This is a genomic window from Rhodococcus daqingensis (genome assembly GCF_042665615.1).
Taxonomy (GTDB): Bacteria; Actinomycetota; Actinomycetes; order Mycobacteriales; family Mycobacteriaceae; genus Rhodococcus_G; species Rhodococcus_G daqingensis.
The window spans coordinates 112000-227342 of the sequence record NZ_JBHTCS010000010.1 but is presented as its reverse complement, the minus strand read 5'-3'; the positions used below and the strand labels follow the sequence as shown (position 1 = coordinate 227342).

The following is a 115343-nucleotide window of genomic DNA, read 5'->3' as shown; positions in this document are numbered from 1 at the left end:
CGTCGGCCAGCTTGTGCTCCCACGCGCGGTGCGCCTCGAAGCCCTCCGCGGTGTCCATCGACGGCAGCGGCTGTGCCGGGACATTGGCCGCGAGCCATTCGCGCACTTCCAGCTGGAAGGCGCGGGCCTTTTCATCCAGTTCGAGATCCACTATTTCGCCTTCGCTTTCATACTGTTGACGTCCATTCCACCCAGCGAGTCCCGGCCGATCTCGGCGTTGTGGGCGTGGGCAAAGTGGTGCAGGCCGAACACCGAATCCATGCCGGCGCGCTGACCCATCAGGTCCTCGCACTGGTTGACGGCCTTCTTGGTCAGCGCCAGCCCGAACCGCGGCATCTGTGCCATCCGGGCGGCCAGCTCGCTTGTCTCGGCCGCGAGGTCGTCGCGGGAGACGACCCGGTTGACCATGCCGACCTCGTACGCGCGCTGCGCCGAGAACCGGTCACCGGTGAACAGGATCTCCTTCGCGAAACGCGACCCCAGCACCCACGGGTGCGCGAAGTACTCCACACCCGGGATGCCCATCCGGACAACGGGATCCGCGAAGAACGCGTCGTCGGAGGCCACGATCAGGTCGCAGCACCAGGCGAGCATGAGGCCGCCGGCGATACATGCCCCGTGGACCTGCGCGATCATCGGCTTCGGGATCTCCCGCCAGCGGCGGCACATCCCCAGGTACACCTCGGTCTCGCGGGAGAACCGCTGCTCGCCGCCGTCCTTGCCGAGGTGGTCCCACCACAGCGCGGCCTTGTTCTCGTAGTGCACGTGATGGTCACGACCGGGGGTGCCGATGTCGTGGCCGGCGCTGAAGTGCTCGCCGTTGCCGGCCAGCACGATCACCTTCACGTCGTCGTCCTCGACGGCCCGCTCGAAGGCGGCGTCGAGCGCGTAGGTCATCACCGAGTTCTGCGCGTTGCGGTAGTCCGGACGGTTCAGCGTCACGAACGCCACGTGATTGCGGACCTCGTAGGTGACGACGTCGCCCTCGTCGGGGAGCGCGGAAGGAGACGTCATGCCTTGCCCTCGCGCAGGTCGTTCTTGAGCACCTTGCCGGACGGGTTGCGCGGCAGGCCGTCGACGATCCGCACCTCGCGCGGGATCTTGAAGTTCGCCAGCCGCTCCTTGCAGAACCCCATCACCTCGTCCTCGGTCACCGCGGCGCCCGGCTTCGGCACCACGTACGCGCGGCCGACCTCGCCCATCCGCTCGTCCGGGACGCCGATGACCGCGACCTCGGCGACGGAATCCATACGGGCGAGGGTGTTTTCGACCTCGGCGGGGTAGACGTTGAAGCCACCCGAGATGTACATGTCCTTGAGGCGGTCGGTGATGTCGAGGTAGCCGCGCTCGTCGAGGACGCCGATATCGCCGGTGTGCAGCCAGCCGTCCGCGTCGATCGTCTTTGCGGTCGCCTCGGGGTCGTCGAGGTAGCCGAGCATGATGTTCTCGCCGCGCACCAGGATCTCGCCGTGCTCGCCGATCCGCACCTCCATACCGGGGATGGCCCGGCCCGAGGAGGTGGACACGGTGACCGGGTCGTCGTCGGTGCGACACATCGTCACCACGACCGCCTCGGTCTGGCCGTACGCGGTGAGGACCGCGTCGTAGCCGAGCTCGGACTGCAGGCGCTCGACAAGGACGACGGGGACCGCGGCGGCGCCGGTGATGGCGATCCGCAGGCTCGACAGGTCGTAGTCGTCGCGGGTCGGGAAGTCGAGGATCATCTGGTGGATCGTCGGGGCGCCCGGCAGGACGCTGATCTTCTCGTCGGCGATCGCCGCCATGATGGTCGGCACGTCGAACACCGCGGCCGGCACGATCGTCGCGCCGCGCAGGATGCAGACCATCAGTCCGGCCTTGTAGCCGAAAGTGTGGAAGAAGGGGTTGACGACCAGGTAGCGGTCGTCGCCGGTCACCTCGGCGCAGTCCGCCCACGCGTCGGCGATACCGACCGTCTGCCGGTGCGCGGTCATGACGCCCTTGCTCTTGCCGGTGGTGCCGGAGGTGAACAGGATGTCGGCGACGTCGTCGGGGTGGACGGCGCGGGCCCGCGCGTCAGCGGCCTCGACGGTGACGGGCTCGGCCGCCGCGGCGAGCTGGTCCCACTCGAGGATCTCGCCGCCGGGGAAGGTCGTCGTGGGGGCGTCGGCCGCCGGGTCGTCGGCCGGGGTGCGGACGACGAGCTTCAGCGCCGGAATGCCCTCGGGGCCCGCGGCGTCGAGGAGGTTCGCGAGACGGTCGGCCTTGAGGAATCTGGCCGGGACGACCAGGGCCTTGGCGTGCGTGCGCTCGAGGAGATCGAGCGCCTCGTGACCCGTGTAACGGGTGCTGATCGGGACCAGCGTCGCGCCCACGTACTGGGCGGCGAGGAACGCCTCGACCCAGTGGTGCGTGTTGGGGGCCCAGATCGCGACACGGTCGCCGGCCTCGACACCCTTGGCGATCAGCGCCCGCGCGGCGGTGCGTACGCGGTCGAGCAATTCGGCGTAAGTGGTGCGGTCCGATCCGTCGGCGACAGCCTCGTTCGACCCGAATTGTTCCGCCGCGCGCCACAGCGCGGCCGGGGTCGTCCGCGGCTCGGTGGTCACATCTGTGCTCACAATCTCTCCTATGGCGAGGCAGAACCTCTATACAAAGCAAGTGCTTGGTAGGGTACCGTATCGCTGTGGACGTTAGCCAGGGTGAGAGCGGGGCCGCCGACGCGGCCTTCGCCAAAGAAGTGCGCGAATGGCTCGAGGAGAACCTCTCAGGGAAGTTCGCCGAGCTGAAGGGCCTCGGTGGACCGGGGCGTGAACACGAGGCGTTCGAGGAGCGGCTCGAGTGGGATCGTCACCTGGCCGCCGCCGGCTGGACCTGCCTCGGATGGCCGAAGGAGTACGGCGGACGCGAGGCGACGCTGAGCCAGCAGATCATCTTCCATCAGGAGTACGCGCGGGCGAACGCGCCTGCACGTGTGAGCCACATCGGTGAGGAACTGCTCGGCCCGACGCTCATCGCGTTCGGCACCGAGGAGCAGAAGCAACGCTTCCTGCCGGGTATCAAGACCGTCACCGAACTGTGGTGCCAGGGCTATTCCGAGCCCGGCGCCGGATCCGACCTCGCGAACGTGTCGACCACCGCCCGGATCGAGGGCGACCAGTGGGTCGTCAACGGGCAGAAGGTGTGGACCTCGCTCGCGCACCTGTCGGACTGGTGCTTCGTCGTCGCCCGCACCGAGCCGGGGTCGTCACGGCACAAGGGCCTGTCCTACCTGCTGGTGCCGATGCACCAGGAGGGCGTCGAGGTCCGGCCGATCATCCAGCTCACCGGCACCTCCGAGTTCAACGAGGTGTTCTTCGACAACGCCCGTACCGACGCGGACCTCGTCGTCGGCGGCGAGGGCAACGGCTGGGGTGTCGCGATGGGCACGCTCACCTTCGAGCGTGGCGTCTCCACCCTCGGTCAGCAGATCGGCTTCGCCCGCGAACTCGAGTCCATCGTCGAACTGGCCGAGCGCAACGGTGCCGCCAGGAACCCGGCGATCCGCACCAAGATCTCCCGCGCCTGGATGGGCCTGCAGGTCATGCGCGCCCACGCGCTGCGCACCCTCGCGGCTGTCGACGCCAGCGCGAACGGCGGCGAGGCGTCCGTCGCGAAGCTGCTGTGGGCAAACTGGCATCGCGGCCTCGGCGAGCTCGCGATGGAGGTGCAGGGCGCCGCGTCACTGGTCGGGGTCGAGGACACCGAGCCCGGCGAGGAACTGAACGATCTGCAGCGGCTGTGGCTGTTCAGCCGGGCCGACACCATCTACGGCGGCTCGAACGAAATCCAACGAAACATCATCGCCGAGCGGGTGCTCGGACTTCCCCGAGAGGCTCGACCGTGACCACATCCCTCAAGTCCCCCCTGGCAGTCGCTCCCGCCGAGATCGAGGGCCACAACCTGCTCAAGGGCAAGAAGGTCGTCGTGACCGCGGCCGCGGGCACCGGGATCGGCTTCGCCACCGCGCGCCGGGCGCTGCTCGAGGGTGCCGACGTGCTGGTCTCGGACTTCCACGAGCGTCGCCTCGGCGAGACCGTCGAGAAGCTGTCCGCCGAGTTCGGTGGCCAGCAGGTCGAGTCGTTCGTCTGCGATGTCTCGAGCACCGAGCAGGTCGACGCGCTGATCGCCGGCTCGGCCGAGAAGCTCGGCCGCATCGACGTCCTGGTCAACAACGCCGGGCTCGGCGGCGAGACGCCGGTCGTGGACATGACCGACGAGCAGTGGGACCGCGTCATCGACATCACCCTCACCAGTACCTTCCGTGCCACCCGCGCGGCGCTGCGGTACTTCAAGTCGGTCGAGCACAACGGCGTCCTGGTCAACAACGCCTCCGTGCTCGGCTGGCGTGCGCAGCACTCGCAGGCGCACTACGCCGCGGCCAAGGCCGGCGTGATGGCACTGACCCGGTGCAGCGCGATCGAGGCGGCCGAGTACGGCGTCCGCATCAACGCGGTCGCCCCCTCCATCGCCCGCCACGCGTTCCTGGCGAAGGTGACCAGCGAGGAACTGCTCGACAAGCTGGCCGAGGGCGAGGCCTTCGGCCGCGCGGCCGAGGTGTGGGAGATCGCGGCGACCATCGCGATGCTCGCCAGCGACTACACCACCTACCTCACCGGCGAGATCGTCTCCATCTCCAGCCAGCGGGCCTAGGCGGCTGCGCCGCCCGTGCGTGGTTGACGAGTGTCAGCACTCGTGTCGTGGTTCAGGACATCGCTGACACTTGATGTCTCAGGACATCGTTGACACTGACCAGTTCTGCCCCGTGAGGTGCGGGGATGAACGGAGCAGGGTTTTCGATGGATCCGACGTTCGTGGCCACGATCGCGTCCGTGGCGGGAGGCGACCGCATCGACGTGGCCGCCTTTTGCCGCGAGCGTGAGATCTCCCGGCAGACGTTCTACAAGTACCTACGACGATTCAGGGCCGAGGGCGCCGACGGATTCACCCGCCGTAGCACCGCCCCGCTGCATCACCCGACCCGGTTCGACGGGGTGGTGCACGAGGCGGTGCTACGGGCCCGCAAGGAACTCGCGGACGCCGGCCTGGACAACGGGCCGATCTCGATCCGTTGGCGCCTCGATGAGATGGGGTTCGAACCCCTGCCCTCCCGGGTGAGCATCCATCGGATCCTCACCGAACGCGGGCAGATCGTCGCCGAGCCCCGCAAACGCCCCAAGCCGCGGCGACGCTTCGAATACTCAGACCCCGGCGGGTTGTGGCAGATCGACGGAATGGAGTTCTACCTCGCGACCGGGGAGAAGGTGTGCATCCTGCAGATCCTCGACGACCACTCCCGACTCGACGTCGGAACCTGCTCCGCCACAAGCGAGAACGGTGATGAGGCATGGAGGGCGCTGCAGCAGGCGTTCGCCGGTTACGGCTTACCGGTCAGAGTGCTCTTCGACAACGGGACCGCGTTCTCCTCCCGCCACCGCGGCGGCACATCGGCCCTGGAACGGCGACTCGCGGACGCCGGTGTCCAGACGATCACCTCGTCGATCTACCACCCGCAGACCTGCGGCAAGAACGAACGCTCACATCAGACGCTGCAGAAGTGGCTCCGGGCCAGAGCGACCCCGGAGACGCTCGAGGAGCTCGACGAACTGCTCGAGAAGTACCGCACGGTCTACAACAGCCGCCGTCACCAGTCTCTCGATGGCCGGACACCCCAACAGGTCTACGACGCCACACCTGTGGTCACCGCGACACCCGAACCCAAACACCGGCCCGGCACCACGACCCGGAAGGTGTCACCGACCGGCATCGTCCAGTTCGACGGGCACGCCATCACCATCGGCCGTAAGTGGGCGAACACCACCGCGACCGTGCACTGGCGCGGCGACGACGTCACCGTCATCATCGGTGACGTCGTCGCCCGCGAGCTCACCCTCAATCGCCACGTACGATCGCAGCCACTACCGACCACCTGTCAGCGAAGTTCTGAGACAGATGTGTCAGCGAAGTCCTGAGACAGGACACGAGTGTCAGCACTCGTCAACCACGCACAGGCGCGTAGCGCCTGTGGATAACCCGGCCCGCACTCGTCGATTCGGTCGGTGCCCGACGCCAGTGTCGTCGGCATGCCCGCAGAATTCTCGCCCGCAGCGCTTCAGATCCTCGTCGACCGGCAATACGGATTGGTCACCGCCGCGCAACTGCACGCCCTCGGATTCCCGCCGTCGCGAACACGGCAGCGCGTCGAAACCGGGCGTTGGCAGCGGGTGTTGCACGGGGTGTACGCGATCACCTCGGGCCTCCTCACCCGGGAGGCGATCCTCGAGGCGGCCCTGCTCTACGGTGGGACCGCGGCGCTGCTCAGCCACCGGACCGCGGCAGAGCTGTGGGGGATGGCACCGGTGGACGAGGCCGGCCCCGTGCATGTCACCGTTCCCTACGGTGTCTCCGCGATCGGTCAAGCCGCGACAGTGGTCGGACACGCGGTCGATGCCGACCACGTGGTGCCCGCGAAGGGGAGTGTCCTGCACCCCGGTGTGGTGGTACATCGGTCGCGGGCTCAACGGCACATCGGCGCCGCCGACCTCCTGCCGCCGCGCACGACCCGCGCGGACACCGCGCTCGACGTCGCCATCGCCCAGCCTTCGGCGCGCGAGGCATACGTCAGCCTGATCCGCACGGTCACCAACGCTCGCGTCCGGTTGGACGACATCCGGCGCCGGATGCAGGAGCGGACCCCGCGCCGCTACCGGAAGGCGCTCGAGGCGGCTGTGCGGTTGATGGCCGAGGGCGTCCAGTCGATGCTCGAGTACCACTTCGCGGTCGATGTGGAGCATGCCCACGGTCTGCCAATGGCTCGGCGGCAGGCGCCCGTGGTGGTCGACGGTCGGACGCTCTGGGAGGACTGCGACTACACCGAGCACGGTGTCCCGCTGATCGTTCGCCTCGACGGCCGCCGGGCGCACTCCATGCGCGAGGTGGCGTTCCGGGACCGCCGGCGCGACAACGCGGCCGAACTCGCCGACCGGCCTCGGCTGGTGTTCGGCTTCGAGGAGGTCACCGGGAACCCGTGCGGGGTCGCGCAGGACGTCGAGCGGGTCCTGCGCCGGGAGGGCTGGATCAGGCGCGACGAAAATACCTGTCGCGCTTGTGCGCGGCGGATGAGTCCTGACACTCGTCAACCGCGCACGGGCGGCGGAGCCGCCTAGACGGTGTAGCCGCCGTCGACGTTGAGCTTCTGGCCGGTGATGAAGCCGGCCTTCTCGCTCACGAGGAAGCACACGGCCTCGGCGATGTCGGCCGCGGAGCCGAAGCGCTGCAGGGGGATACGGCTCATCGCGACCGCCTGCGCGCGCTCGTCGAGGTCCGCGTTGCCCATCAGGCGCTCGGCCATCCCGTCGGTGAGCATGCCCGGCCCGACCGAGTTGAAGCGGACACCGAACCGGCCCTCCTCGGCGGCGAACGCGCGGACCAGGGCCTCGACGGCGCCCTTGGTCCCGGAGGAGAGGCCGTCCCGGACGGGGTAGCGGTCGGTGGCGGCGGTCGTCACCGCGACGACGGAGCCGCGGGTGGCGCGGAGGCCGGGGAGCAGCCCGTGCACGAGCGCGAAGAATGCGGTGGCCTCGGCGCCGAGGTGCTCGGAGTAGGTGTCGGGGGAGACCTTGGACAGGTGCACCATCGGGATGTGCGGACCGGCCGCGTGCACCAGCACCGACGGATCGCCGAGTTCGGCGCGGACCTCCGCGGCCCACTGCGCGACCCGCTCGCGGTCGGTCAGGTCGACGGAATCGGCGCGGGCCCGGCCGCCTGCCGCGGTGATCTCCTCGACCAGGGCGGCGGCGCGGTCGGCGCCGGAGCGGTAGGTGAACGCGACGGGGAGCCCCTGCGCGGCGAGCCGCCGGGTGATCTCGATGCCGATGCCGCCCGATCCACCGGTGACAACGGCGCAAGTGTTTTGCTGCACCCCAATACCCTAACAAGCGCTTGGTTGATACGCTGTCGGGTGTGACCCCTCCGCCGAGAGCTGCCGAAGAGTCTGCCAGCAAGTCCGGCCGCCGCGCCGAACTCCTCGCGCTGGCCGCGTCCCTGTTCGCCGAGCGCGGTCTGCGTGCCACCACGGTGCGCGACATCGCCGACTCGGCCGGGATCCTGTCCGGCAGTCTCTATCACCACTTCGATTCCAAGGAGTCGATGGTCGACGAGATCCTCAAGGGCTTCCTGGACGAGCTGTTCGGCCGCTACCGCGACATCGTCGCGGCCGGGCTCGGATCGCGCGCCACCCTCGAGGCGATGGTGGTCGCGTCGTTCGAGGCGATCGACGGTTCGCACGCCGCGGTCGCGATCTATCAGGACGAGGCCAAGCATCTGGTCGGCAACGAGCGCTTCGAGTACATCACCGAGCGCAACAAGGAGTTCCGCGGCCTGTGGGTCTCGGTCCTCGAGGCCGGCATCGAGGACGGCAGCTTCCGCCCCGACATCGACGTGGAGCTGGTGTACCGCTTCATGCGCGACACCGTCTGGGTGCCGGTGCGTTGGTACCGGCCGGGAGGCCCGATGACCGCGGAAACGGTCGCCAAGCAGTATCTCGCCATTGTGCTCGACGGGCTCTCGAGCCCGCAGTCACGGTCCGATTCGTAGGGAGTTTCCATGCCTGAGGCATACATTGTTGACGCCATCCGCACCGCTGTCGGAAAGAAGGGCGGCGCCCTCTCCGCGGTGCACCCCGCGGACCTCGGCGCCGGGGTGATCAAGCAGCTGCTCGAGCGCAACCAGGTCGACCCGAACGAGATCGACGACGTCGTCTTCGGCTGTGTCGACGCCATCGGTCCGCAGGCCGGCAACATCGCCCGCACCGCGTGGCTGGCGGCGGGCTACCCCGAGGAGGTGCCCGGGGTCACCGTCGACCGTCAGTGCGGATCGAGCCAGCAGGCACTGCATTTCGCGGCCCAGGCGATCCTCAGCGGGACCGCGGACCTGATGGTGGCCGGCGGCGTCCAGAACATGAGCATGATCCCGATCGCCTCGGCGATGGTCGTCGGCGAGCAGTTCGGTTTCGAGACCCCGTTCAAGGGTTCGAAGGGCTGGGAGCACCGCTACGGCGACGAGGAGGTCTCGCAGTTCCACGGCGCCGAGCTGATCGCGGAGAAGTGGGACATCAGCCGCGAGGAGATGGAGCGCTGGGCGCTGCAGAGCCACGAGCGCGCACGCAAGGCGATCGCCGAGGGACGCTTCGACAAGGAGATCGTGCCGGTCGGCGAGTTCAGCATCGACGAGGGCCCCCGCGAGACCAGCCTGGAGAAGATGGCCGGACTCAAGACCCTGACCGAGGGTGGACGCCTCACCGCGGCGCTGGCCAGCCAGATCTCCGACGGTGCGAGCGCGACGCTGCTCGCCTCCGAGGCCGCGGTCGAGGCACACGGGCTCAAGCCCCGCGCCCGGATCCATCACCTCAGCGCCCGCGGCGCCTCGCCGATCCTCATGCTCAGCGCGCCGATCCCGGCGACCAAGTACGCGCTGGAGAAGACCGGCCTGACCATCGACGACATCGACGTCATCGAGATCAACGAGGCGTTCGCCCCCGTCGTGCTGTCCTGGATCAAGGAGATCGGCGCGGATCCGGCGAAGGTCAACGTCAACGGCGGCGCGATCGCGAACGGGCACCCGCTCGGCGCGACCGGCACCAAGCTGTTCGCGACGATGCTCAACGAGCTCGAGCGGACGGGTGGACGCTACGGCCTGCAGACCATCTGCGAGGGCGGCGGCACCGCGAACGTCACCATCATCGAGCGCCTGGGCTAGAAAGTCCTTTCGGCACAAACAGGTTCGGCCCCGCACTCACCGCGAACGAGGGAGCGCGGGGCCGAACTGCGTGTCGGCCGCGGGGTCAGCGGATGGTGCCGATGAGGGCGGTCAGTGCGTCGGCGATGCGCTCACACCATTGCTCTTCGTCCTCGTGGCCACGTGAGACCCCGCGGATCATCGTCGCCGAGACCAACAGGTCGAACACGATGTCGGCGGTCGACTCCGCCTTGTCGGACGCCCCGGGGACCTCGTGGAGGATTCGTGCGATCAACGCTCTCCTGGCGGGCAATTCGGCCAGCTGGACGACACGCGCGTACACCCCGTCGTTGTGCATCCAGGTGGACAGTAGCCCGGGGATGGCCGAGCGTGCCGCCGGGTCGGCAATGCGCCCCAGGAACATCTTGGTCCACGCCAGCAGGTCGGCGCGTAGGTCGTCGGTGGGCTCGGGCAGCGTGAAGTCTCCGCCCTTGAGCTCGAAAACCGCGTCCTCGATGATCATTTCGCGGGTGGCCCAGCGTCGGTAGATCGCGGGTGCACTGACCTTCGCCCTCCGGGCGATGGCCTGGATGGTGGTCTTCTGATACCCGGCCTCGATGAGCAGCTCGACGGTCGCCGCGAGCACCGCGCGGTCGACCTGGGGATCTCGGGGCCGGCCGGGGCCAGCCGGTTCGACAGGACGATCTCCGGATCCATTCACATCGCCGGACATTACCGGAGCGGATTGCCCCCGGAGCCAAACTCGTTACGGGGTGACACGGAACTCATCACACTGTGGGATGCGGCTCAGCGCTATCGTCGGGATATGTGCCGAAACATCACCGAGCTCCGCGGCCTCGAGCCGGCCGCCACCGCGGAGGAGATCGAGGCGGCCGCCCGTCAGTACGTCCGGAAGGTGAGCGGCGTCCAGAAGCTGTCTGACGCCACCAGGGAACCCTTCGAGCAGGCGGTGGCCGAGGTCACCGCCACCACGATGCGGCTGCTCGGCGTGCTTCCCGCCCGCAAGCAGCCGCCCGCGACGGTGCCGCCGCTGCGCAGGCCCGACGTCCGCGCGCGGATGGCCGCGGCAGCCGCGAACGGCTGAAGGGCACCGCCGGCCGGATGAACCGGCCGATGGTGCCCTTCGACGTGGGGGAGTGCGCTCAGGCGCGCACCGGCGGTGCCGGTCAGGCGCGCAGCGCGCCCAGCGCGTCGATCCGCTTCACGGCGTCGGCCACGATCCGGTCGATCAGCTCCTGGCAGCTCGGCAGGTCGTCGATCATGCCGACCACCTGACCGGACGCGAGCACGCCGGCCTCGGTGTCGCCGTCGACCAGGCCGGCCTTGAGCAGCATCGGGGTGTTGGCGTTCATGACGATCTGCAGCCACGTCTTGTCCGTGTTCTTGCGCATCGCCAGACCCTCCTTGAGGAGGGTCGGCCAGGAGTTGCCGGTCATCTTCCTGACCTTCGGCGCGTTCTTGGCCGCCGCGACGAGTCCCCGGATGTAGCTGGACTTCTCGAGGCTGTTCACCAGGTCGGTGTTGAGCACGCGGTGCGGCATGCCGTCGACCTTCACCGACACCGTGGTGCCCTGTAGATCGCGCTTGAGGTACTCCTGCTTGACCGAATCCGGGACCGCGCTGTCGCTGGTGAGCAGGAAGCGGGTGCCCATCGCGACGCCCGCGGCGCCGTAGGACAGCGCCGCCGCCAGGCCGCGACCGTCGAAGAAGCCGCCGCCGGCGATCACCGGGATGTCGACCGCGTCGAGGACCGACGGCAGCAGCAGCGTCGTCGCGACGCCACCGGTGTGCCCGCCGCCCTCGCCGCCCTGCACGACCACCGCGTCCGCGCCCCACGAGGCGACCTTGACCGCGTGCTTGGCGGCACCGATCGAGGGCACCACGACGACGCCGTTGTCCTTGAGCTTGCTGATCAGGTCCTTCTTCGGCGCCAGCGCGAACGAGGCGACCTTGACGCCCTCGCGGATCAGCAGGTCGCACCGCTGCCCGGCGTCCGACGCGTCGGCGCGCATGTTGACGCCGAACGGCTTGTCGGTGAGCTGCTTGGTCTTCTTGATCGCCGCCTCGAGCTCCTCGTAGGTCATCGTCGCCGAGGCGAGGATGCCGAGGCCGCCCGCGTTGCAGGTGGCCGCGGTCAGGCGCGGGCCGGACACCCAACCCATGCCGGTCTGCACGATCGGGTGCTCGATGCCGACCAGTTCGGTCAGCGCCGTGCGCAGCACGGCGGTCATGCCTGGACCTCGCGCTCACGCAGTCCGCGTGGGTCGATGACCTCGCGGATCAAGCGCAGCTCCTCGGCGGTGGGCTCGCGGGTCACGCCAGCCTCGGCCAGCCCGGCGACCTCGAAGGAGGTGTTCTCGGCGACCTCGTCCGCGGTGACCCCCGGGTGCAGGCTCAGCGCCCGCAGGGTGTGGTCCGGTCCGCCGAAGTCGAAGACCCCGAGGTTGCTCACCACGCGGTGCAGATGCAGGTACTTGAACGCGGGGTTCTCGGGATCGACCTTGTCGTAGCCGATGCCGGAGACGACGTCCACCTTGTCCACGAACACCCGCGAGGTGTGCTTGGGGACGAAGTAGCTGGTGGCGTGGTTGATGGTGTTGCCGGGGGCGCCGCGGACGCCGAACATCTGCCGGGTCGGCTGCTGCAGCGGGCCGAACGCGGAGAGGTTCTGGTTGCCGTAGCGGTCGAGCTGGTTGGCGCCCATGACCACGTGACGGCGACCGGAGGCCACGACGTCGAACACCTTGCGGAACGGCATCCAGCCCTCGATCGGGGCCTTGGCGCCGACCGCGGGGGTGTCGCTGAAGATCAGCGCCTCGCCGTCGGTGATGAGCAGGTCGGGCTCGGTGGTGAGCCGGGCCAGGCGCGCGCCGATGGTCGCCAGCGTCGACATCGGGCTGGCCATGATCTCGCCTGCGCCCGAGAAGATCTCGGCGCACGCGATCGCGCAGTACTCCGCGCGGGTGATGGTCTCGGTGGAGGTCATGCCTGCTCCTCTGCGAACTTCTTGACGGCGGCCTGGTAGTCGTCCTCGCTGCCGGACAGGTAGGTGTCGACGAAGACCTGCCACGACTCGGGGGTCTTGGCGGCCTCGGCGTAGTGACGCTGGAACTTCTCGTCGCGGCCGTAGCTCTCGCCCGCGAGCGTGAAGTGGGCGCCGTTCGGGGCCTCCACGACGCCGTCGACCATCATGCGGTTGAGCAGAAGCGACTGCAGCGGAACGGCCTTCACCAGCTCCTCGGTCTCGACGATGCGCTCGACGGAGACGTAGCGCTTCTCGGCGGCCATGCAGTACAGGTCGTCGAAGTACGGGTCGACGCCGTTGTAGGCGGCGTTGCCGTGCTTGTCGCCCAGGTTCAGGTGCACGAACGACGCGTCGAGGTTCAGCGCGGGCATCGCGATGAGGGTCTCAGCCTTGCCGGACTCGTCGGCGTACGGCGAGGTGACGGTCTTGAGCTCGTCGCCCCAGAAGTTCTGGACGTCCGAGCCGAGTCCCGCGCGGATCGGCAGGAAGGGCAGGCGGGCCGCGGCGGCCTCGAGGCCGCACTTGACCATGCCCTCGTCCATCTCGCGGACCTCGATGGCGCCGGTGGTGCGGGCCTTGGCGAACCACGGGTCGTAGAACGGTGCGGAGTCCAGGGACACGAAGCCGTAGTAGGCCTTCTTGACCTTGCCGGCCGAGCACAGCAGGCCGAGGTCCGGTCCGCCGTAGGTGACGACGGTCAGGTCGGTGATGTCCGAGCGCAGAATCGCGCGCACGAACGCCATCGGCTTGCGGCGCGAGCCCCAGCCGCCGAGGCCGATCGTCATGCCACTGCGCAGTTCGCCGACGACCTCGTCGAGCGACATCCTCTTGTCACGCATTGTCTTTCAACTCCCTACTTGTTCGCGCGCGGCTTGCCGGTGGCGACGAACTCGTCGCGGTGCTCGTCGGCGACGCCGGCGAGGTTCAGCTCGAAGGTGAAGCCCTGCTCGATCCGGTAGCTGGTGTGCACGTCCATCACGTCGATGCGGTTGATGGCTTCCTTGGCGCGCCGGATGACCCGGGTGTCCTTGGCGGCGATCTCGCCGGCGATCTTGAGTGCACACGCGTCGAGCTCGGAGCGCGGGACGACGTCGTAGACGGAGCCGAAGTGCTTGAGCGTCTGGGCGTCGACGTTCTTGGCCGTGTAGTACAGCGTGCGCATCATGTGCTGGGGGACCAGGCGCGCGAGGTGCGTGGCCGCACCGAGTGCGCCGCGGTCGACCTCGGGCAGGCCGAAGATCGCGTCGTCGGACGCGACGATGACGTCCGCGTTGCCGACCAGGCCGATGCCGCCGCCGACGCAGAAGCCGTTGACGGCGACCACGACGGGAACCTCGCAGTCGTAGACCGCGGAGAAGGCCGCAGCGCAGCCGCGGTTGGCGTCGATCAGCGCGCCGTGGCCCTCGGTGGCCTGCATTTCCTTGATGTCGACGCCTGCGTTGAAGCCGCGGCCCTCGGCCCGCAGGATCACCACGTGGGTGCTCGGATCCTTGCCCGCCGCGAGGACGGCGTCGGCCAGTTCGAACCATCCCTTAGACGGGATGGCGTTCACGGGCGGGTAGTCGACGGTGACCGTGGTGATGCCGGACCCGTCGGATTTGGAAGTGATTCCCATCGTGTTTCCTTAGGTAGGTCGCCAAACCAAGCGATTGCTTGGTAAGTTAGCACACCTGCGGGTCGGGCTGGAGTTCGCTTTTCGGCGGATGGCCCCCGACCCGCAGAGAATCCCTGACAGTGGAGGTACTGGTGGAGCTAGGTCTTGACGGCAGCGTGGTGCTGGTCACCGGCGGAGTGCGTGGTGTGGGTGCGGGCATCAGCCGCGCCTTTCTGCGCGCGGGCGCCACGGTGGTGACCTGCGCGCGACGGCCGGCCGACGAGCCGATCGAGGTGGATGGCCGCGGCGTGGAGTTCATCTCCTGCGACCTGCGCGACGCCGAGCAGGTGCAGTCGATGATCGATTCGATCGTCGCCACCCACGGTCGCCTCGACGCGGTCGTCAACAACGCGGGTGGGGCGCCCTACGCCCTCGCCGCGGACGCCAGCCCGCGCTTTCACTCGAAGATCGTCGAGCTCAATCTGCTCGCGCCGCTCCTGATCTCGCAGATCGCGAACGCCGTCATGCAGAAGCAGGACACCGGCGGCTCGATCGTGATGATCAGCAGCGTCAGCGGCAGTCGCCCCTCGCCGGGCACCGCCGCCTACGGCGCGGCCAAGGCGGGCATCGATAGCCTGGCGGCCAGCCTCGCGGTGGAATGGGCGCCGAAGGTCCGGGTGAACTCGATCGTCGTCGGGCTCGTCGAGACCGAGCAGAGTCACCTGCACTACGGCGGGGCCGACGGCCTCGCCGCGGTGAGCGAGACCGTCCCGCTGGGTCGGATGGCGCGGCCCGAGGACATCGGGAACTGTGCGACCTTCCTGGCATCGCCGCTGGCGTCCTACGTCAGCGGTTCGACACTGACCGTGCACGGCGGCGGCGAGCGCCCCGCCTTCCTGGCGGCATCAACAGCAGAGGAGACCAAGAAGTGAGCGGACTTGTAGACGGTCGCGTCGTCATCGTGACGGGCGCGGGCCGCGGTATCGGACGGGCGCACGCGCTGGCGTTCGCGGCCGAGGGCGCGAAGGTCGTCGTCAACGACATCGGCGTCGGCGGCGACGGCTCCGCGACCGGCGAGAGCCCCGGCGAGCAGGTTGTCGCGGAGATCATCGCCGCGGGCGGTCAGGCCGTGGTGAACGGCGACGACGTCGCGGACTGGGACGGCGCGCAGAACCTGATCAAGACCGCCATCGACAACTTCGGTGGCCTCGACGTGCTGGTCAACAACGCGGGCTTCCTGCGTGACCGGATGCTGGTCGGGATGAGCGAGGAGGAGTGGGACTCGGTCATCCGGGTGCACCTCAAGGGTCACTTCGCCCCGCTGCGGCACGCGGCCGCCTACTGGCGCGCCGAGTCCAAGGCCGGCCGCCCGGTGGACGCGCGGATCATCAACACCAGCTCGGGTGCAGGCCTGCAGGGCAGCATCGGCCAGGGCAACTACGCGGCCGCCAAGGCGGGCATCGCGGAGATGACCATCCAGGCCGCCGCCGAGCTGAAGAACTACGGCGTCTCCGTCAACGCGATCGCGCCCGCGGCGCGCACCCGGATGACGGTGGGCGCGGGCGGCGCGATGGCCGAGGCGATGGCCGCCCCCGAGGAGGGCTTCGACGCGATGGCGCCGGAGAACATCTCCCCGCTGGTGGTCTGGCTGGGCAGCACCGAGTCGAAGGCCGTCAGCGGCCGGGTGTTCGAGGTCGAGGGCGGCAAGATCACCGTCGCCGAGGGCTGGCGCCACGGCCCCACCCAGGACAAGGGCGAGCGCTGGGATCCGAAGGAGATCGGCCCCGTCGTTGCCGATCTGCTCGAGAAGGCGGAGACCCCCACCCCGGTCTACGGGGCGTAAGGCGTAAGGCGGCTGCGCCGCCCGTGCGCGGTTGACGAGTGTGTGGACTCGTCAACCGCGCACGGGCGCGGCGCCTAGGCGGGGGAGCGGACGATGACCGTCGTGCCGGGGAAGTAGGCGGCGAGTTCGGGCCGCGACAGCTTGATGACCGCGGTGCCGTAGCCCTGCTTGCGTGACTCGGGCGCGACCCACACCGCGAGCTCCACCTCGCCGCCGTGCAGTTCGCCGAACACGAGCCCGACGCATTCCGGCCGGTCGCCGCTGGTGTTCTCCGCGACGAACCACGCCGCGGTCTCCTCGTCGACCCGGCTCAGGCCCGCCCGGCGTTCTTCCTCGATGCGATCCGCCCCCCACGGGGTGCCGTCGTCGTCGAGCTGCTCGGCAGAGCGCCGGCGGTAGAGTGCCGCGTCCTCGTCGTCGTAGGTGAAGGGGCGCAGGCGCACGTTCGTCCCGGTGCTGAACGGGCGCTGTTCCGGCAGCCACTTCAGGGTGGCGTCCAGGTTGGTCACCTCGTCGCGGAGATGATCGCGCTCGAGCTTGGTCAGGCGCCCGAGCTGCAGACCCAGCACCGCGTTCGCGTTGTCCTCGGTGGTCTCGAGGAGCGCGCTCACACTGCGCACGGCGGCCGCGTGGTCGTCACTGTCGACGATGGCATCGAGGACCTCGTGTCGCAGATCGAGCGCCCGCAGCAGTGCGGAGGCGAGCTCGCGTCGGTCCAGGATCTGATCTTGGGGGCCAGCCGTCATGACGAAATCTCCCTATCCGTTGAGTGTGCAACAGCGGAGCTCGCATCTGCCGGGTGCGCAATCCTGCGGGCTCCCCCCAGATTGTCTGTCACCGGGCCCGCAATTGCTACGAACAGACGATCACGGGAATTGTCCGGTCCGTCCAGGACTGGTAGTCGTCGAATTCGGGATACATCTCGACCAGCTTCGGCCACAACTGCGCCCGCTCGTCCTCCTCGGCCACGGACGCGACCATGTTCCGTACCTGCGAACGGATCTGGATCGTCACGTTCGGATCGGCCTTGATGTTGAGGTACCAGAGCGGGTTCTTGGGCTGGCCGCCCTGCGAGGCGACCAGCACGATCCGGTCGCCGTCCTCCAGGTAGAGCAGGGGGCTCACCCGAGGCTCCCCGGACTTGCGCCCGGTGGTGGTGAGCAGGCAGATCGGCAGGCCGCTCTTCGCGGCGCTGCCGACCCGCCACTTGCCGCCGAGGCGCCCACCGGTCGCCCGATACGCGACGACGTTCGACTTCGACATCCACTTGATCAGGACTCGGGTGAACTGCGTGTCGAGCAGCGGTGGGCGCTTCATGGCCGGATCAGATCCGCTCGATGATGGTGCCGGTGGCCAGTGCGCCACCCGCGCACATGGAGATCAGCGCCGTCGAGGCGTCGCGGCGCTCGAGCTCGTGCAGGGCGGTGGTGATCAGTCGCGAGCCGGTGCTGCCGACGGGGTGGCCGAGCGCGAGCGCGCCGCCGTTGACGTTGACCTTGTCCATGTCCGGGCCGTGCACCCGGGCCCAGGACAGCGCGACGGAGGCGAAGGCCTCGTTGACCTCGAACAGGTCGAGGTCGCCGATCTTCATGCCGGCCTTCTCGAGCACCTTGGCGGTGGCCTGCACCGGTCCGTCGAGGTGGAACTCCGGCTCGGCGCCGACGAGCACCTGGGAGACGATCCGGGCGCGGGGCTTGAGGCCGAGCGCCAGGGCGCGGTCGGAGTCCATCAGCAGCACCGCGGCGGCGCCGTCGGAGATCTGGGAGGCGGTGCCCGCGGTGTGGATGCCGCCCTCGAGCACCGGCTTGAGCTTGGCGAGCGACTCCGCGGTGGTGTCGCGCAGGCCCTGGTCCCGGGAGACCACGGTGGTCTCGGCGGTGGGCAGCTTGTCCTCGCCGATGACGGGCGCCGTCACGGGCAGGACCTCGCGGTCGAAGCGGCCCTCCGCCCACGCCTGCTTCGCCAGCGCCTGCGAGCGCACGCCCAGTGCCTCGATGTCGTCGCGGGTGATGCCGCGGCGCTTGGCGATTCGTTCGGCCGCCTCGAACTGGTTGGGCATGTCGATGTCCCACGACGCGGGGCGGCGCGGGCCGGCCTCGGTGCCGACGTTGGCGCCGAGCGGGACCTGGCTCATCTGCTCGACACCGCAGGCGATGCCGATGTCGATGGCGCCGGTGGCGATGAGGCCGGCGATCAGGTGGTTGGCCTGCTGCGCGGAGCCGCACTGGCAGTCGATGGTGGTGGCGCCGACCTGCCACGGCAGGCCCGCCGCCAGCCAGGCGGTGCGGGTGACGTTGTTGGACTGGGCGCCGGCCTGGGTGACGCAGCCGCCGATGACCTGCTCGACGATCGCGGGGTCGATGCCCGCCCGCTCGAGAATCCCGACCTGAACCGCGCCCAGGGTCTCCGCCGCGTGCAGGCCGGACAGCCATCCGCCTCGCTTGCCGATCGGGGTACGGACTGCCTCGACGATTACTGGTGTGCCCACGGCGGGCTCCTTTCCACGTGTCTACAAAAAGTAGAACAGGTTCTCCCTCTTGAGCAAGGAGAATGCGCCCAGTTCTTTGCCTAGTCTTTCCCCCATCGAAGCTCTATGCTTCAATCTTTGTAGAACGTGTTCCACATCACGCGCGGCGCCGATCGCGATGGCAGGAGACAACAGTGGCACAGCCCAACATTCCCGCGGGATTCGACTTTACGGACCCCGATATCTACGCGCACCGGCTGCCGGTGGAAGAACTCGCCGAGGTCCGCAAGGCCGAGCCGGTGTACTGGGTCGAGCAGCCCGACGGTGTCGGCGGGTTCAACGACGGTGGCTACTGGCTGGTCACTCGGCACGAGGACATCCGCGACGTCTCGATGCGCAGCGACGTGTTCTCCGCCTGGGAGAACACCGTCATCCCGCGCTTCGCGGACGACATGCAGCGCGAGGCCATCGAGCTGCAGCGCTTCGTGCTCCTGAACAAGGACGCGCCGGAGCACACCAAGCTGCGCAAGCTCGTCTCCCGTGGGTTCACCCCGCGCGCGATCAACGGGATCAAGGACGAGCTCAAGGATCGCGCCGAGGCCATCGTCAAGGCCGCCGCCGCCGAGGGCAGCGGCGACTTCGTCACCCAGGTCGCGGCGGAGCTGCCGCTGCAGGCCATCGCCGAGCTCATCGGTGTGCCGCAGGAGGATCGCGGCAAGGTCTTCGAGTGGTCCAACCAGATGACCTCGTACGACGACCCCGAGTTCGCCGACATCGATCCGGCCGCCGCGTCGATGGAGGTCCTCGGATACGCCTACCAGCTGGCCGAGGCGCGCAAGCAGAACCCGGGCAACGACCTCGTCACCACGCTCATCGAGGCGGACATCGACGGCGACGAGCTCAGCCCCGAGGAGTTCGGCTTCTTCGTGATCGTGCTGGCGGTGGCCGGCAACGAGACCACCCGCAACGCCACCACGCACGGCATGAAGGCCTTCATCGACAACCCCGAGCAGTGGGAGCTGTACAAGAAGGAGCGCCCGAAGACCACGGCGGACGAGATCATCCGCTGGGCCACCCCGGTCGCCGCCTTCCAGCGCACCGCGCTCGAGGACACCGAGATCGGCGGCGTCGCGATCAAGAAGGGCCAGCGCGTGGTGATGAACTACGTCTCGGCGAACTTCGACGAGGAGGTGTTCGAGAACCCGGAGAAGTTCGACATCCTGCGCGACCCGAACCCGCACCTGTCGTTCGGCGGCACCGGCGCCCACTACTGCCTCGGCGCCAACCTGGCGCGCATGGAGATCGACCTGATCTTCAACGCGATCGCCGACTTCCTCCCGGACATCACCGAGGTCGGCGAGACCCGCCGCCTGCGCTCCGGCTGGCTCAACGGCATCAAGGAGTACCAGGTCGACTACAAGACCGGCGGCTGCCCGGTCGCCCACTAGGGCAGTCGATCCACCAGCACCATCCGGCAGCGCCGGCGCGGGTTCGCCGCGCCGGCGCTGCCGTTTTCGTATCGGTCGGCCTGCGGCCCCAGTGGCGCAGCCACTCGTCGCCTCAGCTGCGGAGCCATTCGTCCCAGGCGGGCGCCACCAGTTCGAACAGGGCCGTATAGCCGTCGGACCGCGGATGGGCGCCGTCGCCGTCGCGCACCTGCCGACGCCAGATGTCGTGCTTCTCCAGCGCGGTGAACACGTCGACGAAGGTGCAGCCGCACGCATCGCAGATCTCGCGGAAATCGTTGTTGAGCAGGAGGATCCGGCGGTTGTGCTCCTCGTCGTGCACGGGTGGTGGGCCGACGAAGAGGACCGGCGCGTCCCCGGCGACGTCCAGGCAGTGGATCAGGTTGTCGCGTGAGGTCGTGGCGGGGACCCGTGGACCGACGCCCTCGTCGGTCGCGTCGTTGACGCCGAACGAGAACACCAGTCGCAGCTCCGTGCCCGTGGGCCTGCGGCGCTCGACCTCCTCGCGCAGCCGCGCCCGGATGTCGGTCGAGGTGTCGCGTCGGATCCCCAGGTTGTAGCCGGTGGCCGGTCGTCCCGCCCGCGCGCTGCGGGCCAGCAGCCTGCCGGTCCAGCCGAGCGCGGTCTCGTCGCCGACGCCCGCGACGAAAGAGTCGCCGACGAAACAGATCCGGAGGTCCTCCGATTGCCATTGCACTGAAATATCGTCCTCCCGATCGGCTGCGGTCGGACCCACTCTGCCGTCAAACGAGAAGGGCCGCACCTCGATTTCCATCACCGGTGACAAGTAGAGCTTGTTATCGCCGACGCGGAACTCGGTCACATCGGGGATCCATTTCTAGTTCGGCGCGCTGGCTTCGAAGTCACGCTCAAGCAGGTTCGGAGCAACCGTGCTTGGGGACCGGCTCGCGGGGTGTGGTGCGTCTACCCGGCTGCATCCAGCTCCGGATCATCTGTTCGGTGCCCGAGTAAATAGCCGATCGGATGATGTGGGCCCCTGTGCCCGATTCGTAACGTGGAGGACATGAACATCATCTCGCCGATCTCCCGCCGTACCGCTGTCGCCGCCTCGACCGTCGTGCTCGCCGCACTCGCGATCGCCCCGACCGCCGCCGCTGCCGCCGCACCCGCCGCGCCGGCGTCCGTCGCCTCGTTCCGCGTCGCGCAGACCCCCTCGGATGTGCTCGCCTCGACCCCGTGGAAGACCACCAGCGCGATCGACCAGGACGGCAACCGCGTCGCCCTCGACAACCCGGCCGTCTCGAACTTCGTGGGCTGGGCCTACTTCAAGGCAGACGGCACGTACACGATGTACAACCTCGACGACAGCCCCAAGCTGCACGGCGACTGGACCGTCAACCCCGACGGCTCCGAGCGCTGGATCAACGCGAAGAACGACGCCGGCCAGGTTCTCTTCCAGCGTGTCGTCCCGATCACCCAGCTCGACAAGAACGTCTTCACTTACCGCATCTTCCCGAACGCAGCCGACACGAGCGTCTACTACGACATCGTGCACACCAAGACCAACCACGTCGAGCCCGGCACCGACGGCCGCGGCCCCGGCGCGAACGGCAACCAGGGCGGCAACGGCAACGCCGGCTACCACTTCAACAACGGCAACAGCCACTGACCCGAACAACACAGAAGGCCCGGTCCCCGATGGGGGCCGGGCCTTCTGTGTGTTCTGGGAGCGCCAGCAGGCCCCACCAGCATTTACGGGGTGCGGCCCTTCGGTCGTGTGGGGTATTACAGCTTGACGAGCGTCTTCATCGCCCGGTCGACCTCCCAGAAGGCCCGGATCGACTGCAGCTTGCCTTCGTCGTTCACCCGGTAGATGAACACGCCCTCGGCGTCGATCTGGTTGCCGGCCACCACGGACCGGATGCTGCCGATGTAGACCATCTCGTCACCACACTGCAGGGTGTCCCTGATGTCGAAGACCAGTGACTCGGTGTTCGCGATGGTCATGTCGTAGAAGCGGGCGATGGCCTCGCGGCCGTGGTGGCCCTTGCCCTCGGGGTCGAAACCCGAACGGCCGACCGGGTCCTCGACCCAACCGTCCTCCGCGAACAGCGCCAGCCACTCCTCCTTGCGCTTGCCGCTCGCGGCGGACTGCGACGCGCGCGAGGCGATCCGGACGGGGTGCTCCGTCGCGGTATCGGTCATGACGCACCTCCCGCGATGTTGTCGACCGCGAACTTGCGCAGCGAGTCCTGCTTCGCCTCGAGCGGACCGTCGAACGGCACGCCGTCGAAGATCCACGGCACCACGATGGCGTCGGTGATGCCCGCACCGGCGAGTTCGGCATAGCCGTCCTTGCCGAAGCGGTCGATGCACACGGCCTGCATCTCGAAAGGCTCATCCGCGCGGCCGTATTCGGCCCGCAGATCATCGAGCTTGCGCTTGGTCTCGACGAGGTCCTTGAACTTCATCATCGCCGAGGTCCAGCCGTCGCCCACCCGGGCGGCCCGGCGCAGCGCCACGTCGGTGTGTCCGCCGACGTAGAACGGCACCGGCTTGCTCGGTGCGGGGCTGATCTGGAGCCGGTCGAAATCGTAGAACTCGCCGTGGAACTCGACCATGCCGCCCGCGAGGGTCAACTTGATGATCTCGATCATCTCGTCGACGCGGGCACCGCGCTTCTTGAACGGCACGCCGCACCACTCGAATTCCTCCGGCGCCCAGCCGATCCCGACGCCGAAACCGAACCGGTTCCCGGTCAGGTTCGCCACGGACCCGACCTGCCGCGCGAGCAGCAGCGGGTTCCGCGACCCCAGCTTGAGCACGTTCGTGTAGAAGCCGATGGTGGTGGTGGCCGCGCCCAGCGCCGCAGCGGCGATCAGCGGATCCACCCACGGCGTCTCGGCATTCCACATCCGGGAGCCGTCGGGGGTGTACGGGTAGTCCGCCGCCGCCGTCTCCATGTAGAACAGCGAGTCCGGCAGGGCGATGTTGGCGAACCCGCACTCCTCGGCGGTCTGCGCGAGCGGGATGAGCTGATCGAGCGGGCTCATCGCGATTCCGACGGTGAACTTCACTGCGCGTCCCTTCTAGTTGGTCGGGCGGTCGGTGCCGACCACCCACATCGCGAAGTACTGCGAGCCACCGCCGTACGCGTGACCGAAGGCCTTGCGTGCGCCGTCGACCTGGTGGTCACCGGCCCGCTCCATCACCTGCATCGCCGATTCGGCGTAGCGGATCATGCCGGACGCGCCGATCGGATTCGACGAGAGCACGCCGCCCGACGCGTTGACCGGCATCTGACCGCCGATCGCGGTCTCGCCTGCCTCGGTGAACTTCCAACCCTGGCCCTCCGGCACGAAGCCGAGGTTCTCCAGCCACATCGGCTCGAACCAGGAGAACGGCACGTAGATCTCGGCCTCGTCGATCTCGGTGAGCGGATCGGTGATGCCCGCGGCCTTCCACAGCGCGGCCGCGGCGTCCCGGCCTGCCTGCGGGTTGGCGACATTGCGGCCGGCGTACGCCAGCGGCTCGGTGCGCATCGCGGTGGCGTGGATCCACGCGACCTTGCGCCCCTCGGAGAGGATCTCCTTCGCTGCGTCCTCGTTGCCGATGACGATCGCGCAGGCGCCGTCCGACGACGGGCAGGTCTCGTCGTAACGGATGGGGTCCCAGAGCATCTGGGACGCCTGCACCGACTCGACGGTGATGTCGGGCTGCTTGAGGTGCGCGTACGGGTTCATCGCCCCGTTGCGGCGGTCCTTGACGGCCACCATCGCACCGATGTGGTCGGGGGCGCCCGATCGGCGGATGTACGAGCGCACGTGCGGCGCGAAGAACCCGCCCGCGCCCGCGCCGACCGGCATCGTGAACGGCACCGGCGTGGACAGCGCCCACATCGCGTTGGACTCGGACTGCTTCTCCCACGACACGGCGAGCACCCGCTTGTGGACACCGGACTGCACCAGGCTGGCCGCGACATTGCCGGTCGAGGCGCCGACCGAGCCGGCGGTGTGCACGCGCAGCAGCGGTTTACCGTTGGCGCCCAGCGCATCCGACATCGCGAGCTCCGGCATCATCGACCCCTCGAACAGGTCGGGTGCCTTACCGATCACGATGGCGTCGATGTCGTCCCAGCCGACGTGGGCGTCGGCCATCGCGCGGTCGACCGCCTCGCGGATCATGCCTGCCATCGTGACGTCGTGGCGCTTGGCGACGTAGTAGGTCTGGCCTGTGCCGAGGACGGCTGCCAATTGCTTCGCCATCAGTTGTTGCGTCCTTCCATGACTGCGACCAGGTTCTGCTGCAGCACAGGGCCACTGGTGGCGTGGGCGAGGGTGCGCTGCGCGTCACCGCTCATGATCTTCTGTGCCGCATAGCCGATGCGCTCGAGGCCGCCGGAGAACATCGGGTTGCCGGTCAGTGGACCGCCCGACGGGTTGATCGTGGTGGCGTCGGTCAGCCCGATCGCCTCGCGCAGGATGATCTCCTGATGCGTGAACGGGGCGTGCAGCTCGGCGACGTCGATGTTCGAGACGTCACCACCGGTCGCGGCGCGGGCTGCGGCCGCGGTCGACGGCGACGTGGTCAGGTCGCGCGACCCGATGACGGGGGAGTCGATCCGGTGCTCGATCCCGGTGATCCACGCGGGCCGCTCGCACAGCTCGCGGGCGCGGTCGCCGCGGGCCAGGATGATCGCGGCCGCACCGTCGGTGATCGGCGCGCAGTCGTGCGCGCGCAGCGGGTCCGCGACGTACTCGGACGCCAGCAGCGTTTCGATGTCGACGTCGCCGGAGAGCTGCGCGTTCGGGTTGCTCTTCGCGGCGGCGCGACTGCGCTTGGCGATCTGCGCCATGTCCTCGGCCGTCCACTTGCCTGCCTCGAGCCCGATCCGGGCCTGCAGGCCTGCCATGGAGACGGAGTCCGGCCACAGCGGGGCGACCAGGTACGGGTCGGTCTGCATCGCGAGGATCTGCCGCAGGTTGCCTGCGGAGGACTTGCCGAAGCCGTACACCAGCGCGGTGTCGACCTCACCGGTCATGATCTTGACCCAGGCCTCGTACAGCGCCCAGGCGGCGTCCATCTCGACGTGCGACTCGTTGATCGGCGGCACGGCCCCGATCGAGTCGATCGCGGAGATGAACGAGAACGAGCGGCCGGCCAGGTAGTCGGAGGATCCCGAGCACCAGAAACCGATGTCGGACTTGGTGATTCCGAGCTCCGCGTACAACTGTTGGAAGCAGGGGACGAGCATCTCGACACCGTTGGTGGTGCCGGTTGTCTCGCGCACATGGGGGGCCTGTGCGAAGCCGACGACTGCAATGTCTGTCATGGTCTTTTCGGCTCCTAGAGGTGGTGCTTGTAGGTGTCGTAGTCCGCGTCCGGCTCGCCGCTGGGACGGAAATGGGAGACGTTCCGGAGTGAGTACACCCACTCCTCCTTCGGCCGCCAGACGGCCTCGACCCGCATGCCCATCCGGACCTCGGCCGGATCGACCTCGAGGATCAGGTGCAGGAACGGGATGTCCGCGCCGTCGAGCAGGACGTAGGCCGCGACATACGGGGGCTTGATCGACTGGCCCAGGAACGGGACGTTGACGATGCAGAAGGTCGTGATGACGCCCTTGTCGGACACCTCGACCTGCTCCTTGGTCGGCATGCCGTCGGTCGGGTTGGCGCCGCGCGGCGGCACGTAGACCTTGCCGTTCGCGTCGGTGCGGCCACCGATGATCTTGCCCTCCATCAGACCGAGGAGGTAGTAGGTCTCCTCGAACGAGGCGGTGTGCGTGTAGTGCAGGTCGATCGGGGTGACGATGTCGGTGACGGGCTCGCCGCCGGACGGCGCCGGGGTCGACTCGCTCTCGCCGGGTTCGAAGCACGCGATGTCGCGGATGTGCCCGGTGCGCTCGTCGGCCCAGCGGACCCGCACCCGCATACCGGTACTCATCGCGTCCGCCGATCCGGCGTCGACGGCGTGCAGGATCGACGTGTCGGCGCCGTCCAACTTGACCAGCGCCCACGCGAACGGGTGGCTCAGTGGCTGACCCTCGATGGGATCAGGCATCCACGTCCAGCTGACGACAGTGCCGGTGTCCGAGACGTCGACGAAGTCGGTCATCGGCTCGTGGGTGGTGGGGTCGAACTCCGTCGGCGGCACGTGGACGCGACCATCGGAGCCACGGGCGCCTACGACCTTCCGGTCGCGTAGGCCGGTGACGAATGCTCCGATGGTCGGTCCAACGGACCGCGTGTAGTCGAATTTGAGATTTAGTGGTGCCCTCAGGGGCTGCTCGGCCACTTGGGTCTTTTCAGGGGTCACAAAGTCGAGTAGAACAGGTTCTTATTCCACTGGCAATAGTCACTGTTGAACTGGAGGATTTTCGTGAAGCTTGGGTTGCAACTCGGATACTGGGGCGCGCAGCCCCCCGCCAATGCCCAGGAGTTGGTGACCGAGGCCGATACGGCGGGATTCGACGCGGTCTTCTCGGCCGAGTCGTGGGGCAACGACGCGTTCACCCCGCTGGCGTGGTGGGGCTCGAGCACGGAGCGGATCCGGCTCGGCACCTCGGTGGCACAGCTGTCCGCCCGGACGCCCACCGGTGCCGCGATGCACGCGCTGACCCTCGACCACCTCTCCGGTGGCCGGGCGATCCTCGGCCTCGGTGTCTCCGGGCCGCAGGTCGTCGAGGGCTGGTACGGACAGCCCTTCCCGAAGCCGTTGGCGCGCACCCGCGAGTACGTCTCGATCGTGCGGCAGGTGCTCGCACGGGAGGCGCCGGTGACCAACGACGGCCCGCACTACCCGCTGCCGTACCGCGGCGAGGGGGGCATGGGGCTCGGCAAGCCGCTCAAGCCGATCACCCATCCGCTGCGCGCTGACCTGCCGATCTGGCTCGGTGCGGAGGGCCCGAAGAACGTCGCACTGACCGCGGAGATCGCCGACGGCTGGCTGGCGATCTACTACACCCCGCGCCTGGCGCCGATGTACAACGAATGGCTCGACGAGGGTTTCGCGCGCCCGGGCGCCCGGCGCAGCCGCGAGGACTTCGAGATCGCGGCCACCTGTCAGGTCGTCATCACCGACGACCGGGCCGCGGAGATCGCGAAGCTCAAGCCGATCACCGCGCTGTACGTCGGCGGGATGGGTGCGCCCGAGCTGAACTTCCACGCCCAGGTGTACACCCGGATGGGATACGGCGAGGAGGTCAAGGAGATCGGCAGGCTCTTCCTGTCGGGCCGCAAGGAAGAGGCGGCCGCGATCGTCCCGGACCAGATGGTCACCGACACGATGATCATCGGCAACGTGGACGAGGTGCGCACCCAGGTCAAGCAGTGGGAGGAAGCCGGCGTCACCATGCTGCTGGTGACCTGTCGGAACGTCGAGCACATGCGTCAGCTCGTGGCGGCGGTCAACCCCGCCTGAGGCGGGTGGAACACGTTCCAGGATTGCGGGAGCGCCCGCGGCGAACAAAACCCCGGCGGCTCGGTGTCGAGCCGCCGGGGTCTTGGGTTCTACTGTCGATCCGCGGGCTACTTGCCCTGGAACTTCGGGGCGCGCTTCTCGGCGAACGAGCGCGGACCCTCCTTGGCGTCGTCGCTCTTGAACACCTCGGCGCCGATCTCGGCCTCGAGCTTGAAGGCCTCCTCCTCGTGCATGCCCTCGGTGACGCGGATGGTCTTGAGGATCGCCTGGACGGCGACCGGGCCGTTGGCGGCGATCGCGTCGGCGATCTCGAGCGCCTTGGTCAGCGCCTGTCCGTCCGGGACGACGTGGCCGATCAGGCCGAGTTCCTTGGCCTCGGGCGCCGGGACGTTCCGGCCGGTGAGCAGGATCTCGGCGGCAACGGTGTAGGGGATCTGGCGGACCAGGCGGACCGCCGAGCCGCCGAGCGGGAACAGTCCCAGCCGCGCCTCGGAGACGCCGAACTTGGCGCTCTCGCCCGCGACCCGGATGTCGGTGCCCTGCAGGATCTCGGTGCCGCCGGCGATGGCCGCGCCCTCGACGGCGGCGATCAGCGGCTTGGTCAGTCGGCGGCCCTTGAGCAGCGCCGGCAGCTTGGTCAGGTCCATGCCGCCCTTGGCGAACGTGTCGCCGGGGGCGTTCTTGTTCATGGCCTTGAGGTCCATGCCGGCGCAGAACGTGCCCCCGGCTCCGGTCAGGATCGCGACGCGGATGTCCGGGTCGGCATCGACCTGGTCCCAGGCCTCGGTCATGATCGCCATCATCTCGCCGGACAGGGCGTTGCGGGCCTCGGGGCGATTCATCGTCACGATGAGGACATGGCCGCGCTTCTCGACGAGGCAGTGTGCGGATCGTTCCGAAATGTCGGAAATCTCGGCTGTGGTGGAGGACACTCTCGGCTCCCGATATCGTGTGAGTTGAGTCTCATACTGGCTCTTGCCAGAAACGGTAACACGTTCTACTTTATGGGCGTGGCCCTAAATATCGCAGACTTCGTTGAGCACTCCATCGACCTGAATCCCGAGCGCGTCGCGCTGCGGGACAGCGAGCGCGAGATCACCTACGCGCAGTTGGAGGAGCGGGCCAACCGACTCGCCCACTACCTGCAGGATCAGGGCGTCAAGCCGGGTGACAAGGTGGGCATCTACAGCCGCAACACCATCGAGGCAATCGAGTCGATGGTCGCGGTGTTCAAGGCCCGCGCGGTGATGGTCAACGTGAACTACCGCTACGTCGAGAACGAGTTGCAATACATCTTCGACAACTCGGACATGGCCGCGCTGATCGTCGAGCGTCGCTACGTGGACAAGGTGGCCAATGTGCTACCCAACACCCCACTGGTCAAGACGGTCATCGTGGTCGAGGACGGCACCGACCTCGACTACTCCGCCTTCGACGGCGTCGAGTACGAGCACGCCCTGTCCCTCGGTTCGCCCGAGCGCGACTTCGGTGACCGCAGCCCAGACGACATCTTCATGCTCTACACCGGTGGTACCACCGGCGCGCCGAAGGGTGTGATGTGGCGCCACGAGGACTGGTGGCGTGTGCTCGGCGGCGGCACCAACTTCGTGACCGGCGAGGTCGTCGAGGACGAGTGGGAGCAGGCCAAGGTCGGTGCCGCGAACCCGGCGATGGTCCGGTTCCCGATCCCCCCGATGATCCACGGCGGTGCCCAGTCGGCGGTGTTCCACAGCCTCTTCGGCGGCGGCACCTGCGTCATGCACCCCGAGTTCAACGCCCACGAGGTGTGGCAGGTCATCGACGAGCACAAGGTCAACCTCATCTTCATCACCGGCGACGCGATGGCGCGTCCGATGCTCGACGCCCTCGTCGAGGGCAACCCGAAGACCGGCGAGCCCTACGATCTGTCGACGCTCTACGTGATGGCGTCCAGCGCCGCGCTGTTCTCGCCGGCTCTCAAGGAGCAGTTCCTCGACCTGCTGCCCAACCGCCTGATCACCGACTCCATCGGCTCCTCGGAGACCGGTTTCGGCGGGCTGAGCACGGTGACCAAGGGCTTCGAGCACACCGGCGGACCGCGGGTGAAGATCGATGCCTCCACCGACGTCCTCGACGAGGACGGCAACAAGGTGGAGCCGGGCTCGGGCAAGGTCGGCATGCTGGCCCGCCACGGCCACATCCCGCTCGGCTACTACAAGGACGAGGTCAAGACGGCCGCGACCTTCAAGGTCATCAACGGCACCCGCTACTCGATCCCCGGCGACTACGCCACGGTCGAGGCGGACGGCACCGTCACGATGCTCGGCCGCGGCTCGGTCTCCATCAACAGCGGCGGCGAGAAGATCTACCCGGAAGAGGTCGAGGGCGCGCTCAAGTCGCACCCGGACGTCTTCGACGTGCTGGTGGTCGGCGTGCCCGACGAGCGCTTCGGCCAGCGGGTCGCCGCCGTCGTGGCCACCCGTGAGGGCGCCCGCCCGAGCCTCGCCGACCTGGTGACGGCGGCCCGCAAGGAGATCGCCGGCTACAAGGTGCCGCGCAGCCTCTGGTTCGTCGACGAGATCAAGCGCTCGCCCGCCGGCAAGCCCGACTACCGCTGGGCCAAGGAACAGACCGAACTGCGCGACGCCGACGACCACAACGGTGCGTCCGCGTCCGCAAGTGCAAGCTGATGCGTAACGAGCTGGCCGACAAGTTCGGCATCCAGTACCCGATCTTCGCCTTCACCCCGTCGGAGCATGTCGCGGCGGCGGTGTCGCGGGCGGGCGGGCTCGGCGTGCTGGGCTGCGTGCGGTTCAACGATCCGGACGAGCTCGAGGCCACCCTCAGCTGGATGGACGAGAACACCGACGGCAAGCCGTACGGCGTCGACATCGTCATGCCCGCGAAGGTCCCCACCGAGGGGGCGGCCGTCGATCTGGACAAGCTGATCCCGGCGGAGCACCGTGCGTTCGTCAACCGCACGCTCGACGAGCTCGGCGTGCCGCCGCTCTCGGACGACGTCGAGCACGCCACCGGTGTGCTGGGGTGGCTGCACTCGGTGGCCCGGGCTCAGGTCGATGTCGCGCTGCGGCACCGTCCGGCCCTCATCGCGAATGCGCTCGGGTCGCCACCGAAGGACATCATCGACGAGGCGCACGCACACGGTGTTCCGGTCGCCGCACTGGCGGGCGCGGTCAGCCACGCACGCGGCCACGTGGCCAACGGTGTCGACATTGTCATCGCCCAGGGCTACGAGGCGGGCGGGCACACCGGCGAGATCGCCTCAATGGTCCTGGTGCCCGAGATCGTCGACGCGGTCGGCGATTCCGCCACCGTGCTGGCCGCGGGCGGCATCGGCAGCGGGCGTCAGATCGCCGCCGCGTTGAGCCTCGGCGCGTCCGGCGTGTGGATGGGTTCGTACTGGCTCACCGCCGCCGAGTACAAGCTGGGCAGCGCGTCGGGCGAGGGCCCGTCCGCGATCCAGCGCGCGCTGCTCGACGCGACGTCCTCGGACACCGTGCGCTCGCGGATCTACTCCGGGAAGCCGGCCCGGCTGCTCAAGACCAAGTGGACCGAGGCCTGGTCCAAGCCGGGTGCACCCGAGGCACTGCCGATGCCGCTGCAGAACCTGCTGGTCAGCGAGGCACACCAGCGGATCGTGGCCTCCGAGAACCCCGAGGTCGTGGCGATGCCCGCCGGGCAGATCGTCGGGCGGATGAACGAGATCCGGCCGGTCGCCGATTCCATGGCCGATCTGGTCGCCGAGTTCGAGGCGACCGTCGCGCGACTGAACAAGCTCAAGTAACACCGCCGCCCACGCAGCGGAAGTCAGGCCACACGCGAAGGCCGGGTACGAATCTCGTACCCGGCCTTCGCGTTGTCTAGGAGTTCAGCTCGGCGTCGAGCTTCGCCCGCAACTCCTGGGTGACCGGCTCGAACTCGACACCGCCGGGAGCGCGGTACCAGACCGGGTCGGTGCTGTGCCAGCGCTCGGCGCTCAGGGTGCGTCCGAGCACCTTGTAGGTGGCGGTGCGCGGCAGGTCCGCGCAGACCCGGACGAAGCTCGGCAGCTGCTTCGGGCCCAGATCCGGCTGTGCACCGAGGAATCCGGCGAACTCGCCGATGTCGAAGCCGTCGGTCGCCACGAGCGCCACGGCCACCCGGTCGCCGACCTGCGGATCGGGCACGGCGTAGGCGGCCACGTCGACCACCGCGGGATGCCTGCCGATGATGGCCTCGATCGGGGCGGTGCCCAGGTTCTCGCCGTCGACCCGCATCCAGCCGGAGCTGCGGCCGGCGAAGTACACGAAGCCGTCGGCGTCCCGGTAGCCCAGATCGCCGCTCCAGTACTGGCCGTTCCGGACCCGCTCTGCCTCGGCCGCGGGGTTCTTGTAGTAGCCGGCGAAGCTTCCGGTGCCCGCGGTGTTCACCAGCTCACCGGTCGCGACGTCGGCGTTCGCGATCCGACCGGCGCTGTCGAACTCCGCTGCGGGGCAGGGCGTCCCGGTGTCGGGGTCGAGCACCTCGATGCCGGCGGGGAGCAGTCCGAGGGCGCCGGGCGGGGTGCCCGGACTCCGTGGGATCAGCACGCCGCCCTCGGTGGAACCGAAGCCGTCGACCACCCGGACGTCGAACCTGCGCCCGAACTCGGCGATGGCGGACGGTGATCCCTCGTTGCCGTAGAGCACCCTCAACGGGTTGTCCACGTCGTCGGGCTGCTCCGGGGTGGCCAGGACATAGGCGAGGGGCTTGCCGACGTAGTGCGCGTAGGTGGCACCGAACCGCCGGACGTCCGGGATGAACTGGGACGCAGAGAGCTTGCGGCGCAACGCGAGGTTCGCGCCGACGGCGACGGCGACCGCCCAACAGGCCATCACCGCGCCCGAGTGGAACATCGGCATCGAGATGTAGGCGGTGTCGGCGGCGGACAGCCCGAACCGTTCGGCGAGCATGACGCCGGGTCCCGCCACCATGCGGTGGGTCACCCGGACCGCCTTCGGGTCCCCGCTGGTGCCGGAGGTGAAGATCAGCATGAACAGGTCGTCGCCCGCGGGAGCGGGGGACGACGGGGCGCTGCCGCGGTGCGCGGCAAGCAGATCCGGCCACTCGGGGCCGTCGACGGTCAGGACCCGGACACCGCCGAGATCGAGTCCGTCGAGCAGGGCGAGACGCTCGGTGTCGGTGACCACCACCTGGCAGTCGGCGCGCGCGATGTCGCCGGCGAGTGCCTCGCCGCGCCGGGTGGTGTTCAGGCCCACCACGACCGATCCGCCCAGCGCCGCCGCGCCGAGCAGTAGGGAGAACTCCGGCACGTTGTCCAGCAGCACCCCGACGTGTCGGGGTGCTGCCGGGTCGAACAGGGCCGCCAGGCCCGCCGCCAGACCGGCGCTGAGTGCGACGTGCTCGGACCACGGAATTCTCTTGTCCTCGAACAGGATTCCGTGGTCGTCGTCGTCTCGAAGCCGGAGCAACAGATCGGTGACGGTGGGCATCGCGGTCGTCATGTGTGCAGCCTAGGTTCAGGCCGGCACGTCGGCGAGGATCTGTCCCAGCCTGCGCAACTGCTCGGTGGCCGAGCCGAGCGCGAACTCGTTGTGCTTGGCCGCCAGGAAGTAGCGGTGTACCGGGTGGTCGCGGTCGAGGCCGACACCGCCGTGGATGTGGATCACGGTGTGTGCGACGCGGTGGCCCGCATCGGCCGCCCAGAACTTCGCGGTCCGGACCTCCTCCTCGGCGGGCAGGTTCTCACTGAGCCGCCAGGCGGCCTGCCACAGCGTGGACCGGACACCCTTGACGTCGATGAAGGCGTCGGCCAGGCGCTGGGCCACGGCCTGGAAGCTGCCGATCGGGCGGTCGAACTGGACCCGCTCCCGCGCATACTCCGCGACCAGCTCCAGGGCCCGCTCCAGGGTGCCGAGCTGGGTCGCGCTCAGCGCGACCGCGGCGCGGGCCAGGATCGAGTCGACGATCTCGGCACCGCGCTCGGTGCCGCCGAGGACCTGGTCGGTGCCGACGACGGCCCCGGACAGCTCCACCAGCGACTCGGCGCTGTAGTCGGTGGTGATCTGACGCTCGACGCGCACGCCCGGGTTGGACGGCTCGACCAGGAAGACCGCGACGCCCTCCGGGGTGGTCGCCGGTACCAGGATGACGTCCGCGAAGGCGGCCGCGGGCACGGTGATCTTGGTGCCGGTGATCGACCAGCCGTCGGCGGTGCGCTCGGCGCGGGTGACCGGCCGGGCGGGATCGGGGTTGAGTTCCTCGGCGAGTGCGACGGTGAGGACGACCTCGCCTGCGCCTGCCCTCCGGGCCAGGTCGCGCTGCGCCTCGTCGCCGTGCTCGGCCAGCGCGGACGCGGCCAACACGATCGAGCTCAGGTACGGCACGGGGGAGAGCGTGCGGCCGAGCTCCTGCAGCACGGTGCTCTGCTCGAGGATGCCGAATCCACCCCCGCCGACCGTTTCCGGCAGCGCCGCGGCGAGCACTCCCGCGTCGGCGAGCGCCTGCCAGAGCTTGTCGTCGAAGCGGTCCTCGGCGGCGTCGAGCTCGCGGAGGCGGTCGTTGGTGGTCAGCTTCTCGGCAATGCTCCGGGTCAGCTGTTCGAGGTCCTGCTGGGCCTCGGTACGTGTGAAGTCCATCGGAAGTCCTTGGGTACGTGGAGGGTCGGTCGGCGGATGCGGGCCGTTACCGCTTCGCGGGAGGTTGACCCAGCGCCGTCATGGCGAGGATGTCGCGCTGCACCTCGTTGGTGCCGCCGCCGAAGGTGAGGATCAGCGAGGAGCGGTGCATCCGCTCGACGCGTCCGCGCAGTACCGCGCCCGCGGAGTCCTGACGCAGGTAGGCCAGCGGTCCGAGGACCTCCATCAGCAGCCGGTACGCCTCGGTCGCGAACTCGGTGCCGAAGACCTTGCACGCGGAGGCGTCACCCTTGCTCGGGGCGTGCGCGGAAGCGACTTCCCAGTTCAGCAGCTTGAGGTACTCGGTCTTGGCGTGCACCCGAGCGAGGTTGATCTGCACCCACTCCTGGTCGATGACCCGGCTGCCGTCCGCCATCTTGGTGTTCTGTGCCCACTCGATCGTCTGGCGCAGCGCGCCCTGGATCGGGGCGGCCGAGACCAGCGCGACCCGCTCGTGGTTGAGCTGGTTGGTCATCAGCGACCAGCCGCCGTTTTCCTCGCCGACCAGAGCCGAGGACGGCACGCGCACGTCCTGGTAGTAGGTGGCGCTGGTATCCGGACCGGCCATCGTGTGGACGGGCGTGTACGAGAAGCCCTCGGCGGTGGTCGGCACGATGAGCATGCTGATGCCCTTGTGCTTCTTGGCCGTCGGGTCGGTGCGGACGGCGAGCCATACGTAGTCCGCGTACGCGATGAGGCTGGTCCACATCTTCTGGCCGTTGATGACGTAGTCGTCGCCGTCCTTGACCGCGGTGCTGCGCAGGCTGGCGAGGTCGGTGCCGGCGCCGGGCTCGGAGTAGCCGATGGAGAAGTGCAGTTCGCCGGCCGCGATCTTGGGCAGGAAGAACTTCTTCTGCTCCTCCGAGCCGTAGTGCATGATCGTCGGCGCGACCGAGTTGATGGTGAGGAACGGCACCGGCGCGCCGGCGATCGCGGCCTCGTCGGTGAAGATCAATTGGTCGAGTGCCGAGCGCTCCTGTCCGCCGTACTCCTTGGGCCAGCCGAGGGCCAGCCATCCGTCTCGGCCCATCTCGCGCACGACGTCGCGGTAGACGGTGCCCGAGCCGTACTCGCCGGTCTGGGCGCTGAGCGCTTCGCGGCGCTCGGGAGTGATGAGCTTCGCGAAGTAGGCGCGCAGCTCCTCCCGCAGCTTCTGCTGCTCGGCCGTGTAGGTGATTTGCATCGGTACCTCTCAGGTCTCTGACACAGGTTCTAGTCTGTTTGGTGCTGCTATCTCGTTGCGATCAGCCGAGCGCCCGGGGCGTGCTTTCGGCCCGTCACTATGGGTTTTCCGCATCATTGCACAGGAGTGGAACGGGTTCTAGTCTTATGCTGGATCTGCCCGCGGGTCCAGCCCATAGACCCGCGTGCCGCAGACGTCGATTCGAACGAGAAGTGAGGTTCATTCATGGAGGTCAAGGTCGATAGGGATCGCTGTGAGGCGAACGGTGTCTGCGTCGGTATCGCACCTGACATCTTCGATCTGACGGACGACGACGAACTGGTGATCACGCAGCCCGGTGACGACGCCGATTCGGTGGCCAAGATGGAGGAGTCGGTCGCCCAGTGCCCGCGCGCTGCACTGACCCTCGAGCGCTGACTGTTCTTGCCGGGAATAAGAACACGTTCTAGAGTGAGCGCCGTCACGGATGTGACGGCGGACCCGCTCCGGGGACCGCATCGAAATCACGAAGGCAGTGGTGAGTTTGACTAGTCGCGAGGTAAGTCTGGACGGCAAGGTCGCAATCGTGACCGGTGGTGCGTCGGGTCTCGGCAAGGCCGAGGCGCTCGGCCTCGCCCGGGCGGGCGCAAACGTCGTCATCAACGATCTGGTGGCCAACGAAAACGCGGATGCGGTCCTCGACGAGATCCAGACCCTCGGCGGCAAGGCGGTGTTCGTCCCCGGCGACATCGGCGAGCGCGCCACCGCCGACGCATTGATGGAGGCCGCCCAGCAGGCAGGCGGCGTCGACATCGTGGTCAACAATGCGGGCATCGTGCGGGACAAGATGCTGTTCAGCATGTCCGACGAGGACTGGGATCTGGTTCTCAAGGTGCACCTTCGCGGCCACTTCCTGCTGTGCCGCAACGCCGCCGTGCACTGGCGGGCCGAGTCGAAGGCGGCGGGCGCACCGGTCTACGGCCGCCTGATCAACACGTCCTCCGAGGCCGGCCTGCTCGGCCCCGCGGGGCAGCCGAACTACGGGGCGGCCAAGGCTGGCATCACCGCCCTCACCCTCTCCGCCGCGCGCGGGCTCGAGCGTTACGGCGTCCGCGCCAATGCGATCTGCCCGCGGGCGCGCACGGCGATGACCGAGAACGTCTTCGGCGACGCCCCCGAGGATGGCACCGACCCGCTTTCGCCCGAGCACGTCGTGAACCTGGTGTCGTACCTGGCCTCGCCCGCGGCCGACGCCATCAACGGCCAGGTCTTCATCGTCTACGGTCCGATGGTGGCGCTGATGGCCGCACCGGTCGTGGAACAGCGATTCGATTCGCCGGATGCGGCGTGGAGCCCGGAGGGCCTCGCCGACTCGCTCGGCGGCTACTTCGAGGGACGCGACCCCGCGCGGATGTTCGCGGCGACCGAAGCGGTCAAGTCGCTCGGCTGATCGGTAGCGTTCGGCCGTACCTGAGAAACGCCCGGATTTCGGCACGTAGGCGCAGTTGCTGGGTGAAGATGAGGTCCGGCGTGGGTTCTGCCCGCACCGCAAGCAATGAGTACGTGTTCTAGATTTCCGCATGTCCGGGTGGGGTGGGGACGAATCCCGGAGTGGTCGCGGCGCAGCGCCCGAGTGACCGAACGAGCGTGGGGGACAGCCTTCGCACTTGAGTGGACGCTCGGTGTCGTCGACGATGACCATCGGGGTCTCGCAGCACCTGATTGATGAAAGACAAAGGGAGTCAACGTGGGCGGATGCCGCGTGCTCGGAGTTCGCCTCCGACCATGCGGCTCCGTGCGCGCAGAATCTGCCCGGCTTGCCGCTGAACCGCAGTGTCATCCCGGGGGGTCCGCTCTCCCGACGGTACGAGTTGACCAGCACCGATGCGTCCGGAGGCGACACCTTTGACAGGTGAACACGTTCTAGTTAATATGACCTGCATCACAGGCATCCGGGGGGATTTCACCGCCCCCCAGTGGTGCCCTGCGCGAGAACACTGACGAGGAGGCACGATGGACGACCTCCTTCTGGTGCCGCTGCGTGCCGTGGGCGGCTTCTTCGCGATGGCGGGGGAGACCTTCAAGGCAATGGGCCAGCGGCCGTTCCAGCGCCGTGAATTCGTGGACCAGGCCTGGTTCGTGGCCCGGGTGTCGATGGTGCCGACGGTGCTCGTCGCCGTCCCGTTCACCGTGCTGGTGGCCTTCACGATCAACATCCTGCTGCGCGAGATCGGCGCCGCCGACCTCAGCGGCGCGGGCGCCGCGCTCGGCGCGGTCACCCAGGTGGGGCCGATCGTGACCGTGCTGATCGTCGCGGGCGCCGGCGCGACCGCGATCTGCGCCGACCTCGCCGCGCGGACGATCCGCGAGGAGATCGACGCGATGAAGGTGCTCGGCATCAACCCGATCCACCGGCTGGTGGTGCCCCGGGTGCTGGCCTCGACGGTGATCGCGCTGCTCCTCAACGGCCTGGTGTGCACCATCGGCATCGTCGGCGGCTTCGTGTTCTCGGTCTTCCTGCAGGACGTGAACCCCGGCGCGTTCATCAACGGGATCACCCTGCTCACCGGTTTCGGCGAGCTGATGATCTCGCAGCTCAAGGCGGGGTTGTTCGGAATGATCGCGGGACTGGTCGCCTGCTTCCTCGGGCTCAACGTAAAGGGTGGCGCAAAGAGTGTGGGTGACGCGGTGAACCAGACGGTCGTCTTCGCGTTCATGGCGCTGTTCGTGGTGAACGTCCTGGTCACCGCCATCGGCATCAAGCTGACGGCGGGGTGACGGGATGGCATTCGCGCTGACAGGGCGTTTCCGTGGGACCAGGAAGCGAATCGGCAAGTTCTCCAACTCGATCGACGGCATCGGTGAGCAGGCGCTGTTCTACTGGCGGGCGGTGGCCTGGGCGCCACGCGCACTCATCCACTACCGGAAAGAGACGATCCGGCTGATCGCCGAGATCAGCATGGGCACCGGTGCGCTCGCCGTGATCGGTGGCACCGTCGTGATCGTCGGATTCCTCACCCTCTTTGCCGGCGGCACCATCGCCGTGCAGGGCTACAGCTCCCTCGGCAACATCGGGGTCGAGGCGCTGACCGGCTTCTTCGCTGCCTTCATCAACGTGCGCATCGCCGCGCCGGTCATCGCGGGCATCGGGCTCGCCGCCACCATCGGGGCCGGCTCGACCGCCCAGCTGGGCGCGATGCGGGTGTCCGAGGAGATCGACGCCCTGGAAACCATGGCCATTCCGTCGATTCCGTACCTGGTGAGCACCCGGGTGATGGCGGGGATGATCGCGATCGTCCCGCTCTACGCGCTCGCCGTGGTCGCCTCGTTCATCGCCAGCCGGTTCGCAACGGTCGTGCTCTACGGGCAGTCGCCTGGCGTCTACGACCACTACTTCTCGACGTTCCTGATACCGACGGACATCCTGTGGTCCTTCGGCCAGGCGATCGTGATGGCGCTGGCCGTCATGCTCATCCACACCTACTACGGGTACAACGCCAGCGGCGGCCCGGTGGGCGTGGGTGTGGCCGTCGGTAACGCGGTGCGCACCTCGCTGATCGCGGTCGTCACCGTGACCCTCCTCATCTCGCTCGCCATCTACGGCGGGTCCGGCAACTTCAACCTCTCGGGATAGCGCGCATGTCTGAACCTGAACCCAAGTGGAAGAAGAAGGTCGCGGCGCTGACGCTCGTCGGCAGCCTGGTCGCCGTCGCGACCGTCGCGCTGACCATGTTCTCGGGCGGCTTCACCGACAGTGAGCCCGTGACGGTGACGGCCGACCGCGCGGGTCTGGTGATGGACCCCGACGCCAAGGTGAAGATGCGCGGCGTCCAGGTCGGTCGCGTCGCCTCCATCGGGCAGGAGGGCGATCAGGCCAAGCTCGAGCTGGCGATGGATCCTTCGTCCATGCACCTGATCCCGTCGAACGCGCAGGTGGAGATCAAGTCCACCACCGTGTTCGGCTCCAAGTACGTGAACTTCGTGGTTCCGGAGAACCCGTCGTCGAGCTCGCTCTCGCCCGGCACCACGATCGAGGCCGACTCCGTGACGGTCGAGTTCAACACCCTGTTCGAGAACCTGTCGACGTTGCTGCAGCAGATCGAGCCGGAGAAGCTCAACGCCACGCTCGGCGCGATCTCCGAGGCGCTCAACGGCCGCGGTGACGAGCTCGGCCAGCTGCTGGCCGAGAGCGACGAATACCTGAAGAAGATGAACCCGTCGCTGCCGCAGTTGCAGCGCGACCTCGAGGCCGCCTCGACCGTGACCAATGTGTACGCCGACGTCACGCCCAACCTGATGCGTCTGCTCGACAACGCGACCGCGACCAGCGGCACCATCGTCGACGAGCAGGCCAACCTGGACCTGCTGCTGATGAACGTGACCGGGCTGGCGAACAACGCGAACGGAGTGTTAACCGAGAACGAGGCCAACCTGACGAAGGCGCTGGCGGACCTCAAGCCGACGACCGAACTCCTCGGGGAGTACTCGCCGTCGATCGCCTGCCTGCTCACCGGGCTCGCCAAGACGCTTCCCGCTGCCAACGAGATCTTCGGTGGTCTGCAGCCGGGCGTCGCGTTGAGCACGAGCTTCGTGTACGGCACCGAGCCGTACACCTATCCGAGGGACCTGCCGAAGGTGAACGCCTCCGGTGGACCGCAATGCATGGGCCTGCCCGACTTCGATCCCAAGCGCGACGGCAACGCGAACTTCCTGGTCGCTGATACCGGGACGGTGCCGTACGTGCCGTCCACGAAGCTGAGCACGAACATGCCCAAGGTCTTCCAGTTGCTGTACGCGGGCGTCTACCCGGAGGGAGGAAACTGATGCGGCCGACCACCGTCAAACTGCTGATCTTCACCACGGTGATGACGCTGATCTTCGCCGGCCTGGCGATCGTGTTCAGCCAGTACCGCTTCAGCAGCTCGAATTCGTTCACCGCGCAGTTCAGCGACTCGTCCGGGGTGAAGCCGGGCGACAAGGTGCGCATCGCAGGCGTGCCGGTTGGCTCGGTGAAGGGCGTGAGCATCGACCGCGACAACCTCGCCGAGGTCGACTTCAACGTCGACAGTCAGTACGAGCTCTTCAAGAGCACCAGGGCCACCGTGCGCTACGAGAACCTGGTCGGAGACCGGTACCTCGAGCTGCTCGAGGGTGCGGGCTCGATGGAGCAGCTCGGCGACGGCGGGACCATCCCGGAGGACCAGACCTCGCCCGCGCTCGACCTGGATCTGCTGCTCGGCGGGTTCAAGCCGCTGCTGAAGGGCCTGGACGCCCAGCAGGTCAACGACCTCTCCGGCGCGCTGCTGCAGGTCTTCCAGGGTCAGGGCGGCACACTGGTGTCGCTGCTCGGCAGCACCAGCTCGTTCACGAAGACGCTGGCCGACCGGGACGAGCTGATCGGCGAGGTGATCACCAACCTGAACACCACCCTCGGCACGATCAACGACAAGGGCGACCAGTTCTCGACCACGATCGATCAGCTTCAGCAGCTGGTGAGCGGGCTCGCGAAGGACAGCGATCCGATCGGCAACGCGATCCCGCAGATCGCCACCGCCACGGGCGATCTCGCGGAGCTGTTGCAGGGCGCACGCCCGGATCTGCAGTCCACCATCATCGAGGGGGGACGGGTCGTGAACCAGCTCGATCTGGGCAAAGCTGACCTCGACTGGGTGCTCGGGGAGTTGCCCGGGGCGTACAAGAAGCTGATCCGGGTCGGCGCGTACGGCGGGTTCTTCCAGTTCTATACCTGCAGCGTGCAGATGAAGTTCTCCGGACCGGACGGCAAGGATCTTCTGGTTGGCCTCCCGACGACTCCGACTCAGACCACCGGGAGGTGTGCGGTCAAGTGACGAAGCCACGCGAAAGAGACCCCGTTCAGATCGGGGTCATCGGCCTCGCCGTCGCCGGTTCCCTGGTGCTGGCCGGCCTGCAGTACGACCAGCTGCCCTTCATCTCCGGTGGCGGCCAGTACACTGCGCATTTCGCCGACGCGGGCGGACTGATGACCGGGGACGACGTCACTGTCTCGGGAGTCAATGTCGGCACCGTGGACAAGATCGACCTGGACGGCCCGCAGGTGCTGGTCACCTTCACCGTCCAGGACGGGATCGCGCTCGGTGACGAGACGAGCGCCGCGGTCAAGACCAACACCATTCTCGGTCGCAAGTCGCTCAAGGTGACCCCCGCGGGCGGCGGAACGCTGCGTAAGTCCGAGACGATTCCGTTGGAGCGCACCAACTCCCCGTATTCGCTCAACGATGCTCTCGGCGACCTGTCGACCACCGTGTCAGAGCTCGACACCGATCAGCTCAACAACTCGCTGAACGCGATGTCCGACACGCTCCAGGACACCCCGCCCGAGCTGCGGACCGCGCTGGACGGGGTCACCCGGCTCTCGGCGAGCATCAATTCGCGCGACGAGAGCCTGCGTGAACTGCTCGCCCGGGCGGAGGGCGTGACCGGCATCCTGGCGACCCGCAGCGACCAGATCAACGCCCTGCTGGTGGACGGCAACCAGTTGCTCGGCGAGCTCGACCGCAGGCGGAACGCGATCAGCGAGCTGATCGTGAACACCTCCGCGGTGTCGCGGCAGCTGACCGGGCTGGTGCAGGACAACCAGGAACAGATGAAACCGACTCTGGAGAAGCTGAATTCGGTGGTCGCGGTGCTGCAGGAGAACAAGGACAACATCGGGAAGGCGCTCGACGGACTCGCTCCGTACGCGACCGCGCTCGGCGAATCCGTCGGCAGCGGACCGTTCTTCATGGCGTACGTGGCGAACTTCAGCGTCGGCCAGATGACGCAGGCCTTCACGGATTCGCTGGTGTGGCCCGAGCACGTGCCCAAGGACCTACAGAACTTCCCGCCGCTGACCGTCACGCCCGTGGACCCGAACCGGTGAGCGCCCCGATGACAGACCGCAAGAAGTGGCTGCTGCGCGGCGGCGCCGCGGCCGTGGTGATCGCCGCGCTGGTGGCGGGCACCCTGTTCCTGTTCCCGGGGCTCGGGAAGAATCGGATCACCGCGTATTTCCCGACGACCACCGGCATCTATGCCGGCGACGACGTGCGGGTGCTCGGCGTGACGGTGGGCAAGATCGCCAGCATCGACCCCGAGGGCGAGAACGCCAGGGTGGAGATGGACGTCGACTCCGGCATCGACATCCCAGCCGACGCCAAAGCCATCATTGTGGCGCCGAGCCTGGTGGCGGCGCGCTTCATCCAGCTGACCCCGGTGTACACCGGCGGCGAGACGATGGGCGACGACGCCGTGATCCCGGTGGAGCGCACGGCCGTTCCGGTGGAGTGGGACGAGATCAAGGCGGAACTCGCCAAGCTCTCCACCGCGCTCGGGCCGGAGGGCGCCGCCGACCAGGGCTCGCTCGGCCGGTTCATCGACACCGCGGCCGACAACCTCGAGGGCAACGGCGACAGCATTCGTGCCACCCTTCGCGAGCTCTCGGACACCATGCACACCCTCTCGCAGGGCCGCACGGACCTGTTCTCCACCATCCGGAACCTGCAGACCTTCGTCTCCGCGCTGTCCGCGAGCAACCAGCAGATCGTGCAGTTCAGCGGCCGGCTCGCGTCGGTGTCATCGGTGCTGGCCGACAACACCGATGAGCTGGGGGTCGCGCTGAGTGACCTCAATGTGGCGATGGGCGACGTGCAGCGGTTCGTCAGCGACAACCGGGCAGTGCTCACGGAATCCGTGGAACGACTCGCCGATGCCACCCAGGTGCTGGCCCAGAAGCGGCCGGAGATCGAGCGGGTGCTGCACATCGCGCCGAACGCGCTGGCGAACTTCAACAACATCTATCAGCCCGCATTGGGCTCGGTGACCGGAGTGCTCGCGGCGAGCAACGCGAACAACCCCATCACCATGATCTGCGGCATGATCGAGGGCCTCGAGATGAACGACTCCGACAAGAGCGCCGACCTGTGCGAGCAGTACCTGGGTCCGGTGCTGAACTCGGTGGCGATGAACTACCCGGGGATCCTCACCAACCCGGCCACCGGCGTCGCGGCGCACCCGGACCAGCTGACCTTCAGCCCCCCGAGCCTGGAGAACCAGATCCCGGCGCGGGCAGCCAAGTCGACGGTCAAGCCCATCGCCGGGCCGCTCGCCGGCCTGCCGACGATCAATGTGCCCAAGGATCTCGGATCCCTGCTCGCACCGGGAGGTGGCCGATGACCCGCACGAGCACCCACCGCCGGGTTGCGATCGGATCGATCGCGTTCGGGCTGACGCTTGCCCTCACCGGGTGCGAGTGGACGGGCCTGAACTCGGTGCCCATGCCGGGCACCGAGGGCAGCGGGGACGACGCGTACTCGGTGAAGATCGAGATGCCGAACGTGACCACGCTCTCGGAGAATTCGCCGGTGCGGGTGAACGATGTCACCGTCGGCACGGTCGAGGACATCGAGGTCCAGAACTGGCACGCCGTGGTCACCGTCTCGCTGAACGAGGACGTCGTACTGCCCGCGAACGCGACCGCCAAGATCGGCCAGACCAGCCTCCTCGGCTCGCAGCACCTGGAGTTGGCGCCGCCGGTCGGGATCGCCCCGGAGGGCACGCTCTCCGACGGCGATGTCATCCCGATGGCGCGCGCCGGCGCCTACCCGACCACCGAGCAGACGCTGTCCTCGTTGTCGGTGGTGCTCAACGGCGGCGGCCTGGCGCAGATCAACGACATCACCAGGGAACTCAACGCCGGCCTCGTGGGCCGCGAGGACTCGATCCGCGATCTGCTCCCGCAGCTCGACCAGCTGGTCGGCAGCCTGGACCGTCAGCGCGGCGAGATCATCTCGGCGATGGAGGGCCTGGATCGGCTGTCCACCACCGTCAATCAGCAGACCGCAACGCTGACCGCCGCACTCGACGGCATTCCTCCCGCGCTCGAGGTCCTCGTGGGCCAGCGGCAGAACCTGACCGACGCGCTGATCGCGCTGGGTAACCTCAGCTCCACGGCCACCCGGGTGATCAATGAGAGCGGCGAAGACCTCAAGGCGAACCTGCACGCGCTGGTGCCGCTGCTGACCGAGCTCGCCAGCACGGGCAGCGCGCTCACCGAGTCGCTGGCGATCATGATCACGTACCCGTTCCCGCTGAAGAACCTGGACCAGGTGATCCGGGGCGACTACGCGAACCTCATGATGACGGTCGATCTGACCAACAAGAGGCTGGACAAGAACTTTCTCACCGGCACCGGCCTGGGTGGAACGCTCGGCGGCGTCGAGGGCGCCCTCGGAAAGACCGCGGGAGTGGCCGGGCAGGCGGCGAACCCCCTGCAGAGTCCTGCCCCGAAGCCCCCGGCCAAGCCGGCCGCGGCGCCGGCACCCGCGCCGTCGATCCCCGGCCTACCGCAGATCCAGCTCCCGCAGATCCCCGGACTCCCGCAGCTAGGAGCACCCAAGCCATGATGCTGTCGAAGTTCGTCCGTGTTCAGCTGGTCATCTTCTCGATCCTCACGGTGATCGGGTTGTCCGTGATGGCGACGCAGTATGTCCAACTCCCGGCGCTGTTCGGGATCGGTCGATACGACGTCACAGTCCAGCTGGCGTCCACCGGCGGCCTGTACCCGCACGCCAACGTGGCCTACCGCGGAACCAACGTGGGCACCGTCGACGAGGTGGTGCTCACCGAGTCCGGCGTAGACGCAAAGCTGTCCATCGCCAGCAAGTACAAGATCCCCGCCGACGTGGACGCCGAGGTCAAGAGCGTGTCCGCGGTCGGCGAGCAGTACGTGGACCTGATCCCGCGCGACGATTCCGAGCCCTACCTGTCCGACGGGGACGTCGTTCCCGTGGACCGGTCCTCGGTGCCGCAGGAGGTCGGTGCGCTGCTCGACCAGGCCGACACCCTGGTCAAGAGCGTCTCGAACACCCGGCTGAAACTGGTGGTCGATGAGGCGTTCAAGGCGTTCAACGGTTCCGGTCCGGAGCTGCAGCAGCTCATCGATTCGGCGCGGCTGTTCGTGCAGGAGGCCAACGCGAACTCCGATGCGACCCTGCAGCTGATCGATCAGATCGGCCCACTGCTCGACACCCAGGTGGTCAGCAGCGACGCGATCCGGTCCTGGACCAGGAACCTCGTGACGTTCTCCGATCAGCTGCGGGCCAGCGACCCAGACCTGCGGGCCGTGATCGAGAAGGGTCCGGGCGCGGCCGCGGAGGCCAACGCGCTGTTCCAGGATTTGAAGCCGACGCTGCCGCTGCTGTTGGCCAACCTGGTGAGTGTCGGCGAGGTCGGCGTGATCTACAACAAGAGCATCGAGCAGGTTCTGGTGCTGTACCCGCCGATCACCGCTGCGTTGACGACGATGGCGCTCTCGGGTCCCCGGGACGAGGGTGCGCTGGTGAACTTCGCCATCGAGGTCAACGACCCGCCGCCGTGCACCACCGGCTTCACCCCGCCCGACCAGTGGCGACCGGGCAATGAGGTGTCCACGCCGGACACCCCGCCCGGAATGTTCTGCCGGGTGGCACAGGACGACCCCACCACGGTGCGCGGCGCCAGGAACAGCCCATGCATGGAGTTCCCCGGCAGGCGTGCCCCGACCCCGGAAGAGTGCCGCACCGGCTACGTCCCGCTGGGCAACAACCCGCCCAACGGGCCGGTCATGCCGGCGAATGTACCCTCGTACACGACAGTTCCCAGCTCCTATGACGAGTCGGTGGAAGCGCCGGTGACGGCGCGGCCCTACGACCCGAAGACGGGCAAGTACACCGGTCCCGACGGCCGGCTGTACACCCAACCGGCATTGGCGTCGGGGGGCTCGTCCGGAAAGGAGTCGACGTGGCAGACGATGATGACCGGTCAGCAGGGCTGACCCCGCAGAACAAGCCGGCTCCCCGCAGGCGCGCGAGTCGCAGCGCAGGGCCCCCGGTGGAAGACAAGGCGGAGGCCGCCGCGGCGGTGGAGAACGTGACCGTCGCCGAGGAGCGGACCGCGGAGTCGGTCGAGGCTGTGGCCGAGGCGACCGTCGCGGAATCGTCCGCCGCGGAGCCGACCACTGTGGAGTCGGACGTCGAGACCGCCGAAGCTGCGCCGCACCGCAAGCGCCCGACGATCGCGATGGTCGTCGCGGGCGCGTTGGTGCTGGCGCTGCTCGTCGCCGGGATCGTGCTGCTACTCGACCGGAATGCTGCCAACGATCGTGACGCCAAGCGAAACGCCTTCGTGCAGACCGCCCGGCAGACCGTGCTGAACCTGACCACGATCCGTCCGGAGACCGCCAAGGAAGACGTCGAGCGCATCCTCGCGGGCGCGAGCGGCGACTTCAAGGCCGAGTTCGACGGCCGCCAGGACCCCTTCGTCAGCGTCGTGAAGGAGGCCTCGGTGACCACCGAGGGCCAGATCATCGAGGCCGGACTCGAGAGCGAGGACGGCAACAACGCGAAGGTGCTGGTCGCCGCGCGGGCCAATGTGACAACGCCGGACCAGTCCCAGTCGGGACCGCGCGACTTCCGGATGCGCGTGACGGTGACGGACGACGGCGGGACCATGACGGCGTCGAAGGTGGAGTTTGTGCCATGAGCGAGGACAAGTCGACCGAGAAGGTCACCGAGGGCGAGCCGACCGAGGATGTCAACGACGCATCGGCCGAGCCGGACACCACGGAGGCCGCGCCCCGCAATGTGCGGCGCACCGTGCTCGCGGCAGTCGCCGCGGCGCTGGTCGTCGCCCTGACCGCGGGTGTCGGGGTGCTGTTCTATCAGCACCTCCAGGACAACCGGACCGAGCAGGCGCGCACCGATGCGGTGGCGGCGGCGGGCGAGCAGGCCGTGGCCATGCTGTCCTACAACTACAACACCGTGGACGACGAGCTCGCCGCGGCCGCCGACGGCCTGACCGGGTCGTTCAGGGACGACTACAACACGCTGGTGGCCGAGGTGATCGCGCCCGGCGCGAAGGAGAAGAAGCTCACCGTGCAGGTCACGGTGCAGGGCGGCTCCATTGTCTCGGCCGACCCGGACGACGCCGTCGTGCTGCTGTTCCTCAACCAGATCACTACGAGCGCCGACGCCCCCGACGCGGCCACCACTGGTAGCCGGGTGCGGATGGAGATGCGCAAGGAAGGCGACCGCTGGCTCACCAGCAGGCTCACGCCGGTATAGCCCAACGGATCAGGAGTAGACGGCGGCCTTGAGATCGTCGAACGATTCGCGCAGCAGCTCGGCGTAGCGGCGATCATCGCGCAGCTGTGTCGGATCCGCGGTGAAGTTGACCGCGAGCGAATCGCCCAATGAGCCGATCGAATGCGCCACGCCGCCCAGGCCGACGAGCGGGGCCAACCCGAAGTTCGCGGCGACGGTGGATCCGCAGAGCTTCATGTCGGCCGGTCCCTTCGGGATGTTCGTGATGAGGGTGTTGGCGAGCCCGATGGTCGGCGACTGCCGGGCCGGGAGCGCGCTGATGATGCGGAGCCCGTACCGCACCACGAACCCCGGGATGGAATTGGCGAGCGCATCGGACCGGGTTTCGCCAGGGCTGGTCTTGCGGATCTTGTCGGCCAGCACCGATTGATGGATCGCCCGGGCGCGCTCGACAGGACCGGAGAGGTCGGTGTGTAGGTCCACGGCGGTGATGACGAACCGGTTTCGGGAGGTCGCTTCGACGGTGTCGCGTATCGATACGGGAATCCCGGCGCCCAGCGAGCCGTCTGGTGTGTCGCCGATTTCGCACAGGTACTTGTGCATCGCAGCGCCGATGATGGTGATCATCAGGTCATTGACGGTGACGCCGCCGATCTCGATCTTCATCTCCCGTAGCTCGGGGAGCGAGAAGAACACACTGTCGAAGACGCGGTCCGGCCCGAGCTGTTGGTTGAGGACCGTCCGCGGGCGCCGAGCGGACGGAACCTCGTACATCCCTTGCTCGCGTTCCGCCCGAATCAGGCGCTGGACCGCGCGGGCCTCGGGTACCGCGCCGGCCAGCCGGTAGAGGTTCCGTGGAAGGGCGGCGAGCGCCCGCGTGGCGATGGTGAGCCGAGATGGAATCGGGTCCACGACGGCCGGACGCGCGTCGGCCGGCAGGTCTTCCGAGAACAGTTGGCGGGCGATCTGAACGCTGAGTTTCCCGTCTGCCATCGAGTGGTGCATCTTGACGACCGCCACGGTGGCCTCGCCCGGGATCTCGTTCACCCCGGAGACGCCCGTGACGATATGGAGTTCCCACAGGGGCCGCGAGGGGTCGAAGGGCTGCCGCAGGATGCCTACCAGTAACGTTCGCAGTTCTTCCCAGCCCTGGCCGTCGTGGAAGACGACATGATCGTCGGCGGCGAAGGCGGGGTCTTCGGCCCAGTAGGGGTGGTCGAGATCGAAGGGTGCGCGGATCATGCGCTGGCGCAGGACGTCGATCCGGCCGGCCCGTTCGGTGACCCAGCGCCGGATTTCGGCCCGGTCTGGTGGGGAGTCTGTGCCCGAGTCGAAGGCGTACGCCGACAACATCGTCTGGCTCGCCGAGGTCGTCTCGACATACGCGAACACGGCGTCGCGTGGATCAACCTGCCTCATGAGCCCCCCCGGCCGGACTGCCTACTTGCCAGGTGGATCATACGGTCCGGTTGGGCAGGGGGCGGCCACGTCGCAAACAGGAGCGGGCGCGTACCATCTGACCCTCATCGGCGCGATGATCGGCAACACGGGTGTGGACTCGACGAGGGGGAATCCATGTGGGAGGAAGCGACATTCCGCGCGCGAATCGAAAGCGGCGACCAGCAGCGGAGGTTTCCGGCCACCTCACCCGATGGTGAGGAAATCGCGATCTATCGGCAGGCCGTCAGTGGGCTCGGGGGCAAGGGACACGCTCTTGTGCTCGGCATGACCCCGGAGCTGCGATGCATGGCTGGGGCGGAATTCGATCGGCTCACGGCCGTGGATGCATCCGCCCCTGCCATCGACATCTACCGCGACTGGGTTGGCCCGGGTATCGCCGAGGAGGTCGTTCTGGACGACTGGGGGACGTTCCTCCGCAGGCATCCGGCGACATTCTCCGCGGTGTTCGGCGACGGGATCTTCGGGAATGTCCCGAGCGGAGACGATTGCCTTGAACTGGTCGACCTCATTCGGCGAGCACTCTGCCCGGGCGGCGTATTCGTCACCCGAATGGCGGTTGTTCCGCCGGGCTTTCGGGCGCCGGACTGGGAATTCCAGACGCTGCTCCGCCGGTTTCGCGACACCGAGATCGACGAGGCCGAGTTCAGCCTCAGTGCCAGATTGTTCGGGTACTTCGAGAAGGCCTACGACAGCACGAGCTCGATGCTGGACAACGCCAGGGTATTCGACGAGATCGACGCCGCAGCAGAAAGGCTCGACGTCACCGATGCGGAGCTGGGGGTTCTCCGGAGGTCGGCCTTTCGAGGACTCAACTTCCTGCCCGATGTTCCGCAGTGGGAGGAAATCCTCACGAGCGCATCCCTGGACTTCGGGGTGCACCCGCCGCGTGGCAAGCTGTGGCATCAGTACTACCGGATCTACACCTGCCGCAGCGCGTGAATCAGAATGACTTCTGAAAATAGCGGAACTTGCCGCTGGGGCTGAATTCCGGACGTTCGGCAGACCTGCTGAATGTGAAGTGGCTCAGACCACTTTCGGCGAACAAGTCGGGAAGTTCGCGCAGCACGGCGGTCCACAGTTCTTCCGGATCGGTGCCCTCCTGCGGATCCAAGCGGATCTGCATGTGGCTGGGTGAGTCCTGCTCGAGCTGAATCAACTGTATTCCGCCCACGCGCCTGCGCAGGGCCAGCAGAAGGAACTGTGCGAGGGCCACCGGTCGGCCATCCGCGGTTTCGAGAATGTCCCACGATCGGCCCTGGACCCGGAACGCGGGGTAGCGACTGCCACAGGGGCACGGGTCCGGCCGCTGCAGGACCGAGTCGGCAAGTTCATACCGAAGGATGGGTTGCGTGCGCCGGTACAAAACCGTGAGCAGCACAGCGTGGGAACGCTGACCGGGAGGCGTGGGGCGGTGCAACGAATCGACCGGTTCGAAGATCACCCAATCCGTGTGAACATGGTGCCAGCCCTCGGCGCAATAGTGGCTGAGCCCGGGCGCCTCGCAGCAGGCATAGGTATCGACGTTCACGGCGCCGAAGGCCGATTCGACCTTTTTGAACTGATCCTCCGGCAGGCCCTCCCCGAGCAGCTGGATGAACCCCGGGTTGACCTTCAGGCGTCCGGCTTCCTTCTCGTTCGCCAGCATGTAAACCGTCCCGGCACATCCGACGAGTCCGGCGGGCTGGAACTCATTGAGCTGGTCGACGATTTCCGGCAGTGGGTCTCCGGCATGTATTGCGCGTCGTTTGGTGTCGGTACCCTCCGAACCGGACTTCCAGAGCGAGTACATCGCAAAATGCCCACCCGTCGGGATGATGCTCGCGATCCGCCTCCTTCCGCGCAGCAGGCGCACGATGGCGGTCGATCGGATGAGGCGGCGTATGAGCTGACGGTTCATCTCCCCGCCGGCCACGGCGCTGGCCGTGCGCATTTCGTCTCGGCTCGCCAAGAAAATTCCTGGACGGCCTGACGAGCCGGATGTCGTCGCGACGAGATACTTCCCGAGGAATGCCTCTCCAGCCCGAGCGGGATCTGCGATGAACTCGTCAATTTCTGCGCGCGTGATCTCCGGGTCGGTCACCCACTCGTCGAAATGTTCCATCAGCGAGGGCTTGTCGGTGACCGGAAGGATCTCGACATCCGAGACCGTCTCCGGAAAGCCGTCGTACAGCTTCCGGAAGTACGGGGAATTCGCGCGCGCGAAGGCGACAGCCTCGGCGAGGCGGTGTCGTTGCGCCTCGTCAACGGGGGGCTGTTCCGAGTTCCTCGGTCGAGGCAGCAGCTTCGTGAGTGCGTTTCCTGCACGCGCGGGCAATGTTCGTTCACCGATCGGCACAGCTCTGCTCCTCCAGTCGGGATTCTCTACGAAGTGAGTTGGCTCTACGCCTTGAGCTCGTCGCCGAGCAGCGCGCCGCCCGCCACCGAGTCCCGCGCCAGCGCGCTGAGGAAGGACTTGGCCCAGCGGTCCACGTCGTGGGCGAGCACTTGGCGTCGCATCGCGCGCATCCGACGGCGGCCGGCCTCGCGGTCCTGGGTGAGTGCCGCGACCATCTCGTCCTTGACGCCGTCGAGGTCGTGCGGGTTGGCCTGATAGGCCTGGCGCAATTCGGCTGCGGCGCCGGTGAACTCGCTGAGCAGCAGCGCACCGCCGAGGTCGCTGCGGCAGGCCACGTACTCCTTCGCCACGAGGTTCATGCCGTCCCGTAGCGGGGTCACGAGCATGACGTCGGCGGCGACGAAGAAGGAGATCAGTTCCTGGCGGGGGATCGGCCGGTGCAGGTAGTGCACGACCGGCCTGCCGACCTGGCCGAACTCACCGTTGATCCGGCCCACCTGCTGTTCGATGTCGCCGCGCATCTGGATGTAGCTCTCGACCCGCTCCCGGCTGGGGGTGGCGAGCTGGACCATGATGTTCTGGGCCGGATCCATCCGGCCCTCCTCGAGCAGCTCGCGGATGGCGTTGAGGCGGACGTCGATTCCCTTGGTGTAGTCGAGCCGGTCGACGCCGAGCATGATCTTGCCCGGGTTGCCGAGTTCCTTGCGGATCTGCTTGGCGCGGTCCCGGACCGACTTCGTGCGCGAGAGCTCGTCGAGCTGGCCCGAGTCGATGGAGATCGGGAACGCCCCCACCCGCACGTTGCGGAAGCCCACCTGCACCACGCCGAGCTTGGACCGGACACCGACGTTGCCCCGAGATGTCTGCTGGCCCGCCAGGCGCCTCGCCAGGTAGAGGAAGTTCTGCGCGCCGCCGGGCAGGTGGAAACCGATCAGGTCGGCCCCGAGCAGGCCCTCGACGATCTCCCTGCGCCACGGCATCTGCATGAACAGCTCGACCGGGGGGAACGGGATGTGCAGGAAGAACCCGATGGTCAGGTCCGGACGCAGCATGCGCAGCATCTTCGGGACGAGCTGCAGCTGGTAGTCCTGGATCCACACCGTCGCGCCGTGCGCGGCGGCCGCCGAGGTGGCCTCGGCGAACCGCCGATTCACCTCGACGTACGCGTTCCACCAGGAGCGGTCGTAGACCGGCTTGACGATCACGTCGTGGTAGAGCGGCCACAGGGTGGCGTTGGAGAAGCCCTCGTAGTAGTCGGCGACCTCCTGTGCGCTCAGGCGCACGGGGTGCAGCTCGATGCCGTCCTCGACGATGGGGCCCAGGTCGGTGTCGGGGACGCCCGGCCAGCCGACCCAGGCGCCCTTCTTGCCTCGGAGGATGGGCTCGAGGGCGGTGACGAGTCCGCCCGGACTGCGCTTCCACCTGGTGCTGCCGTCGGGCAGGGTCTCGAGATCGACGGGCAACCGGTTGGCAACGACAACAAATTCCGAGGCGGAGCCCACAGTCTTCCTTTGTTCGGATGCCGCCGCGGCTGCGGCCGCGCCGGCTGACTAGTCGATCTTGGCCGAGGGGCCGATCCCGAGCATAGACAGCAGCATCCGGCATTCGTCGGCATCTGTCGCGTATGCCGCGACAACTCGCTGGGCCTGGCGGGCGGTCTCGTCGGCCAAGGGCTCGAGGTCCTCGTCGGCGATGTCGTTCTCGGCGGTCGTCTTCGCGGCCATGTCGGTTGTTCCTCTCGAACGGAGTACGCGTGCTGCGGCAGGTCGTACTTGTCCGCGACTCTATGAGAACCGGGCTGTCCGGCGCTACTTCCACGTCAGTTAGGGTGTACTAACTTCAGCGGCGTCGGTTTGCCGCACACGATCGGGAGGCTTGATGGTGCGCACATCTGCGCGCGGCGGCGGTGCCGCCAATGGGCGCGGCGGCGGTGCCGCGAATGGGCGCGGCGGCGGCGGCGCCGGCATTCTGCGGCGGACCGTTGCACGGAACCGGGGACGGCTGGCGATCGGCACGGCGCTGCTCGCCGTGCACCAGATCGCCGAGACACTGGTCCCGATCGCCATCGGCATCATCGTCGGCCGGGCGATCTCCACCGGGGACACCCGGTCGCTCGTCGCCTCGGTGGCGGGGCTCGCGCTGCTATTCCTGGTGCTGACGGTGGCCTGGCGGCTGGGCGCCCGCTTCATCGTCTTCGCGATGCAGCGCGAGGCGCACCTGCTCCGCGTGGAGGTGGCCGGCCGGATCCTGCACCCCAGGGGCGTGCGGACGGACCTGCGCTCGGGCGAACTGCTCACCGTCTCGACCTCCGACGCGGACCGGGAGGCCTGGATCCTCGACGTGATCCCGCGCATCGTCGCGGCGCTGGTCGCCGCGGTCGCCTCCGCGGCGACCCTGCTCGTGATCGACGTCCCGCTCGGCCTCGCCGTCCTGATCGGCACCCCCGTGATCCTGGGCCTGATGCAGCTCGCTGCCCCGCTGATCACCCGCCGGGCAACCGCCGCGCAGGAGGCGACCGCCCGCGCATCCGGCACCGCCACCGACCTGGTGAGCGGTCTGCGCCCGCTGCGCGGCCTCGGCGCGGAGCGGGCGGCGGCGGCGCGCTACCGGGACGCCAGCGCAGACGCCCTGCGGTCCACCCTGCACGCGGCCAAGGCCACCGGGATCTTCGTCGGCGCCTCGGTGACCGTCAGCGCGCTGCTGGCCGTCGGCGTCGCCGGTGTGGCCGGCTGGTTCGCCCTGCAGGGCCGGATCACGATCGGCGAACTGATCACCGTGGTCGGGCTGTCCCAGTTCCTCATCGAGCCGCTCGGCACCCTCGCGCGGATGCCGGGCTTCCTCGCTACCGCCAGGGCCTCCGCCGACCGGCTCGCGCTGGTGCTCGATGCGGACCCGATGGTCCCGGCGGGGTCGCAGTCGCTGCCGTCCCGCGTGACGCTGGAACTGGCCGACGTCAGCTACCGGTCGCTGCGCGGCCTCGACCTCCGCGCGCACCCCGGCGAGTTGGTGGGCGTGCTGGCCCATCGTCCGCAGGACGCGGAGGCGCTGGCGCACCTGCTGTCCGGGCACGTCGCGCCCGACGACCACGACGGCACCGTGACCGTCGGGGGCGTGCGGCTGGCCGAGATCGACCTCGCGCAGGCGCGCGGCGGTGTTCTCGTCGAGCCGCACAACACGGATCTGTTCGCGGGGACCGTCCGGTCGAACGTGCTGGCGGGCAGCCCCGACGCCGACCACACCGAGGTGCGCCGGGCGCTGACCGCGTCCGCGGCGGTGGACGTCGTCGACGCGCATCCCGACGGACTCGACCTGCCCGTCACGGACCGCGGCGCGAGCCTGTCCGGCGGTCAGCGCCAGCGGGTGGCGCTGGCCAGGGCGCTGCTCTCGCGGGCGCCCGTGCTGGTGCTGCACGATCCGACCACCGCCGTCGACGCGGTGACCGAACAGGCCATCGCGGAGGGTATTTCGCGGATGCGACATGGAGTGAACGGGCACGAGGCCCCCGAACGGGCGCACACCACCGTGTTGATCACCAGCAGCCCCGCGCTGCTGTCGGTCGCGGACCGGGTGCTGGTGCTCGACGAGGGCCGTGTGGTCGGCGAGGGCACCCACGCCGACCTCGCCACCGCCGACGAGAACTACCGAAAGGTGGTGCTGCGATGAGCGTCACCGCAGAGCGCAGGCCCCTGCTCCCGATCGCGACGGCGGGGGAGAGCTGGGCGTGGCTCCGGGCCGAGTTCGCCCGCACCCGTGGTCTGACCGCGCTGACCCTCGGCGTCGGCACGGTCGGGGCGGCGGTGTCCCTGGTGCCGATCTACGTGTTCGGGATCCTGGTCGACCGGGTGCGGGCGCAGGCGCCGACCGAGATCATCGTCGGGGTGGTCGCGGTGATCACCGTCGCGGCAGTGCTCGGCGGACTGTTCGCCGGCTGGGGCTCGGTGTTGATCAGCCGTCTCGGCGAGGGCATGCTGGCGCGGCTTCGCGAGCGGACCGTCGACCGGGCGCTGACGTTGCCGATCGCGACCGTCGAGCGGGTGGGCAAGGGGGACTTGCTGTCCCGCGTCGGCGACGACATCTCCGTGATCGGCAAGGCCGTCTCCGATGTGGTGCCGAACCTGGTTTCGGCGGTGCTGTTGGTGGCGCTGAGCATGGTCGCGATGCTCGGCATCGACTGGCGGCTCGGACTGGCGGGTGCCGTCGCCCTGCCGATGTACGCGCTCGCGCTGCGCTGGTACCTGCCGCGGTCGGGCCCGATGTTCGCGGCGGAGCGGGTGGCGATGGGGGAGCGGTCCCAGGCGCTGATCAGCAGCATGCAGGGCGCCCGCACGGTTCGCGCCTACGGGCTCGAGGACACCCACCTGGCGGAGATCGACCGGGCGTCGGGGAAGGCCCGGGACATCGCGACCGGGGTGTTCACGCTCTTCACCCGTTTCGCGGGTCGCGGCAACAGGGCCGAGTTCGTGGGGCTCTCGGTGATCCTGGTGGTCGGCTTCGCCCTGGTGAAGGGCGATCTGGTGACGGTCGGCGAGACCACCGCGGCCGCGCTGCTGTTCCACCGGTTGTTCAATCCGATCGGCATGCTGATGTACACGTTCGGCGAGGTGCAGTCGGCGGGCGCCAGCCTGGCGCGACTGGTCGGCGTGGTGAACATCCCCGCGGAGACCGAGCCCGCGTCGGGGGCGGAGCCCGCGTCGGCCGAGCTGAGCCTGGCCGGCATCCGGCACAGCTACGACGGGTCCCGGGAGGTGTTGCGCGGCATCGACCTTCGCATCGAGCCCGGGGCGCGGGTGGCGCTCGTCGGCTCGACCGGTGCCGGCAAGACGACCGTCGCGGCGATCGCGGCAGGCACCGTCACCCCCACCGCGGGCGTCGTGTCGATCGGTGGGGTCCCGCTGGCGGAGCTCGGGGACGGCCTGCGCGAGCGGGTGGTGATCGTCAGCCAGGAGGTGCACGTCTTCGCCGGCCCGCTGATCGAGGACCTGCGTCTGGCCCGGCCGGATGCGACCGCCCTGCAGGCGCGGGCGGCGTTGGACACCGTCGGCGCGCTCGGCTGGGTGGACGCCCTCGCCGACGGGCTCGACACCGCCGTCGGTGAGGGTGGGCACGCCCTGACCGCGGCCCAGGCCCAACAGCTGGCACTCGCTCGCCTCGTCCTGGCCGACCCCGCGGTCGCCATCCTCGACGAGGCCACCGCCGAGGCGGGCAGCGCCGGCGCGCAGGACCTCGAGGTGGCGGCGGAGGCGGCGACCAGGGGGCGCACCACGCTGGTGGTGGCCCACCGACTGACCCAGGCGGCCACCGCGGACCGGGTGCTCGTGCTCGAACACGGCGAGGTCGTCGAGGAGGGCACCCACGACGAGCTGGTCGCGGCGGGCGGGCGGTACGCGCAGCTGTGGTCGGCCTGGTCCGGCCGGTAGGGCCAGACCGACCACAACCGATGCGAGGTCAACCCTTCGCGGCGGCTGTGAACCGTTCGCGGATGAAGGACCCGTCCTCGAGGGTGGGTGAGCGCCTTTCGAGGAATTCGGAGACGAGCGGGGCGATCTCGGGGAGGTTCTCCTCCAGGGCGAAATGCCCGGTGTCGAACACGTGTAGCTCGGCGTCCGGCAGGTCGCGCAGGTACGCGCGGGCCCCCGGCTCGGGGAAGAAGGCGTCACCGCGCCCCCACAGGATCAGCGTCGGCGGCTGGTGCTCCCGCAGCCATGCCTGCCACCGGGGGTAGAGGGCGACGTTGCTCTTGTAGTCCAAGGCCAGGGCGCGCTGGGCGTCTTTGCGGCCGGGCAGGTCGAGGAAATGCTGGTCGAGCGTCCATCCGTCGGGGGCGATCAGCTCGGTCTTGGTGGTGCCGCCCTCGTACTGGCCCCGGGTCACCGGCAGCGTGAACAGCCCGTCGAGTTGGTCGGCCGGCGCGGCGATTGTGTCCCTGGCCAGCTCGGACAGTCCTTCGTCGTACGCGTTGGCGTTCTGCACGATCAGGCCGGCGATCCACTCGGGATGCCGGGTCGCCAGTCGAAGCCCGATCGGGCCGCCGAAGTCGAAGAGGTACATGACGAAGCGGTCCAGCCCCTTCGCGGTGACGAAGCCCTCCAGCACATCGGCAAGACGGTCGAAGGAGTAGACGAAGTCGGCGGGCGCCTCGGTGTGGCCGAATCCCGGGTAGTCGGGCGCGATCAGCCGATAGCGGGAGCCGAGCGCGTCCATGAGTCGACCGAACTGGTGCGAGGCCGTCGGAAAACCGTGCAGCAGCAGGAGCGGCACCCCGTCCTCGGGACCGGTCTCGCGGTAGAAGACCCGGACGTCATCGACGTCGACGTATCCGTGGCTGATTCGGGGGATCTGGATCGTCATCTCACATGCCTCTTTCGGTCGATGTTGCATTAGTTCTAGTCGGCGCCTCGCTAATGTGTCAAGTGATTGATGTAGCATTAACCACATGGGGTTTCTGACCGGCGAACCGCTGGCGCTGGATCTGATCAACACGCGCGCGCACACCCCGAGCGGGGTGATCGACGCACTGGACACCGCCGAGAGCTTCGAGTCCTGGCTGGCCGAGCAGGGTGACCGGCTCGCCCCGCTCTCGTCGCCGCCCACCGCAGCCGACCTCGCCGCGGTTCGGGTGTTGCGCCGTCACGTGGCCGAAGCGGTGGAGCAGGTGCGGCAGGGCGCTCGGCCGTCGCCGGACGCGGTGGAGGCGTTGAATCGGGCCGTCCGGGCGGCGCCGCCGTACCCGGTCGCGACCTGGGACGGCGCGAGGCTGATCGCCGACATCCGCCGAGACGGCGACGAGCGGGACCGGCTGCTCGCCCGGCTGGCCGAAGCCGCCGTCGAGTTGCTCACCGATCCCGACGTCGTCAAGGTGCGCGGGTGTGAGGGCCCGCACTGCACCATGCGGTTCCTGCCCGCCCACCCCCGCCGCCGCTGGTGCTCACCCGCGCTGTGCGGCAACCGCGTTCGGGTCGCGCGCTACCACCAGCGTCACAACGGCTGACCGTGCGCCGGGCGGACCGCCCCGCGGTGGAAGCCCTTCCTGTCGTAGAGCAGCGTCACCGTCGCGCCGAGAACCAGGCCGATCACCAGGCCCACCAGTGTCATCAGCACGGCGTGGGCGAGGTCGCCCCCCGCGCCGCTGGTGAAGTAGAGCAGTGCCCTGGTGCCGAGGAACACCTGGTGCATCGGCTCGAAGTTCGCCAGCCAGCCGTAGATCGGCGGGGTCGCCTCGATCGGGATGGTCGCGCCCGAGGACGGCAAACCGAGGATCACGAACAGGATCAGGTTGACCAGGAGGCCGACCGTCCCGAAGACCGCGAGCACCGACAGCGCGGTGATGCCGACCGCGGCGATGGCGAACGCGCCGAACATCCACAGCCCCAGCGGGTTCGGGACGGGCATGCCGAGGGCATGGCCGATCGCCAGGTACAGCCCCGAGACGAGCGGGGCGAGCACCACCATCACGGCCCACTTGACCAGCAGCGTCCGGAACCGGGAGATCTCGACCGTCGGGTTGTGCACGTACCGCGGGCCGAACTCGGTGGGCGCGAACCCGAGCATCCCGTCCGCCAGCGCGTTCACGATCATGCCTCCGGTGAACCCGGCGAGCAGGAGCAGCAACGCGTAGTAGAACGCGGACAGGCCGTTGCCGGTCCCGTCGGGCAGCGGATTGTGCGCGGTGGTGAGCACCTCGATCGGTTCGGCCAGGCTCAGCCGCGCGGCACCCGCGACCGCGGGAGCTCCCTCGGTCGCGGCGAGCTGAGCGTTGACCTGCTCGGTCAGTTGCGCGCCGACCTTGTCGTTGACCGCGTCGAGGGCCGGCCAGGCGATGCCCGTGACCAGCCCGACGCCGAAGGTCCCGGCGCGGGGGTTGGTGTAGACGGTGATGACGGGCTTCTCCACGTCGCCGGGAACGACGCCCGCCTTGGCGAGGATCAGCAGTCGCTTGGTGAAATCGCTGGGGATGACGATCGCCCCGTAGATCTCGCCCTTGTCCAACCGGGACCGGGCCTGTGCGATCCCGATCCGTTGCAGGTCGACCTTGTCCGCGGGGATGTTCGCGACCAGTCCGTCGGTGATCTGGTTGCCGAAGTTCTCCGGTTTGTCGCCCTCGGGGGTGCTCACCGTGTCGCCCTCGTCCTGATTGACGATGGCGAGCGGGAAGTCGTGCAGGTGCGCCCGCGCGTCGAGGATCCCACCCAGGTACAGCGCCGCGAGCAGGGACATCAGCAGCGACACCACGACGAGCGGCGCCAGCCAGAATCGGGGCGTGCGCACGATGTGCGTCGGACGGTCGGTCGAACCTCGCCCCTGCAATGCCACAGTCGCCACCCCTCGTCCGTGGAAGCCTGTTTCCCGATTGTCGCAGCAACGACGGAGGCCGGCAGCGCATCGCGCCGGCCGAGCCGTGGATGAACCCGATCGGCATAGAATTTCGGGCAGGGTCGCTCTGCCGGTTCTGTCGGGGAAACCGAAGGCGGTGATCGATGTGGGCGGGGAACTCGAGCCGGGCACGATTCTCGCCGGTTATCGGATCGAACGGGTGCTGGGTCGAGGCGGGATGGGCGATGTGTACCTCGCCGATCATCCGAATCTGCCTCGCAAGATTGCCCTCAAGGTGTTGCGCGCGTCGTGGACCGGCGACGATTACGTCCGTTCGCGCTTCGAATTGGAAGCCGATCACACGGCTCGGCTCGAGCACCCCAACATCGTCGCCGTCCACGACCGCGGCCGGGAGGGCGATCTGTTGTGGATTTCGATGCAGTACGTTGCCGGAGTCGACGCCAAGCAGGCGCTCGAGTTCGGCCCGCTGGGCGTCGAGCGCGCTGTGCACATCATCTCGGAGACCGCCAAAGCCCTCGACTACGCGCACGGCGCCGGCGTGCTTCACCGCGATGTGAAGCCTGCGAACATTCTGCTCGCCCCCGGCGATCCCGAACGCGTGCTGCTCACCGATCTGGGCACCGCGAAGTCCATGAACGAGACGCTTCACCTGACCCAGACCGGCATGCTGGTCGCGACCCTGCTCTACGCCGCACCCGAGCAGATCCGGGGCGGCGACGTCGACCACCGCGTCGACATCTATGCGTTGGGTTGCACGTTCTTTCACCTGGTAACCGGTCAGCCACCCTATCCGGGCAGCTCGGCCCCCGCGGTCATGCACGCCCACCTGAACGCGCCGATTCCGAGACCGAGCGCGCTTCGCCCGGAATTGCCCAGGGCGTTCGACGTCGCCATCGCCCGAGCGATGGCCAAGAACCGCGACGATCGCTTCTCCACGTGTAGAGAACTCGTTGACGCCGCCCGTGCCGCGTTGTCGAGTGCACAAGAATCGGTAACTCGACCGGCGCCGCATGTCGTCGATCCGTCGACAACCGAGGGAACCGAGCCGGCTCCCGAAATGGTGCACCCGGACCGATTCGCCGACTCGACCGCGCCGACCCCCCGAATGCCCTGGTGGCGAAGAAGATTGGCGATCGTTGCCGCCGTGGTGGCAGCGCTGATCGCTGGTGCGACGGCAATGTTCATCGTGTGGCCCGGATCGCAGCCCCCGTCAGCGCAGGTCGTACTGCCACTGAAAGACCTCGACGAGCCCTTCGGCTTGGCGATCGGTGGCGACGGCGATGTGTACGTCGCCGATCAGAAGAACAATCGGGTGATCATGCAAGAGGCCGGCGCCGACAGCCAGACTGTCCTTCCGTTCACCGGACTCTCCCTCCCGTCCGGCATCGCTGTCAGCGACCGCGGCGATGTCTATGTAGCAGACTCGGCGAACAACCGGGTTGTGCTGCTCAGGCCCGGTTCCGACTCGCCGACGGTGCTGCCGTTCACGGATCTGAAAGCGCCCCTCGCGGTGGCCGTGCGCGGGTTCGGTGACGTCTACGTAGCGGATGCGATGAACAACCGGGTTCTGGTGCTCCCAGCCGGGTCGAGTACGGCAACGGTGCTCCCGTTTCCCGGGCTCATCGGTCCGTACGGCGTCGCCGTGAACGATCGCGGAGACGTGTATGTCTCGACAGCCAACAATGCAGTTCTGACGCTGAGCGCCGTGTCGGGAACGATGACTGTGCTGCCGTTCACGGACGTCAGCGGCGCCGACGCCGTCGCGGTGAGCGAGTCTGGGGACGTGTTCGTCGCCGACGGCCTGCACAACCGGGTCTTGATGCTGGCGGCGGGTTCCGACGAGCAGACCGTCCTGCCGTTCACCGGGCTGGACGGACCTGTCGGGCTTGCCGTCCACCGCAACGGGGATGTGTACGTCGCCGACGTAGGCAACGGTCGGGTGCTCATGTTGCCGGCGGGATCTGTTCGAAACTAGCGGCAAGAGATGGCGCCGTTGCGATTGTGCAGCAACGACCGAGGCCGGCAGCGCAGCGCGCTGCCGGCCTCCGTCGTTGCGGTGGGGGGGTCGCCTCAGCGGGCGGCCACCGGCTCCTCCTCGTCGAGCGCCTGGTCGGGCAGCTCGCGCTGCAGCTTCTCGCCCTCGATGTCGACGTTGGGCAGGATCCGGTCCAGCCACGCCGGGAGCCACCACGCCCTGTCGCCCAGCAGGGCCATCACCGCGGGGATGATCACCATGCGGACCACGAAGGCGTCGAAGAAGACCGCCGCGGCGAGGGCGAAACCGATCGACTTGATGAACGAGTTCGGCTCCGCGATGAAGGCCGCGAACACCGACATCATGATCAGCGCGGCGGCGGTGACCACCCGCGACCCGTGGGTGAACCCGATCGTCATCGCGTCCTTGGCGGAGGCGCCGTGGACGTACTCCTCGCGCATCCGGGTCACCAGGAACACCTGGTAGTCCATCGCCAGGCCGAAGACCACGCCGATCAGGAAGATCGGCATGAAGCTGACCAGCGGCTGCGGGTTCCCGATCAGCCCGCCCCAGCCGTGCTGGAAGATCGCGACCGTGGCGCCGAAGGTGGCCGCGACGCTGAGCAGGAAGCCCAGGGTGGCGGTCAGCGGCACCAGCAGCGACCGGAACACCAGCGTCAGCAGGATGAACGCCAGGCCGACCACCACCAGCAGGTACGGGATCAGGGCGTCCTGCAGGCGGTCGGAGATGTCGGTCTCGAGCGCGGTCTGGCCGGTGACGCCGTAGTCGACGCCGATCCGTTCGTGCATCCCGGCCTCGCTGTCGCGGATGGCCTGCATCAGGTCGACGGTCGCCGGATCGGTCGGTCCGGTGGTGGGCGTGACCAGGACCTGCGCGGTGTCGCCCGCCTGGTTGACGCCGATCACCTGCGCGTTGGCCACGCCGGGCTGATCGGTGATCGTCCGCACCACGTCACCGAAGGCCTCGGGTGCGGGGACGGTGGCGTCTCTGGCGTCCACGACCACCATCAGCGGGCCGTTGCGGCCGGGGCCGAAGCCCTCGTCGATCAGGTCGTAGGCCTGCCGGGCACTGGTCGCGGGGTCGCCGGTGGCCTGGCTCGGCAGAGCCAGCTTGAGGCCGGCCGCGGGCACCGCGAGCACGGCGAGCAGCAGGACACCGCCGATCAGCGGGATCAACGGGACGCGGGCGACCCAGCGGGCGTAGCGCATGGCCGGTCCCGGCTGCATCGAGCCGGACTCGGGGTCCTTGGCCTTGACGAACGGGATCCGGCCCGCGAACACCTTGCTGCCGAACAACCCCAGCATCGCGGGCAGGAAGGTCAGCGCGATCAGCACCGCGATGAACACGGAGAATCCGGCGGCCATGCCCATGTCGGTGAGGAACTTGATGCCGACCACCCGCAGCGCGACGAGCGCGATGATCACGGTCAGGCCCGCGAAGACCACGGCGGATCCGGCGGTGCCCACGGCGCGTCCGGCCGCCTCCTCGCGGTTGTCGGTGACCGTCAGCTCGTGCCGGAAGCGCGAGACGATGAACAGGGAGTAGTCGATGGCGACGGCGAGCCCGATCATGATCGCCAGGGTCGGCGTCATCGATCCGAGTTCGGTGAATCCGGTCGCGATGGTGATGCCGAGGCTGCCGATGCCGACGCCGATGATCGCGGAGATCAGCGGCAGCCCGGCGGCGACGAGCGAGCCGAAGGTGATCATGAGGACGACCGCGGCCACGGCCATGCCGATCAGCTCGGTGGTCCCGCCGGGCGCCTCCTGGACCTGCGCGGCGCTGCCGCTGAGCTGAACGTTCAGCCCGGCGTCCCGGCCGATCTGGGCGGCGGCGTCGATCTGGGCGGTCAGATCCTCCGTGACGTCGGTGACCTCGCCGGTGAACGGCACGTCGACGTAGCCGACGGTCCCGTCCGCGCTGAGCGAGGACAGGGCCTGGGCGTCGGCGAGCGCGCGGTCGAGCGGCTTGCCGGACTGCTGTGCCTGCTGGGTGACCATCTCGAGCAGGCCGTCGTGGGCGACCACGGGGTTGACCAGGGCCGCGCTGCGTTCGCCCGCGGCGGGCGGGGTGGCGGGGTCGGCCTTCGCGGCGGGCTGGACCTGCTCGATGCCGCGCACCTTGTCGAGCACGGCGTCCATCGCGGCCTGGTTCGCCGGGTCGGTCAGCGACTGGCCGTCGGGCGCGGCGAAGACGAACCGCGCGCTCAGCGAGTTGAAGGGGTCGCTGCCCGCCGCCTCCGGGAAGCGCTCGGCCATCAGGTCCTGCGCCTGCTGCGCGGGCGTCCCCGGGATGGAGAACGAGTCGCTGGTCGGTCCGGAGAGGGTCGCGGCGCCGACGCCCATCAGGACGAGGAGGGTGAGCCAGATGGACAGGACCGTGCCCTTGCGCCGGTAGGCGAACTTGCCGATCCGATAGAGATAGGTGGCCATGGAGGACCCTTCGTTTCGAGGTGGGACGGGTCGGTCAGTTCTGGGTGGCGGCGGGAGCGGAGCCTGCGGAGCGACCCGACGGTGAGGCCGGCTGCGGGATGCCCGCGCGGAGCTGGCGGAACGCCTCGGTGACGAGCTCGCCGGGGGTCGCGTAGTCGGAGGTGCCCTGCATCCAGAGTTCGATCGCCGCCCTGGCGGCGGCGCCTGCGGCCATCTGCAGCAGGTTCGGGTACAGGTCGCGCTCGACGTCGGTGCCGGTGCGTTCGGCGATCGCCTCGCCGAAGATGCGGGTGACGCGCCCGTGTAGTTCGGGCCGGCGGGCCAGTAGCGCGGGGCTCTCCTCGACGAGCGCCATCACGGCGAAGGTGTCGGTGAGGTCGCGCTCGGGATCCATCACGATGCCGACGACCAGCGATTCGAGTGAGTCCCAGATGGGCTCGTCGGCCGGGCGCTCGCGGAGCTTGCGCACCCACTCGGTCACTTCGGTCTCGAAGCGGTAGAGGATGGCCTCTTCCTTGGACGGGAAGTAGTTGTGAAAGGTGCGCGTGGAGACGCCCGCCTCGGACGCGATGGCGTCCGCCGTCACGCCGTCGACGCCGAGCGTCCTGGCGAGCCGGACCGCGGCATCGCTCAGTGCCTGTCGGGTGGCGGCCTTCTTGCGGTCGCGCAGGGGTAGTTCCTGGGTCACGCCATCTACTGTACGAATTTTGCAGACCTCTGCAAGGTTGCAGAGGTCTGCAAAATTGGTGTGGTTGCCCACACTCGACGCGGCTCGGTGACGGCCGTCACCGAGCGGGGTCGTCAGCTCAGGTAGCCGCCGCCGTGCGGGAAGAACTCCTTGCCGGTCATCTCGGTGCCGTCGTCGAGGCGGACGCGCTCGATCGACAGGCCCCGGTTGCGGCCACTCCACGCGTCGGGGCCGGTGACGATGACCATGCCGTCACCCTCGTGGATGAAGACCCGGCCGGGGGTGCCGCCGTAGCAGCCCTTGGACACCGAGGACTCGATGACGCGGATGCGCTGGCCCTTGAAGTGGGTGAACGCGTTCGGGTACGGATCGGACTGCGCGCGGACGAGCCGCTCGATGACCTCGGCGGGCCAGGTCCAGTCGATCCGGCTGTCCTCGGTGGCGCGCTTGTGGAAGAAGGTGGCCTGCGACCGGTCCTGTGGCGTCCAGTCCGTGCGGCCGGACTCGATCAGGTCGAGGGCGTCGACGGTGATGGGACCGATCATGTCGACGGTCCGGTGGAACAGGTCGGTGACGGTGTCCTTCGGGCCTACCGGAGTGGAGCGCTGCAGCACGATGTCGCCGGCATCGAGTTCCTCGTCCATGAGGTGCGCGGTGAGGCCCACCTCCTCCTCGCCGTTGATGAGCGCCCAGATCAGCGGGGAGAACCCGGTGTACTTCGGCAGCAGCGAGTCGTGGATGTTGAGGGTGCCGTAGCGGGGTGCGTCGAACACGTCCTTGGGCAGCCAGGTGCGCCAGTTGTTCGCGACGATGATGTCCGGTTCGGCCTGCTTGAGCGCGGCCTTGAAATCCTCGTCGGGCTTGTTCGCGATGTGCACCGGCACGCCGTGCTCGGCGGCGAGGTCGGCGACCGAATCGGCCCACATCTTCTCGTATGCGTGGTCGCTCTTGGGGTGGGTGACGGCGAGCACCACCTCATGTTTGGAATCCAGCAGCGCCTGCAGGGTACGGTGACCCCAGGTCTGGTATCCGAGCGTGGCGACTCTCAACGGGTTCCTCCTGGCCGAGCGCGACAATTGCCGTCGATGTGATCGACGCGGGGCTAGCTTAGGCTATCCATAGCGCCGGTGCCGGGCCGCGTCCCGGTTCCCGCCAGAAAGGCTCGTCGATGCCCCTCGCCACGATCAATGGGATTCAGCTGAATTACCAGGTCAAAGGCTCAGGCGATCTGGTCGTCCTGATCATGGGGACCGGCAGCCCCGGTCGGGTGTGGGACCTGCACCAGGTTCCGGCGCTCCTGGCCGCGGGATACCGCGTGTGCACCTTCGACAACCGTGGCATCGCGCCGACCGACGAGTGCGTGGACGGCATCACCATCGAGGACATGGTCGCCGACACCGCGGCGCTGATCGAGCACCTCGGCGGTCCGGCCCACGTGATCGGCACCTCGCTCGGCGCGCGGGTCGCGCAGGAGCTCGCGCTCACCCGTCCCGAGCTGGTTCGCAAGGCAGTCTTCCTGGCCGCGCACGGTCGCCGGGTCGCGCTGCAGAAGGCGCTGTCCGAGGGGGAGCGGGAACTGGACGCACAGGGCATCACGCTGCCGGCGAGCTACCGGGCCGCGATCACCGCGGTGCTCAACCTCTCGCCCGCCTCGCTGGTCGACCAGATGGCGGCGCAGGACTGGCTCGACATCTTCGCCTTCTCCAAGGCCGAGACGAGCCGCGGGGTGCGCGCCCAGCAGAACCTGGACGACTTCGGTGACCGCCTCGCCGCGTACCGCCGGATCACCCGGCCCTGCCTGGCGGTGGGGTTCGCGGACGACCGGTTGGTGCCGCCGCACTTGGCCGCCGAGGTGGCCAAGTCCATCCCGGGCGCCAACTACGTGGAGCTGCCGGACTGCGGCCACTACGGCTACCTCGAGCGCCCCGAAGCGGTGAACTCCGCGATCCTGGACTTCCTCACCGGCTAGCTTCAGGTTTCGCCTCTATGAGTTGGGCGAGCCTTTCACGAGTTGGGCGAGGCGGTCCCAAGCCGGGGACGACGCTCCGGGCTGGGAAACTGCCGCCAGCCGGGCGATAGTCGGGTTGTGGACGGGGCGGGTCTCGGATCGGCTGTCGCGGTTGGCGAACCAGTTCCGGGTGCGGTCCGCGAGGGCGGGGAGGCGGGCATCGTCCGGCGACCAGTCGTAGGCGGCGTCGTGTTCGAGGTAGACGACGCGGAACTCGGGATCGGCTATGAGCTCGCGTTTTTCGGCGATCCACACGGCGGCGTCCTCGGGTGAGGCGGTCTGCATGAGGATCCAGCCGTCGCGTTCCAGGCGCAACTGGCGCTCACTGACGCCGAGCTCACGCAACTCGCCGAGATAGTCGGCGACTTCCGGGGAGACGAAAAGCCGGTCACCGCCGCGCAACTGGGCGAGTTGATCGCGGGTTCGCCGCAGCTGCGCGATGCGGTCTCGGAGGTTGCGATCGATCTCCGAGATGGCCGCGGTGAGCGCGTCCGAGCCGGCCTCGAGGAGGTCCTTGATGCGGGCCAGTGGCACGCCCGCATCGGCCAGGGTCCTGATCTTGACGAGGTCGATCGCGTCTTGGGCGGTGTAGCGCCGGTAGCCGGACGAGTCGCGATCGGGCTCGGCGAGCAGACCGCGCTCGTGATAGTGGCGGATGGCCTTGGTGGTCACCCCGGCGTAGTCGGCGAGCTGGCCGATCGTGATCATGTTGGACATCCTTGCACTGGGCGACGAGGACGCGCCGCTCGCGCGGGGTCGGCCGGTGGCGGGGCTTCACCTCGGGAGGTGGAGCCCCGCCCCTGCCCTGAGCGGCCTCGTGACGGAGGGATCAGGTCAGTCCCACTGCTCGTCGGCGAGCGAGGCGACCGGCTGGGGCTTGCCGATCAGGGCCAGGGCGATGAAGAAGTTGATCTGGCCGATCGCAATGGTGAGGGTGGCCAGTGCCTTCTCGTCGTAGTGCCGGGCCGCCTCCGCGTACAGCTCGTCGCTGACGCGCTCCTTGCCGTGCGGGGCGGGCTGGAGGACCGCCTCCACGAGGGCCAGCGCTGCTCGCTCGGCCTCGGTGAAGTACGGGGCGTCCTGCCAGGACGACACGGCCGTGATGCGCTCCTCGGACTCCCCGGCCTTGCGGAGGAAACCGGTGTTCAGGATGGTCAGGTAGGTGTTGCCGACGATCTGCCCGGCGCGCAGGTGGACCAGGCTCATCGTGGCGCGGGGGACCGACTGGTTGCCGGTGGCGCGGAACAGGGCGGCGCTGATGTCCTTCAGCTCCGGCACGAACTCGCCGGGGTTGGGCATCCGCGAGATGGAAGTGGTGGTGTTCGTCATGGCTGCTGCTCTCTTTCGGTTGGCGTCTACACAGCACTGACGCTCGGGGCGGCGGGAGTGTGACAGGTTCCGGGAAATCTCTTTGCTGCGACGCGAATTCCTGACGGTCAGGCCCGGCGGGTCAGGCGGCCGCCGCCGTTGCGGAAGCGTGCCTGGCCGTCGCGGACGTCGTGGTAGGAGACGAGTAGCAGTCGCAGGTATCCGTCGAACGCCTCGAGCGGGTATCCGGCGGGTGCGAACAGGCCGGGCCGGAGCGGTACGTAGCGCTGCGGCGGGGCGGAGGTCATGCCGCCGGCGAACTCGGTGAAGATCCGGTCCTGCGATTCGTCCGCCGGTTCGTAGGTCACCCGCTCCTCCAGCTGTCCATCGACGATGCTGACGTCGATGCGGAGCTGATTGGAACGGTAGGTGCCCACGTACGGGGTGAGGTCGACGTCTTGCTCCAATTCGGTGATCAGCGTGGGGATCTGGACGCCGAGATGCTCGCTCAGGAGCCACTGCAGGATCTGGTCCTGCAGCATGATCGCCCCCGGCGTGTTACCGAAAGCGGTGAAGACCAGGTCGTGTTCGGGCACGACGCACAGGATGGACACCCCGCCGGGCGACGCGCCCGACATGGCGAGGACGGTCGTGTCGTCGAACGGGTACAGCACCCAACCCAGGCCGATCGGCGGGACGTTCGGGCTGGCCATGTCGTAGGCGACCTGCTGCATCAGCGCGGTCGACTCGGTCGAGAGGACCCGTGTGCCGGAGGGGGATTCACCGCCCGCGAGGTGGGTGCGTCCGAAGGCGAGCAGGTCGGCGATGGTGCCGATCGGCGTGCCGCCTGCCGGGCCCCAGGTGTCGGGCAGCGTGAACATGCCGGTGGGCTTGGCCGCCATCGTCTCCAGGTCGTTGAAGTGGCCGACCGCGGTGCTGCGCAGGATGGCCTGCTCGGCCGAGGTGCAAGAGTCCTGCATGCCGACCGGCGCGTAGATGTCGCGCTCGAGCAGGTCGGGGAAGGGCAGGCCGGTCACCACCTCCAGCAGACGTCCCGCGATGATCATGCCGCCGTTGGAGTAGCTGAGCTGCTCTCCGGGTTCGAACAGGGTGCCGCCGTTGCTCGCGAGGCCGTCGGCGTAGGTCTTGAGGGCGTCGCGGCCCTTGGCATCGGGGAAGTACAGGTCCGCGTCGATGCCGTTGGTGTGCGAGATCAGGTGGCGGACAAGGATGTTGTCCGCCGCGCCCGGTGCGGTCAGGGCGAAGTCGGGTAGGTACTTCACCACCGGCGTGTCGAGGTCCAGGACTCCGCGCTCGACCTGTTGGAGAACCAGCGTGGTGGTCAGGACCTTGGTGACGGAGCCGAAGAGGAATCCGGTGTCTTCGAGCATCGGTGCGCCGGTGGCGACGTTCGCGGTGCCGTGCGCGACGACGATCTGCTCGCCGGCGTGGTAGACGCCGGCGACGAAACCGGGGACGTTGTTCGACTCGCAGTAGGCGGCGGCCTGTTCGCGGATCTGGGCTTCGATGGTGTGCAGTGCGTTGTTGGTCATGCGATCCATCGTCGAACCTTGCCCCAGGGGCAAGGTCAAGCCCCGAACAAAAAAACTTCAGTCGCGTCCCCAATCGCTCTGGTCTGTAGTCGATGTGCGTCGACGATCATGGACGGCATGGAGAACACGAGCGCCCGACAAGGCGACATCGTCCGAGAGTCGTACTCGGCCAGATCCCAGGAATACGTGGATCTCTTCGGCTCGGTGACATCGACACACCCATCCGATCGGGCTCTGGTGAGCAGCTGGGCCGCCACCCTGACAGGTCCCGTGCTGGACGCCGGGTGTGGTCCGGGGCAGTGGACAGACCTCTTGGCCCGGTGCGGACTGGCCGTGAGCGGGATCGATCTGGTTCCTGAGTTCGTCGAACGAGCTCGTGTGCAGTATCCAGATCTCTCCTTCGAGGTCGGCGGCTTCGAGGCGTTGGACGCCGCGCCGGGATCACTGGGTGGTGCCCTTTGCTGGTACTCACTCATTCACCACAGTCCCCAGGACATCCAGACTCCGCTCGCCGAGTTCGCGCGCGTGATTCGGCCGGGCGGAGGGTTGTTGGTGGGCTTCTTCGAGGGAGCGACCGTAGGGGCCTTCGACCATGCCGTCACCACCGCCTATCGATGGCCTGTGGCTGAACTCGGCCAGGAGTTGGTCACGGCAGGCTTCGAACTGATCGAGACGCATACCCGAACGGGGAGCGGCTACAGGCCTCACGGCGCAATCAGCGCACGCCGACAGAGCGCCCGGTGAGGGATTTCACTGCGACTCGACATCGGTACTGCGCGCACCGGGTGGTTTGCCTGCCCTAAGGGTAGATAGCCTATCCTAAGGTCCGAAATCACGGCGTCGACCAGCGCCGCGCGACGAAGATCGGACCTCTATGTCTTCACTCTCGGACTCGACGGCACTCCCGCACGCCACCGGACAGTGGCTTCCCGTCACCGCCGCACAGTCCGAGGTGTGGGTCGCGCAGCAGCTCGCGCCCGCCAGCCCGGCCTACAACATCTCGCTCACCATCGAGGTGAACGGCCCGCTCGACATCGCCCGCGCGGTCGAGTCCGTGTACATGACGATCCGTCGAGCCGAGGCACTGCACGTGCGCTTCGCGGTCGGGGCGGACGAGGTGCTCCGGCAGCAGCGACTCGACCCGCAGGCGTGGACGCTCCGGATCGTCGACCTGCGTGACCGTCCGGACCCCGCGGCCGCGGCCCGTGCCTGGGTCGAGAACGACATGCAGACCGTCGCCGAACTGGAGAGCGACGAGGCCCTCTTCACCCAGGCGATCCTGCGGATCGACGACGAGGTGACGTGGTGGTACCAGCGGTACCACCACAGCATCATCGACGGCTACGGCATCGTGCTGCTGGTCGGCGAGGTCGTCGGGCGGCAGGAGCATCCCGAACTGCTCTTCGACGAGCAGGACTGGTCCCTGCAGACCGCGATCGACGCGGACGTCGAGTACCGCGCCTCCGGTCGACACGAGGCGGACCGCGCGCACTGGCTCGAGTGGCTGGCCGAGGCCCCCGAGCCCCCGGTGTTGCTGCCGCCGTCCCCGAACCCCCTCGCGCCGCCGATCAAGGCCAGCGTGGAACTCGACGAGGCGACCGTCGAGGGGCTGTACCGGTTCGCCGACGCCCAGGGCATCCGGCGCACCCGGATCCCGTTCGCGATGCTCGCCGCCTACCTGCACCGGGTCAGCGGCCAGTCCGACCTCATGCTCTCGGTGCCGCTGACCGGCCGCACCGGCCGGGCACTCCGGAACCTGCCGTCGATGGCCTCGACCATCCTGCCGATGCGGCTGCAGGTGGACGGCGACAGCACGCTCGCCGCGCTGGCCGCACACATCGACCAGGGGCTGATCGGTCTGCTCCGGCACGGCCGCTACCGGGGCGAGGACCTCGCCAGGGAGGCGCGCGCGCTGGACCCGTCCCGCCGGGTGTTCGGTCCCGGCGTCAACATCGTGTTGTTCGAGCACTCGCTGACCTTCGGCGGCAGCCCCGCCTTCGCGCGGAACATGGTCACCGGTGCCATCGGCGAGCTCGACTTCACCGTCCAGCGCGGTCAGGAGGGCGAGTCGATCCGGATCGACCTGCGGGTCGGTGCCGGACTCGAGGCCGACCTCGAGCGACACCGCGTGCAGCTCACCCAGTTTCTGGGTCAGCTCGCCGCGGAGCCGAACGCCCCCATCTCGCGCTTCGATGTGATGTCGGACGAGCAGCGGCGCCGGGTGCTGGAGGACTTCAACGACACCGCCCGGCCGCAGCCCAGCCGCACCGTGCCCGAACTGTTCGCGGCGCAGGTGGCGGCGACCCCCGACCGGGAGGCGCTGATCGCGGGCGACGTCCGGCTCACCTACCGGGACCTCGGCGCGCGGGTGAACCAGCTCGCGCGGCACCTGACCGAGCGCGGGCTCGCGCCGGAAGAGGTTGTCGCGGTGGGCGTCCCGCGCTCGGCCGAGATGGTCGTCGGGCTGCTCGCCGTGATGGTCGCGGGCGGTGCCTTCGTGCCGCTCGACCCGGCGTGGCCGCAGGACCGCCGCGACCAGGTGCTCGCCGACGCCGGCGCACGGCTGGTGCTCACCGGGCCGGGCGGGGTGCAGGTCTCGCCGGAGTCGGCGGTTGCGGTGGATCTTGCCGATTGGGCGCACGCGGGCCAGTCGGCGGATCCCCTCGACGCCGCGATCGCGGGGCAGTCGCTGGCCTACGTCATCTTCACCTCCGGCTCCACCGGCAGGCCCAAGGGCGCGATGATCCGGCACGAGGCGATCTGCGCGCGGCTGCTGTGGCAGGTCGAGGAGGTGCTCGGATTCGGCATCGACGACGCCTCGCTGTTCAAGGCGCCGCTCTCCTTTGACATCTCGGTCAACGAGATCCTGCTGCCGCTGGTCTCCGGTGGCCGGCTGGTGGTCGCCGAGGCGGGCGGCGAGCGCGACCCGCACTACCTGCTCGATCTCATCGAACGCGAGCGGGTCACCTTCGTGTACCTGGTCTCGTCGATGCTCAGCGTGCTGCTGGACCTCGACGAGGACGGCAGGTCGCTCGGCGGCCTCAAGCACGTCTGGTGCGGCGGCGAGGTGCTCACCCCGGAACTGTTCGACCGCTTCCGGCGCCGGCTGAGCACCACCCTGTACCACGGTTACGGTCCCGCCGAGGCGACCATCGGTGTCTCCCATGTGATCTACCGCGACCGGGCCGAGCGGATCGCCTCCTCGATCGGCAGGCCGAACCCCAACACCCAGCTGTACGTACTGGACTCGCAGCTGCGGCCGGTGCCGCCCGGGGTCGGCGGCGAACTGTATGCCGGCGGCTACCTGCTCGGCCGCGGCTACGTGGGCGCCGCCGCCCTGACGGCCTCCCGGTTCATCGCCAACCCGTTCGCCGAGGACGGCTCCCGGCTCTACCGCACCGGCGACCTCGCGCGGTGGGCGGAGGACGGCACCCTCGACTTCATCGGGCGCGCCGACAACCAGGTCAAGATCCGCGGCATGCGCCTCGAGCTCGAGGACGTCGAGGCCGCGCTCGCGTCCCACCCGGGCGTCCGCGACTGCGCGGTGCTGGTGCGCGAGAACAACGGGTCCAAGTACCTTGCGGGCTATGTGGTCTCGCACGCGGACCATCCGGCACTGACCTCCGACGAGGTGCGGGCCTGGGCGGCGGCCAAGCTACCCGAGTACATGGTGCCCACCGCAGTGCTGCTCCTCGACGAGTTCCCGCTGACCGCCAACGGCAAGCTGGACCGCCGGGCGCTGCCGGAACCCGATCTGCGCGCCGCGCTGCCCGGCCTCGCGCCGCGCACCGAGCGCGAGCAGCAGCTGTGTGCCGTCATCGCCGGGGTGCTCGGCGTCGACAGCGTCGGCGTGACCGACGACTTCTTCGCGCTCGGCGGCGACAGCATCGTCGCGATCCAGCTGGTGAACCACGCGCGCGCCGCAGGCCTGAACTTCAGCGCCCGTGAGGTCTTCCAGTTGCGCACCGCGGAGGCGCTGGCCCGCGAGATCGAGGGCCGCGCGGAGGCCGTCGTGGACCTGCTCGACGTGCCGCTCGGCGAGGTCCCCACGACGCCGATCATCGCGCACACCAGCGAATCCGGCGAGGCCATCGCCCGGTTCCATCAGTCGGTGCTCGTGCAGACGCCGATCGGGTTCCGCGAGGACGCGGCGCGCGCGGCACTGACCGCCGTGATCGAGCGCCACGATGCGCTGCGCGCCTCGCTGGTTCGCGGTGAGGCGTGGGCGTTGTCGGTGCCCGCGACCGCGGCCGAGACGGACCTGCTGCGCAGGATCGACGCCGAGCACCTGACCGCGGCCGAGCTGGACGCCGTGGTTTCACGCGAAACAATCGATGCCGCAGCGCGACTCGACCCCGACGCGGGTGTGATGGTGCAGGCGGTGTGGTTCGACGTCGGGGCGGACCGGCCTGGTCGGTTGCTGCTGGTCGTGCATCACCTGGTGGTGGACGGTGTTTCGTGGCGGATCCTGCTCGAGGACCTGGCCAGGGCCGGGTCGGCGGCGACGGCGGGCATCCCGGTCGAGCTGGCCCCGGTGGGCACCTCGCTGCGCCGGTGGTCCCAGCTGCTGTCCGAGAGCGCCGAATCCGGTGCGTTCGATGGCGAACTCGACCACTGGCTCTCGGTGTCCCGGACGCCGGACCCCGCGCTCGGCTCCCGCGCGCTCGACCCGGCGCTCGACCGCTGCGGCGCAGCCGAATCGATCACGGTGAGCCTGGCGCCCGAGTTCACCGGGCCGCTGCTCGGGGCCGTGCCGGCCGCGTTCGGCGGTCAGGTCGGCGACGTGCTGCTCACCGGACTCGCCGCCGTGCTGGCGCACTGGCGCGGTCAGGCCGGTTCCGGTGCTGGTTCATCTGAGACGCAGGTGGTCATCGACCTCGAGGGCCACGGCCGCGAGGAGGACGCCGCGGGCAGGCCGGTGGACCTGGGCCGCACCGTCGGCTGGTTCACCAGCCTGTACCCGGTCCGGATCGACGCGGGTGTGCTCCCGGACGACCTCGATCCGGCCGCGCTCGGCGTCGCGGTGAAGGCGGTCAAGGAGCAGCTGCGCGCGGTGCCCGGCAACGGGATCGGCTACGGCGCACTGCGATACCTGACTCCGGCGGGCGCGGAGCTGTCGGGGACGGTCGCCCCGCAGGTGCTGTTCAACTACCTGGGCAGGGCCTCCGCCTCCGAGGGTGCCGACTGGCTGCCGATCGCGATGGACGGGGCCAACGACCCCGACGCGCCGATGGGCCACGCCATCGAGTTCAACGCGATCGCGGAGGACGGACCCGACGGGCCCACGCTGCGCACCACCATCACCTGGGCGCCGGGACTGTTCAGCGCGGCGCGGATCGCCGCGCTGTCCGAGGCCTGGACCGCGGTGCTGCGCGCGCTCGCGGCCACCGCCCCGTTCGGCGGGCACACCCCCTCGGACTTCCCGCTCGCGCGGCTGGGCCAGGCCGACGTGAGTCAGCTGGAGGCCGCGGCGGCCGACCTCGTCGACGTGCTGCCGATGACCCCCCTGCAGGAGGGCATCTACTTCCACAGCGCGTTCGAGACCGAGCACTCCGATCCCTATGTGGTGCAGCAGATCATCGAGCTGACCGGGCCGGTGGACCCGCAGGCGCTGCACGTCGCGCTGCAGACGGTCGTGGACCGGCACGCGGCGCTGCGCACCGGGCTGCGCGCGGTGTCCGACGGCCGGGTGGTGCAGGTGGTCTCCGGCGACGCCCGCGTCCCGATGGAGACGGTCGACCTGCGCGGGCTGGGCGCCGACGAGGCCTCGTCCCGGGTCCGGCGGATCCTCGCCGACGAGCGGGTGCGCGGGTTCGACCTCGAGCAGGCGCCGCTGCTGCGGTACGTGCTGGTGCAGATCGACCAGGCGAGCGAAGCGACGGGGGATGTCACAGCAGCCGAGCACCTGCTGCTGCAGTCGATCCACCACATCGTCGCCGACGGATGGTCGGTGCCGGTGATGCTGCGCGAACTGATGGCGCTGTACGCGCCGGCGGGCTCGAAGCCCGCGTCGCTGCCCGCACCGGAGCCGTACCGGAACTACCTGGGCTGGTTGGGCTCCCGCGACCGGGATGCGTCGATCGAGGTGTGGCGCGGCGCGCTCGCCGGTGTCGACGAGCCGACCGGCCTGAGCAAGGCCGAGCGCGGCGCCGAGGTCGGCGTCCGCGAGGTCAAGGCCACCCTGTCCGCGGCGCAGACCTCGGACCTCATCGCGTTCGGCCGCGCTCGCGGCCTGACGCTGAGCACCCTCGTGCACGGCGCCTGGGGTCTGCTGCTGGGCCGGCTCACCAAGCGCCGCGACGTGCTGTTCGGCTCCACGGTCTCCGGGCGGGGCGGCGACCTGCGCGGCATCGAGACCATGGTCGGGCTGTTCATCAACACGGTGCCCGCCCGATTGCGCTACCGCGCCGAGGAATCCGTCGCCGCGGCGCTGACCCGTTGGCAGGACGAGCAGTCGAGTCTGCTCGAGCACCAGTACATCGGTCTGAGCGAGCTACGCAGGCTGACCGGGCTGCAGGAGCTCTTCGACACCCTGGTGGTGTTCGAGAACTACCCGATCGGCGAGGGCGCCGTCGCCGATCCCACCGGCACGCTGGAGATCACCGGCATCACCTTCGAGGAGAACCCGCCGTACCCGGTGACGCTGATCGTCGCGCCCGGCGACGAGCTGCGACTGGAGGTCAAATACCAGGCCGCGGTGGTCGACCCGGCCACCGCGCACCGGTTGGCCGACGGCATGGTGTCCTTCCTCGGCGCGCTGCTGCGCGACGGCGACCAGCCGATCTCCGCGCTCTCGCTGGTGACCGCCACCGAGCGGGACGAGCTGGAGGCGAGCTGGGCCGCCTCGAGCGGACCCGCCGAGGCCCGCACCCTCACCGACCTGCTCGACGAGCAGGCCGCGCGCACCCCGGACGCGATTGCCGTCGAGTTCGAGGGTGCGGTGCTGACCTATGCCGAGCTGCACGCGCGGGCGAACCGCCTGGCGCGCGACCTGGTCGAGACGGGGGTGGGGCCCGAGTCGCTGGTCGGCGTCGCCCTCGGGCGTTCGCTCGAGTTGATGGTCGCGCTGCTGGCGGTCGGCAAGGCCGGCGGGGCCTACCTGCCGCTCGACCTCGACTACCCGGCCGAGCGGTTGTCGTACATGCTGGCCGACGCCGCACCGGTGTGCGTGCTCACCGACGGCGCGCCCTTCGACACCGAGCTGCCCGTGCTGACGGTGGACCTGTCCGGGCCCCAGGATGATTCGGGTGCGCTGCCGACGGCCACCCGTGCCCAGGCGGGGCATCCCGCGTACGTCATCTACACCTCGGGATCGACCGGCAGGCCCAAGGGCGTGCTGGTGTCGCACGAGGCCATCGTCAACCGGCTGCTGTGGATGCAATCCGAGAACCCGCTGACGGCGGGGGAGCGGGTGCTGCAGAAGACGCCGTCGAGCTTCGACGTCTCGGTGCCGGAGTTCTTCGGGCCGTTGATCGCCGGGGCCACCGTCGTGCTGGCCAGGCCGGGCGGGCACAAGGATCCGGCGTACCTCGCCGGCCTGATCGCCGAACGCGGCATCAGCCGTGCGCATTTCGTGCCGTCCATGCTGGACCTGTTCCTGGCCGAGCCGGGCGCCGCCGCCTGCACGGCGCTGCGGGTGGTCGGCTGCTCGGGTGAGGCGCTGTCCGCAGCGTCCGCCCGGCGCTTCGCCGAGGTGCTGCCCGGTGTGCGGCTGGACAACCTCTACGGACCCACCGAGGCCGCGGTCGAGGTGAGCTACTTCTTCGGGGCGCAGGAGGTTTCGTCGGCGGCGCTCAGCGTGCCGATCGGCGCGCCGGTCGCGAACACCCGGCTGTACGTGCTCGACCAGTACCTGAACCCGGTGCCGCCGGGGACCGAGGGGGAGCTGTACCTGTCCGGGCCGCAGCTGGCCCGCGGCTACCTGGGCCGCGCCGCGTTGACCGCCGATCGGTTCGTCGCCGACCCGTTCGTCGCCGGTACCCGGATGTACCGGACCGGCGACCTGGTGCGGTCCGTGGACGGCGAACTGGACTACGTCGGCCGCGCCGACGACCAGGTGAAGCTGCGCGGCTTCCGGATCGAGCTCGGCGAGATCGAGGCCGCGCTGCTCGCCGATCCGTCGGTGGCCCACGCCGCCGTCGTGGTGCGCGAGGACCGCCCCGGCCAGCAGCGCCTGGTCGCCTACGTGGTGCCCGCCGGGCCCGTGAGTGCTTCCGGCCCCCAGGGGGACCAGAAGTACTCACACGCGCTCGCCGCCTTCTTGCCAGCGCATATGGTGCCCAGCGCCTTCGTGGAGCTCGACGCGTTGCCGTTGAGCCCGAGCGGCAAGCTGGACCGCAAGTCCCTGCCCGCGCCGGACTTCTCGGTCGCGGTGTCGGGGGCGGCCCCGGCCGCGGGCACGGAGGGGCGCATCGCCGCCCAGTTCGCCGAGGTGCTCGGCCTGGACCGGGTGGGTGCGGGTGACGACTTCTTCACCCTCGGCGGCGACAGCATCCTCGCGATCCGGTTGGTGAACCTGGCCCGCCGCGACGGCGTCACGCTGACCCCCCGTCAGGTCTTCGAACTGCGCACCCCGGCCGCGATCGCGCGGTTGGTCGGCGACGCGGGACCGGTCGCCGAGTCGGCGGCCCCGGAGGCCGCCGTGGCGGATGGCGTCGGCGAGGTGATCGCGCTGCCGGTGGTGCACCGGCTCTCCGAATGGTCCGGCGGCACAGACCGGTTCAACCAGGCCGTGCTGCTGTACACCCCGGCCGGCGCCGACGCGCGTCTACTGGACAATGCACTGCAGGCCCTGCTCGACCACCACGACGGCCTGCGCGCCCGCCTGACCCGGCACGCCCCCGGCGTGTGGTCGACGGTGACGACCGAACCGGGCTCGGTGAGCGCCGCCTCGATCCTCACCACCGTCGACGCCCGCGACCCGGAGTCGCTGCGCCGCATCGTCACCGAGCACTCCGAGGCGGCCACCGCGCGGCTCGACCCGGAGTCGGGCGTGATGGTGCAGGCGGTGTGGTTCGACGCCGGACCGGCGACCGCCGGCCGCCTCCTGATCGTCGCGCACCACCTCGTGGTGGACGGGGTGTCCTGGCGGATCCTGCTCGAGGACCTCGCCATGGCGAACGTGGCGCTGGCCTCCGGCCAGGACCCGGCGCTCGATCCCGTCGGCACCTCCCTGCGCGCGTTCGGCCGGATCCTCACCGAGCAGGCGCAGGGCGCCGAGCGGCTCGCCGAGCTGGCGCACTGGACCGCCGCGACCGCGCCCGGAGCGGCGCTGGTGCCCGAGGTCAGCGGTCACGCCACCATCGGAACCGGTTCGCAGCACCGGGTCACGCTGTCCGTGGACGACACCGTCGCCGCACTGACGGCCGTGCCCGCGCTGGCCAACGCCGACGTGACCGACGTGCTGCTCAGCGCGCTGCGGATCGCCGTCAGCCGCTGGCACCGCGACACCGGCCGCGCCACCTCGGACCTCCTGGTGGACCTGGAGCGGCACGGCCGCGAGGAGCTGGCGGCGGGCGTGGACCTGTCCCGCACGGTCGGCTGGTTCACCAGCATCAGCCCGGTCCGGCTGCGGGTGGGCGACCGGCCGCTGGACGTGCTCAAGGACGTGAAGGAGCGGCTGCGGGACGCGCCCGACGGCGGCATCGGCTACGGCATGCTGCGGTACGCGAACGCCCGCACCGCCGCGCTGCTCGCCGCCGGCGCCGAGTCGCAGATCCTGTTCAACTACCTGGGCAGGATGCCCTCGGCGGATCTCGGCATCGCGGTCCCGTGGGCCCCGGCACCCGAGACCGATGCGCTGTCAACCGATCCCGATGCCGACATGGGCGGGCCCTACCAGCTGATCGTCAACGCGATCTGCGAGGACACCGCCGAGGGACCGGTGCTCCACGCGAACTTCGGCCGCTCCGAGCTGGGGCTGACCGAGGCCGACGGTGACGCGCTGAGCCAGGGCTGGGCGCAGGCGCTGCGCGAGCTCGTCGAGATCGCGGCGCGCCACGACGGACCCGGCGTGCTGACACCGTCCGACGTGCCGCTGGTGGCGCTCACCCAGGACGAGCTGGATCGGATCGCCGAGCGCAGCCCCGCCGGGGTCGACGCGGTGTGGCCGCTGTCCCCGCTGCAGGAGGGCCTGTACTTCCAGGCCACCTTCGACGAGGGCGCCGACATCTACACGGCGCAGTTCTCGCTGGACTTCGAGCACCGCCTCGACATCGAGCGCCTGGCCGCCGCGCTGCGCACCCTGCAGCGCCGGAACCCGACGCTGCGTGCGGGATTCCTCAGCGAGGGCCTCACCGCCCCGGTGCAGTTCATCACCGCCGAGCTCGACGTCCCGATCGTCGAGTTCGACCTGCGTGAGCTGACGGAGGCGGAGCGCGAGCCCCACGCCGCCGAGCTGATGGCCACCGACCGCCTCACCCCGTTCGACCTGACGGCGCCGCCGCTGTGGCGGGCGATGGTGATCCGCCTCGACGACGACCGCGACCGCCTGGTGGTCAACCGGCAGTTCCTGCTCTGGGACGGCTGGTCGAACGGCATCGTCGTCAGCCAGCTGCTCGCGCTCTACGAGTCCGCGGGCGACGACTGCGGGTTCCCCACCGCGACGGGCGGTTTCGACGACTACCTGGGCTGGCTGCGCGACCGCGACAGCGAGACCGGGCGGGCCGAGTGGCGGCGCGCGCTGGCCGGCCTCGAGGAGCCGACCCTGCTCGGGTCGACCGTGGCCGGGGCCCCCGCGCTGCCCGACCGCCGCGACACCGTGCTCTCGGCCGAGCTGAGCGAGCGGCTGCGGGCCAGGGCGTCGGCGAGCGGGGTCACCTTCAACGCGGTTCTCAGCGGCGCGCTGGCGCTGGTGCTCGGCGCGGCGACCGGTCGCGACGACGTCGTGTTCGGCATCACCGTCGCCGGCAGGCCCCCGGAGGTCGAGGGTCTCGACACCGTGGCCGGGCTGTTCCTCAACACCGTCCCGGTCCGCACCACGCTGCGGCCGGCGGAGCGGGTGGAGGACCTGTTGCGGCGCAGCCAGTCCGAGCGCCTCGGCCTGATGCCGCACGACTACCTCGGACTGGCCACGATCGGCCGCGAGTCCGATCACCGCCAGCTCTTCGACGTGCTCTACGTGCTGCAGAACTTCGTCGACGAGAACCAGGTGTCCGCGCTCAACAGCGCGCACGACATCAGCGGCGGCGACAGCGTCGACCACACCCACTACCCGTTGACCGTGGTGGTGACACCCGGCAACCGCGTGAAGATCAAGTTCGAGTTCCGGCCGGAGGCGGTCGCGGAGACGACGGTCGAGTCGATGCTGGCCCGGTTCGTCGGGCTGCTCGAACTGTTCGCCGACGACGTGTCCGCGCCGGTCGGGTCGCTGGACCTGTCGCTGCCCGGCGAGCGCGCGGCGCTGGCGTCCCGCTCCACCGAGCGGGAGCTGCCCGAGTCCACCATCGCGGACCTGTTCGCGGAGGCGGCCGCGCGCACCCCGGACGAGGTCGCGCTGGTCTTCGGCTCGGAGTCGGTGACCTACCGGGACCTCGACGGCCGGATCAACGCCATGGCCCGGCTGCTGCTGGCACACGGCGCCGGTCCGGAACGGATCGTGGCGCTCGGCCTGCCGCGATCGGTGGAGATGGTCGTCGCGCTGTTCGCGGTGCTGCGCACCGGGTCGGCGTACCTGCCGCTCGAGCTGGATCACCCGGCGGAGCGACTGCTCGGGATGCTCATGGATGCGCGCCCGGTCACCCTGGTGACCACCGTCGCGGTCCGCGAGACCCTCACCGGTTTCGGGGGCGTCGCGATCGTGCTGGACGGCGCCGAGACCGAGGATCACGGCACCGACCCGCTGACGGACGCCGAGCTGGGCGGCTTCGCCCCCGGCACCCCCGGGCGGCTGGACCACCCGGCGTACGTCATCTACACCTCCGGGTCCACCGGCAAGCCCAAGGGCGTGGTCACCGGGTACCGCGGCCTGACCAACATGCAGTTCAACCACCGCGCGGAGATCTTCGACCCGACGATCTCCATGACCGGCGGCCGACGGCTCCGGATCGCGCACACGGTCTCGTTCGCCTTCGACATGTCCTGGGAGGAGCTGCTCTGGCTCGTCGAGGGCCACGAGGTGCACATCTGCGACGAGCACCTGCGCCGCGACGCGGAGGCGCTGGTCGCGTACTGCAACACCCACGCGATCGACGTCGTCAACGTGACGCCGACCTACGCGCAGCACCTGTTCGAGGAGGGCCTGCTCGGCGACGGTCCGGGCGAGCACCGGCCGCCGCTGGTGCTGCTCGGCGGCGAGGCGGTGCCGGATTCGGTGTGGAGCCGGCTGCGGGACACCGAGGGGACGTTCGGCTACAACCTGTACGGCCCCACCGAGTACACGATCAACACGCTCGGCGGCGGCACCTCGGACTCCGCGACCCCGACCGTCGGCAAGCCGATCTGGAACACCCGCGCCCACATCCTCGACTCGTGGCTGCGTCCCGTCGCCGACGGGGTGGCGGGCGAGCTGTACATCGCGGGCATCGGCCTGGCCCGCGGCTACCTGGACCGCTTCGGCCTGACCGCCGAGCGCTTCGTGGCGGACCCGTTCGCGGGCGGGGCGAGCGCAGCGACGGGGGATGTGACTGCCGGCCGGATGTACCGCACCGGTGACCTGGTGCGGCGCGGCGCCGATGGCAACATCGACTTCCTGGGCCGCACCGACGACCAGGTGAAGATCCGCGGTCACCGCGTCGAGCTGGGCGAGATCGAGTCGGTCCTCGCCGGCCTCGACGGGGTGCGCCAGTGCGCGGTCATCGCGGCCCCCGGCCCGGGTGGCGTCAAGCGCCTGGTCGCGTACGTGGTGCCCTCCGGGCCCGTGAGTGGTTTTGGCCCCCATGCGGGCCAGAAGTACTCACAGGCGCTCCGCGCCTCTCTGCCGGACTACATGGTTCCGGCGGCCTTCGTGCCGACCGACACCTTGCCGATGACGGTGAACGGCAAGCTCGACGTGCGGGCCCTGCCACCGGTGCCGGACGCGGTCGGCTCGGGTTCCCGCGGGCCCGCGGACCACATCGAGCAGGCGCTGTGCGAGCTATTCGGTGAGGTGCTCGACGTCAGCGAACCGGGCGTGGAGGACAGCTTCTTCGACCTCGGCGGGCACTCGCTGCTGGCGACCCGGCTGATCAGCCGGGCGCGGTCGGCGCTGTCGACCGAGCTGACGATGCGGGACCTGTTCGAGGCGCCCACTGTGGCGGAGCTCGCGGAGCGGGTCCGTGCGCGGGGACAGGCGGTGCGCCCGGTGCTGGCGCCCGCGGTCCGGCCCGAGCACCTGCCAATGTCGTCCGCGCAGCAGCGGCTCTGGCTGATCCAGCAGATCGAGGGGGAGTCCGCTGCGTACAACTTCCCGATCGTGTTGCGCCTGAAGGGTGAACTCGACACCGGGCTGTTCGCTGCCGCCCTCGCCGACGTGGTCGGCAGGCACGAGGCGCTGCGCACCGTGTTCGGCGAGGTCGACGGCCTCCCCGTGCAGCGGATCCTCGACGAGGCGACCCCCGAGCTGACGGTGGTCGAGGGCACCGAGGCCGAGATCGCGGGCCTGGTCCGCGACGCCGTGCTGCGGCCGTTCGACCTGACCCGGGAGATCCCGGTGCGCGGCAGCGTGATCCGGCTCGGGGAGCACGACCAGGTCGTCGCGCTGGTGTTGCACCACATCGCCACCGACGAGTGGTCGGACCGGCCGTTCCTGCGCGACCTGATGCTCGCCTACGCCTCCCGGGCGCACGGGCAGGCCCCGCAGTGGGAGCCGCTCGCCGTGCAGTACGCGGACTACACGCTCTGGCAGCGCGAGCTGCTCGGCGACCCCGCGGACCCGGATTCGGTGCTGAGCGAGCAGCTCTCGTACTGGGAGCGGACGCTGTCCGGTGCACCGGAGGAGCTGACGCTGCCCACCGATCGGGCCCGGCCCGCGCGGCCGAGCTTCGCGGGCGGCGCCATCGAGCTGGATCTGGATGCCCGCACCACCGCGGCGCTGCGGGCGCTGGCCGCCGACAGCGGAGCGAGCATGTTCATGGTGCTGCACGCCGCCGCCGCGGCGCTGCTGCACCGCATCGGCGCGGGCGAGGACCTGCCGCTCGGCGCGCCCATCGCGGGCCGCACCGAGCAGGGCCTCGACGAGCTGGTCGGGTTTTTCGTCAACACGCTGGTGCTGCGCACCGACGTGAGCGGCAACCCGACGTTCGGCGAGCTGCTGGGCCGGGTCCGCGAGCTCGACCTCGCGGCGTTCACCCACGCCGACGTGCCGTTCGAATCCGTTGTCGAGCGCCTGAACCCGGCCCGCACGCTGGCCAGGAACCCGCTGTTCCAGGTGATGGTCGGCTACCACAGCCGGACCGCCGACATCACCGAGCTGCCGGGGCTGACGCTGGAGCCGGTGCCGCTGCAGGAGCGGACCGCCAAGTTCGACCTGGTCTTCAACTTCACCGAGTTCCTTTCCGCGGCAGCGGGTTCGGATGCCGGCGAGGGGAAGATCTCGCTGCGACTGGAGTACGGCGCGGACCTGTTCGACGAGTCCACCGCCGACGCGATCGCCCGCCGTCAGCTGGCCCTGCTCGACGCCGTCGCGCAGGAGCCCTCGACGCCGATCGGCGCGGTCGACGTGTTCCTGCCCGGCGAGCGCACCCTGGTGCTGGTGGACTTCAACGACACCGCGCGGGTGGTGCCGGAGGAGACCCTCGACGCCTCGTTCGCGCGCTGGGTCGCGGCCACGCCGGATGCGGTGGCCGCGCTCGACGAGCACCGCAGCGTGACGTACGCGGAGCTGGACGAGCGGTCCGACCGGATCGCCGCGGTCCTCGCGGACCGGGGCGTGGGCGCGGAATCGGTGGTGGGCCTTGCCGTCCCGCGCTCGGTGGACATGGTGGCCTCGGTGCTGGCCGTGCTCAAGCTGGGTGCGGCGTACCTGCCGCTGGACCTGAGCCACCCGGCGGACCGGATCTCGTACATGCTCGCCGACTCGAACGCGGGCGTGCTGCTGAGCACCGGCGCGGAGTCCGCGCGGATCGAGGAGGCACCGGGCCTGAGCCGGGTGCTGCTCGACGAGCCGGACACGGTGGCGCAGCTCGCCGCGGCGCGGAAGCCGGAGGTCGTGGTGCCGGCCGGCATCGACCACGCCGCCTATGTCATCTACACCTCCGGATCCACCGGCAGGCCGAAGGGCGTGGTGGTCTCGCACGAGGGCATCTCCAGCCTGGTCGCCACCGCCGAGGACCGGATGCGGCTGACCCCGGGGTCGACCGTGCTGCAGTTCGCCTCGGTCGGGTTCGACGTCGCGGTGTTCGAGCTGTCGATGGCGCTGTGCACCGGTTCCCGGCTGGTGATCGTGCCCGACCGCTCGCGGGTCGCGGGTCCGGAGCTGACCGACTTCATGCACGAGCACGAGGTCACGCACGCGATCATCCCGCCCTCGCTGATGGCCGCGCTCCCGCCGGGTGCCCTGGTGCCCGCGGGCTGCACGGTCCTGGTCGGCACCGAGACCGTGCCGCCGGACCTGATCGGGCGTTGGGCGGAGCGGCTGAATCTGCTTGCCGCCTATGGCCTCACCGAGGCCACGGTGAACAACACCCTGTGGCAGGCGCAGCCGGGCTGGAACCAGGCCGTGCCGATCGGCATCCCGGACCCCAACGAAAAGGCCTTCATCCTCGACGCGCGGCTGCGACCGGTCCCGGTCGGGGTCGCCGGCGAGCTGTACATCGCCGGTCGCGGCCTGGCCCGCGGGTACCTCGGCAAGCCGGCGCTCACGGCCGGCCGGTTCGTGGCCAACCCGTTCGGCCCCGGCCGGATGTACCGGACCGGTGACCTGGCGCGCTGGCGGGCGGAGGGCAACATCGACTTCCTCGGTCGCGTCGACGACCAGGTGAAGATCCGCGGCTTCCGGATCGAGCTCGGCGAGATCATCGCGGCGCTCGCGGACGGCCCGGGGGTCAACCAGTCCGCCGTCGTCGCCGACCGGGACGGCTCGATCGCCCGGCTGATCGGGTACGTGGTGCCGCACGAGGGCGCGGTCGTCGACCCGGCCGCGGTGCGCGCACACGTGGCGTCGTCGCTGCCGGACTACATGGTGCCCAGCGTGGTCCTCGTGCTGGACGGGCCGCTGCCGCTCACCCCGAACGGCAAGCTCGACCGCAAGGCGCTGCCCGCACCGGACTGGTCGGAGCTGACCGGCGACGTCGCGCCGCGGACCCCGAGGGAGCGGGTGATCGCGGACCTGTTCGCGGAGATCCTGCAGCTGCCCTCGGTCGGTGTGCACGACAACTTCTTCGATCTCGGCGGTCACTCGATGGCCTCGATGCAGCTCGTCGGGCGGGTACGCACGGAACTCGGTGCCCAGCTGAGCATTCGGGAGGTCTTCGACGCGCCGACGGTCGCGGAGCTGGCCGAGCTGATCGAGGCAGGCAACGGCGACGGCAGGCCCGTCCTCGTCGCTGGGGCACGAGACGAAGGCGCGGTGACGCTGTCGCCGCCGCAGCGCAGGCAGTGGCGGATGTACCGGCAGTCGCCGACCGCCAGCCACGCGCTCTCGCTCTACCCGGAGCGCCGACTCGACGCCGAGCTGCTCGCGCTGGCCCTCGACGACGTGGTCTCGCGGCACGAGCCGCTGCGCACGGTGTTCTTCGAGCGCGACGGCGAGGTGTGCGGCCAGGAGGCGGTGCGGCTGGGACATGGTCGCTCCGCAGGCTCCGCTCCGGTGGTCGGGCTCGTCGACGTCGGTGACGGCGACCTGCACGCGCGGGTTTTCGAGCTCGCGCAGCAGCCGATGGATCTCGCCGAGCAGGCCCCGCTGCGGGTGCAACTGGTGGAGGACTTGTCGGGACGCCAGGCCCTGCTTCTGGTGATGCACTACCTGGCCGTCGACGAGTGGTCCGTGGTGCCCTTGCTCGGGGAGCTGCTCGCCGGCTACCTGGCGCGACAGTCGGGGCACGCGCCCGAGCTGCCGCCGCTGCCGGTGACCTACGGCGACTACGAGGCGTGGTCGCGGCAGGTGCTCGGCGATCCCGCCGACGAGTCGAGCAGGCACGCACGGCAACTCGCGTACTGGCGTGAGCGGCTGTCCGGGATCCCCGCGGCGCTGAGCATGCCGGGCGCGAGGCCGGGAGGCGCTCGTCGCGGCGACGTGGTGCCGCTGCCGATCGACGAGTCGCTGCACCGGGACATCGATGCGCTGGCCCGCCGGACCGGAACGTCGATGTTCATGGTGCTGCAGTCGGCGCTGGCCGTCGCTCTCACCGAAGCCGGTGTGGGCGAGGACCTTCCGATCGGTGCCCTGGTCGCCGGACGGACCGAGGAGGCGCTGTCCGGGTTGATCGGTTGCTTCTTCAACACCGTGGTGTTGCGGACGGACACCTCGGGCGACCCGACCTTCGCGGAGGTGCTGGCCCGGGTCCGGGAGAGCAACCTGTCCGCGCTCGAGCATCAGGACATCGGATTCGACGACGTCGCAACCGATCTCGGTGGGGACGCGCTGCGGCCTCAGGTCATGGTCGTGCACCACGAGCAGGCGCGCCTGGGTGAGGTGGACGGTGTCTTCGGTGGCCTGCTGCCGGTCCCGGTGGGGGAGCCGGTGTCGGACCTGACCCTGAGCTTCTACGAGCCGGTGGGGGACGGCCCCGTGCACGCCTACCTCGGCTACCGGACGGACGTGCTCGAGCCCGCCGTCGTGAGCGCGATGGCGCAGCGACTGCTGGCCGTGCTCGGCGCGGTGTGCGCCGACGCGGACCGCCGGATCGGGGAGATCGGATGACCGCACGCCCCGGCCTCGGAATTAGGGTAGGCTGCGCTACTATTCAGCGCGGCCCGAATGCAGGACCCCGAGCTATGTCAGCAACAAGCAGTACAGCCGCCGGCCGAACCGGCGAGGATGGATGACGCGTCATGGATACGACTCCCCCGGCCACTGACCGCGGCCCGTCGCCGACCTACGACCTGGTCGGCGTCGGCTTCGGCCCGTCCAACCTGGCGCTGGCCATCGCCATCGAGGAGCACAACGCGAAGTGTGCCCCCGGCGACCGGATCGAGGCCCGCTTCCTGGAGAAGCAGGACCGCTTCCGCTGGCACCCGGGCATGCTGCTCGACGGGGCGACCATGCAGATCGCGTTCCCGAAGGACCTGGTGACCTTCCGGAACCCGGCCAGCTCGTTCAGCTTCTTCTCCTACCTGTTCGACCGCGGCCGGCTGGTCGACTTCGTGAACCACCAGACCTTCTTCCCGACCCGGCACGAGTTCCACGACTACCTGCAGTGGGCGGCAGGCCGCGTCGACGCCGACGTCAGCTACGGCACGGCCGTCACCAAGGTGCAGGGCGAGTCCGGCGCCGACGGCACCGTCGACGAGTTCACGGTCGAGACGGCCGACGGCGGGCAGGTCCGGGCCCGCAACCTCGTGGTCGGGGCCGGACTGCAGGAACGGATCCCGGAGTGGGCGACCCCGTCGGCCCGGTGCTTCCACAACCACCAGTTCCTGTTCCGGATCGAGGAGCTGCCCGAGCTGCGGCACCAGCGGTTCGTGGTGCTCGGCGCGGGCCAGAGCGCGGCCGAGGTGGTCCAGTACCTGCACCGGAACTACCCGCAGGCCGAGGTGCACAGCGTGTTCTCGCGCTACGGCTACAGCCCGGCCGACGACAGCCCGTACGCGAACCGCATCTTCGACCCCGGCGCCGTCGACGAGCTGCACGGCGCGCCCCGCGAGGACCGCGAGCGCATCCTGGCCCTGCACAAGAGCACCAACTACTCGGTGGTCGACATCGAGCTGATCAACGAGCTGTACACCACCGAGTACCAGGAGCTGGTGCGCGGACAGCGCCGCCTGTTCATGCGCCGGGCCTCCGAGATCGACGGCGTGGTCGAGACCGAGGAGGGCATCGAGGTGAGCGTGCGCAGCAACCTCGACGGGCTCACCGACTCGCTGATGTGCGACGCGCTGGTGCTCGCCACCGGGTTTACCCCGACCCCGCTGAGCAACCTGATCGGCGACCTGGCCCCCGAGGGCGGGGTGGCCACCGAGGTGGACCGCGACTATCGGCTGGTCACGCCCGAACACGTGCGTGGCGGGATCTATCTGCAGGGCGGCACCGAGAAGACGCACGGCCTCACCTCGTCGCTGCTGTCGAATGTCGCCGTTCGCGCCGGTGAGATCGTGAATTCTGTGCTGGATAATCGAACCGGCCACCGTGCTCTTGATAAGGTCAAGGCGTCCGCTGGGGTGAAATCCTCGGCGCTGGAAACACCGATGAACGAATTTGCGACAAGCGAGGCCAGATGAGCACCAATCCCTTTGACGACGAAGACGGCCGTTTCTTTGTGCTCGTCAACGACGAGGACCAGCATTCGCTGTGGCCGACGTTCTCGGACGTCCCGCAGGGGTGGCGTGTGGTGTTCGGTGAGGACAGCCGCCAGGCGTGCGTCGAGTACGTCGAGGCGAACTGGACCGACATGCGCCCGAAGAGCCTGCGTGAGGCCATGGAACGCGACGCTGCCGAGCGCGGAAACCAGAGCTGACAACCCGGCGCCCCCGGCGCCGGCGCACTGACTACGACGCCCGATTCTGACCCGACCTCCGTCGGCTCAGGGTCGGGCGTCGCAGTGTTCCGGTGCGGCGCAGTATTCGCGGCCGCCGCATCGTCCGGGCGATCCACTCGCCGAGCGTGACCCCCGCGGCGAGCGCGCAGCCGATGCCGAAGGCCGACAGCAGCGCGCTGAAACCCGCCAGCAACTCGTTGTTGAGCAGCGCGTACAGGCCGCGGTACAGGGCGAGGCCGGGCAGCAGCGGGGTGATGCCTGCGACCGCGATCACCTGCGGCGGCGTCAGCGCCCGGCGGGCCAGGATGCCGCCGACGAAGCCGACCACGGTCGCGGCGATGGCCGAGGCGATGACCGGGCCGATGCTCACACTCAACGCGAGGGCGTAGACGAGGATCCCGGCGGCGCCGCCGATGCCCGCGATGGGCAGGGCCCGGCGCTCCGCGTAGCAGGCGACCGCGAAGAACAGCGAGGTGAACGCGCCCGCGACCACTTGCACCGGGATCTGCGCCAGGGCCGGCGGCGCGACGGTGGTCAGCACCGGCAGCGTCGAGCCCAGCGCGCCCGCGATCCGCAGCGAGATCGCGACGCCGGCGATGATGCCGCCGGTCATCATGAGGACCTCGAAGAACCGCGCGACGGCGGTGATCGGGGCGCCGGTGATGGCGTCCTGTACCGATCCGACGAGCGAGAGCCCCGACAGCAGCACGATCACCCCGGCCGCGATGATCAGCGACGGCCGGATGGTGATGCCCAGCTCGTCGGCGAAGGTGTAGAGCAGGCTGGCGGGTGCCGCGGCGATGAGCCCACCCATCACGTGCTGGAAGAAGAACGGGAGCCCCACCGCGTTCAGCCTGCGGTTGACGCGGTCGATGACCATGGTGGTCAGGAAGCTGATCACCGCCACCAGCAGGTTGCCGCCGAGCAGCACCGAGGCGGACGCGGCCATCGACGCCCAGGCCAGCGTCGCCGTCCAGCGGTTGTACGGGTGCGGCGCGCGGGTGATCCGGGTCAGCTCGTCGTGCGCGTCGTCCGGGCTCACCGCCTCGGTCCGCAGCCGGCGGGTGAGCCGGTCGACCGCGGCGAGGCGGGTGAAGTCCAGCGCCCGGTAGTGCACGATCCGCATGGTGGCGGCGGGCGGCATCGTCGGCCCGCGGTGCGCGCTGATGCGGATGGCGTTGTAGGTGACGTCGACGTCGCAGCGGGCGAGCCCGTAGGAGGCGGCGACGAACTGCACCTGGGCGGTGGTGTCCATGGCGGAGGTGCCGGAGGCGAGCAGCACCTCGCCGGACCGGAGGGCGATGTCGAGCACCTCCGCGACCTTCGCGTCGTCGGTCAGGTCGATCGGTTGCAGCGGGGCGGGGGCCGAGGTCTGGTCGTCGACCACGGCACGTTCTTCACCGATCAGCCTGTTCAGCGAGGTGAGTGCGTCGCGCAGGCGCCCCCTCGCCACGTCAGGACACCGCGTCCTCTTCGCTCAGATCCGTTGCGGCGAAGGCCGATTCGAGGTCATCGTGACGGAAGATCGAGGTCACCTGGTCGTGCACCACGCGGAAGGCCGTCGCGACCGTCGACGTCTCGTCGGGGTTCGCCGCCCAGCTGGCCTCCTCCTCGACCACCACGACACCCTCGTGCACGAACATGCGTCCCGGGATCAGGGTCAGGCCGGCGCTGGAGGCCCACTCGCGCAACGCGGTGAGGCCCTGCCCGGCACCCTCCGGGCCTGCCACCTCGACGTCGTCGCTCGAGAGCGCGAGGAGGGTGTCGATGTCGGAATCGTTCAGTGCGTCGTGCCACGCGAGAACCGTGGCGATCTCCGAGGTACTCATGCGTCCACGCTATCGGTTTCGGGCCGTGGAGGGCGTGCAAGGGCGAGCACCGTTTCGTGTACGGCCTCCGAGGTGGCGAACTAGGCTTTTGAGGCGCTGACGCTCGAGCGCCGGTGGCGTCATTCGTTCCGGAACGGGGCAGCGACATGGTCGCGAATCGTAGAGGGCCGATTTCCGTCGTCGCGTGCGTCGCGGTCACATTGCTGCTGGTCCTGGGCTCGTGCGCGTTCGACGAGGCCTCGCGGCCGGGTGGCAATGCCGGTCCGGACGGCGCCCCCGTCGCCTACCGGGAGCCGGTGCGGCTCTCGAGCGAGGACGGCGTCCTCGAGGTGCGGCTGTCCGCGCACCAGGGGACGGTCGCCCTGGACACCGCCACGGCACCGGTGTCGAACTTCCTGCTCTTCGGCTACGAGCTCATCCGGGGGACGGCCTCGAACGGCGAGGCGGTGGGCGACGACCTCTACCCGGCGCCGACGCTGCGGGTCGATCCGGGCGAGCGCCTGATCATCCACTACGACAACGACCTGCGGGGCCTGACGATCGAGGACCTCAACGATCCCGCCTTCACGCCGGCCGGCGGCGACGTGCCGATCTACCCGTCGTCGCTGGAGTCGGTGCCGCTGAACCTGCACACCCACGGCGTGCACGTGAGCCCGGACGGCAACGCCGACAACGTGCTGCTCGACATCCCCGCCGGGATGGGCAACCGCTACGACTACGCGGTCCCGGAGGACATGCCCAACGGGATGTACTGGTACCACAGTCACCGCCACACCCTCACCGCGCAGCAGACGTACCTGGGGCTCGCCGGCCTGCTGGAGATCGGCCGGCCGGACGGCAACCTGCCGCTGGTCACGCAGAACGAGATCCCGATCCGGAACATGGCGCTGCAGTACAACTTCGTCTTCGACCGCAAGGGCAGCGGACACCAGCTGAACAACCCGTACTGGTCGCAGTGGGTGAGCACGCTGAAGCCCCCGGAGGGCTCGCAGCTCGCCGATGGCACCTACCGGCCGAGCCTGGCCCCGGTGAACTTCTCGGAGACAACGAAGGGCGCGCAGTACGTCACCAACTGGTACTCGGGGCCGCTCTCGCCCGCCAACCACCGCGGACAGAACCAGTTCGTGCCGGGCAACCTGCAGTCCTTCGCCGGCGAGTCGACCATGATCCCCGCGGACCCGGCGCTGCCGGACAACGAGCGCGACGTGCAGTTCACGATCAACGGTCAGTTCCAGCCCGAGCTGAAACTCAAGCCCGGCCAGACGGAGATCTGGGTGCTGGCCAACATCAGCGACATCGCCTACCTGCCGCTCCGGCTCACCGAGACCGCGACGGGCGCGCACCCGAAGTTCGCGATCGTGGGGCAGGACGGCAATCCCTACTCCGAGGTGCACCCACCGGTCGACGGCGACGGCACCCGGCTCGTCATCCCGCCCGGGTCCCGCTATGCGATCGCGGTGACCATGCCGAAGGCCGGAGACCTCGTGCTCGACATGCCGCCGCTGGAGGGCGCCGAGACAGTCACCAACCCCGGCGTGCTCTACACCAACGACGGCACCGACGACCCGCCCGCCGAGCTGGGCACCGTGACCGTCGACCCGTCGGTGATCAGCTACGCGGACGGGTTCTTCACCTTCCCCACGCAGACGCTCCTGCGGGTGACCCCCGACGGCGGCCAGGGGCGGACCACGCCCTTCGAGTTCGGTCAGAAGCTCGGCGCCTACACCTCTTTCGTGGACACGGCGGCCATGCCGGTCGCAGTGCGACGTGAGCTGAAGGTCACGGGCGGCTTCGGCAACGAGAAGGCCAGCAACAGCGACCCGAAGGCCTTCACCTACGAGTTCGACGACAACACCTTCCCGAACATCCCGCTGATCCAGCCGCGGCTGAACTCGGTGGAGGAGTGGTCGATCACGAATCTCAACAACGACGAGCACCCGATGCACATCCACGTCAACGACTTCCAGGTGATGGAGGTCGTGGATCCGGTGGCGGGCACCAGGACCGGCGTGCAGCCGTGGGGCCTGGACAACGTCAACGTCCCGGCGCCGGTGACCGACGAGAACGAGAACGCCCTCGAGCCGGCCTCCGTGACGCTGCGGACCAAGTTCACCGGGTACACCGGCACCTTCGTGATCCACTGCCACCGGCTCAACCACGAGGACAACGGGCTGATGGCGTTGGTCAGCGTGATCCCGGAGGTGTCGGCCTATGCGGTCGCGGTGCCCGGTTCACCGGGCAGGCCCGCGACGGTGCGGGTCTTCGACGGGACGGGCGACCGTTCGCTCGCGACGGTCACCCCGTTCCCGTCGTTCGAGGGCACCCCGACGGTGGCGATGGCCGACGTGAACGGCGACATGGTGCTCGACCTGGTGGCCGGGACGGGGGAGGGCACGGCGCCGGAGGTGACGGCCTTTGCCGGCGGCGCGTTCGACACGGAGCTGGCGCGGTTCGCCCCGTTCGACGCCGACTTCCGCGGCGGGGTGAACGTCGCGGGGGTGGACATCGATGGAAACGCCTTGGCCGACAACATCATCGTGGGCACGGGTCCGGGCGTCGAGTCGCGGGTGACGGTGTACTCCTCGGCGCTGCCCGCCCGGAAGGGGGAGGCCCCCGAGGTGTTCTCGACCTTCACGCCGTACCCGGGGTCGCGGGCCGGGGTCGCCGTCGCGACCGGCATGGTGGACGCCGCCTCCGGCCGGGCCAGCATCGTGACGGCCCCGGGGCCGGGGGAGGAGCCGAGGGTGAAGACCTTCCGCTACGACCTGTTCCACCCGACCGCCGCCGCGGCACGCATGAGTGGGCACGGCGGGCACGGCGGCGGCACGGTCGCGAGCGACGACGGCACCGAAGGGCCGCGGATGACGGCGGAGTTCCTGGCCTTCGACGAGTCCTACCGCGGCGGCGTCTCGCTCTCGACGGGCTGGGTGGCCGGCGCCGAGGGCGGCGCGAAGAGCGTCATCACCGGGATGGCAGGCGGGGCGGGCACGGTGCGCGTCTGGTCGAGCGGCTCACGCCTCGACGGGGCACCCGGCGTGTACCTGGAGAGCCCCGACCACCACTCGGGCACCGTCGATCTCGCACAGATCGCCTCGTTCGAGCCGTTCCCGGGCGGCGGCGTGCGGGTGGCCACCACCAGCACCACGACGGGCGCGGACCTGCTCGTCAGCGGCACGGGACCGGCCGGGGCCGAGGTGCGCAAGTTCGGGCTGGGCCGGGCGGACCCGCAGTCGACGACGCTGGTGCCCACGGTGGTGGGAACGCTGCCTTCGATACTTAGTGTGGCAGGGACGGCTACGTTGGGCGGCAGGTAGTTTCGCAGCTCGCCAAGAAGTGGGTTGCCGCACCTCCCTGGCAGATCTGTTCGGCTTGCTGCGCCGCCGTCAATGCGAACGAGTCGCACAGAACGCCCAGGCCACGACATCCGTGTTCCAGCGGAGCTGCGGTGCGGTTAGGAACGTCGATGATTTCGGTGTATCCCTCCGGGAAGGCCTACACCGCTCGTCTTGCACACTGTCAGCACCTATCGCCACAGAAGGGGAAGCATGGGAGACGAAGACGCCAGTCGTGAGGAACCCGTCGTCGAACCAGAACAACGGGATCTCGCTTGGTACGCAGCTACCCTGGACGAGGTAGCCTCGAAAGAGAGCCGCTATTTGACGGTTCTGGAATTTCGAAGAAGGCTAGGGTACGCCGGACTTGGAGATATTCCAGACGATGCTCCAGATCTCGCTAGAGCAGCGTCGTGGGCTTTTGAGTACCATGTCGATATTACCGAAGTTGATGGTTCGCGGCGCGCGCGAATCGTCCCGAAACACGATTTTGGAGACCGGACCGATCCGCCCGAAGTGGCCGACATCGATCAGTCTATTATCGAAATCTGGCGAGGATTGCTCGAGAAAGTTAATTCTTCGTCCGCGCGCGCACGACTTGCGCACCTTCTCTTTGAGCGGAAGGAGGGCAAACCAATAGATTTTGCGCACGTGGCCGTATCTTCTTACCTTGAGTCCGCTGAGCATTGGGGGGAAGGTCTTGATGCGCTGCACGATCTTCGGGTTGCGACCAGAATCGCCAGGGCGATCAACGACAGTGCAAGCGTCGATAAATCGCTTGCCCGCACCCTCGATCTGGCGCAGAAGCATCTGGACGAGGAGGATCCCCCCGCCGGGGTGGTGCTAGGTGCTCTGGAACATGCAATCGGTGAGCCGTCTTGCCCGGACCGGGTCGATTCGATTCTCGAAGCCGCGACAAGTGCATGGTCGGATGCGAATCGAATCGATCAATCTCTGAGTCTTCTACTTCGTCGGTGTAATGATGATTCGTGTAGGAAAGCTGTGTGGGTACGGCGTGTGGAAGCGTTTGTCGATGAAGCTGAATCTGCCGAATCGGCGATTATGCGCGCAACGCGACGTGAACAAGCGCTCGAACTTGCTGAGCAATCTGGGGATAATGAATTGCGGAAACGGGCCGCCGTGCTCCTGCAAGACGTTCGCAATGAGACCCTCGAATTCATTCAAATATCAACGTCTTCGCTCCGGTATGAAGAGGAAGTGAAAGCTGTCCGCGACTCGTTTATTGTTGGAGATAACTGGTCGCAGGCTTTGGTTTCATATGGGCTCGCGGGCCCATTGTCTGGAGATCTTGCGTTCAATACTAACCTCGTTCAGTCGATCCATAATGAGCATCCTCTCACTTCGCTATTTCCGACGCAGTTGATGGGTCCTGATAACATGCCCATCCTAACCGCAACAACCCCGGAGGAGAAGTTTGAATATGACCTAGCGCGGCATGAAGTCCAAATGATCAGCAGCTATATTCGTCCACTCGTTTCCGCGTTTCATGAGATCCCAAACCGGTTCGGCGTTCCGAAGACGGGCGAGTTGAAGGGATTCCTTGAAACTTGGCCAGGTATTCCGCAGGGAGTAGTCGGAAGTATCGTCCGCGCTATGCAACGGGCATGGTCGGGTGACGGGGAAGGTGCGGCGTATACGCTCCTTCCTAGGATTGAAGCTCAGATTCGCGAAAATATCCTGCAAGTTGGACAGGGGATGTACCGACTGCAGAAAACCCATTCGCCGGGGCAATATCCCGGGCTCGGTGCAATGCTTCCGATATTCGGGGAGAACTACCAAATTGGCGAATCGCGCCTTCGATTCCTTAAGACCACGCTGACGTATAGCGGAGGACTAAATCTTCGCAACGTCATGCTCCACGGGCTCCAAGGGGATGGAAGAAACATCGCGGAAGCAGCGCTTCTGATTCACTCCGCCCTCATGATTGGATCAGTCGGCCCAATTGCAAGCGATCCGGTCGCAGACGAGTCGAATGGCGATGGCGCCAGCGCAGAATCGGAGAGTTCTGCCGGTAGGAAGGCCTAGGAAAGCGCCGCTTACCTGCGGGCGATCGGTGGAGGATGCCGATCGAAAAGGTGGTGCGCAGTTTGGCGTCGCGCCGACAAGCTGAGTTCTGTGTGGCCGTCGAGCTCCGTATCAGTAGCGGCTGGCGAGCTCGAACCCGATTCGCGCCAGCTCGCCCCGCACCGACTCCGGTTCGAGCACCTCCACCGCCGCGCCCCAGCCGGCGAGGTTGCGGGCGATGTCCAGCGGGGTCGGGGCGGCGAGGCGCACCCGGGTGCGGCCGTCATCGGACTCGCCGTCGGTGTGGCAGTGCCTGCCGAAATGGTCGCGCAGGATCGGCACGAACCGGGCCTCGATGAGCACGGTGGCCCACGTGCGTGAGCGGCGCTCCTCCATCTTCCCGACCACCTCCTCCCAGGCGGCGGCGAGCTCGAAATCGTCGGGGCGGTCGGCGGGTTGATCCGTCGCCGCGGCCTCGGCGATCCGGTCCGCGCGGAAGGTGCGCTGGCCGCGGTCGGTCCCGGCGATCAGGTACCAGATGTCGTCCTTGTCGACCAGGCCCCACGGGGCGACCAGCCGTTCGGACCGTTCCCTGGCGCCGTTGACGTAGGTGAGCCGGACCTTCCGGCGGCGGACCACCGCGGACTGCAACAGGTCCACCATCTCGGGCCGTCGGCGATCGCGCTCGCCCCAGCGGGTCGGGTCGATCATGGTGGCGTCGGCGGCGGCCTCCGCGTCGGCCCGGAAGGTCTGCGGGAGCGCCCGGACCAGTTTGCGCAGCGCGGCCTTGGCCTCGCCGGAGACCGCCGCGGCCGGGCCGACGAGCAGGAACAGGGCCTGCGCCTCGGTGGCGGACAGGCCGGACAGGTCGGTGCGGGCGCCGCCGACCAGCGACCAGCCGCCGCCGCGTCCGGCCTGCGGGTACACCGGGATGCCCGCCGCGGACAGTGCCTCCAGGTCGCGGCGGGCGGTGGCCACGGACACCTCGAGCTCCTCGGCGAGCTCGGCGGCGGTCACCCGGCCGCGGGACTGCATGAGCAGGAGGGTGGCGACGAGACGGTCTGCGCGCATGTTTTCAGTTTCCCCGAAAAAGTGCTCAGTTGATGAGCACTTTGGGCGGCAGGATGGCTTTTGTCACCAACCGAACGAGCGTCACCCACCCAACGAGGGAAGGAACCACCGATGTTGCGAGGACTCACCACCGTCAGCTTCTTCGCCGACGATGTCGCGGCAGCCCAGGCCTGGTACACCGAGGTGCTCGGCATCCCGCCGTACTTCGCGCGTGAGATCGGCGGGGCCACCGCGTACGTCGAGTTCCGCATCGGCGACTTCCAGCACGAGCTCGGCATCATCGACGCGCGGTTCGCGCCGCACGCCCGCACGGACGAGCCCGCCGGCCAGGTGACCTACTGGCACGTCGACGACGTCCAGGCGAGCTTCGATCGACTGCTCGCGTTGGGCGCCACCGTGCACGACAAGCCGACCGAGCGCGGACCCGGATTCGTCAACGCCTCCGTCGTCGACCCGTTCGGGAACATCCTCGGCGTCATGTACAACCAGCACTACCTCGACATCCTCGGCTCCAAGGAGGCGTGAGATGACCGCCGACGTCACCACCTTCGCCCCGAGCAGCGTCGCCGACTGGCGCGAGTGGCTGGCACGGAACAGCCGGTCCGAGAAGGAGATCTGGCTGATCATCCACCACAAGGACAGCGGCACCCCGAGCCCGCGCTACCACGAGGCCATCGAGCAGGCCCTCTGCTTCGGCTGGATCGACGGCCTGCACCGCAAGCACGACGCGGACAGTTCGCGGCTCCGGTTCACCCCACGGAATCCGCGCAGCACGTGGAGCAGGGTGAACCGGGAGCGCGCGGCGAGCATGATCGATCAGGGCCTGATGACCGCGCACGGCCAGGCCCTGATCGACGTGGCCAAGGCCACGGGCACCTGGCAGGTCGTGCCCGACGGCGATGCCGCGCCCGACGACCTGCGGGAACCGCTGTACCGAAACGAGGCCGCGCGCAAGAACTTCGAGAGCTTCCCGCCGTCCTCGAAGCGGTTGATCCTGGAGTGGATCGCGACGGCGAAGCGGCCGGAGACGCGACAGCGCCGCATCGACCGGACGGTCGCGCTCGCCGCGCAGAACCTCCGCGCCAATCACCCCGGCGTGCGGGCCTGATCGCCGCCGGGATTGCGTCAGCCCTGCGATCGCGCGGACGCGGCCAGGCGTGTCCGGTCGATGCCCAGCTGCGCCAATGCCCGTGCGGCGGTGCCGTGTTCGAGTTCGGCGACGGCGGCGACCACGTCCGCCCCGCGGATCGGCCGGCGTGCCGCCTTGGCCGTTGCCGTCGCGTCCCGGAATGCGGCCTGCGCCGGTTCCGTCAGCCGGAGCGGGCCGGTCCTGGGCCGATCGAGTGGGCTGGCGGGTGCACCGCGGCCGCCGGCGTCGCTCACCCCCGCCGCCGTGAGGGCGTCCTCGTGGACGCGGGTGATCGCCTCCCGGAGCCCGTCCCGCGACACGCCCTCTCCCTCGAAGGCGCGCTGCGCCGACCCGTCGGTCAGCGACAGGGCGGCGAGGAGCAGGTGTTCGGCTCCGGGTTCGTGATCGCCGAGCCGGTCCGCCTCGGCCTCGGTCTGCGCGAACAGCTGCTTCATCGTGCGCATGTCACGCAGTGCGCGAGCGATTCCCATCGTCTACCCCTTGTCTGTGTGGCGGTTGGTTCGCCGTGCTCGTGGTGGGCCCAGGCGCTTGTGTGCGGCCTGGCCGGAGATGCCGAGCGCCAGCCCGATCTGCGCCCACGTCCAACCGGCGGCCAGGGCCCGTTCGACGGCTTCGATCTCGAGCTGATCCGCCCGCCGTCGCAGCGCGACCACCGACGCGAAGGCCTCATCTGGACTCTCACTCACACTCATCAACTTAGGTTGATGAGTGGGTGCCGTCAACCTTTGTTGATGGAGTCGTGAGTCTGCATCACTGCTCGCCCTCGGCGGGCTCACGGGCCGCCGTGATGTGGGTCAGCACGCACAGCCAACGGTCGTCGCGTCGGACGAACACGTCCGACGTCCATTCGTCGGCGTCGAACCGTTGGCCCGCATCGTGGGCGGTGTTCGTCACCCGCGCCGTGAACACGGCTGTGTCACCGTAGATCCGGACCCTCGCCCCGCTGGCCCGGTCCATGGCGGAATGGGTCAACTCGCCCGATCTGACGAGGTCCAGGAACTGCGCTCTCGATGCGATTCCCGACTCGGAGGCGATCACCCAGTCGTCCGCCATGTAGGCGGCGATCCGTTCGGCATCGTTGGAAACGATCGCCTCGTACCAGTCGTCGCAGATCGTGACGAGTTCCGCCCCGGCGTCCGCGATCAGGTCGTCGTCCATGGAATGCTCCGTCCTCTGCTGTTTCAGGCCCTGCCGTAACGCGAGTAGGTGACGCCACAGCGGAAGGCCTTCGCGTCGAGCAGTGCCAGTTCCGGTAACTCGAACCCGTCGGGGAACAACCGGCGGCCCCGGCCCTGCACGACCGGGTACATGAACAGCCGATACTCGTCGACCAGTCCCGCCTCGATCAGGGTGTGGCACAGCATGATGCTGCCGGTGACCACGATGTCTTTGCCCGGCTGCATCTTCAGCGCGCGGACCTCCTCGGCGGGATCGCCGGAGAGGACCGTCGAGTTCTGCCACTGGGGGTCGGTCATGGTCGAGGAGACGACATACTTCTGCACCCGGTTGAGGTAGTCGGTGATCCCCGTGGCGTCGTCGGACTGGTCGGGCCAGTATCCGCGAAGGTCCTCGAAAGTGCGCCGGCCCACCAGAAACCCGTCGGCATCACGGTCTTGGCGGTGCAACTCCTCGAGCAGATCGGAATTGTCCAGCCCGGCCTGACCTTGGGGATCGAACCAATCTCCCAGCATCTCGATCGAGCCGTCGACGGTGATGTTCTGCGTGATCGCCAGCGTACGCATCGGTGCTCCTCGCCCTCGGCGCCCGTGCGTCTCAGTTGTCGGGCACCACCGCGCCGGTGGCGGCATCCACGTTCACGTCGTAGTCCCAGCCCTTGTCGTTGCGGATGTGGACGTGCCACACCGCCTTGCCGTCGTGCTGTGCGGATTCGGACGAGACGACCGTGCCGCCGGGAACGGTCGCGAGGGCGGTCTGCTCGGCCTGTTCCTTGGTGACCGTCGCCGGTGCGTTCGGCGCGGCGGGCGTCGTCGTGCGGTCGTCCTCGTCGCGGTCGTCCTGGTCTCGGTCCACCACGACGCCGGTGGCGGCGTCGACGTCCACGTCGTAGTCCCAGCCCTTGTCGTTGCGAATGTGGACATGCCACACCGCCTTGCCATCGTGCTGTGCTGTTTCCGACGAGACGACCGTGCCGCCGGGAACGGTCGCGAGGGCGGTCTGTTCGGCCTGTTCCTTGGTCACCGCCGTCGTCGGCGCCGGACCCGTCGCCACGGGTGCGGTCGTCATCGCCGCGGTCGTGGTCGTCGGGGTGGTGTCATCGCCGTCCGAGCCGCATCCGGCCAGCAGCAGGGTCGACGCCAGGGCAAGGGGGATCAGGCTCGCGCCTCGCACCATTCTCGCGTTCATCGTGGTTCCTCGATTCCGTCGAAGGGTGAACTCCTCGGTCAGGGCAGCGTCCAGAACTGTCTCGTCACGAGATAGAAGACGACGGCCCAGAACATGATGGCCCCCGCGACGATGGCGATGCCCCGGAGATTCGTGCTCGTCTCCGGCGTGTCCGCGGGTGGCCGCAGCCAGTTCTTCAGCAGCGGGTTCACGTAGTACGGCATCGTCACGAAGGTCATGGTGAAGCTGGACAACAGGTTTCCGATGAGCAGGCCGAGCCAGAGCGGCATCTTGAGCGGGGAGAGCGCCAGAGCGAGCAGGACGATGGTGGGGTAGAGGCCGACCCAGACGGCGACGGAAGTCTTCACGTCGGACGGGGGCGGCGTCTCGTTGCCCTTCTCGTCGAAGGCGAACCAGCTGCCGAACGAGTTGTCGACCGTGCGGGAGGAGAACTCGTGGAACCTCTCGCCCTCGGCGAGGAGTTGCTGGCGGGTGTGGGAGGTGAGCCACGTGAAGAGGTTGGCGGCGTTGTCGTACCGGTACAGCGCGGTCCACTCGTCCTGCACGCCCTCGATGGGGCGGAAGAGCTCGGTGCCGCGGAATCCCTCGAATTTGCGTTCCGCCGCCCGCATCCGGTCCTGCCACTCGAGGAAGCCGTCGATGTTCTCGGGCTTGACGCGGTGCGTCACGACGACGGTCACGAGCTGATCGGTCGGCCGCGATCCGCCGGTGATGACCTGCTGGGTGGAGGGGCCCTCGAGGTAGTGCTGCCCCCGGTCGAGCCAGTCCTGGCGGGTGCCGCTGTTGATCCAGGCCTGGACGTTGGCGACGGAGTCGAACCGGTAGATCACCACCCAATCGGGCTGCACCGCGGTGGGTGCGGTGATCTGGGCGCCGAGGAACCCGGCGTAGTGCGATGCGGCGACATTGATCTCCTCCTGCCAGGCCTTGTACGCCCCCTCCGATCCGGGGCGCACCCGCTGGCCGATGATGACCGTCGCGGTGTCGCCGGCGCGTTCCCCGGTCTCCATGCCGCCTCCCTACGCGCGCACCGAGGCTGTGCCGGTGCGGGATTCGACGATTCGGCGGTAGATGCGCTCGGGCGTGAGCGGCAGCGACCGATAACGCACCCCCGTCGCGTCCTCGACGGCATTGGCCAAGGCCGGCGCCACCGGGTTGATGCAGCACTCGGCCATGCCCTTCGCGCGCATCGGCCCGACCGAGTCCGTCGACTCGACCAGCAGCACCTCGGTGCGGGGGACGTCGGCGTAGGTGGGGATGCGGTAGTTGCGCAGGTTCGGGTTGGTCATCACGCCGTCGCCGTCGACGTGGAAGTTCTCGGTCAGCACGAATCCGAGCCCCTGCGCGACACCGCCCTCGATCTGCCCGCGCACCTGAGCCGGGTTGATGATCACCCCGGCGTCGGTGGCCTGGACGCTGCGGAGGATGCGGATCTCGCCGGTGACCCGGTGCACCGCGACCCGGAAGCCGTGGGTGTTGGACACGACGCTGCGCGGGGACCCGTACGCCTTGCGGGCGGCGGTGAACCGGATGCCGCGGGCGCGGGCGGCCGCGACGAGCTCGGAGAGCGGCACTCGGACGCCGCCGCAGGCCACGGCGTCGTCGTCCATCGCGCAGGCCGCGACCTCGACCCCCGCGTGCGCGGCGGCGAAGGCGAGGATCCGGTCGCGCAGGGCGTTCGACGCCCGCAGCACGGCGTTGCCGGCGACGGACAGGCCCGCGCTGGCGAACGCGCCGGTGTCGAAGCCCGTTCGGTCGGTGTCGGACTGGATCAGGCGCACCCGCGAGGGGGTGGTCCCGAGCTGGTTCGCCGCGATCTGCACGTGCGCGGTCGGGGTTCCCTCTCCGAATTCCACTGTGCCGACGGCGAGCTCGTAGATGCCGTCGTCGCCGAGCGTCGCCCACGCCTCCGAGACGTGATCGGTCGGCGGCGCGGTCTCGTGCAACGAGCTCGCGGTCCCGGTCCCGACGAGCCAGTCCCCGCCGGGTGGCGGCTCGGAGCCGCCGCGGCGCAGGGCGTCGTCGACGAGGTCGATGCACCGCCCGACGCCATCCTCGGCGAACACCACGTCGTCGGGCCCGTCCTCGAACGCGACCAGGGAGTCGCCGGGCCGCACGATGTTGCGGCGGCGCAGCTCGAGCGGATCCATGCCGAGCGCGACCGCCAGCTCGCCCATGGCAGATTCGACCGCGAAGGCGGGCTGGGTCATGCCGTAGCCGCGCAGCGCCCCGCTCGGCACGGTGTTGGTGTACACCGAGTAGGCGTCGAACTTCTTGTTCGGGCAGCGATAGAGCATGACCGCCGCACCGCCGGCGAAAAGTGTTTCACCCCCGTGGTTTCCGTAGGCGCCGGTGTTCGAGACGTTGCGGACCTGCATCGCGGTGAGGGTGCCGTCGGACCGGGCGCCGAGCCGGACCGTGAGTTTCATGGGGTGCCGGGGCGAGGCGGTGGTGAACTCCTCCTCGCGGGTGTACTCGAAACAGACCGGCCGCCCGGTGTCGAGGGCGGCGAGGGCGGCGAGGTCCTCCGAGATCACCTCTTGCTTGCCGCCGAACGCGCCGCCCACCCGCATGCAGAACACCCGCAGCTGGTCGGGGCGTAGGTCGAACAGGTGCGAGAGCTTGACCTTCGCGATGGACGGCGACTGCGAGCTGGTGCGCACGTGCAGGCGGCCGTCCGCCATCCACGCGATGGAGCCGTGCGTCTCCAGGTGCGCGTGCTGCACCCGCGGCGAGAAGTAGGTGCCCTCGTGGATCACGTCGGCCTGGGCGAACCCGGCCTCGACGTCGCCGACGTGCCCGTGCAGCTCGAGCAGGATGTTGTGCACGGGATCGCGCACGAACGGATCGTCGGAGCCGTGCAGCTGGGGGGCGCCGTCGGCCATCGCCTGCTCCGGGTCGAACACGGCGGGCAGCGGCTCGTACTCGACCACCACCCGGCGGCAGCCCTCCTCGGCGGCGCCCACCGTGTCGGCCAGCACCGCGACCACCCGCTGGCCGACGAAGCGCACCGTGTCGTCGAGGATGTAGGTGTCGTCCGGGTCGACGAGATGGTCGGTGTGGATGGCGGTGGTGAAGCGCTTGCGGGGGACGTCCTGCCAGGTGTAGACGCGGTGCACGCCCGGAACGGCGAGCGCGGCGGTCCTGTCGATCGAGACGATGCGGGCGTGCGCGTGCGGCGAGTGCAGCACCTTCAGGTGCAGCAGGCCCTCGATCTCGGTGTCCATCGTGAACTCGGCGCGGCCGGTGACCACGTCGGTGGCGGCGGGGGTGCCGACGCTGGTCCCGACGGCCCGGCCGGGGAGCGCGTCCTCGATCCCGGTGACGCCGTTGATGGCGTCCTCGATCGCCCGGTAGCCGGTGCAGCGGCAGAGGTTGCCCTTGAGCGCGCGGGGCAGGTCCTGTTTCTGGGCGTCGGTGAACGTTGCCGCCGTCATGATCATGCCGGCGGTGCAGAAGCCGCACTGGAAGCCGGGGGCGTCGCGGAACTGCCGTTGCAGCGGGTGCAGGTCCTCGGCGGAGCCGAGCCCCTCGATCGTGGTCACCTCGTGGCCCTCGGCGCGGAACGCCGGGGTGATGCAGCCGTGCACCGGGGAGCCGTCGAGCCACACCGTGCAGGCGCCGCAATCGCCTGCGTCGCAACCCTTCTTGACGCCGTGGTGGCCGAGCTCGCGCAGGTAGGTCCGCAGGCACTGGCCCGGTCGCGGCTCCGCGTCGAAGGACCTCCCGTTCACGGTGTACGTCATGCGCGGACTCCCGCGAACTCGACCCGGATCTCCTCGGCGAAGTGCCGCGCGAGGTGGAGGCGGTGCTCGGGGGTCCCGTTCGGGTCGTCGAACCACACGTCGTCCGGGAGGGCGTCGATGCGACCGCGCAGCGCCTCGGCGTCGGGCATCTCCTCGAACGTCAGTCGGATCGGGCGGGTGGTGCCGGCCGTGATGGTCAGTGCCAGGTCGGCGGAGGCGGGAGTCTGGGTGGCGACCATGAACAGGGTGGAGCGGCCCAGGCGGGTCAGAGCGAACCGCCGGTGGGTGTGGCGCTTGCGCAGCGCGGCCGCCGGGATGTCGATGCGCCGCAGGATCTCGCCGGGCGCGAGGACGTTGCGGTGATCGCCGGTGACGAAGTCCGCCGCAGCGACCGTGCGTTCGGAGCCGTCCGCCGCCCACAGCGTGTACGTCGCCTCCAGCGCGACGGTCATCGTGATCATCGGCCCGGCGGGCAGCGACATGCAGATGTTGCCGCCCACCGTCGCCGAGTTCCAGACCTTGAACGAGGCCAGAAACGCCTCACAGCTCGTCCTCAGCAGCGGTGCGGCCTGCCAATCGCCCTGCAGCGCAAGCTCATACAGGTCACGAATCGTGCACGTCGCGCCGATCTCGAGGCCGGCCTCGCTCGGCACCAGCGGGTCCCAGCCGAGCGCGGTGAGATCCACCAGCCGGCGCAGCTCGGGCTGCGGAACGGAGAACAACCACGTGCCCCCGGCCAGCCACGCGTCCCCGTCGCGCCACTGTGCGCCCGGCCGCTCGGGGGGCCTCCGCACGACCTCGGTGATGGTGCCCAGATCCATGGGACCGCTCCCGTCGGGGAAGGTGTCGTGCCAAACATACGCCGACCGGGTGGGCGCGGGTCGGCGTTTGAGGCACCGGGAGCCGATCGCGACCGCGCGGGTGGATATGATGGGCGCGCTTTGTTCGCCTCCTTAGCTCAGTGGTAGAGCACTCGCCTTGTAAGCGAAAGGTCGTCAGTTCAATCCTGACAGGGGGCTCCAGGAGTGGATGTACTCCGCTGCAGGTGAGGGCCATTTCTGGAATTCGGAAGTGGCCCTCATTGCACTTTTGCCCACATCTTGCCCACGCTCTCCTCGAGTCGTTTCGCCACGTCATCGAGATCGTCATCGAACAGATCTGCGTATACGTCGAGGGTCATCGCCGCCGACGCGTGCCCAAGCATCCGCTGCACGGCCTTCACATTCGCACCCGCCGAGATCGCGAGGCTGGTCGCTGTGTGGCGAAGGTCGTGGGCTGTCACCCGGGGAAAGACGAGGGTCGTAGGGTCGGTGTCCTCAAGCTCGCGCGTGGCCGCGGCCGCCCGCTGGCAGCGCGCCACGGCACCAGATAGCCATGAGCTGGTCGCGGACGGCGGCGCGAGGTGCCCGCCGTCTCGGGCCGGCCAGATGAGGTCCTCGCGGCCTTTCCCTCTGCAGGTGTCCGCTACTGAATCTGCGACGACCGCGGGCATCGGAACTGTCCGGTGGGTGTGACTCTTGAGGGTGCCGACGACGCAACGCGCGCGATCGGCGCGTCAGATGGTGGGCTCGATCTGGCTGTTCGTCGCGATCGTCCGCATGTTCCTCGGCTGGTCGCACTGATGCCAACCGCCCCGCCCCGCGCCTGCCCGAAGTGCAGGCGCGCGCACAGCAACCCGCGAGGTTGTCCGCGGTGCCGACCCACCTGGCAAGGGTCGGGCTGGCAAGGCGGCAGCACGCGGCGATGGCGGACGTTGCGCGCCAATCAGCTCGGGGCGCACCCGTTCTGCCAGTGGCCCGGATGCCCACGCCTCGCCGTTGACGTCGACCACATCGTCGGACTCACCTCTGGCGGAGAGAAGTACGATCCCGCCAACCTGCAGAGCCTGTGCAAGCCGCACCACGACGCGAAGACGCGGGCCGAGGCGCAGGCCGCCCGGCACTGCGACGACGACCCAGCCCCGTTCTGAGTAATGTCGCAGGTGGATAGGACGTCATCCCCTGCAAGCCGTTAAATGACCGGCCGACAGAACGCGGGGGCGGGCGTCCTATTCACATTCGCGGGAATGCGGGGTGGGGGGTCAGAATCTCTGGCCGCCCAGCAGGGGACACCGGCGCGGTAACTCTGTTTCTTCGCGCTCAGGTTTGGGCGCATGGGGGGGTATCGACTCGAAGGGGTTGCCCCGGTGGCCCAGCGCATTCACTCCGCCTCGGTCGCCTCGGTCGCCTCGGTCGCCTCGGTCGCCTCGGTCGCCGCGGTCGCCGCGGTCGCCGCGGCCGCGGCGGCAATGTCCTTCTCCAGTTGCCTCGCGTAACACCAGCCCACAATGACGCTCACTGCCAAAATCGCCATGCTGGCAAAACCGAGCAAGACTATGAAGATGCCGTCGCAGCCGGAGGCAGCCGGAAACTTCGCTGCAGCGAAGTTGGATGCCAACATGACCAATCCGAGGACGATGTATTGGATTATCCATTGTCGGCGAACGTCTTTTTGCGCTCGTTCTCTGTTGTATCCCCGTACCGGGGGGCCCTCCTCCGGCGGGTGGACCTCAAGATCGGCCATGAACCTGACGAGCTGGAAGATGTAGAGGTCCTGCGCAAGGATCAATAATGCCGCAGCCAGCGACAGTGCGGGGATCGCCCATACGATCGAGGCCACATCTTCATGCGCGCTACCTAGGCCGAGGAGTGTGCCGTCGAGGGCAAGGAAGCCAGCGACGATCGCGACCTTCGCTGTTATTCGAGCGGTGGTCTCGGTGTTTGCCGCCGCGAATCTCGCGTCGATGCTCAGACCGTCCATGGTCTAAGGATCGGACGAATCTCTCGGCCGAGGAGTGCTTTCGTCTACATCGACACCCATTCGTGCCTGTCAAGGCATCGGCCGACCTTGCCTGGGTGGATCAGCGATGAGCACTCCGTGTCTAAGTGCTCACGACGCACTCGGTCCACCGATGATTTGGGCAACGAACAGCTCCACCTTCGTTGACAACGATTGCGATTGTTCGTGGTCAGGACAGTTGTCGCACTGCAGGTCAGAGCGCCGGACCATGACAATTTCGATGACGATTCACAAGGGGGTCACCGTGCCTGGACCGGCCGCTGCGCCTCCGCGCTGAAACTGCTCGGCGGCCGCTGTGAGGGCCGCGACTCCGGCGGTCGCGTCGTCACGCCGCCGCCGGACGTCCGGCGCATCCCGCCCCGCGCGCTGGTGCACCGCATCGTCGAGTACCTCGCGAAGCGTCGCATCGCGGTCGTCGACGTCGGCGTGACCACGGTCAAGCTCTGGGCCACCGGTTACGGCCACGCGTCGAAGACCGCGGTGCTCGAGTCCATGCAGGCGCTCTGGCCGCATGCGGCGATCGGCGACAACGACAACAAGTCCGACGCGCTCGCGCTCGCGACGATCGGCGCGCAGCGACTGGGGTGGTACGAGCCTGAGCTGCCGCACCACCTCGAGCCGCGGGTGAGCTGGCCGGCGTGGGTGCGGGCATGAGCGCCATCGACTGCACGAACTGCGGCCGCGTCGTGGCCGATGGCTACGAGCTGTGCACGCTGTGCGCGGACAAGCTGTGCAAGGAGCTGCTCGCAGTGCCCGGGCTGATCTCCGACCTGACCGTCACCCGGGCCCGGCTCGACCGCATGAGCCGTGGCCGGGTGGGCGGCAAGAGCTCCGAGGCCGCGCTGCCCCGTGCGCCTCGACCGGTTCGACCAGCGGCCATCAGCGTCCGCTCGACCACCTCATGAGCGTCATCGGCACCTGGGCCCGGCTCGTGGCCGACCACACCGGCCAGACCGATGCGCTCGGCGATGCGCTCGCCGGCCGCGGGCTGCGCCAGCTCGTGCACAACATCCGGTCCCGCAGACTCGACCGGGCCGCGTTGTCAACCGAGGCCGCGCATGGTGTCGAGCTCGCCGCTGTGTGGCTCGCGGACTACAGCGGTGATATGCGCAGCGTGCCCTCTGCGGGGGTGATGTACGACGAGGTCACCGACGCGCTGGCATACGCCCGCCGAGCAGTGGATCGGATGCCTGAGCTCGCCTACAAGGGTCCGTGCCCGTACACCTGGGAAGGGGAGAGCGGCGAGGTGATGAAGTGCGGCGCCGACCTGTACGCCGAGCGCGGAGGCGACTGGGCGCGCTGCCGTTGGTGCGGGACACAGCACGACATTCGGCACCTCGACCGGGACATGTTGGCGCACATGCGCGAGCTGAACTACACGGTCGCCGAGCTCGTCACCATCCTGGGCGAACTCGGCACGAAGGTGAGCGCGGGCACGGTGTACTCGTGGGCGAACCGCCGGAAGCTCGAGCCGCGCGGTTGGCGGCGCAAGGACGCTTCAATCACTGACCACTGGATCCACCGCAACGACGTCGCGGTCTACCGGCTGGGGGATGCGATGGAGCTACTCGTGGTCGGCGCGCCGCACTGTGGCGCGTGACATGATGCCGAAATGTCTGAAACACCAATTGCGCCCGATTCACCTTCACCGAACTGCGCGCCGAAGACCGTGTTCGTCGTGTCGCCAATCGGGTCTCCCGGTACTCCCGAGGCCGTAAAGGCCAGCCAAACACTGGAGTACATCATCAGGCAGGCGTTGCCCGCTCCTGAATGGGAAGTCGTTCGAGCCGATGAGGAGGAAGATCCGGGCTCGATCACCCATATGGTCATTGAGCGAATTGTCAATTCGGACTTGATCGTCGCAGATCTGACCGACTACAACCCCAATGTCTTCTACGAGCTTGCTGTTGCCCATGGATACAAGAAGCCGGTCGTGACGCTCATGACTGACGGTCAGAAGCCGCCGTTCGACATTGTCGATCTCAGGACGGTTTTCTACGACCTCGCGAACCCCGAATCGGTTCACCGAGCGAAGATTCGTCTGGCCGCGTCCGCTAGGGCGGTCCTGGCGTCCGGAAGCACCCTGACAAATCCCCTCGTCGGCTACGCGCTCTTTTCCACAGCGGGCGGTCTGTCGGAAGCCACACCAACCGAGAAGGTTGAGTTCCTCCTCACTCAGGTGCTTGGACGGCTGACCCGCGTTGAAGGAGAGATTCGCGAGCTTGCGCCTCGTCCGACGGTGGCCGATGGGCACGGTTTGTCCGTCGCCGACCTTCTATCACGCCATGGTGATACTGTCCTGCCGTCCAACATAGATCGTCGACAGCGGGAAGTCCGCTACAACGTTCGCCGGACCCGCGCCAGGATTACCGAACTCCTTGGCGCCGCCGAGCTTACAGAGGACGAACGTACGGAGATTGCGGACCTCCGTCTCCGCCTGGACAGCCTGAAGGCCCGGGCTGAGAAGTACAACGTTGACTGGGATTCGATCGTCTAACACGCCGTAGTGTTGTGCGCACGTGCGAAACCCGCTGACCTGCATGCAAGATGTCAGTGCAGTGGGAGCCAGTGTGTCAACTCCACGGATTCCCCGCCGATGAGCCCTCGCTCGCGGCAACGTCACCCCATCCAGGTCCGGCCGACGGCGCGACCTGGAGTGTGGTCAGGTCCTCGACGCGCTCGACCTGGTTACGACCGCGCTGCAGCTGCTGCGCGCTTCGCGACAGGCCGTCCGCCCACACCTCCGCGCATATGATGCAGCCAGTGACTGTGGTCGTGCGATCATCGTGCCCATGTCGACCGAGCAATGCGCGCCCAAGTCTGTCTTCGTGATCTCGCCGATCGGTAGCCCGGGCACCGAGGTCCATGCGCAGGCGCAATTGGCGCTGAACTATGTGATCAGGAAGGCGCTTCCGGAGCCTGAATGGGACGTTGTCAGGGCCGATGAGGAGGCTTCGCCGGATTCGATCGGGCAGAGGGTCATTGACCGCGTGATTACGTCGGATCTGATTGTCGCCGACCTGACTGGTCACAATCCGAATGTCTTCTACGAGCTCGCAGTGGCGCATTGTTTCAAGAAGCCGGTGGTGTTGCTCAACGGTGATGGGAAGCCGTTGCCGTTCGACGTTACAGACCAACGGGCGATCTACTACACCCTCACGAATCCCGCTTCCGTCGATGAGGCACAGAAGAACCTGCTGCGGTCCGCGATCGCAGCGCTGGAGAAGCCTGAGGGGCTGGTAACGCCCCTGACGCAGTACGACGCGGTCCAGGCGATCTCGCAGAAGGCTGCAGATGGTGACCCGTCCGCATTGGCAGACATTCTCGAGGATCTCGGCGGACGGCTCGCTCGAATCGAGCGCAACCAGCGTGATCAAAGTCGAATGCTCGCCGGAGGTGCTGCCTCCGTTGAGCGGCCTCCCATTATCCGTGAGAAGTCACTTCACATCCTCGACGAGGAGGTGGATCGCATGGAAGTTGAGATTGCGGCCCTTCGTCGACTGATCTCCTCGGAGGAGGATGCCCGTAGCAGAGAAGAAAACATTGCCCTCGAAGCGGATCTGAATTCACTTGTAATGCGCCGCAATTCGCTCATTCAGGAGCTGAGGCGAGTGCGAGTAGCCGCCCCGAAGGAGGCCGCTAGGGCGGTCAACCGGATCGTCACGGGCTGAGCTGAGGGACGTGGAGCGGGCCGGCGCTTCCCTCGCCGGCCCGCACCCTCGACCCTAGCAACTATCGAACGGCTGTGCGAATGGTTCGATGCTGGGGGCATGGCTGTGCACGTCGAGCCCGCGCCGACCCAATGCCCGACCAGGCACCGCCTCAGCCCGCGCCGGCGCCTGGTCGGCTGGGAGCAATGCGGATGCGCCGACGCCCGTCGAGGCGGGCACCGAACGCACTACTGCCGCACGTGTGAGTCACCATCCGAACCCCGCCGTGCGCCGGGGCGGCGCCGCAGCGGGACGGTGGGCGGACTAGTCCCGCAGATCCGTTCGCGCGCCGCGGCCCGGACGCTCCGCGTTCCATTCGTCGATCGTCTCCGCCAGCCACCCGCGCGTCGTGCCGCGGGGGAGGCTCCCGTCCTCGTTGATCGGGCCGATGATCGCGTCAGGCGGCGGCAGCTTGTACCGGCTCATCGCGCCATCTGTCACGCCGATCCGCTGGGCGAACTGGGCCCGAGATAGGTAGACGCGCGGCCTACGCATGGCGGTGTCGCCCTGCCTGCCAGTCGCTGACGCCGGCGATCGCCACCCAGGCGACACACAGCGATCCGACCTCGAGCCCGGATCGTCCATTCGCGGCCGCAAGTCCGATCCCGGCGCCGAGCGTGACAAGGCCTGCCACGGCGAAACCCTCTCCCTTGCTCATTGCGTTGTCCGTCCTATGGTGGGAATATCGGCCGGTGGAGCGGGGATGCGTCCTACATCCCCCGCTCTGTCACTTCCGGTGCTTCCCCTTGCGGGGCGGCTTGCGGAGTTGCAATCAGATCCCGAAGGCGCTGAGTGTGAGACCCGCAATGGAGAGTGGCCTATCCGACCATTCCACACCATCTCCTCTCTGGAGTTGTATCCATGACTTTACACGAAGAAGAATCATGGTGTAACACTTTGAAAGTGTAAAGTTGGATGCGAGACACAATGTGCTGCAACGAGAAATGCCCCGACAGTCGGGGCGTTTCTCGTCTGAGCTAGCCGGAGATGACCTCCCAGCGCGCCTGCTCCGCTTCAACGGACGGGAGCCCGTTCCAGAGGTGCATCTTGAAGTCGCAGTCCTTCACCTTGACGTCATTGACGGCCTGGCCGCCCTCGACCTGGTAGCTCTGGACCCACATAGCCTCCGTTGTGGGCCCGAGGGGCGAGACCTTCACGGCCTTCACGAGGTTGGTGGCGAGCGGGCGAAGCTGGTCCGCGGTAGTGACACTCGGTGCGCACACGTCGACTGCGACACCGACGCCGCCGTCCATCGTCGTAACCCGGCCGCCGACGATCGTTGCCCCGTTCGGCAATGAAACAGGCGCGACCGCGGCCGCGAGGTCGGTGTTCTCGATGGGCTTCGCGGTGGGACAAGCTGCGGGCGATGCAGTTTCGGCGGCGTCGCTGGTGCTTGACGAGCAGCCAGCAAACAGGAGCACGGCCGGGAGGGCGAGCGCTGCGAGGGTTCGCTTCATGCTCGTATCCAAACCAGACCGACTGCAATTGAGGCCTCCGAGCGGGCAAAGCGACCGTGGTGGAGTAGGTCCTCCTGCCCACGTTCTGCCCACACTCGTCGACTTGGTCGCGTGCAATCGAGTGCCTACGAGAACGCTATTCGCCTGGTCAACGGATCATCTTGACAGAAACCCGCAGCGTATGACGGGTCAGCAAGGGGAGTTCAATCCTGACAGGGGGCTCCACGACCCCCGGTGTGTCCGTCACCGGGAGTCATCGACTCCGCGGCGCCCTGCGTCGCCGCTGCGCACCCCGCGGCAAGCGGCGGTCGGAGACCGGCCGGGTTGCGGACTCGCCCCAGTGCGGCGGCACCGCCAGCGCGGCGGGCAGGCGAGTGGACGCGTCGCCCTTCGCGGCATTGACCTGGAACTGGGTCAGGAAGATGCTCCCGGACAGGTCCGCGCCCCGCAGGTCAGCGCCACGGAAGTCGGCTCCGATGAGGTCGGACGACCGCAGGTCGGCCTGTCGCAGGTCCGCGCCGATCAGGTACGCCCCGCGCAGGTTCGCGCCGCGCAGGTTCGCGCCCCGCAGCTTGGCGCCGATGAGGTCGGCGCCCCGGTGTTCCCTCTTACGGCCCGGCACCGCCCCGCGAACCAGCTCGCTGACCTGCAACAGCAGCCCGTTCACGGCCTGGCGGTGGAGATCGACGTCGGTCCGGGCGACCGACTCGGCGTCACCGTCGGTTAGCTGCACCGTCCGATCCCAGGCGTCGCGGAGTTCGTCCCGCAGCGGCTCGGCCGCCGCGGTCGCCAGCGACTCGTTCAGGTACCAGAGCAGCTCGTGCAGCTGCCGCATGATCGGAAAGACCTCGAACATCGCGCCGGCCCCGGCCGGGTCCCGCCGCCAGTCGCGGCCGTCGAAGGTCTGCTGGGACACCTTCTGGCCGGCGCCGAAGCAGTCGTAGACGGTGCAGCCCGTGAACCCCCGGTGCCGGAGGTCGGTGTGGATCCCGCACCGGAAGTCGTCCAGGAGGTTGGTGCAGGGCGTGCCGCCGGCCTTGTCGACGGCGAAATCCGCGGACCTCGCGAACGGCAGCGCGACGCAGCACAGCGCGAAACAGTTCCGGCAATCGGCCTGCAGGCTCGTCGGCGGATGGAGGTGGTTTTCGGGCACGAACGGTGATCCCTCGGTTGCGTGATTTCCCGCGATTCTAGTGACCCCGCGGAGGCACCCATCCGCCGAAGGCGCGTTCCAACTCGAGCGCGGCGGCGATGGTGAGGTGGTCGTTGCCCATCCCGCCCACGATCTGGACGCCCAGGGGCAGCCCGGCCGAGCCCATCCCGAGCGGCGCCTGCGTGACCGGCAGCCCGGCGAGGCTAAACGGGGCGACCGCATTGGTCCGCCACGGCTGCGCGGTGGACGTGCCGTGCCGCGGCGCTACGGCCGGCATCGTCGGGTGAAGCAGCAGGCCGTCGCCGATGATCGCCGTCACCTCGTCCGCGATCGCGTGGGCGGCGGTCACCAGCCTCCTCGCCAGGGGCTTGGGCAGCAGCGATTCGAGGACCTCGCCGATCACCAGCGACCGCATCGCCGCGGTGTGCTTGCCGCGCAACGCGATCAGCTCCGGGAACGACAGGGGATGGGCGTCCTCGCCGCGCATGATCTCCGCGAAGCTGATGCCTGTCTCCTCGGCCAGGACGACGGTGGTGAACAGGCCGATCTGGCGCAGGGACTTCATCGAGACGTGCTCGACCCTCGCGCCGGTGTCGGCCAGCGCGGCGGCGGCCCGGTCCCGCGCGCGCAGCATCTCGCGACCGGTGCCCGGCAGGAACGCGTCGTCGATGAGGGTCACCCGAACGCCGTCCAGCGAGGTCGACGCGGGGTCCCGCAGCGGCACATCCCGGACGAGTGGGTCGACGCCGTCGGGCCCCGCCATGATCCGCAGCAGTGGCATCAGGTCCTGGGCGCGACGGGCGAGCGGGCCGTTCGCACACATCCGCGCGACCCCGTAGGGCGGGGGCCAGGACCCGGTGACGGGGAGCAGGCCCGTCGAGGGCCGATGCCCGAAGACGCCGTTGAAGAACGCCGGAATGCGAATCGAGCCCAGAGTGTCGGTGGCGAGCCCGATCGGGGACCCGCCGCTGCCGATGGCGGCACCCTCGCCGCCGGAGGAGCCGCCCGCGCTGCGGCGGCGGTCGTAGGCGTTGCTGGTGCGTCCGTAGACCCGGTTGTTGCTCTCGATCCACATGCAGCCCTCGGACGTGTTGGTCAGACCCAGCACGATCGCTCCGGCATCGACGACCCGCTGCACCACCGGCGCGTGCGTCGCGGGCCGGATGTGTTTGCGCGCAACGACACCCGCGGTGTTCGGCAGTCCGGCGACCGAGAGCGACTCCTTGATCGTCACGGGGACGCCGAGCAGCGGGGGCAGGCCGTCGGGGCCGTCGGCGGACAGTCGCGCATCGACGCCGTCCGCCTCCCGGCGGGCGGCGTCATACCGCTGCACCACGACCGCGTTCAGCGACGGATTGACCCGCTCCAGGACCGCGATGTGCGCCTCGACCACCTCGCGCGAACTGAGCGATCCCGCCCGGATCGAGCCCGCCAGGTCGACGGCGGACGCCTCGGTGATCGCCACGTGTCCCCCTCCTGACGGTGTCGTTGCGTTGGGCCCACGCACCGGTGGCCCGCGTGACAGTTTGACATGACAT

The 115343-nt window shown here is 68.8% G+C and carries 98 protein-coding genes, 1 tRNA gene and 1 pseudogene (1 of these 100 running past the window's edge); 47 read left to right on the top strand and 53 right to left on the bottom strand.

What is annotated here, in order from left to right; genetic code table 11:
- The 3 genes in view from ACFQS9_RS08815 to ACFQS9_RS08805 are tightly spaced (each overlapping or abutting the next) and all read right to left on the bottom strand, a layout consistent with a single transcriptional unit that may run on beyond the window.
- Positions 1–151: the beginning of an acyl-CoA dehydrogenase family protein gene (locus ACFQS9_RS08815; protein WP_378403603.1), read on the bottom strand. 989 nt of this gene lie to the left of the window's left edge; 151 of the gene's 1140 nt are visible here — the first part of the coding sequence; its start codon is at positions 149–151; its stop codon lies off the left edge, out of view.
- Positions 151–1014 carry an enoyl-CoA hydratase gene (locus ACFQS9_RS08810; RefSeq protein ID WP_378403601.1) on the bottom strand — a complete coding sequence of 288 codons (864 nt, stop codon included), beginning with the start codon at positions 1012–1014 and terminating at the stop codon, positions 151–153. Before ACFQS9_RS08810 ends, ACFQS9_RS08815 begins: the two co-directional genes overlap by 1 nt.
- Complete coding sequence (locus tag ACFQS9_RS08805) at positions 1011–2588, bottom strand: FadD3 family acyl-CoA ligase (protein ID WP_378403688.1); 1578 nt, start codon at positions 2586–2588, stop codon at positions 1011–1013. Before ACFQS9_RS08805 ends, ACFQS9_RS08810 begins: the two co-directional genes overlap by 4 nt.
- A 77-nt stretch (positions 2589–2665) precedes the next feature.
- Between ACFQS9_RS08805 and ACFQS9_RS08800 the strand changes: the two genes are divergently transcribed.
- From ACFQS9_RS08800 to ACFQS9_RS08785, 4 genes are all read left to right on the top strand, one after another.
- Entirely contained in the window at positions 2666–3865 is a 1200-nt protein-coding gene (locus ACFQS9_RS08800; protein ID WP_378403600.1) for an acyl-CoA dehydrogenase family protein, read from the top strand.
- Positions 3862–4671 (top strand): SDR family oxidoreductase, encoded by an 810-nt coding sequence (locus ACFQS9_RS08795; protein WP_378403598.1) that lies wholly within the window; start codon positions 3862–3864, stop codon positions 4669–4671. The genes ACFQS9_RS08800 and ACFQS9_RS08795 overlap by 4 nt, the downstream gene beginning before the upstream one ends.
- A gap of 146 nt (positions 4672–4817) precedes the next feature.
- A complete protein-coding gene (locus ACFQS9_RS08790; protein WP_378403596.1) occupies positions 4818–5990 on the top strand; it encodes a DDE-type integrase/transposase/recombinase in 1173 nt (390 codons plus the stop codon).
- Between the two features lie 111 nt (positions 5991–6101).
- A complete protein-coding gene (locus ACFQS9_RS08785; protein WP_378403594.1) occupies positions 6102–7184 on the top strand; it encodes a type IV toxin-antitoxin system AbiEi family antitoxin domain-containing protein in 1083 nt (360 codons plus the stop codon).
- Here ACFQS9_RS08785 and ACFQS9_RS08780 read toward each other — a convergent pair.
- Positions 7181–7939, bottom strand: a complete 759-nt coding sequence (locus tag ACFQS9_RS08780) for an SDR family NAD(P)-dependent oxidoreductase (protein WP_378403593.1) — start codon at positions 7937–7939, stop codon at positions 7181–7183. The two genes, ACFQS9_RS08785 and ACFQS9_RS08780, sit on opposite strands and share 4 nt — an antisense overlap.
- Before the next feature lie 41 nt (positions 7940–7980).
- On the opposite strand from ACFQS9_RS08780, the gene ACFQS9_RS08775 reads away from it, so the two are divergent.
- Positions 7981–8613 (top strand): TetR/AcrR family transcriptional regulator, encoded by a 633-nt coding sequence (locus ACFQS9_RS08775; protein ID WP_378403592.1) that lies wholly within the window; start codon positions 7981–7983, stop codon positions 8611–8613.
- Between the two features lie 9 nt (positions 8614–8622).
- Positions 8623–9774 (top strand): acetyl-CoA C-acetyltransferase, encoded by a 1152-nt coding sequence (locus ACFQS9_RS08770; RefSeq protein WP_378403590.1) that lies wholly within the window; start codon positions 8623–8625, stop codon positions 9772–9774.
- Positions 9775–9859: 85 nt separating this feature from the next.
- Here the strand turns inward: ACFQS9_RS08770 and ACFQS9_RS08765 are convergent, their stop codons facing one another.
- Positions 9860–10399, bottom strand: coding sequence for a TetR/AcrR family transcriptional regulator (locus ACFQS9_RS08765; RefSeq protein WP_378403588.1), 540 nt, complete (start codon positions 10397–10399; stop codon positions 9860–9862).
- 180 nt (positions 10400–10579) lie between these two features.
- Between ACFQS9_RS08765 and ACFQS9_RS08760 the strand changes: the two genes are divergently transcribed.
- Complete coding sequence (locus tag ACFQS9_RS08760; protein WP_378403586.1) at positions 10580–10858, top strand: DUF2277 domain-containing protein; 279 nt, start codon at positions 10580–10582, stop codon at positions 10856–10858.
- Positions 10859–10940: 82 nt separating this feature from the next.
- On the opposite strand, the gene ACFQS9_RS08755 is transcribed toward ACFQS9_RS08760, so the two are convergent.
- The 4 genes from ACFQS9_RS08755 to echA20 are packed head-to-tail and all read right to left on the bottom strand — an operon-like array spanning position 10941 to position 14414.
- On the bottom strand, positions 10941–12005 hold the full coding sequence (locus ACFQS9_RS08755) for an NAD(P)H-dependent flavin oxidoreductase (RefSeq protein ID WP_378403584.1): 1065 nt from the start codon (positions 12003–12005) through the stop codon (positions 10941–10943).
- Positions 12002–12760, bottom strand: coding sequence for a cholesterol ring-cleaving hydrolase subunit IpdB (ipdB, locus tag ACFQS9_RS08750; RefSeq protein ID WP_378403582.1), 759 nt, complete (start codon positions 12758–12760; stop codon positions 12002–12004). The genes ACFQS9_RS08755 and ipdB overlap by 4 nt, the downstream gene beginning before the upstream one ends.
- Positions 12757–13638: a cholesterol ring-cleaving hydrolase subunit IpdA gene (gene ipdA / locus ACFQS9_RS08745; RefSeq protein WP_378403580.1), complete on the bottom strand. Its 882-nt coding sequence runs from the start codon at positions 13636–13638 to the stop codon at positions 12757–12759. Before ipdA ends, ipdB begins: the two co-directional genes overlap by 4 nt.
- Before the next feature lie 14 nt (positions 13639–13652).
- A complete protein-coding gene (gene echA20, locus ACFQS9_RS08740) occupies positions 13653–14414 on the bottom strand; it encodes a (7aS)-7a-methyl-1,5-dioxo-2,3,5,6,7,7a-hexahydro-1H-indene-carboxyl-CoA hydrolase (protein ID WP_378403578.1) in 762 nt (253 codons plus the stop codon).
- 131 nt (positions 14415–14545) lie between these two features.
- Here echA20 and ACFQS9_RS08735 point away from each other — a divergent pair, with 131 nt between their 5' ends.
- Positions 14546–15325, top strand: a complete 780-nt coding sequence (locus tag ACFQS9_RS08735; RefSeq protein WP_027502830.1) for an SDR family oxidoreductase — start codon at positions 14546–14548, stop codon at positions 15323–15325.
- Positions 15322–16236 carry an SDR family oxidoreductase gene (locus tag ACFQS9_RS08730; RefSeq protein ID WP_378403576.1) on the top strand — a complete coding sequence of 305 codons (915 nt, stop codon included), beginning with the start codon at positions 15322–15324 and terminating at the stop codon, positions 16234–16236. The genes ACFQS9_RS08735 and ACFQS9_RS08730 overlap by 4 nt, the downstream gene beginning before the upstream one ends.
- A gap of 74 nt (positions 16237–16310) precedes the next feature.
- Here ACFQS9_RS08730 and ACFQS9_RS08725 read toward each other — a convergent pair whose 3' ends face one another.
- From ACFQS9_RS08725 to ACFQS9_RS08715, 3 genes are all read right to left on the bottom strand, one after another.
- On the bottom strand, positions 16311–16982 hold the full coding sequence (locus ACFQS9_RS08725) for a GNAT family N-acetyltransferase (protein WP_378403574.1): 672 nt from the start codon (positions 16980–16982) through the stop codon (positions 16311–16313).
- Between the two features lie 106 nt (positions 16983–17088).
- Complete coding sequence (locus tag ACFQS9_RS08720) at positions 17089–17553, bottom strand: nitroreductase family deazaflavin-dependent oxidoreductase (protein ID WP_378403572.1); 465 nt, start codon at positions 17551–17553, stop codon at positions 17089–17091.
- Between the two features lie 7 nt (positions 17554–17560).
- Positions 17561–18724 carry a steroid 3-ketoacyl-CoA thiolase gene (locus ACFQS9_RS08715; RefSeq protein WP_378403570.1) on the bottom strand — a complete coding sequence of 388 codons (1164 nt, stop codon included), beginning with the start codon at positions 18722–18724 and terminating at the stop codon, positions 17561–17563.
- A gap of 173 nt (positions 18725–18897) precedes the next feature.
- On the opposite strand from ACFQS9_RS08715, the gene ACFQS9_RS08710 reads away from it, so the two are divergent.
- Positions 18898–20151 (top strand): cytochrome P450, encoded by a 1254-nt coding sequence (locus ACFQS9_RS08710; protein WP_378403568.1) that lies wholly within the window; start codon positions 18898–18900, stop codon positions 20149–20151.
- Between the two features lie 112 nt (positions 20152–20263).
- On the opposite strand, the gene ACFQS9_RS08705 is transcribed toward ACFQS9_RS08710, so the two are convergent.
- Positions 20264–20866: a DUF459 domain-containing protein gene (locus tag ACFQS9_RS08705; RefSeq protein WP_378403566.1), complete on the bottom strand. Its 603-nt coding sequence runs from the start codon at positions 20864–20866 to the stop codon at positions 20264–20266.
- A 69-nt stretch (positions 20867–20935) separates the two neighbouring features.
- Positions 20936–21073: pseudogene (locus ACFQS9_RS08700) on the bottom strand (IS3 family transposase); the annotation flags it as partial.
- A 120-nt stretch (positions 21074–21193) separates the two neighbouring features.
- Here ACFQS9_RS08700 and ACFQS9_RS08695 point away from each other — a divergent pair.
- Entirely contained in the window at positions 21194–21799 is a 606-nt protein-coding gene (locus tag ACFQS9_RS08695; RefSeq protein ID WP_378403564.1) for a DUF4822 domain-containing protein, read from the top strand.
- 116 nt (positions 21800–21915) lie between these two features.
- On the opposite strand, the gene ACFQS9_RS08690 is transcribed toward ACFQS9_RS08695, so the two are convergent.
- Genes ACFQS9_RS08690 through ACFQS9_RS08670 form a run of 5 tightly spaced genes read right to left on the bottom strand, consistent with a single transcriptional unit; the run spans position 21916 to position 26427 of the window.
- Positions 21916–22335, bottom strand: a complete 420-nt coding sequence (locus ACFQS9_RS08690; protein ID WP_378403562.1) for a nuclear transport factor 2 family protein — start codon at positions 22333–22335, stop codon at positions 21916–21918.
- Positions 22332–23207, bottom strand: coding sequence for a TIGR03619 family F420-dependent LLM class oxidoreductase (locus ACFQS9_RS08685; protein WP_378403559.1), 876 nt, complete (start codon positions 23205–23207; stop codon positions 22332–22334). The genes ACFQS9_RS08690 and ACFQS9_RS08685 overlap by 4 nt, the downstream gene beginning before the upstream one ends.
- Before the next feature lie 12 nt (positions 23208–23219).
- The gene (locus ACFQS9_RS08680) at positions 23220–24395 is read right to left on the bottom strand and encodes a thiolase domain-containing protein (RefSeq protein ID WP_378403558.1); all 1176 of its coding nucleotides are present in this window, start codon (positions 24393–24395) and stop codon (positions 23220–23222) included.
- Positions 24395–25462 (bottom strand): thiolase domain-containing protein, encoded by a 1068-nt coding sequence (locus ACFQS9_RS08675; RefSeq protein WP_378403556.1) that lies wholly within the window; start codon positions 25460–25462, stop codon positions 24395–24397. The genes ACFQS9_RS08680 and ACFQS9_RS08675 overlap by 1 nt, the downstream gene beginning before the upstream one ends.
- A 14-nt stretch (positions 25463–25476) precedes the next feature.
- Complete coding sequence (locus ACFQS9_RS08670) at positions 25477–26427, bottom strand: Zn-ribbon domain-containing OB-fold protein (protein ID WP_378403554.1); 951 nt, start codon at positions 26425–26427, stop codon at positions 25477–25479.
- Positions 26428–26511: 84 nt separating this feature from the next.
- Here ACFQS9_RS08670 and ACFQS9_RS08665 point away from each other — a divergent pair, with 84 nt between their 5' ends.
- Positions 26512–27552 (top strand): LLM class F420-dependent oxidoreductase, encoded by a 1041-nt coding sequence (locus ACFQS9_RS08665; protein ID WP_378403552.1) that lies wholly within the window; start codon positions 26512–26514, stop codon positions 27550–27552.
- 107 nt (positions 27553–27659) lie between these two features.
- Here ACFQS9_RS08665 and ACFQS9_RS08660 read toward each other — a convergent pair whose 3' ends face one another.
- Positions 27660–28484, bottom strand: a complete 825-nt coding sequence (locus ACFQS9_RS08660; RefSeq protein ID WP_378403550.1) for a crotonase/enoyl-CoA hydratase family protein — start codon at positions 28482–28484, stop codon at positions 27660–27662.
- A gap of 78 nt (positions 28485–28562) precedes the next feature.
- On the opposite strand from ACFQS9_RS08660, the gene ACFQS9_RS08655 reads away from it, so the two are divergent.
- The gene (locus ACFQS9_RS08655; RefSeq protein ID WP_378403548.1) at positions 28563–30221 is read left to right on the top strand and encodes an acyl-CoA synthetase; all 1659 of its coding nucleotides are present in this window, start codon (positions 28563–28565) and stop codon (positions 30219–30221) included.
- Positions 30221–31336, top strand: coding sequence for an NAD(P)H-dependent flavin oxidoreductase (locus ACFQS9_RS08650; protein ID WP_378403547.1), 1116 nt, complete (start codon positions 30221–30223; stop codon positions 31334–31336). The genes ACFQS9_RS08655 and ACFQS9_RS08650 overlap by 1 nt, the downstream gene beginning before the upstream one ends.
- A gap of 76 nt (positions 31337–31412) precedes the next feature.
- Here the strand turns inward: ACFQS9_RS08650 and ACFQS9_RS08645 are convergent, their stop codons facing one another.
- Genes ACFQS9_RS08645 through ACFQS9_RS08635 form a run of 3 tightly spaced genes read right to left on the bottom strand, consistent with a single transcriptional unit; the run spans position 31413 to position 35391 of the window.
- On the bottom strand, positions 31413–33035 hold the full coding sequence (locus ACFQS9_RS08645) for a long-chain-fatty-acid--CoA ligase (RefSeq protein ID WP_378403545.1): 1623 nt from the start codon (positions 33033–33035) through the stop codon (positions 31413–31415).
- Between the two features lie 15 nt (positions 33036–33050).
- On the bottom strand, positions 33051–34169 hold the full coding sequence (locus ACFQS9_RS08640; protein ID WP_378403543.1) for an acyl-CoA dehydrogenase family protein: 1119 nt from the start codon (positions 34167–34169) through the stop codon (positions 33051–33053).
- Positions 34170–34215: 46 nt separating this feature from the next.
- Positions 34216–35391 (bottom strand): acyl-CoA dehydrogenase family protein, encoded by a 1176-nt coding sequence (locus ACFQS9_RS08635; protein WP_378403541.1) that lies wholly within the window; start codon positions 35389–35391, stop codon positions 34216–34218.
- Positions 35392–35616: 225 nt separating this feature from the next.
- On the opposite strand from ACFQS9_RS08635, the gene ACFQS9_RS08630 reads away from it, so the two are divergent.
- The 12 genes from ACFQS9_RS08630 (at position 35617) to ACFQS9_RS08575 (ending at position 47489) form a co-directional block, all read left to right on the top strand.
- On the top strand, positions 35617–35808 hold the full coding sequence (locus ACFQS9_RS08630; RefSeq protein WP_027503505.1) for a ferredoxin: 192 nt from the start codon (positions 35617–35619) through the stop codon (positions 35806–35808).
- Positions 35809–35905: 97 nt separating this feature from the next.
- Complete coding sequence (locus ACFQS9_RS08625) at positions 35906–36820, top strand: 3-oxoacyl-ACP reductase (RefSeq protein ID WP_378403540.1); 915 nt, start codon at positions 35906–35908, stop codon at positions 36818–36820.
- Positions 36821–37383: 563 nt separating this feature from the next.
- Entirely contained in the window at positions 37384–38148 is a 765-nt protein-coding gene (locus ACFQS9_RS08620) for an MlaE family ABC transporter permease (RefSeq protein ID WP_378403538.1), read from the top strand.
- 4 nt (positions 38149–38152) lie between these two features.
- The gene (locus ACFQS9_RS08615) at positions 38153–39004 is read left to right on the top strand and encodes an MlaE family ABC transporter permease (RefSeq protein WP_378403536.1); all 852 of its coding nucleotides are present in this window, start codon (positions 38153–38155) and stop codon (positions 39002–39004) included.
- Positions 39005–39009: 5 nt separating this feature from the next.
- On the top strand, positions 39010–40194 hold the full coding sequence (locus tag ACFQS9_RS08610; RefSeq protein WP_378403535.1) for an MCE family protein: 1185 nt from the start codon (positions 39010–39012) through the stop codon (positions 40192–40194).
- Positions 40194–41219, top strand: a complete 1026-nt coding sequence (locus ACFQS9_RS08605; protein ID WP_378403533.1) for an MCE family protein — start codon at positions 40194–40196, stop codon at positions 41217–41219. Before ACFQS9_RS08610 ends, ACFQS9_RS08605 begins: the two co-directional genes overlap by 1 nt.
- Positions 41216–42271 carry an MCE family protein gene (locus tag ACFQS9_RS08600; RefSeq protein WP_378403531.1) on the top strand — a complete coding sequence of 352 codons (1056 nt, stop codon included), beginning with the start codon at positions 41216–41218 and terminating at the stop codon, positions 42269–42271. The genes ACFQS9_RS08605 and ACFQS9_RS08600 overlap by 4 nt, the downstream gene beginning before the upstream one ends.
- A gap of 8 nt (positions 42272–42279) precedes the next feature.
- The gene (locus tag ACFQS9_RS08595; RefSeq protein WP_378403529.1) at positions 42280–43563 is read left to right on the top strand and encodes an MCE family protein; all 1284 of its coding nucleotides are present in this window, start codon (positions 42280–42282) and stop codon (positions 43561–43563) included.
- On the top strand, positions 43560–44792 hold the full coding sequence (locus ACFQS9_RS08590; RefSeq protein ID WP_378403527.1) for an MCE family protein: 1233 nt from the start codon (positions 43560–43562) through the stop codon (positions 44790–44792). Before ACFQS9_RS08595 ends, ACFQS9_RS08590 begins: the two co-directional genes overlap by 4 nt.
- Positions 44789–46201 (top strand): MCE family protein, encoded by a 1413-nt coding sequence (locus tag ACFQS9_RS08585; protein ID WP_378403525.1) that lies wholly within the window; start codon positions 44789–44791, stop codon positions 46199–46201. Before ACFQS9_RS08590 ends, ACFQS9_RS08585 begins: the two co-directional genes overlap by 4 nt.
- Positions 46168–46908 (top strand): hypothetical protein, encoded by a 741-nt coding sequence (locus ACFQS9_RS08580; protein WP_378403523.1) that lies wholly within the window; start codon positions 46168–46170, stop codon positions 46906–46908. The genes ACFQS9_RS08585 and ACFQS9_RS08580 overlap by 34 nt, the downstream gene beginning before the upstream one ends.
- Positions 46905–47489 (top strand): h domain protein, encoded by a 585-nt coding sequence (locus tag ACFQS9_RS08575; RefSeq protein WP_378403521.1) that lies wholly within the window; start codon positions 46905–46907, stop codon positions 47487–47489. The genes ACFQS9_RS08580 and ACFQS9_RS08575 overlap by 4 nt, the downstream gene beginning before the upstream one ends.
- Positions 47490–47498: 9 nt before the next feature.
- Here ACFQS9_RS08575 and ACFQS9_RS08570 read toward each other — a convergent pair whose 3' ends face one another.
- Positions 47499–48887, bottom strand: a complete 1389-nt coding sequence (locus ACFQS9_RS08570) for a wax ester/triacylglycerol synthase domain-containing protein (protein ID WP_378403519.1) — start codon at positions 48885–48887, stop codon at positions 47499–47501.
- A 156-nt stretch (positions 48888–49043) separates the two neighbouring features.
- Here ACFQS9_RS08570 and ACFQS9_RS08565 point away from each other — a divergent pair, with 156 nt between their 5' ends.
- Positions 49044–49868, top strand: a complete 825-nt coding sequence (locus ACFQS9_RS08565) for a class I SAM-dependent methyltransferase (protein ID WP_378403516.1) — start codon at positions 49044–49046, stop codon at positions 49866–49868.
- A gap of 1 nt (position 49869) precedes the next feature.
- Here ACFQS9_RS08565 and ACFQS9_RS08560 read toward each other — a convergent pair whose 3' ends face one another.
- Genes ACFQS9_RS08560 through ACFQS9_RS08550 form a run of 3 tightly spaced genes read right to left on the bottom strand, consistent with a single transcriptional unit; the run spans position 49870 to position 52988 of the window.
- Positions 49870–51264: a hypothetical protein gene (locus ACFQS9_RS08560; RefSeq protein ID WP_378403514.1), complete on the bottom strand. Its 1395-nt coding sequence runs from the start codon at positions 51262–51264 to the stop codon at positions 49870–49872.
- A 44-nt stretch (positions 51265–51308) separates the two neighbouring features.
- On the bottom strand, positions 51309–52766 hold the full coding sequence (locus tag ACFQS9_RS08555) for an alpha,alpha-trehalose-phosphate synthase (UDP-forming) (protein WP_378403512.1): 1458 nt from the start codon (positions 52764–52766) through the stop codon (positions 51309–51311).
- Positions 52767–52814: 48 nt separating this feature from the next.
- Positions 52815–52988, bottom strand: coding sequence for a hypothetical protein (locus ACFQS9_RS08550; protein ID WP_378403510.1), 174 nt, complete (start codon positions 52986–52988; stop codon positions 52815–52817).
- 154 nt (positions 52989–53142) lie between these two features.
- On the opposite strand from ACFQS9_RS08550, the gene ACFQS9_RS08545 reads away from it, so the two are divergent.
- Positions 53143–54927 (top strand): ABC transporter ATP-binding protein, encoded by a 1785-nt coding sequence (locus ACFQS9_RS08545; protein WP_378403508.1) that lies wholly within the window; start codon positions 53143–53145, stop codon positions 54925–54927.
- Entirely contained in the window at positions 54924–56681 is a 1758-nt protein-coding gene (locus ACFQS9_RS08540; protein ID WP_378403505.1) for an ABC transporter ATP-binding protein, read from the top strand. The genes ACFQS9_RS08545 and ACFQS9_RS08540 overlap by 4 nt, the downstream gene beginning before the upstream one ends.
- A 28-nt stretch (positions 56682–56709) precedes the next feature.
- On the opposite strand, the gene ACFQS9_RS08535 is transcribed toward ACFQS9_RS08540, so the two are convergent.
- Positions 56710–57612, bottom strand: coding sequence for an alpha/beta fold hydrolase (locus tag ACFQS9_RS08535; RefSeq protein WP_378403503.1), 903 nt, complete (start codon positions 57610–57612; stop codon positions 56710–56712).
- 85 nt (positions 57613–57697) lie between these two features.
- Here ACFQS9_RS08535 and ACFQS9_RS08530 point away from each other — a divergent pair, with 85 nt between their 5' ends.
- Positions 57698–58252 (top strand): CGNR zinc finger domain-containing protein, encoded by a 555-nt coding sequence (locus ACFQS9_RS08530; RefSeq protein ID WP_378403501.1) that lies wholly within the window; start codon positions 57698–57700, stop codon positions 58250–58252.
- On the opposite strand, the gene ACFQS9_RS08525 is transcribed toward ACFQS9_RS08530, so the two are convergent.
- Complete coding sequence (locus tag ACFQS9_RS08525; RefSeq protein WP_378403686.1) at positions 58240–59478, bottom strand: YhgE/Pip domain-containing protein; 1239 nt, start codon at positions 59476–59478, stop codon at positions 58240–58242. The two genes, ACFQS9_RS08530 and ACFQS9_RS08525, sit on opposite strands and share 13 nt — an antisense overlap.
- Before the next feature lie 52 nt (positions 59479–59530).
- On the opposite strand from ACFQS9_RS08525, the gene ACFQS9_RS08520 reads away from it, so the two are divergent.
- On the top strand, positions 59531–61570 hold the full coding sequence (locus ACFQS9_RS08520; RefSeq protein WP_465269921.1) for a serine/threonine-protein kinase PknD: 2040 nt from the start codon (positions 59531–59533) through the stop codon (positions 61568–61570).
- 95 nt (positions 61571–61665) lie between these two features.
- Here ACFQS9_RS08520 and ACFQS9_RS08515 read toward each other — a convergent pair whose 3' ends face one another.
- From ACFQS9_RS08515 to ACFQS9_RS08505, 3 genes are all read right to left on the bottom strand, one after another.
- Positions 61666–64023 (bottom strand): MMPL family transporter, encoded by a 2358-nt coding sequence (locus ACFQS9_RS08515; RefSeq protein ID WP_378403499.1) that lies wholly within the window; start codon positions 64021–64023, stop codon positions 61666–61668.
- Positions 64024–64057: 34 nt separating this feature from the next.
- On the bottom strand, positions 64058–64711 hold the full coding sequence (locus ACFQS9_RS08510) for an acyl-CoA-like ligand-binding transcription factor (protein ID WP_378403497.1): 654 nt from the start codon (positions 64709–64711) through the stop codon (positions 64058–64060).
- A gap of 113 nt (positions 64712–64824) precedes the next feature.
- Entirely contained in the window at positions 64825–65760 is a 936-nt protein-coding gene (locus ACFQS9_RS08505) for a methionyl-tRNA formyltransferase (protein WP_378403495.1), read from the bottom strand.
- Between the two features lie 119 nt (positions 65761–65879).
- Here ACFQS9_RS08505 and ACFQS9_RS08500 point away from each other — a divergent pair, with 119 nt between their 5' ends.
- Entirely contained in the window at positions 65880–66680 is an 801-nt protein-coding gene (locus ACFQS9_RS08500; RefSeq protein WP_378403493.1) for an alpha/beta fold hydrolase, read from the top strand.
- Between the two features lie 15 nt (positions 66681–66695).
- Here ACFQS9_RS08500 and ACFQS9_RS08495 read toward each other — a convergent pair whose 3' ends face one another.
- From ACFQS9_RS08495 to ACFQS9_RS08485, 3 genes are all read right to left on the bottom strand, one after another.
- Complete coding sequence (locus ACFQS9_RS08495; RefSeq protein ID WP_378403491.1) at positions 66696–67427, bottom strand: MerR family transcriptional regulator; 732 nt, start codon at positions 67425–67427, stop codon at positions 66696–66698.
- A gap of 126 nt (positions 67428–67553) precedes the next feature.
- Positions 67554–68048, bottom strand: coding sequence for a carboxymuconolactone decarboxylase family protein (locus tag ACFQS9_RS08490; RefSeq protein WP_378403489.1), 495 nt, complete (start codon positions 68046–68048; stop codon positions 67554–67556).
- Positions 68049–68155: 107 nt separating this feature from the next.
- Complete coding sequence (locus ACFQS9_RS08485) at positions 68156–69580, bottom strand: serine hydrolase domain-containing protein (protein ID WP_378403487.1); 1425 nt, start codon at positions 69578–69580, stop codon at positions 68156–68158.
- A gap of 117 nt (positions 69581–69697) precedes the next feature.
- Between ACFQS9_RS08485 and ACFQS9_RS08480 the strand changes: the two genes are divergently transcribed.
- From ACFQS9_RS08480 to ACFQS9_RS08465, 4 genes are all read left to right on the top strand, one after another.
- Positions 69698–70324 carry a class I SAM-dependent methyltransferase gene (locus ACFQS9_RS08480; protein ID WP_378403485.1) on the top strand — a complete coding sequence of 209 codons (627 nt, stop codon included), beginning with the start codon at positions 69698–69700 and terminating at the stop codon, positions 70322–70324.
- Between the two features lie 130 nt (positions 70325–70454).
- Positions 70455–87356: an amino acid adenylation domain-containing protein gene (locus ACFQS9_RS08475; protein ID WP_378403483.1), complete on the top strand. Its 16902-nt coding sequence runs from the start codon at positions 70455–70457 to the stop codon at positions 87354–87356.
- A 131-nt stretch (positions 87357–87487) separates the two neighbouring features.
- Positions 87488–88873 carry a lysine N(6)-hydroxylase/L-ornithine N(5)-oxygenase family protein gene (locus tag ACFQS9_RS08470; RefSeq protein ID WP_378403481.1) on the top strand — a complete coding sequence of 462 codons (1386 nt, stop codon included), beginning with the start codon at positions 87488–87490 and terminating at the stop codon, positions 88871–88873.
- The gene (locus tag ACFQS9_RS08465) at positions 88870–89109 is read left to right on the top strand and encodes an MbtH family protein (protein WP_378403479.1); all 240 of its coding nucleotides are present in this window, start codon (positions 88870–88872) and stop codon (positions 89107–89109) included. The genes ACFQS9_RS08470 and ACFQS9_RS08465 overlap by 4 nt, the downstream gene beginning before the upstream one ends.
- A 31-nt stretch (positions 89110–89140) precedes the next feature.
- Here the strand turns inward: ACFQS9_RS08465 and ACFQS9_RS08460 are convergent, their stop codons facing one another.
- Positions 89141–90583, bottom strand: a complete 1443-nt coding sequence (locus ACFQS9_RS08460; protein WP_378403477.1) for a threonine/serine exporter family protein — start codon at positions 90581–90583, stop codon at positions 89141–89143.
- A 1-nt stretch (position 90584) separates the two neighbouring features.
- Positions 90585–90959: a nuclear transport factor 2 family protein gene (locus ACFQS9_RS08455; protein WP_378403476.1), complete on the bottom strand. Its 375-nt coding sequence runs from the start codon at positions 90957–90959 to the stop codon at positions 90585–90587.
- 146 nt (positions 90960–91105) lie between these two features.
- Between ACFQS9_RS08455 and ACFQS9_RS08450 the strand changes: the two genes are divergently transcribed.
- Both ACFQS9_RS08450 and ACFQS9_RS08445 read left to right on the top strand, forming a co-directional pair.
- Positions 91106–94273, top strand: a complete 3168-nt coding sequence (locus tag ACFQS9_RS08450) for a multicopper oxidase family protein (protein WP_378403474.1) — start codon at positions 91106–91108, stop codon at positions 94271–94273.
- A 231-nt stretch (positions 94274–94504) separates the two neighbouring features.
- On the top strand, positions 94505–96337 hold the full coding sequence (locus ACFQS9_RS08445) for a DUF7380 domain-containing protein (RefSeq protein ID WP_378403472.1): 1833 nt from the start codon (positions 94505–94507) through the stop codon (positions 96335–96337).
- A 111-nt stretch (positions 96338–96448) separates the two neighbouring features.
- Here the strand turns inward: ACFQS9_RS08445 and ACFQS9_RS08440 are convergent, their stop codons facing one another.
- Positions 96449–97387: a helix-turn-helix transcriptional regulator gene (locus ACFQS9_RS08440; protein ID WP_378403471.1), complete on the bottom strand. Its 939-nt coding sequence runs from the start codon at positions 97385–97387 to the stop codon at positions 96449–96451.
- A 111-nt stretch (positions 97388–97498) separates the two neighbouring features.
- Here ACFQS9_RS08440 and ACFQS9_RS08435 point away from each other — a divergent pair, with 111 nt between their 5' ends.
- Positions 97499–97912 carry a VOC family protein gene (locus ACFQS9_RS08435; protein ID WP_378403469.1) on the top strand — a complete coding sequence of 138 codons (414 nt, stop codon included), beginning with the start codon at positions 97499–97501 and terminating at the stop codon, positions 97910–97912.
- 1 nt (position 97913) lies between these two features.
- Positions 97914–98495, top strand: coding sequence for a YdeI/OmpD-associated family protein (locus ACFQS9_RS08430; protein ID WP_378403467.1), 582 nt, complete (start codon positions 97914–97916; stop codon positions 98493–98495).
- Between the two features lie 17 nt (positions 98496–98512).
- Here ACFQS9_RS08430 and ACFQS9_RS08425 read toward each other — a convergent pair whose 3' ends face one another.
- Genes ACFQS9_RS08425 through ACFQS9_RS08390 form a run of 8 tightly spaced genes read right to left on the bottom strand, consistent with a single transcriptional unit; the run spans position 98513 to position 105468 of the window.
- Complete coding sequence (locus ACFQS9_RS08425; RefSeq protein ID WP_378403466.1) at positions 98513–99007, bottom strand: Clp protease N-terminal domain-containing protein; 495 nt, start codon at positions 99005–99007, stop codon at positions 98513–98515.
- A 3-nt stretch (positions 99008–99010) separates the two neighbouring features.
- A complete protein-coding gene (locus ACFQS9_RS08420; RefSeq protein WP_378403465.1) occupies positions 99011–99229 on the bottom strand; it encodes a hypothetical protein in 219 nt (72 codons plus the stop codon).
- Positions 99230–99287: 58 nt separating this feature from the next.
- Positions 99288–99695, bottom strand: coding sequence for a nuclear transport factor 2 family protein (locus ACFQS9_RS08415; RefSeq protein WP_378403463.1), 408 nt, complete (start codon positions 99693–99695; stop codon positions 99288–99290).
- A gap of 23 nt (positions 99696–99718) precedes the next feature.
- Entirely contained in the window at positions 99719–100279 is a 561-nt protein-coding gene (locus ACFQS9_RS08410) for a dihydrofolate reductase family protein (protein ID WP_378403461.1), read from the bottom strand.
- Positions 100280–100310: 31 nt separating this feature from the next.
- Positions 100311–100901 carry a PepSY domain-containing protein gene (locus ACFQS9_RS08405; protein WP_378403459.1) on the bottom strand — a complete coding sequence of 197 codons (591 nt, stop codon included), beginning with the start codon at positions 100899–100901 and terminating at the stop codon, positions 100311–100313.
- 38 nt (positions 100902–100939) lie between these two features.
- Complete coding sequence (locus tag ACFQS9_RS08400) at positions 100940–101911, bottom strand: antibiotic biosynthesis monooxygenase (protein ID WP_378403458.1); 972 nt, start codon at positions 101909–101911, stop codon at positions 100940–100942.
- A 9-nt stretch (positions 101912–101920) separates the two neighbouring features.
- Positions 101921–104647: a molybdopterin-dependent oxidoreductase gene (locus ACFQS9_RS08395; protein WP_378403456.1), complete on the bottom strand. Its 2727-nt coding sequence runs from the start codon at positions 104645–104647 to the stop codon at positions 101921–101923.
- On the bottom strand, positions 104644–105468 hold the full coding sequence (locus ACFQS9_RS08390) for an FAD binding domain-containing protein (RefSeq protein ID WP_378403454.1): 825 nt from the start codon (positions 105466–105468) through the stop codon (positions 104644–104646). Before ACFQS9_RS08390 ends, ACFQS9_RS08395 begins: the two co-directional genes overlap by 4 nt.
- 126 nt (positions 105469–105594) lie before the next feature.
- On the opposite strand from ACFQS9_RS08390, the gene ACFQS9_RS08385 reads away from it, so the two are divergent.
- Positions 105595–105669, top strand: a tRNA-Thr gene (locus tag ACFQS9_RS08385).
- A gap of 56 nt (positions 105670–105725) precedes the next feature.
- Here the strand turns inward: ACFQS9_RS08385 and ACFQS9_RS08380 are convergent.
- Entirely contained in the window at positions 105726–106139 is a 414-nt protein-coding gene (locus ACFQS9_RS08380; RefSeq protein WP_378403452.1) for a tyrosine-type recombinase/integrase, read from the bottom strand.
- A 261-nt stretch (positions 106140–106400) separates the two neighbouring features.
- On the opposite strand from ACFQS9_RS08380, the gene ACFQS9_RS08375 reads away from it, so the two are divergent.
- On the top strand, positions 106401–106616 hold the full coding sequence (locus ACFQS9_RS08375; protein WP_378403450.1) for an HNH endonuclease signature motif containing protein: 216 nt from the start codon (positions 106401–106403) through the stop codon (positions 106614–106616).
- A 230-nt stretch (positions 106617–106846) separates the two neighbouring features.
- Here the strand turns inward: ACFQS9_RS08375 and ACFQS9_RS08370 are convergent, their stop codons facing one another.
- Positions 106847–107446 (bottom strand): hypothetical protein, encoded by a 600-nt coding sequence (locus ACFQS9_RS08370; protein ID WP_378403448.1) that lies wholly within the window; start codon positions 107444–107446, stop codon positions 106847–106849.
- Positions 107447–107650: 204 nt separating this feature from the next.
- On the opposite strand from ACFQS9_RS08370, the gene ACFQS9_RS08365 reads away from it, so the two are divergent.
- The 5 genes from ACFQS9_RS08365 (at position 107651) to ACFQS9_RS08345 (ending at position 111156) form a co-directional block, all read left to right on the top strand.
- A complete protein-coding gene (locus tag ACFQS9_RS08365; protein ID WP_378403446.1) occupies positions 107651–108139 on the top strand; it encodes a hypothetical protein in 489 nt (162 codons plus the stop codon).
- The gene (locus ACFQS9_RS08360; RefSeq protein ID WP_378403444.1) at positions 108136–108390 is read left to right on the top strand and encodes a hypothetical protein; all 255 of its coding nucleotides are present in this window, start codon (positions 108136–108138) and stop codon (positions 108388–108390) included. The genes ACFQS9_RS08365 and ACFQS9_RS08360 overlap by 4 nt, the downstream gene beginning before the upstream one ends.
- Positions 108387–109085 (top strand): hypothetical protein, encoded by a 699-nt coding sequence (locus tag ACFQS9_RS08355; protein WP_378403442.1) that lies wholly within the window; start codon positions 108387–108389, stop codon positions 109083–109085. Before ACFQS9_RS08360 ends, ACFQS9_RS08355 begins: the two co-directional genes overlap by 4 nt.
- Positions 109086–109097: 12 nt before the next feature.
- Positions 109098–109982 carry a hypothetical protein gene (locus ACFQS9_RS08350; RefSeq protein WP_378403441.1) on the top strand — a complete coding sequence of 295 codons (885 nt, stop codon included), beginning with the start codon at positions 109098–109100 and terminating at the stop codon, positions 109980–109982.
- Between the two features lie 295 nt (positions 109983–110277).
- Entirely contained in the window at positions 110278–111156 is an 879-nt protein-coding gene (locus tag ACFQS9_RS08345; protein ID WP_378403439.1) for a hypothetical protein, read from the top strand.
- A gap of 303 nt (positions 111157–111459) precedes the next feature.
- Here ACFQS9_RS08345 and ACFQS9_RS08340 read toward each other — a convergent pair whose 3' ends face one another.
- From ACFQS9_RS08340 to ACFQS9_RS08320, 5 genes are all read right to left on the bottom strand, one after another.
- Positions 111460–111621: a hypothetical protein gene (locus ACFQS9_RS08340; protein WP_378403438.1), complete on the bottom strand. Its 162-nt coding sequence runs from the start codon at positions 111619–111621 to the stop codon at positions 111460–111462.
- 61 nt (positions 111622–111682) lie between these two features.
- Complete coding sequence (locus ACFQS9_RS08335) at positions 111683–111853, bottom strand: hypothetical protein (protein WP_378403436.1); 171 nt, start codon at positions 111851–111853, stop codon at positions 111683–111685.
- A gap of 319 nt (positions 111854–112172) precedes the next feature.
- Positions 112173–112652, bottom strand: a complete 480-nt coding sequence (locus ACFQS9_RS08330; RefSeq protein WP_378403434.1) for a hypothetical protein — start codon at positions 112650–112652, stop codon at positions 112173–112175.
- 253 nt (positions 112653–112905) lie between these two features.
- The gene (locus ACFQS9_RS08325) at positions 112906–113805 is read right to left on the bottom strand and encodes a pentapeptide repeat-containing protein (protein WP_378403432.1); all 900 of its coding nucleotides are present in this window, start codon (positions 113803–113805) and stop codon (positions 112906–112908) included.
- 37 nt (positions 113806–113842) lie between these two features.
- Entirely contained in the window at positions 113843–115270 is a 1428-nt protein-coding gene (locus tag ACFQS9_RS08320) for an amidase (RefSeq protein WP_378403430.1), read from the bottom strand.
- Positions 115271–115343: the final 73 nt, after the last annotated feature.

Excerpts from the sequence above, each read along its gene's own strand:
- ACFQS9_RS08810 (WP_378403601.1), bottom strand. The coding sequence starts at position 1,014 with ATGACGTCTCCTTCCGCGCTCCCCGACGAGGGCGACGTCGTCACCTAC.
- ACFQS9_RS08790 (WP_378403596.1), top strand. The coding sequence starts at position 4,818 with ATGGATCCGACGTTCGTGGCCACGATCGCGTCCGTGGCGGGAGGCGAC.
- ACFQS9_RS08785 (WP_378403594.1), top strand. The coding sequence starts at position 6,102 with ATGCCCGCAGAATTCTCGCCCGCAGCGCTTCAGATCCTCGTCGACCGG.
- ACFQS9_RS08770 (WP_378403590.1), top strand. The coding sequence starts at position 8,623 with ATGCCTGAGGCATACATTGTTGACGCCATCCGCACCGCTGTCGGAAAG.
- ACFQS9_RS08760 (WP_378403586.1), top strand. The coding sequence starts at position 10,580 with ATGTGCCGAAACATCACCGAGCTCCGCGGCCTCGAGCCGGCCGCCACC.
- ACFQS9_RS08755 (WP_378403584.1), bottom strand. The coding sequence starts at position 12,005 with ATGACCGCCGTGCTGCGCACGGCGCTGACCGAACTGGTCGGCATCGAG.
- ipdB (WP_378403582.1), bottom strand. The coding sequence starts at position 12,760 with ATGACCTCCACCGAGACCATCACCCGCGCGGAGTACTGCGCGATCGCG.
- ipdA (WP_378403580.1), bottom strand. The coding sequence starts at position 13,638 with ATGCGTGACAAGAGGATGTCGCTCGACGAGGTCGTCGGCGAACTGCGC.
- echA20 (WP_378403578.1), bottom strand. The coding sequence starts at position 14,414 with ATGGGAATCACTTCCAAATCCGACGGGTCCGGCATCACCACGGTCACC.
- ACFQS9_RS08725 (WP_378403574.1), bottom strand. The coding sequence starts at position 16,982 with ATGACGGCTGGCCCCCAAGATCAGATCCTGGACCGACGCGAGCTCGCC.
- ACFQS9_RS08720 (WP_378403572.1), bottom strand. The coding sequence starts at position 17,553 with ATGAAGCGCCCACCGCTGCTCGACACGCAGTTCACCCGAGTCCTGATC.
- ACFQS9_RS08695 (WP_378403564.1), top strand. The coding sequence starts at position 21,194 with ATGAACATCATCTCGCCGATCTCCCGCCGTACCGCTGTCGCCGCCTCG.
- ACFQS9_RS08690 (WP_378403562.1), bottom strand. The coding sequence starts at position 22,335 with ATGACCGATACCGCGACGGAGCACCCCGTCCGGATCGCCTCGCGCGCG.
- ACFQS9_RS08680 (WP_378403558.1), bottom strand. The coding sequence starts at position 24,395 with ATGGCGAAGCAATTGGCAGCCGTCCTCGGCACAGGCCAGACCTACTAC.
- ACFQS9_RS08675 (WP_378403556.1), bottom strand. The coding sequence starts at position 25,462 with ATGACAGACATTGCAGTCGTCGGCTTCGCACAGGCCCCCCATGTGCGC.
- ACFQS9_RS08650 (WP_378403547.1), top strand. The coding sequence starts at position 30,221 with ATGCGTAACGAGCTGGCCGACAAGTTCGGCATCCAGTACCCGATCTTC.
- ACFQS9_RS08645 (WP_378403545.1), bottom strand. The coding sequence starts at position 33,035 with ATGACGACCGCGATGCCCACCGTCACCGATCTGTTGCTCCGGCTTCGA.
- ACFQS9_RS08640 (WP_378403543.1), bottom strand. The coding sequence starts at position 34,169 with ATGGACTTCACACGTACCGAGGCCCAGCAGGACCTCGAACAGCTGACC.
- ACFQS9_RS08635 (WP_378403541.1), bottom strand. The coding sequence starts at position 35,391 with ATGCAAATCACCTACACGGCCGAGCAGCAGAAGCTGCGGGAGGAGCTG.
- ACFQS9_RS08630 (WP_027503505.1), top strand. The coding sequence starts at position 35,617 with ATGGAGGTCAAGGTCGATAGGGATCGCTGTGAGGCGAACGGTGTCTGC.
- ACFQS9_RS08620 (WP_378403538.1), top strand. The coding sequence starts at position 37,384 with ATGGACGACCTCCTTCTGGTGCCGCTGCGTGCCGTGGGCGGCTTCTTC.
- ACFQS9_RS08615 (WP_378403536.1), top strand. The coding sequence starts at position 38,153 with ATGGCATTCGCGCTGACAGGGCGTTTCCGTGGGACCAGGAAGCGAATC.
- ACFQS9_RS08610 (WP_378403535.1), top strand. The coding sequence starts at position 39,010 with ATGTCTGAACCTGAACCCAAGTGGAAGAAGAAGGTCGCGGCGCTGACG.
- ACFQS9_RS08605 (WP_378403533.1), top strand. The coding sequence starts at position 40,194 with ATGCGGCCGACCACCGTCAAACTGCTGATCTTCACCACGGTGATGACG.
- ACFQS9_RS08595 (WP_378403529.1), top strand. The coding sequence starts at position 42,280 with ATGACAGACCGCAAGAAGTGGCTGCTGCGCGGCGGCGCCGCGGCCGTG.
- ACFQS9_RS08590 (WP_378403527.1), top strand. The coding sequence starts at position 43,560 with ATGACCCGCACGAGCACCCACCGCCGGGTTGCGATCGGATCGATCGCG.
- ACFQS9_RS08585 (WP_378403525.1), top strand. The coding sequence starts at position 44,789 with ATGATGCTGTCGAAGTTCGTCCGTGTTCAGCTGGTCATCTTCTCGATC.
- ACFQS9_RS08575 (WP_378403521.1), top strand. The coding sequence starts at position 46,905 with ATGAGCGAGGACAAGTCGACCGAGAAGGTCACCGAGGGCGAGCCGACC.
- ACFQS9_RS08570 (WP_378403519.1), bottom strand. The coding sequence starts at position 48,887 with ATGAGGCAGGTTGATCCACGCGACGCCGTGTTCGCGTATGTCGAGACG.
- ACFQS9_RS08565 (WP_378403516.1), top strand. The coding sequence starts at position 49,044 with ATGTGGGAGGAAGCGACATTCCGCGCGCGAATCGAAAGCGGCGACCAG.
- ACFQS9_RS08550 (WP_378403510.1), bottom strand. The coding sequence starts at position 52,988 with ATGGCCGCGAAGACGACCGCCGAGAACGACATCGCCGACGAGGACCTC.
- ACFQS9_RS08545 (WP_378403508.1), top strand. The coding sequence starts at position 53,143 with ATGGTGCGCACATCTGCGCGCGGCGGCGGTGCCGCCAATGGGCGCGGC.
- ACFQS9_RS08540 (WP_378403505.1), top strand. The coding sequence starts at position 54,924 with ATGAGCGTCACCGCAGAGCGCAGGCCCCTGCTCCCGATCGCGACGGCG.
- ACFQS9_RS08535 (WP_378403503.1), bottom strand. The coding sequence starts at position 57,612 with ATGACGATCCAGATCCCCCGAATCAGCCACGGATACGTCGACGTCGAT.
- ACFQS9_RS08530 (WP_378403501.1), top strand. The coding sequence starts at position 57,698 with ATGGGGTTTCTGACCGGCGAACCGCTGGCGCTGGATCTGATCAACACG.
- ACFQS9_RS08525 (WP_378403686.1), bottom strand. The coding sequence starts at position 59,478 with ATGTCCCTGCTCGCGGCGCTGTACCTGGGTGGGATCCTCGACGCGCGG.
- ACFQS9_RS08520 (WP_465269921.1), top strand. The coding sequence starts at position 59,531 with ATGTGCGTCGGACGGTCGGTCGAACCTCGCCCCTGCAATGCCACAGTC.
- ACFQS9_RS08515 (WP_378403499.1), bottom strand. The coding sequence starts at position 64,023 with ATGGCCACCTATCTCTATCGGATCGGCAAGTTCGCCTACCGGCGCAAG.
- ACFQS9_RS08500 (WP_378403493.1), top strand. The coding sequence starts at position 65,880 with ATGCCCCTCGCCACGATCAATGGGATTCAGCTGAATTACCAGGTCAAA.
- ACFQS9_RS08495 (WP_378403491.1), bottom strand. The coding sequence starts at position 67,427 with ATGATCACGATCGGCCAGCTCGCCGACTACGCCGGGGTGACCACCAAG.
- ACFQS9_RS08490 (WP_378403489.1), bottom strand. The coding sequence starts at position 68,048 with ATGACGAACACCACCACTTCCATCTCGCGGATGCCCAACCCCGGCGAG.
- ACFQS9_RS08485 (WP_378403487.1), bottom strand. The coding sequence starts at position 69,580 with ATGACCAACAACGCACTGCACACCATCGAAGCCCAGATCCGCGAACAG.
- ACFQS9_RS08480 (WP_378403485.1), top strand. The coding sequence starts at position 69,698 with ATGGAGAACACGAGCGCCCGACAAGGCGACATCGTCCGAGAGTCGTAC.
- ACFQS9_RS08475 (WP_378403483.1), top strand. The coding sequence starts at position 70,455 with ATGTCTTCACTCTCGGACTCGACGGCACTCCCGCACGCCACCGGACAG.
- ACFQS9_RS08470 (WP_378403481.1), top strand. The coding sequence starts at position 87,488 with ATGGATACGACTCCCCCGGCCACTGACCGCGGCCCGTCGCCGACCTAC.
- ACFQS9_RS08465 (WP_378403479.1), top strand. The coding sequence starts at position 88,870 with ATGAGCACCAATCCCTTTGACGACGAAGACGGCCGTTTCTTTGTGCTC.
- ACFQS9_RS08455 (WP_378403476.1), bottom strand. The coding sequence starts at position 90,959 with ATGAGTACCTCGGAGATCGCCACGGTTCTCGCGTGGCACGACGCACTG.
- ACFQS9_RS08450 (WP_378403474.1), top strand. The coding sequence starts at position 91,106 with ATGGTCGCGAATCGTAGAGGGCCGATTTCCGTCGTCGCGTGCGTCGCG.
- ACFQS9_RS08445 (WP_378403472.1), top strand. The coding sequence starts at position 94,505 with ATGGGAGACGAAGACGCCAGTCGTGAGGAACCCGTCGTCGAACCAGAA.
- ACFQS9_RS08440 (WP_378403471.1), bottom strand. The coding sequence starts at position 97,387 with ATGCGCGCAGACCGTCTCGTCGCCACCCTCCTGCTCATGCAGTCCCGC.
- ACFQS9_RS08435 (WP_378403469.1), top strand. The coding sequence starts at position 97,499 with ATGTTGCGAGGACTCACCACCGTCAGCTTCTTCGCCGACGATGTCGCG.
- ACFQS9_RS08430 (WP_378403467.1), top strand. The coding sequence starts at position 97,914 with ATGACCGCCGACGTCACCACCTTCGCCCCGAGCAGCGTCGCCGACTGG.
- ACFQS9_RS08425 (WP_378403466.1), bottom strand. The coding sequence starts at position 99,007 with ATGGGAATCGCTCGCGCACTGCGTGACATGCGCACGATGAAGCAGCTG.
- ACFQS9_RS08420 (WP_378403465.1), bottom strand. The coding sequence starts at position 99,229 with ATGAGTGTGAGTGAGAGTCCAGATGAGGCCTTCGCGTCGGTGGTCGCG.
- ACFQS9_RS08415 (WP_378403463.1), bottom strand. The coding sequence starts at position 99,695 with ATGGACGACGACCTGATCGCGGACGCCGGGGCGGAACTCGTCACGATC.
- ACFQS9_RS08410 (WP_378403461.1), bottom strand. The coding sequence starts at position 100,279 with ATGCGTACGCTGGCGATCACGCAGAACATCACCGTCGACGGCTCGATC.
- ACFQS9_RS08405 (WP_378403459.1), bottom strand. The coding sequence starts at position 100,901 with ATGAACGCGAGAATGGTGCGAGGCGCGAGCCTGATCCCCCTTGCCCTG.
- ACFQS9_RS08400 (WP_378403458.1), bottom strand. The coding sequence starts at position 101,911 with ATGGAGACCGGGGAACGCGCCGGCGACACCGCGACGGTCATCATCGGC.
- ACFQS9_RS08395 (WP_378403456.1), bottom strand. The coding sequence starts at position 104,647 with ATGACGTACACCGTGAACGGGAGGTCCTTCGACGCGGAGCCGCGACCG.
- ACFQS9_RS08390 (WP_378403454.1), bottom strand. The coding sequence starts at position 105,468 with ATGGATCTGGGCACCATCACCGAGGTCGTGCGGAGGCCCCCCGAGCGG.
- ACFQS9_RS08380 (WP_378403452.1), bottom strand. The coding sequence starts at position 106,139 with ATGCCCGCGGTCGTCGCAGATTCAGTAGCGGACACCTGCAGAGGGAAA.
- ACFQS9_RS08370 (WP_378403448.1), bottom strand. The coding sequence starts at position 107,446 with ATGGACGGTCTGAGCATCGACGCGAGATTCGCGGCGGCAAACACCGAG.
- ACFQS9_RS08360 (WP_378403444.1), top strand. The coding sequence starts at position 108,136 with ATGAGCGCCATCGACTGCACGAACTGCGGCCGCGTCGTGGCCGATGGC.
- ACFQS9_RS08355 (WP_378403442.1), top strand. The coding sequence starts at position 108,387 with ATGAGCGTCATCGGCACCTGGGCCCGGCTCGTGGCCGACCACACCGGC.
- ACFQS9_RS08350 (WP_378403441.1), top strand. The coding sequence starts at position 109,098 with ATGTCTGAAACACCAATTGCGCCCGATTCACCTTCACCGAACTGCGCG.
- ACFQS9_RS08345 (WP_378403439.1), top strand. The coding sequence starts at position 110,278 with ATGTCGACCGAGCAATGCGCGCCCAAGTCTGTCTTCGTGATCTCGCCG.
- ACFQS9_RS08340 (WP_378403438.1), bottom strand. The coding sequence starts at position 111,621 with ATGAGCCGGTACAAGCTGCCGCCGCCTGACGCGATCATCGGCCCGATC.
- ACFQS9_RS08335 (WP_378403436.1), bottom strand. The coding sequence starts at position 111,853 with ATGAGCAAGGGAGAGGGTTTCGCCGTGGCAGGCCTTGTCACGCTCGGC.
- ACFQS9_RS08330 (WP_378403434.1), bottom strand. The coding sequence starts at position 112,652 with ATGAAGCGAACCCTCGCAGCGCTCGCCCTCCCGGCCGTGCTCCTGTTT.